Source organism: Lysinibacillus sp. GW821-FHT14F06 (assembly GCF_058803665.1).
In genome coordinates this window covers 1-115,343 of record NZ_JBXAPF010000005.1, presented here as the reverse complement: position 1 = coordinate 115,343, position 115,343 = coordinate 1, and the positions used below count along the sequence as shown (strand labels likewise).

The following is a 115,343-nucleotide window of genomic DNA, read 5'->3' as shown; positions in this document are numbered from 1 at the left end:
GCGAATTAATTGAATAGTACGGTGTAAATGGCGACAAGCTTCAACATGTACCGTAATATAGTCTGCTCCCGCTTTGGCGAATTGTTCAATATATTGATCAGGATTTTCAATCATTAAATGTACGTCTAGTGGTAAATCAGTTAAAGGACGAATGGCGTCTAATACGATAGAGCCGAAGGAAATATTCGGCACAAAATGACCATCCATTACATCAATATGAATAAGTTGGGCACCCGCTTTTTCTACTTCCTTTACTTCTTCTCCTAATTTAGCGAAATTAGCTGCTAAAATTGATGGTGCAATTTGTATCATCATTAATACCTCGGCTTTCGATCCATAATTTCTTGCATAAATTGTTCGTAGTGCTTATAGCGGTATTCACGAATTTCTCCCGCCTCTACAGCTACCTTCACTGCACATTTTGGCTCCTTTAAATGTAAACAACCTCTGAATTTACAATCCTCCGCCACTTGAACCATTTCAGGGAAACATGCGCCTAATTCTTCTTTTTCAATGTCATCAAAATCAAAAGAACTAAATCCAGGTGTATCTGCTAATAGACCGTCACATACCTCTATTAATTCTACATGGCGTGTCGTATGTTTTCCACGTCCTAAGCTTTGTGAGATAATGCCTGTTTTTAAATTTAAATCTGGAATTAAAGTATTTAACAGTGTTGATTTGCCAACACCAGACTGTCCTGCTAACACAGAGGTTTTTCCTTTTAAAATCGGCTGAAGCCGTTCAATTAATTCTTCCTCCCCTTTATAGGTTTGCAGTACAGTATAACCCATGCTTTCATAATCTTTTATATAGCTTTGCAATTCCTCACGTTCATGTTCCTCTAGCAGATCCATTTTTGTTAAACAAATTATCGGGTGAACATGAAATGATTCTAAGACAACTAAAAATCGATCCAATAAAATTGTATTAAAATTTGGTTCTTTTACAGAAAACACAAGAATGCCTTGATCAATATTAGCAATTGGAGGGCGTACTAATTCATTTTGGCGATCCATTATTTTTTGAATAGTACCATCTGATCCCTCTGTTTCAAGCGTGTATTCTACCATGTCGCCAACGAGTGGGGATTCCCCGCGATTGCGAAATACCCCACGTCCTCGACATTGTATGAGTTGAGCTCCATCATAGACATAATAATAACCACTTAATGCTTTGCGTATTTGGCCTTGCGCCATCCAATTCCCCCTTATTTAATATCATCATAGTTAATTTTACGTGAAGCAATGATTTCCGAATCACGAATTATTTTATAGGCCGCTTCCTGACCTTCCCCAATAACAAGCTGTATTTTGTATTCAATATCAGCCGTGATAGGAAATGTGTCATACGTATCTACCATTGAATGTGTTTTATCTTGAATTTCAATTCGAACGGTTTGTTCTAAGCCTTCCTCATTTGGTTTATACTCAATTTTGATTGTTTCGACAAAAGGTTTATCAGGCTTTTTAGCAGGTCCCTTGCTTAAAATAACACTTACTGTTGAACCTACCTCAACTTCTGCTTCAGCTTTTGTCAATTGTGAAATAATACTTCCCGCTGGTATTGTATTGTGATTTTCTTCACGAACTATATGCAATTTTAAGCCTTTATCTTTTACATACGCTTCTGCTTGAGCCTTAGTATAATTCACAATACTTCCCACTTTAACCAATTGTACTCCCTTACTAACTTTAAATAGTAAAGTTGTATCTTTGGCGATTACTTCAGTACCTTCTATTGGCTCCTGACCAGTAATGGTGCCAGCTGGCTCTTGTGAATAAACTTCATCAAAGTCTATATCCGCAAATGTGTCCTTTAGTAATGCTTCCACTTGGCTAAATGGTCGCCCTGTATAATCATCAAGTTTGGTCATTTCTTCTCCAAGACTGACGATTATATCCACTTCCGTTCCTTTGACACGCTCTGCCTTTTCTGCTGGGTCTGTTTCAATTACCTTATCCTTTTCAACTTCCTCATCATTACGTGACTTTATCTCACCTACAACAAAGCCCTCTGCTTCTAATCTTTTCTCTGCTTCCTCAACAGTTAAACCTGTCACACTAGGTACAGCAAACTTTTTCGGGCTAAAGAGCTCCGTAGCAAATAAAAAGTATAAGAACATCACAATTACTGCAATAAATAACCCAGCAACATATTTCGGCCATTTTTTCTTTTTCTTAATAGGCTCTACCTTGTCAATTGTCTTTTTAGGGTCTTGTTTCGGTTTTGATTGTGTAATCGGTTCAATGGCTCTAGTTTTCGTTAAATCCTCATTATTTCGTAGCGCTTGGTCTTTTATAATAGGTATAGCCTTAGTGGCATCATTATCAAATGGAATAGCAAATTTAGGCTCATTTATACGATTAGGTGATAAAACTGTTTCTAAATCTTCCTGCATTTCTTCTACTGTGGAGTAACGATGAGCAGCATCCTTTGCTGTAGCTTTTAGCACAACATTTTCCAAGCTCTGTGGTATTGTAGCATCAAATGCACGTACAGATGGTGTCTCTGCTTGTAAATGTTTCAGGGCAATCGAAACAGCCGATTCACCTGAAAATGGTAATTCACCAGTCAATAATTCATATAATACAATACCAAGTGCATATATATCTGATCTATTTGTTGCTGTACCACCTCGAGCCTGCTCTGGTGATAAATAGTGTACAGTACCGAGCACAGAATTTGTTTGTGTAAAGGATGTTGCACTAAGCGTCATTGCTATACCAAAATCAGTTACTTTCACATTTCCTTCAGCATCCATTAAAATATTCTGAGGCTTAATGTCACGATGAATAATGTGATTTTCATGGGCATTAGCAATAGCAGACGTCAACTGCTTCATAATGTGCACACTTCTAGCAGGAGAAATTGGTGCATATTCCTGTATGTACTGCTTTAATGTTTTTCCTTGAACATACTCCATTACAATATAATGTAGATCTCCATCATCGCCTACATCATATATACTAACAATATTTGGATGTGTAAGGCTTGTAGCAGAAAGTGCCTCACGTTGAAAACGTCGATGTAATTCATCTTCATTTGTGAAATCATAGCGTAATACTTTTATCGCTACATCACGGTTTAAGATCATGTCATGTGCCAAATAGACATTGGACATACCTCCGCCACCAATGAGTTCAATAATTTTATAGCGGTCACTAATTCGTTTTCCTACAAGCATTCTTACACCTCCTCATCTTGCCTTGTGAGCAGTACGAGGGAGATGTTGTCTTCCCCCCCGCTGGCATTTGCTAATTCCACAAGTTTTCTTCCCTTTTCTTCTATGGTATCTGGATACGTAATAATAGATGCCATTTCATACACTGTTAATTTATTGCTTAAACCATCGGAGCAAATGAGTAAATACGATTCTGATGCTAAATCCACTTCATAAAAGTCTGGTTTAATGCTTTCTTCTGTGCCTAAAGCTCGTAGGATGAAATTTTTCTTTGGATGTGTCAAGGCTTCCTCTTCACTAATCTCACCATTTTCAACCAAAACATTTACGTATGAATGATCTCTTGTTATTTGTTGTGCACCATCATCAAAGAAATAATACACCCGACTATCACCAATATGTGCAATAAAGCAATGATTATCTTCAATTAACACAGCAATAAACGTCGTGCCCATTCCTTTACAGTCTTCATGTGATAAAGAATAGTCATAAATATTTTTATTCAGTTGCGTGACTGTTTGTAATAACCACTCTTCTTTTGATGTTGTAGATGCAAAATGATGTGCTTCTGCCTGTAAAAAAACATGTTCCATTTGTTTCATTGCCATATCACTCGCAACATCGCCAGCATTATGACCACCCATGCCGTCCGCTACGAGTGCTAGTGCAAGTCCATCTGGACGTTTAAAAAATGCAGCACGGTCTTCATTAATTGCTCGTTTTAACCCAATATCACTTTCGACTGTGTATTTCAACACTGGTCACCTCGTCTCTTCAGATCTCTCTTGTGCACGTAATTGACCACACGCAGCAGCAATATCAGAGCCTTGCTCACGGCGGATTGTTACGTTAATACCATTTTTCTTTAATGTTTTTTCAAAAGCAAAAATTTGACTACGAGATGTACGCACATAATCACGTTCTGGTACGTAGTTTACTGGAATTAAGTTCACATGGCACTTAATTCCTTTTATTAACGCAGATAATTCTTCTGCAATTTCTACTGAATCATTTTCACCTGACATTAATCCATACTCAAAACTTACACGTCTTCCAGTTTTTTGTGTATAGTATCGAACAGCTTCCATCAATTCATCCAATTTATAAGCACGTGCGATTGGCATTAATTTTTGGCGTGCCTCTTGATTCGGTGCATGCAGAGATACAGCAAAGTTAATTTGAAGCTGTTCATCCGCAAATTGATAAATTTTTGGTACAATACCTGAAGTTGAAACAGTAATATGACGCGCTCCGATATTTAATCCTTTTTCATGGTTTATGACTTTTAAGAAGTTCATCATCGCATCATAATTATCGAAAGGCTCTCCAATTCCCATAATAACGATATGTGAGACACGTTCTCCCATTTCATCTAATGTCTGCTGAACTTTGACAACTTGCTCCACAATTTCTCCTGCTAATAAATGACGCTTTAAACCACCTAAAGTAGAGGCACAGAACGTACAGCCAATTCGGCATCCAACCTGTGTTGTCACACAAACAGAGTTACCGTAATCATGACGCATTAATACTGTTTCAATAGAATAGCCGTCCTGTAATTGAAATAAAAATTTAATCGTACCATCTTTGGATTCTTGCTGAACAATGGTTGACAATGTCGTTAAAGCGAAACTTGCTTCAAGCTTTTCTCGTAATCCCTTTGAAAGGTTAGACATTTCAGCAAATGTCTTTACACGCTTATTGTAAAGCCAATCAAAGATTTGTGCTGCACGAAATGGTTTTTCACCACTTTCCTTTAACCACTCTTCTAACTGCTTCGGTTGTAAAGAATAGACAGATTCCTTTAAATTAGGCTTATCTTTTTTTGTGCGTCGAACAGGCTTTTCTTCCGCTTCATCAACTAAATCGTTGATTCGTTCATTAAATTTCTCTTGATCCACCATTAGTTGGATCCTCCTTTTTTACGAAAGGCGGCAACGAAGAAACCGTCACTGCCAAAGTCTTGTGGAAAGACTTGAAGCATGCCATTTGCTTGCTTTTCCGCTAATTTTGTTGGTAAAGATTCTAGTTGTATCGCTTCCATTTCAGGATGAGCTGTTAAAAAGGCATTTACAGTACCCTCATTTTCTTTTTTATCGACTGTACAAGTACTGTACACAAGCTTCCCTTCCATTTTCAATACTTTTGTTGCAGCATCGAGCAATGCCAATTGTATTTTTTGAAGGTTTTCTAAATCTTCTTCACGCTTTGTATATTTTATATCTGGTTTACGACGCATGACACCTAGACCACTACAAGGTGCATCGACTAAAATAGCATCAAATGATTCTGGCTGTAGAAAATCTGGTGCTTTACGGCCATCAATCGGTGCAGTTTCTACTATATCAATTCCCAGACGATCTGTATTATGGTCGATTAAATCTAATTTATGTGGGTGAAGATCGGTTGCTAAAATCGAACCCTCATTGTTCATAATCTCTGCTAAATGTGTTGTTTTCCCACCAGGTGCGGCACACATATCTAAAACTCGCATACCAGGGGATGGATGTAAGACATTTGCTGGAATCATTGAGCTTTCATCCTGAATCGTAATCAGCCCTTCTTGGAATGCTTTTGTTCGAGCAGGCTGACCATTTGTTACATGTAAGCATTCTGGCATGATATCGCTTTTTTTAGCTGTTAAGCCTTCTGCCTCTAAGCTGGCAATCGCTTCCTCGATATTTACCTTTGTCGTATTAACACGGACAGTCTGCACAGGTGGTACATTATTTTCTCGTAACATCTCAGTTGCTACTTCTATACCATAGTTATCCACAAAGCGTTGCACTAACCACTCTGGATGACTAGTTTCAATGGAAAGACGCTCAATTGGATTTGTAATTTGATCTGTAGAGGCTACTCCTTGACGTAAAACAGAACGTAAAATTCCATTAACCATTGAGGCTATACCTTGGTGACCTCGTCGCTTGGCTATTTCTACAGCCTCATTTACTGCTGCATGTGGCGGAATACGTGTTAAATAATGTATCTGATAGAGAGATAATCGTAAAAGCCAGCGCACCCAATGATCTACATTGCCACGAATAAATGGCTCTAAATAATAATCAAGTGTCATTTTATATTGTAGGGTGCCATACGTAATTTCTGTTAGAAGAGCTCGATCTTTCGCTTCAATTTTATGTCGCTTTATCGTTTCACTTAAGAGTAAATTACTATAGGCTTGATTTTTATCTACTGCTATAAGAATAGAAAGTGCGGCATCACGCACATTTCCATCCCAAATTACTACGCTTTTTTTACTCATTTAAACTGGTCCCCAATCTGTAATTTAGAACCTGTACCACGTAAGTATTCTTCAGCTATCATACGTTTTTTACCAGCCGGTTGAACATCATATAGTGCAAGTGTTGTGCCATTTCCAGCCGCAACTTCAAAATAATCCTTTGAAATGGTAACGACTGTACCAGGAATAGTATTATGCTTTGTATTGCCGACCTTTGCCCACCAAATTTTAAAGTTTCCATCTTCAAATGTTGTATAGGCTACTGGCCATGGATGGAGACCTCGCACTTGATTGTATAAAGTTGCAGCATCCTTTGTCCAATCGATACGCTCTTGTTCACGTGAAATATTACTTGCAAAGGTTACTTGTTCCTCATCCTGTACCGTTCGACTATTTGTTCTATTTATAATAGAAGGAAGTGTATCTTTTAATAATTCCCTACCTACTACACTCAGCTTATCAAATAGACCACCTGTATGGTCGTCCTCTTCGATTGGGATAGCCTTCTGAGATATAATATCGCCTGCATCAAGCTTTTCAGCCATATACATGATTGTTACACCTGTAACTTTTTCACCATCAATAACCGCTTGATGAATCGGTGCACCGCCACGATATTTTGGTAAAAGTGATGCATGAACGTTAATACATCCAAGCGGTGGTGCATCTAGTAATGCTTTCGGTAATATTTGCCCAAATGCTGCTGTTATAACTAGGTCTGGCTGTAAATCAAGGATTTGCTGTAATTCCTCAGAGCCTCGTAGCTTTTCTGGCTGTATAACGGGTAAGCCTAATTCAATAGCAGCAGCCTTTACAGGTGGTGGCGTAAGTACACGCTTACGACCAACTGGACGATCAGGCTGTGTAACAACTGCTTTGATATCATAGCCTTCATGGTGCAGCATACGTAAAATGGGTGCGGAGAAATCAGGTGTACCCATAAAAATTATTGACGTCATATTACTCCTCCTCTTCTGCGTACATTGCCTCAAGTTCTTCCTCTGTGACAATGCGTTTGATTTTTGAATTGAATAATACGCCATCTAAATGATCAATTTCATGTAAAATAGCCCGTGCATCAAAGCCTCCAGCTTCGAGTTCATAAACGCGTCCTTCACGATCACATGCTTCGATTTTCACATAGTCAGGGCGCTCAACCTCACCGTATAACCCCGGAAAGCTTAAGCAGCCTTCAATATCTATTTCCGCTCCGTCTGTCTCAATAACAGTTGGATTAATCATTTCTAAAATATCTCGTTCCTCACCAAGCTCAACAATGGCAACTCGTAAGCCAACATTTATTTGAGGAGCTGCAATACCAACCCCATCATATTCAACCATTGTGTCATATAAATCATCTAGCAATGTAATTATGTCTTCATTTATTTCTGTAACTTCTGTGCATGGCGTAGATAATACCTTTGCTGGATGTTCTACAACTTTTTTTATAGCCATTTTCTGTTTCCTCATTTCTACTATTTCAGGCTTCTATGCCTTGTCTACTCTGTATGTCAATATTAGCTAAACAACCGTTCAATAATTCTTTCATCATTTCTAATCAATTATGCCTCGGCATAATTGCGTCCGGAATCGGCTTTGTGCTTGCACAAAGAAACCCTTTACGATTCCGTGACATCCGCCAGAGGCTTTATCTTCATTCAGTAGGTGTTTGGACACCCACTGAAAAGGAAACAAAACCGCATTCATCTCACCACCTGTAGAGGTGGGAGTCTTCTGCTGAATGAAGATAAATAGTTAGATTGTAGAAGGATCTAAATCTACTGTCATTAATATCCCCTGTTTTATCCATTCGGCTCGATACATTGCCAAAAGGCGCTGTAAGACAGCAATCAGATTTGGTTCAATTTTATATTTTATCAAACATTGATAGCGATATCTATTTTGAAGACGACTAATACTTGCTGTTGTTGGACCAATAATAGCAACTTGATTAGATAAATTTCCTCGCAGCCATTCTGCTACACGTCCAGCATACTCCGCTGCCATCATAACATCTTCATGAGAGATTTGAACAAGTGCAACAAAAAAATAAGGTGGATAGCTTGAACGACGACGTAAAAACATTTCTCGTTCATAAAATGGCTCGTAGTCCTGTATTTGTGCCAACTCAATGGCATAATGCTCTGGAGTATACGTTTGTATAATAACCTCTCCATGCTTATTATGTCTTCCAGCCCTGCCGCTTACCTGTGTTAATAACTGAAATGTACGCTCTGCCGCACGGTAATCTGGGAGATGTAATGATGTATCAGCACTTAGAACACCCACTAGCGTAATATTAGGAAAATCAAGCCCTTTTGCAATCATTTGCGTGCCAAGCAAAATATCTGCCTGTTCTTCTCCAAATGCCTGTAAAATTTGTTCATGCGCGCCTTTTTGCTTTGTTGTGTCCACATCCATTCGAAGCACTCTTGCCTCAGGAAATAGCTTATAAATTTCTTCCTCCACTTTTTGTGTACCTGTGCCAAAGTAGCGAATATGCTCACTTTGACATTGCGGACAAATTTGTGGAACACGCTCCTCATATCCGCAATAATGACATTTTAATTTCTCAGACGTGCGATGATATGTTAGTGAAATGTCACAGTTCGGACATTGCACAACCGTACCACAATCACGACAAAGCACAAATGAGGAATAACCACGGCGATTTAAAAACAACACCATCTGCTCTTGCTTCTCAAGTCTCGTACGTATTGCCTCAACAAGTTGCTCAGAAAACATAGAACGATTTCCTTTTTGAAGCTCCTCTCGCATATCAGCAATAAAAACAGTTGGTAACGCTTGATGCAAGGCACGCTGCTTTAATGTAAGCAAGGTATATACATCCTTTTTGGCTCTAGCAAATGATTCCAATGCAGGCGTTGCACTCCCTAAAATAACAGGGCATTTGTGAAACTCACTTCGCCAAATGGCTACGTCTCTTGCATGATATCGTGGAGAATCTTCTTGCTTATACGTCGATTCATGCTCTTCATCTAAAATGATTAGACCAATATTTGTAAATGGCGCAAAAATAGCTGAACGAGCTCCTACAACAACGCTCACCTTTCCCTGCTGAATTTTACGCCATTCATCATACTTCTCTCCAACAGATAGCCCGCTATGCATGACAGCAACCAGCTCACCAAAGCGACTACGAAAACGTTCCGTCATTTGAGGTGTTAATGAAATTTCAGGCACCAGCATAATCGCTTCCTTACCATCATCTAAAACCTTTTGGATAGCTTGTAAGTAAATTTCCGTTTTACCACTTCCAGTTACACCATGCAGTAAAAAAGTTTTCCCAGCTCGTTCCTCCATTGATGCAGTAATTGCCTTTAATGCAACGTCCTGTTCCTCTGTCAATTGTAAGGATGAAGTGCGTGAAACCTCCTTCGTAAAAGGATCACGATACACTTCTTCTTGGATAAATTGAGCAGCTCCTTTGTCAATAACTGCCTGTAATACTGAGGAGGTCACAGCTGTTTCCTCATAGATTTGCTGCGGCGTCAGGATTTCCCCCATATGCCTCCTCATCCACTCAATCAAAAAGCGCTGTTTGGCTGCTCTTGCTGCACCTTCTATGGCTTTCTCTAGGTCTTCTAGATTGTCAGAAATTTTGACCATACGGATTTCTTTTACATGTCCCTGCTGTTTCACAATATTTTCAAGTCTAACAATATCATCAGTGATAAGCTGTTTTAATAAAGGCAGTAGACCAGCACGCTCAAATTCCTTGAAATTAGCCTTTTGTCTCTTACCAAAAATATCCTGCACTTCTTTCGGTATAGCAACAGCCTGTCCTTCCTGCATGATGATGATTTTTTCATACTTCGCTCGCAGTGCAGACGGGAGCATGACCTGTAAGGCATCAATTTCATAGCAAATTGTTTCGTTTTTTAACCACTTTGCCATTAATAGCATTTCTTCTGTTAGCACAGGCTCTATATCTAATATTTGTGTAATTGCCTTAATTTTATTTAGGGGTACTTCTGTTTCGTTTTTTAATCCCACTACAAAACCTAGTACATTTCTTGGTCCAAATGGTACTTTTACACGACAACCCATTTCAATAACATTTGACCACTCTGCAGGCACTTGATAATCAAATGGACGATCCACATGATATGTTGAGACATCCACTATAACCTCTGCAATTATATAACTCATTGCTCCTCACCTTTAATAATAAATGCCCATAAAGCTTTCGCAAATAGCTCAGCATTCGATGTATCAAAAGGTTGTCCATTTATTTCTGCTTTGTCACTAAAATCAATCCATTTATCAGATGTAATGGTTAACATCGGTTCACCTATAACCCTTTGTCCAAAGGTTACTGCTGCTGTTCCTTGAATCGATAATGTTGGAGCATCTTCAATTGCAGGCATATTAGCTGCATGGATGAAAATAGCCTGAGGATATTGTTTTTTATAGTCCTCAAGTTTTGCCAAAAGTTTATGCACGTTCGCATCGTTTTCATCAAAAAGGATGGTTGTTGCTCCAAGTACCTTTGCCTCTCGTGCTAACGCCTTACCAATTCTTCCGTTTGCATACGTACTGATCACATGTTGTTCGTCCACTGGCATATAGATTGCCCCTACTGTAATAACTACAGTTTTTCCAGCGAGCTTCTTTGCTGTTTCTGAAAAATACTCTTGGACAATCGCTGTAATTTTTTCTGGCTCCTCTAAACGTCCCTTACCGATATAACCACATGCTAAAAATCCTTCTGAAGGCTCAATAAATTGATAACCATCTGATGCAAGCTGCGCCAAATTCCGTATAACAGCTGGATGGTCGTACATATGCACATTCATAGCAGGTGCTATCCAAACAGGTGCAGTAGTGGCTAGCAAGGTTGTCGTTACCATATCATCAGCAATGCCATTTGCCAATTTTCCTATAATATTGGCTGTAGCAGGTGCAACTAACACTAAATCTGCCCAATCCGCTAAATCAATATGGGCAATAACGCTAGAATCCTTTTCATCAAATGTATCGAAAAAGACATCATTTTTGGACATCACTTGAAAACTCAATGGATTTACAAATTGTCTTGCGGATTCTGTCATAATGACTTTTACATTCGCTCCTGCCTGCGAAAGCTTGCTAACAAGAGCAACTGCCTTATAAACCGCTATACCACCTGAAACACAAAGTAAAATATTTTTATTCATGCATAATATCGTCCTTTCAAATGATAAGCTCCCAAAGGATCATTCCTCGGGAGCTTTCGGCATTCTGTATAATCAAAAATCCACTGCAAGACTTTAACATTAATTGGGCAATAGCTATTTTACATCAATGTTAGATTTCGTCTTCGTACACAGTTGACTCATCCTGTGATACCTTTGTAAGTACACCTGCCGCTACTTCTTCAAGTGCTTTTCCTACATATTTATGAGAAACATACTTGTGTAAGCGTTCAGTATCTTGTTCTTCCTGCATTTGACGAGCACGTTTTGATGCTAGACTAACTAAAGAATACTTTGAATCGATTTCTTTTTTTAATGCATCTACTGATGGGTATAACATGGGTTTATTCTCCTCTCAACATTGACAAATATCTTTTTTCTACCCGTTCTCTACGACAATGCTCGGCTTTTATAATCGCATTTATACGATCACAAGCATTCGTCACTTCATCATTTTCAACTACATAATCATATAGGCTCATCATTTCAAGCTCTTCACTTGCAGTTGCAATACGCTTAGCAATAACCTCTGCTGTTTCCGTTCCTCTCCCAACTAAACGATCCTTTAATTCCGTTAAGCTAGGTGGTGCTAAGAAAATAAATAATGCATCTGGTGCCTTTTTCCGAATTTGCGCTGCACCCTGCACTTCAATCTCTAAAAACACATCACGTCCTGCATCAAGTGTTTCATTCACATAGGTTAATGGCGTACCATAGTAATTCCCTACAAATTCAGCGTGCTCCAACAAGCCACCCTGTTCAATTAGCACTTCAAATTCTTCACGTGTCTTGAAAAAATAGTCTACACCATCTACTTCACCTTCGCGAGGATTTCGTGTTGTCATTGAGATGGAATACTCATAATTCGTATTCGGCTGAGAAAATAATTCTTTTCGCACTGTCCCTTTACCTACACCAGATGGGCCAGATAGAACAATTAATAATCCACGTTCTTTTATCATTTATTCTCTATATCTCCCTTAATTTATAACAGATGCAATTGGCTATTCAATATTTTGAACCTGCTCACGCATCTTTTCTAAAATTGTCTTCGCTTGAACTACTGCTACGGCGGCCTCTGTAGATTGATTTTTGGAGCCAATCGTATTAATTTCACGATGAATCTCCTGCATTAAAAAGTCTAATTTACGCCCGATTGAAATCGTTTCTAATAACGTTTCATCCAGTTGAATAAAGTGACTATCTAAGCGGTCCAATTCTTCGGTAATGTCCACCCGTTCTGCAAATATCGCTACTTCTGCAAGTAAGCGATCCTCGAACAACTCGCCATCTGCTATTTCAGCAATCCGTTCCAATAATCGTGTACGATATTTTTCTACAGCTAGTGAGGAGAATGAACGAATCTCGTTCACCTGTTCCGTTAACTGCTCCTTATATTGTACGACAACATCCTGCAGCTCTTGCCCCTCACGCTCACGCATTTGAAGCAATTGCTCAATTGCTTGCGTAACCGCCATTTCCACAGCACTTAGTAAATCCTCAGGTGTAAGCTGTGGTTTTTCCTGGACAAGTGCTTGTTCAAGTGAGAGCAACTCCTGCATCGTCCATTTTTCTTCTAGCGGTACTTTTTTTGCTAATTCCTCTTTTGCCTTACGATACGCTTCAATTAATGACCAATTAATTTCAATAGATTGCTCAACATTTTCTAAATCCTTCACATAAACCATCACATCAATTTTGCCGCGTGACAAAGCTTGTGAAATTAATTTCTTTGCAAAAATTTCTGCTTCAAGCCATTCTTTCGGAAATTTTGCATGAATTTCTAAAAAACGATGGTTGACCGAGCGCATTTCTACAGTTAATTGAAAGTCCCTTGTTGTTGTGACACCTCTGCCAAAACCAGTCATACTACGCACCAAGGTTCGTCACACCTTTCTTTGCATACTGGGATTATTATAACATAAGCTCTGCCATTTATGACGTCTCACCTTAAAAAAATCAATAGAGCAAAAGCTAATTCTACCACATCTGAAGCTATATTTTAATATTCACCCAAAAAATGCTATGATAAACATTAGAATAGTGCATTTGTGCTACCTAAATGAAACATAAGACACCGATGCATTATGAAACTACAACAAATACGAAAGTACCAAGCAGATTTATATCGTTGGAAAGAGGAAATCATATGGCATTTGATGGCTTATTTACTTACTCAATGACAGCAGACCTACAACAATTGGTAACAGGTCGGATTACTAAGATACATCAACCGAATGCACAGGAGGTTGTACTTCACATTCGTGCGAATGGAAGTAATCATAAATTACTTTTTTCAATTCATCCTTCTTATGCGCGTGTTCATCTTACAGAGCAATCCATTGAAAATCCTGCAGAACCACCAATGTTTTGTATGCTATTACGAAAGCACTTAGATGGTGGTTTTATTTCTTCTATTAAACAGCATAATTTTGATCGCATTATAATAGTAGAAATTGAAAGTAAAAATGAAATTGGCGACCCTATCATAAGGGAGCTCCACGCTGAAATTATGGGGCGTCATAGTAATCTATTATTAATCGATAAGGAGCAGGGAAAAATAGTCGATAGCTTAAAGCATTTGCCACCTTCTGTGAATAGTTTCCGCACAGTGCTACCCGGTCAGCCTTATATTGCTCCTCCAGCTCAAAATAAATGGCACCCACTTACCGTAACGGCTGAACAGTTAACAAGCTTTTTCTCTGAAACAAAATCTACTAAAGATATTGTTTCTCAATTTATGGGCTTCTCTCCGTTACATGCTGAGGAATTACTGTTCCGATTAAAGGATACAAAAGATATGGTTGATTGCTTTCAAAATTTTATTGCTTCCTTCCAACATGGTGGAACACAGCCAATGTATGTAATAGCAAATAATAAAACTTACTTCTCCCCAATCGCTTTAACACATTTACAAGGAATTGTTACCAACTATTCAAATGTGCATGAGCTACTTGATCGTGTATTTTTTGCACGTGCTGAGAGAGATCGTGTTAAACAACAGGCTGGTGATTTAGAGAGATGGCTGCAAAATGAAATTGATAAGCTGACATTAAAAATTAAAAAGCTTAATAAAGACTATGAGCATGCCTCAAGGCTTGACCAGTTTCAATTATATGGTGAACTGCTAATGGCAAATATGTATGCATTCGAAAAGGGTGTAAAGGAAGTCACTGTCACGAACTACTATAGTGAAACTGGAGAGGAAATCACTATACCAGTCAGTGAACGTAAGACTCCAATTGAAAATGCACAAAGCTACTATACAAAATACACAAAGGCTAAAAATGCACTTATTATGGTTCAGGAACAGTTAGAAAAAACGAAGGACGAGATTTCGTATTTTGAAATGCTCGCACAGCAGGTTCAACAAGCAGCGCCAAGTGATATTGAAGAAATCCGTGAAGAGTTAGCAGAACAAGGCTATTTAAAATTACGTCATGCTCGAAAAAAGAAAAAACATGCTAAGCCTGAACCAGAACGGTATGTATCTTCAACAGGTGTAGCGATATCTGTAGGGAAAAATAATAAACAAAACGATATGCTGACATTTAAAATAGCTAAACGCACAGATATTTGGCTCCATACAAAAGATATTCCAGGTTCACATGTAGTGATTCATATGAGTGAACCAGACGAAACTACTCTACGTGAAGCGGCAACACTGGCTGCCTATTTTTCAAAAGCAAGGGACTCCTCTTCTGTTCCAGTAGATTACACAGAAATCCGTCAGGTAAAAAAACCAAATGGAGCTAAACCCGGATTTGTTATTTATTTTGAACAAAAAACTTTATTCATTGATCCAGATGAAACTGTTATTTTACAGTTAAAAAAACAATCATAAACTTGATGTTCAAAAAAATGCTTTTAGGAATCAAGATGATCTTTTTAATGAAATACGTCAAAGGAAACTTATTAGAGAATCTATTTACTATGACGAAACTAAAGTTTTATGTGCAGAACTCATCCATAGTATTGCAAATTTTCTACACAAAATTACCTTGACCAGTTTGTTTTTCTATACAAAGTAAAGAGGGAGTAGGATATGTGAAGTATCGTATTCCTTCTTTATTTTAATCACCACGCAATCCTTACTATAGCTGTATTAAATTTTTCTTTCTCCTACTCTTTTTTCACAGCAAATGTTCCTTATTATAATAGCGTTTAAAAAACTTATGAATAATCTGTACTGTTTATATAACGTGTTATTGACTTCCACCTTTCTAAAAGGCTAAATTTAAGTATAAAAAAAATTATATTTGTATTTTGGAAAGGGCGTATCTCTATGACTGTAGGCAGAAAGTTAAGCTTTGGTTTTTTCACAATCATCCTCACCCTAATTATTTCTTTGTTAATCATGTTTTTTCAGTTTACCAACATCGAAAGAAAGGTTGAAAATGCACTTGAAAATCGTGTCGCCCTAGTAGAATTAGCGGATAATATTCAATTTGAACTAGCAATGCAAGGTCTTTTTATTCGCGCAATATTTATTGAAGATAAAGCAACTAACCAGGAAAATTTCTCTAAATATGCTGGAATGCTAGATGAGCATGTAAATGAAATTATGCAAAAATCAGATTCATCGGAAATGGATACTTATGCGAAGGATTTAAATACATATAATGATGCTTTTAATAAAGCGGCGGATGAAGCTCTGGCACTTCATAATGCTGGAAAACTTGAAGAGGCTTTACAAAAAGTAAATAGGGAGGTTGAACAAGCGAACAAAGGGCTACTAGAAGTATCTGAAAAAATTGTAAGCTACCAAAAGAACCAGCTTGATCTTGTAACGAAAGAATCGAAACAAGCCGTAGCCAATTCACAAATAATCTCGATTATTGCTATTCTTCTAGGATTAATCATAGGGATACTACTAATGTTGTATGTGCAGCGTACTATTTCCAAGCCTTTAAAATTAACAGTTATCGCAGCCAATAACATAGCAAATGGTGAATTATATCATGAAGATATTAGCCATCAGTCTAAAGATGAGATAGGTCAGCTTTTTACCGCATTTAACACAATGAAAAACAGCTTACGGAACTTGTTAACTCATATACAAGGTAACACAGAACATTTAACGGCTTCCGCTGAAGAGCTTTCTGCCTCTACTGAAGAAATTTCTGCTTCAGCTAATGAAGTCACTAGAAGTATAACTGAAACAGCAAACGTAGCTTCTGCTGCTACCATTGCTGCAAATGAGAGTGCACATGCTATGGATGAAACAGCAGTAGGGGTTCAGCGAATAGCAGAAGCAACCCAACAACTACATCAAAACGCTGTCACAACAACGGAATTAGCCAATAACGGTAGTACTACTGCAAATGAAGCTCAACAACAAATGAATGTCATCTATGACTCTACTCAAATGATTAATAATCTTGTTCAGAAATTAAGCAAACAATCTGAAGAAATTAGCAACATCACTACGGTCATTACAGCTATCACGGAACAAACGAATTTATTAGCACTAAATGCTGCAATAGAAGCAGCACGGGCTGGTGAGCATGGGAAAGGCTTTGCTGTAGTGGCTGATGAGGTTCGTAAATTAGCCGAAGAATCAAAGCAATCTGCCAATAAAATTGTCAATTTAACGCAAGAAATACAAGGAGATACGCAAAATGTAGAGAAAGCTGTTGAGAGTGGTCTACAATCTGTAGCAGATGGTGTAAAAATGATAGGTCATGCCGGAACAGCTTTTGAAGCCATTGTAGAAGCTATTAATACTATGACTGATCAAATTGAAGATATATCTGCTACCTCTGAAGAAATATCTGCTAGTGCAGAACAGGTCGCTGCATCTGTCGCTGAGATTGCAAATGGCGCCTCTGCTAGCGCAGCCCATACACAAATTGTTGCTGAATCTAGCAAAGAACAAGCTGCTACGATGCAACAAATAAACCAGGTTGCTACTGATTTAAGCGAAAAATCCTTTGATCTACAAACACAAATTAGCCAATTTAAACTGTAAACATGGTAGCAGTGCATTTTAAAACAAAAAATGCACTGCTTTATTTATCAATAAACCTTTTCCTACCCGTTTCTCATTTACAAAATTCGCCAATAGCACATTAATGATAACTGAGTTTGCTGTTGATCATATAGCTCATAGACTTTAATCCAGATTGTTATAATAACTATATGCAGGCACTTTCCTTCTAAGCGAGACAAATGAACTTCTCCACAAAACAACCGTTTAAAAACACCTTGAATATAACTATTTCTACCATTTAATAGATACCAAATCCTATATGTAGATAAATGATGATTTATGTCATTTTTACATACATTGTTGCATATTCAAACACCTCATAAATTATTTCAAGAAAATTTATCTTATTTAAAACACTTCCCATCCAATACAATTATTTCTTAAAAAAGGCACATTTTTTCATACATTTACTTTACTTCTTCTTTTTTCAGCATCAAAACAAAGAATCTTAGATAAATACAAAACAAGATTCTTATATATCAATAATAGATAAAAGTATTCATGTTTCGACATAGGAAATTACAAAAAATTACCTGAATAAGAAACTAAATCACTTAGTTTTACAAAGATTTTCTACAAATCCATACAATTCTCTTAATAGCTCACATCTATGACTTTTGAATCATTTTTCAAATACCATTGATATTATCAAAAGAATAGGAATTTTCGGTATAGTATGTCATTTTTTTGTTTTTGTTTTATTTTTGATATATATAATACAAAAACATCAAATTATTATCAATTAACCACTTTCACTTGTTAATGTGATAAATCGAAAAAATTTATTATTCTATTAGATGTCAGATAATACTATATAAATTTGAATCTTTTTTATTTTGTGCACAATGATTTTTTTGGTATATTAAATAGGAGCTTCAAAGAAGGCTTAAAATTGTATAAGGGGGATTTACATGAATAAAAACAAAAAGTTTTTATTACTAACAGTTCTTGCAGTATTTTCTTTAGTACTTGCTGCATGTGGCTTCGGTGGAGATTCGTCTGAAAAATCAAAAGACGAGGGCAAAGATTCTGGTTCTACAGGAACAGCTTCTAAAAATCTTAACTTAGTAGTAGCTTCTGAACCACCATCTTTACATCCACAACTTGCGACAGATTCAACATCTAGCGCAGTATTAATTAACATTTTTGAAGGTCTAACTCGTTTAGACAAAGAAGGTACACCAACTCCTGCAATGGCAGAGAAATGGGAAGTAAGCCCAGATGGACTTACTTATACTTTCAATTTACGTGATGCTAAATGGACAAACGGAGATCCAGTAACTGCTGGTGACTTCGAATATGCTTGGAAATGGGCTTTAAATCCTGATAACCTATCTGAATATGCTTCTGTATTCTACCCAATTAAAGGGGCTCAAGCTTATAACGATGGTAAAGGTTCTGCAGACGATGTAGGAATCAAAGTTCAAGATGATAAAACATTAGTTGTAACATTAGAAAACCCAACTGCTTACTTCTTAGAATTAACAGCTTTCAAAACTTACTTACCTATTAACCCAAAAGTAGTTGAAGGTAACGATGAATGGTATACAGATGCTGGTGAAAACTATGTAACAAACGGACCTTTCACTTTAGATACTTGGAAACACAGTGCTTCAATCACTCTTAAGAAAAATGCTGATTACTGGGATGCTGCAAATGTAGACCTAGAAACAGTTAATATCGGTATGGTTGAAAACGAAGCAACTGCAGTAACAAAGTTTAAAAATAAAGAAATTGACTATTTAGGTTCTCCATATCAAACAGTTGCACTTGATGCAATTGATGGTTTCAAAGCTGATGGCTCATTACAAATTAATGACTACGCAGCAATTTATTGGTACAAATTTAACACTAAAGACAAAATTACTGGAAACGCTAACATCCGTAAAGCATTAACATTAGCTATCGATCGTCAAGGCTTAATCGACAATGTTACTAAAGGTGAACAAAAACCTGCTTTAGGTATGGTTCCAACTGCAATCTCTGGTTTCGAAGAAGACCGCGGTTATTATAAAGATAATGATATTGAAGGTGCAAAAGCTGCACTTGCAGCTGGTATGAAAGAACTTGGCATTACTGATCCAAAAGAAATCAGCATCAATCTTTCATTTAACACAAGTGAGGCACATGCTGCTATCGCTCAATATATCCAAGAGGGCTGGAGCAAAAAGCTTGGTATTACAACAAACCTTGATAACTCTGAATGGCAAGTGTATCTAGAAAAGCTTAACCAATTAGACTACCAAATCGGTCGTATGGGCTGGATCGCTGACTACAACGATGCTTATACATTCTTAGAGATGTATGATACTGCCGCAAATGGTAACAATGATACAGGTTGGGAAAACCCACAATATGCAGAGCTATTGAAAAAATCAATTGCTGAATTAGACACTGCTAAGCGTGCTGAATACTTAAAACAGGCTGAAGCAATTGCTATGACTGAATTCCCAATTGCACCAATCTACTACTACACTAACTTATATGTAAAAGACGATAAAGTACAAAATATGTCTCCAGATAGAATTGGTAACATCCAACTTAAAGATGTTAAAATTGTTGAAACTGAAAAAAAATAATTGATTCTATCTCTTAATTAAGCTCTATAAAAAGAGCTGCCTCGTAGTCACTTCGGCACGAGTCAGCTCTTTTTAAAATACGAAGGCATATATTTGTCTGAAAATTGACAAATAGAAGGAGGAGTTTTATGTGATTAAATATATTTTGAAAAGGCTGATGTATATACTTCTCGCGCTTTTCGTCATCGTAACGGCTACGTTTTTCTTAATGCGTCTCGCTCCAGGAAGTCCATTTGCAAGTGAACGTAATTTCCCACCTCAAATCGAGGAGAAGTTAAACGAAACGTATGGATTAAATAACCCTTGGTATATTCAATATAAAGATTATTTAATCGATACGGCCTCTTTCAATTTCGGTGAATCCATGAAATATAAAGCGCGTTCAACAAATGATATCATTTCTGAAAGTTTCCCAGTATCTTTAACACTTGGGATTGAAGCTATGCTATTAGCAATTGGTTTCGGTATATTAATAGGCGTAATTGCCGCGCTTTATCATAATAAGTTCCCGGATTATTTGGCAACGTCCTTTGCGGTGCTAGGTATATCGGTACCATCATTTATCTTAGCAGGTTTAATGCAGTATTTCTTAGCTTATAAATTGAACTTATTCCCAGTTAGTGGATGGGAGGGCTTTAAATATAGTATACTCCCTGCCCTTGCAATCGCTTTCACACATATGGGCTTTATTGCAAAACTGACTCGTTCTAGCATGCTTGAGCAAAATAGCAGTGATTATGTAAAAATGGCTCGTGCAAAAGGAATTAGAAAGTGGACAATCGTTTACCGTCATACTTTACGTAACGCTTTACTTCCAGTTGTTACTTATCTTGGTCCATTATCAGCTGGTGTTTTAACAGGTAGTTTCATTGTAGAGCAAATTTTCGCTATTCCTGGACTTGGGAAACACTTTGTACAAAGTATTACAAACCGTGACTATACAGTAATTATGGGTACGACTGTGTTCTATTCCATCATCCTTTTATTTGCGGTGCTAATCGTTGATATTTTATATAGTGTGATTGATCCGCGTATTAAACTGAAAGGAGCGAAAAAATAATGACACAGCAACAAATTGAAAAAGATAAATTTAAAATTGTTGGTGGGAATCATGAAGCAACTGAAAAATTAGCTGATAAATCTGTCTCCTTCTGGAAAGAAGTATTTATCCGCTTTTCACATAATAAAATGGCAATATTTGGCCTAGTAGTTCTGATTCTTATTATTTTAATGGCAATATTTGCACCAATGTTCTCTCCGTATAAATATAGTGATCAGCTAGGTTCTTTTAATGCTCCACCATCTTCTCAGTTTTGGTTTGGTACAGATGATTTAGGTCGTGATATTTTTGTTCGTATTTGGGCTGGTGCTCGTATCTCTCTATTCATCGGGATTACAGCTGCAATTATTGACTTAATCATTGGCGTATTATGGGGAAGTATTTCTGGTCTAGCAGGCGGTCGTGTGGATAATATTATGATGCGTATTGCCGATGTTCTTACAGCTGTTCCTTACCTTTTAGTAGTAATCGTACTTTTAGTAGTATTACAGCCAGGTTTGGTACCAATGATTATCGCTCTATCTATTACAGGTTGGATTAATATGGCTCGTATCGTACGAGGAGAGGTATTATCCATTAAAAATCAAGAATATGTACTTGCTGCACGTACATTAGGCGCTAATACTGGTCATTTAATTTTAAAACATTTAATTCCAAATGCTTTAGGGGCAATTTTAGTTACAATGACATTAACTATTCCTTCAGCTATTTTTACTGAATCATTCCTTAGCTATCTTGGGCTAGGTGTTCCTGCACCACATGCTTCTTGGGGTACAATGGCCTCTGAAGGAAATAAAGCCATTGCGAATGCTCCTTGGCGCTTGATTTTCCCAGCAATATTTATCTCACTAACAATCTTTGCGTTTAACGCAGTTGGTGACGGCTTACGCGATGCACTAGATCCAAAACTACGTAAATAAGGAGGTGGCCGAAATGAGTAAAACAATTCTTGAAGTAAAAGATTTACGAATAAACTTTAAAACTTATGCAGGGCTTGTTCATGCTGTACGTGGTGTTAACTTTGATTTAAAGGAAGGTGAAACACTCGCTATAGTAGGTGAATCAGGTTCAGGTAAAAGTGTTACGAGTAATGCGTTAATGAAACTAATTCCACAGCCACCTGGTATTTATGAGTCAGGACAGATTTTATTCAATGGCCGTGATTTAGTTCCGTTAAGTGATAAAGCAATGTCAAAAGTACGCGGAAATGAAATTGCAATGATTTTCCAAGATCCTATGACAAGTTTAAATCCAACTATGAAGGTCGGACGTCAAATAACTGAAGTAATTTTACAACACAAAAAAGTATCTAAAGCAGATGCAAAAAAACGTGCAATTGAGCTTTTAACACAGGTAGGTATCCCCTTCCCTGAGAAACGCTATAACCAATATCCACATGAGTTTTCAGGTGGTATGCGTCAGCGTGTTGTTATTGCTATCGCTCTTGCAGCTGATCCAAAGCTGTTAATTGCCGATGAGCCTACAACAGCCCTAGACGTTACAATTCAAGCTCAAATTTTAGAGCTTATGAAAGAAATACAAAAAAATTCGAAAACATCTATCATTTTCATTACGCATGATTTAGGTGTTGTTGCCAACATCGCTGACCGTGTTGCTGTTATGTACGCTGGTCAAATCGTGGAATATGGTACTGTAAATGATATTTTCTATAATCCTAAGCATCCTTATACATGGGGTCTTCTTGGATCAATGCCAGACTTAGATAACGACACAGATGAGCTATTACGTACGATTCCTGGTTCACCGCCAGATCTTACGAACCCTCCAAAGGGCGATGCTTTTGCTGCACGTAATGAATTCGCAATGGCTATTGATTATGAACAAGAGCCACCTATGTTCCAAGTAAGTGAAACACATTTCGCCAAAACTTGGCTGCTGCATCCAGACGCACCAAAAATACCACTTCCAGAAGCTGTTGCTAAACGTATTGAAGGGTATTTAGCAAAGGAGGCACAACAACATGACTAAAGCGAGTACTAAAAAAATTCTTGAAATCAAAAATTTAAAGCAGTATTTTGGATCACCAAGTAACCCGATTAAAGCTGTTGATGGAATTAGCTTCGATGTATATGAGGGTGAAACGCTTGGTCTTGTAGGTGAATCAGGCTGTGGTAAGTCAACAACTGGCCGTTCCATTATTCGCCTATATGATATTACAGATGGTGAAATTATTTTTGATGGCGAAAATGTTCATGGTAAAAAATCTAAAAATGAACTAAAAAATTTCAATCGTCAAATGCAAATGATTTTCCAAGATCCATATGCTTCTTTAAATCCACGTATGACGGCTGGAGAAATCATTGGTGAAGCCTTTGATATTCATGGTCTTTACAAAAATAAAAATGAACGCCGTGAAAAGATTACTCAATTACTAGAGGCTGTTGGCTTAAATAAAGAGCACGCCAACCGTTATGCGCATGAATTCTCTGGTGGTCAGCGTCAACGTATTGGGATTGCTCGTGCCCTAAGCTTAGATCCAAAATTCATCATTGCCGATGAACCTATCTCAGCACTGGACGTATCCATTCAAGCGCAAGTGGTTAACCTGCTAAAGCAGCTTCAAAAAGAGCGCGGCTTAACATATCTATTTATTGCCCATGACTTATCCATGGTTAAATACATCAGCGACCGTATCGCTGTAATGTACCGTGGGAAAATCATGGAAATCGGTAAGGCAGACGATATTTATAATAATCCTGTACATCCGTATACAAAATCTTTATTATCAGCCATCCCACTTCCTGACCCAATGTCGGAAAAGCGCCGTCAACGTATTCCATACAAGCATACAGAGGTGGATGATAGTGCAACATACCATGAAGTCGGCAATCAACACTATGTTTATGGTACAGCTGATTTAGTGAAAACTTGGGTTGCTAATCGATAATTACTTATACATCCATCCAATAGAAAACTCTATTGGATGGATTTTTTATATTGATATATTAGACACCTTTAACATTGATTAAAGCCCGCTACTACCTTCTTGATTTTGGATTTAAAGCATCTTTTAAGCCTTCGCCGATAAAGTTTATCGACAAGATGACTAGTGTGATAGCTGTAGCTGGTGGTACCCACATCCAAAGCTTGTTTTTTAATACATCTGAATTTCTAGCCTCAAATAGCATATTTCCCCAGCTAGGTGTGTCAGCAGGTACTCCCATTCCTAAAAAACTTAAACTGGATTCTGCCACAATTGTCACTGCCATCAATAATGTTGCCTGTACAATAATCGTGGAGGCAACATTGGGTAGTAAATGCTTTACAATGATTTTTGTGGACTTACAGCCAATTGATTGAGCTGCTAAGATATATTCATTTTCTTTCTCAGCAAGAATTCTACTACGTACGATTCTTGCAACACTTCCCCAAGTTAAAATCGAGATAACAATGATTAATGTCCATAATCCAGATATTTTCCCAGTAAGAAGAGTATTTAATACAATACAAAATACTAAAAACGGAAACATTAATACAAAATCGGTAAATCGCATTAACAGCTGCTCAATCTTTCCTCCAAAATATCCTGAAATCGCTCCTACCGTAGTACCGATTACCACGATAAAAATCATACAGCCCAATCCAACTGTTAAAGAGGATCTTCCCGCGTAAAGCATTCTTGTAAAAACATCACGTCCATTCGTATCTGTTCCTAGCCAATGCTCGCTCGATGGAGGTAGACTTATATTTGTAAGATCTACACGCACAATATCTTTTGTCGTAATATAGGGAGCTAAAAAAGATAGAATAATAACTAGCAACAAAAAGAGCAGACTAGTCATAGCTAATTTATTTTTAACGAACTTTCGTCTTGCAATCACCCATGGTGAGGGGCTTTTCTTCGGTGTTTTCGGAGATAATATTTCTTGATTAGTAACAAATGTCATGCTTCCCCCTCCTTAATCTAGTCTAATACGCGGATCTACCACACCATATAATAAATCCGCTACTAAATTCCCAAACAGTGTTAAAAACGAAAGTAACATAGTGATCGACATCATGACTGCATAATCTCTTCTTCCAACAGATTCTAAGAATAGTGCACCTATACCTGGATAAGTAAAGATCGTTTCTGTTATGACTGCTCCACTAATTAAGGTTGCAATATCAAAACCAAGATACGTGATAATTGGAATGATTGAGTTTCGTAAAATATGTTTATTATATATTTTTGATTCCTTTGTCCCCTTTGCTCTTGCAGTCCTTACAAAATCTTTTCTACTATTTTCAATAATGTCATTGCGCAAAAATTGTGTATAGGATGCCGTTCCCATCAATCCTAATATTAGTGCAGGTAATAAAACATGATGTAGTTTGCTGATATAATAATTAAAGGTCCCTTCCATTACGCCTACTCCTACAGAGCCATTGAAAGGGAACCAACCTAGCTTAAAGGAAAAAAAGTAAATAGCAACAATTCCTGCAACAAATGATGGAATCGCTAAAGCTAAGTAATTATAGGTCGCAATCAAATTATCCCCAAGTGTATAAGGTTTTCGTCCAGCATACATCCCCATAATAAAAGCAAAAATATATGTGAAAAATAATGATACTACTGCCAAAAATATGGTATTAGGTATTCGCTGGGCAATAATCTCTGCAGCTGGCTTTTTATAAACTGTTGATTTTCCAAAATCCCCTTGTACAAAATTAGCGACCCATCTACCGTATTGTGTGATAATTGGATCATTATAGCCTAACTTATCTCTCATTTCCTCGATGTATTGTGGATTCGTATTAGATGGATCAATTTCTCCACCAAACGGATCACCTGGCATCATTTTTGCTAAAAAGAACACCACCAACGAAATAAGGAGTAACAATGGGATCATGCCTAGTAGTCTTCGAAGTGTATATTGAAGCATGTAAGCGTCTCCTTATCTATAAATTTGCTAAATAGATCCTCCTATAGAGGAAGGACCTATTTAGCAGGATTTGGCCTCTAATCTATTCCTTTATATTCCATTTATAAACATCTGTTTGGAAACCAACAGCATTGATATGAACACCTTGTAATCGATTATTAATACCATATAAATCTAAATTTTCCCATAATGGAAGTGCAGGTACCTCTTCATTGAAATACTTTTGCCATTCAACATATGTTTTCATACGTTTTACTTTATCGAATGCCTCTTCACTTAAGCCCTTATCTAATAATTTTTGATTCTGTTCGTCTACCCAGCGACCATAATTCCATTCTGCATTATTCCCCCATAAACCAGATGGATCTGGGTCAGAGCCAGTACTCCAAGAACCGAAGAATGCTTCTAAAGCAGTGTCATCATTATCTTTCATATCGTTATATAAATTAAATTCAATTAAAGTACCTGTAGCCAATTCTGTTTTTACACCAATATCATTCCAAGATTGAATAATGGCCTGAGATCGACCCTCAAATGCTGCAGGACCGGCATAATGACCAAATGAAATTTTGAATGGTTTTCCATTTGGATCTTCTACAAATCCATCACCATCTATATCTACATATCCAGCAGTTTTTAGCAGTTCTTTAGCCTTTTCTGCATTGTATTCATATTTATTCAGTTCAGATTCCTCTGCAGCAATCCAAAATGCACGTGGAATCACAGTGTTCGCAACTTCAGCTTTTCCTTCTAAGAAAGCATCGATCATTGCTGGACGATTAATCGCATACAATAGTGCCTGACGCAATTCTTTTGATTTAAACTTATCAAAATCTGCTACATTTGTAAGTGTAGCTTTATCACGGTGACCAAAACGAAGACCTATATAAGAATAAGATACACCTGTAGTTTCTTCAATGCGCACATTGTTTAATGCTGATAATTCTTTAACAGATTGTGGTCTTATATTCATAATGTCAATTTCACCGTTTTGGAACGCACCTGTTGCTAAAGATGGATCTATAACTTTAACAATCACGCCATCTAGCTGTGGTTTGCCCTTCCAGTAATCATCAAAACGCTCTAATTCAGAATACTCGCCATCTACTACTTTTTTCACCTTAAATGGCCCTAAGCCTACGGGATTTTCACGAACCTGCTTTGACTCCTCTAAATCTTTAATAGCAATACCTTCATAATGTTTCTTTGGCATTGGATAATTCCAAAGATTTTCTAAGTTATTAATCTTTACTTTTTCGAAGGTAATTTTTACTGTGTATGGATCAACGACTTCAATGCCTTCAATTTTATCTGCTTTCCCCTCCTTTTTAGCTACTGCCCCTTTAATATTTTCAGCATAATTGAAACGAGGACCTTCATACTCTGGATTTGCTAATGTTTCTAATGCATACACCCAGTCATCAACGGTTAACTCCTCACCATTATGCCACTTTACACCTTTCTTAAAGCTAAATGTATACGTTAATTTATCCTCACTAATTTCCCAGGTTGCTAGGTGTGGAATATATTCTAACTCATCATTCACATCATAAATACCATCCATTGTAAAGTTTTGAATATAGCCGTCTACAACACTTCCTGCATACGCAGGATCAAATACTCCCTCAGGAGCCTGGTCCGTACCAAATGTTACAATTCCTCCTTCATTTGCTTCATTAGTTGTTGCAGAATTGTCCTTCTCTTTGTCCCCTTCTTTTTCCTGTGTCGATGTGTCACTATTACATGCTGCTAAAAATAGAACCATAACGAGCATTAGCATGAATGACCATAATGCTGATTTTTTCATTTTTTTCCCCCCGTGAATTTTATTTTGTCATTATTTAATTCTCATAATGATTTTCTAATATAAATGGCATGCAACTCTATGTCCTAACTTCACCTCCTTTAAGGCTGGTTTTGATAATGAACACTCTCTCATTGCCTTTGGGCACCGTGGATGGAATGGGCATCCTTTTGGAGGATTAGCTGGACTTGGAATATCCCCTTCTAACACAATGCGATTGCTTTTCTTTCTTGGATCAGGTACTGGAATAGCAGAAATTAACGCCTGTGTGTAAGGATGTAACGGTTCATCATAGATATGTTCTTTGTCTGCTATTTCCACGATATTTCCTAAATACATTACACCAATACGGTCACTCATATGCTTGACAACACTTAAATCATGAGCAATAAATAAAAACGTTAAATCAAACTCATTTTGTAGCTCTTTTAATAGATTAAGAACTTGCGATTGCACAGACACATCTAATGCCGAAACAGGCTCATCTGCTATAATAAGTTTTGGCCGGAGTGCGAGTGCTCTTGCAATACCTATTCGTTGACGCTGACCGCCTGAAAATTCATGAGCATACTTATAATAAGCATCTTCTGGTAATCCTACTTTACTTAAAAGCTCTATAACTTCATTTTTTAACGATTTAAGTGATCTATTATGGTAATTCATTATAGGCTCAGCTATAATACTGCCCACCATTTGCATGGGGTTTAATGAGGCATATGGATCCTGAAATACCATTTGTATATCTTTCCGTATTTCTCTTAATGATTTCCCTTGCAATTTTGTTATATTTTTACCATTAAAAATAATTTTTCCATCCGTTGCGTCCAATAACCTTAAAATGGTACGACCGGTTGTCGATTTTCCGCAACCTGATTCACCAACTAACCCCAATGTCTCTCCATTTTTAATAGAAAACGAAATAGTATCAACGGCTTTAACATAACCTACAGTATGTCTAAATAAGCCACCTTTGATGGGATAATATGTTTTTAAATCAATAATTTCTAATAAATTCTCTTGTTTTGCTGTTGTTTGATTCATACTGTCAGCTCACACCCTTTCTAGTATTACATTTTTCATCAATTTCGCCTTGATGTAATTGCGTCTGGGATTTTGAATTGTGCCCAGGCCTGCACGAGGGCCGATACGACGTCGGTCATTTCGGTAATGCCACAGGACGTGGCGTTTTTACCGAGGCAGGTCAGTTAGCCGTTTTCGCAGGATGCGAAGGTTTTAGGCTAACATCCTTTATTCATTCCTTTGAAAATCCGTGACTTCCGCCAGAGGCTTTAGGCCAACAGATGTTTTTTGTGCGAAATCGTAGTGCTAACGCAGCAGCGGCAACACGTTGTTGGTCACTCAGGCGTTTTCACAGGATGTGAGATCTTAGCCTGAGTTCCTCTATTTCAGTAGGTGTTTGGAAACCTATTGAAAAGGAACCAAAACCGCGTTCATCTTACCACCTGTAAAAGTGGTAGTCTTCTACTGATGAAGATAAAGTAAACAAGATACCTCATGCTGATCACCTATAAAGGCAAGCTGTGGTGTAACGTTACTACATTCAGACATTGCCGATGGGCATCTATCTACAAATCGGCAGCCAACTTGAGGCATATTTTTTAAGGAAGGGACAATCCCTTTAATAGTGGATAATTCATTTACTTCAACATCTATTCTTGGAATTGAAGCCATTAATAACTTTGTATAAGGATGTTTAGGCTTGTAAAACAGGTTATCAACATTTGTTCGTTCAACAATTTTCCCCGCATACATAATTATTACCTCATCGCACATTTCTGCAACTACACCTAGATCGTGAGTAATTAGCACAATAGACATTTTATTTTTCTCTTGTATATTTTTCAGTAATTCAAGAATTTGGGCTTGAACGGTTACATCTAAAGCAGTTGTAGGTTCGTCAGCGATTAAAAGTCTAGGCTGACATGCAATGGCAATGGCAATCATCACTCTTTGTCTCATTCCACCTGACAATTGATGAGGATATTCATCAACGATTTTTTCAGCTCTTGGAATACCTACTTGCTTTAACAGGTCAATTGCTTTGCTTCTAACCTCAGCTTTTGACATTTTGCTATGGTTCAACATAATTTCTTCGATTTGTGAGCCTATTGTAAAAACCGGATTTAATGATGTCATCGGTTCTTGAAAAATCATACTAATATCTTTTCCTCGAATTTTATTCATCTCATCGTTTGTATGATGCTCAATATTTTTTCCATGAAATCTGATTTCACCACCAGTGATTTTTCCAATTCCCTGTGGAAGAAGCTGCATAATTGAAAGGGACATTACACTTTTACCACATCCTGATTCTCCTACTATTCCAATAATTTGACCTGATTTAACTGAAAATGAAACATCATCTACTGCATGATATATTTCGCCATCTATATCAAAACCAGTTTTAAGATTTTTCACTTCTAACATTAAACTCATCTATTATCACACCTTTTATTTTATTTTTTTACTTAAAATAATAATTAATTTATGTAGTACAGTTTATAAATATCTTGCATATAATCTCTAAATAAATATTCATCCAACAGATTAAAAATCTATTTCAATATCATTTTTCGACAAAAAAACACTAATTTCGAAGTCCAAATACTCTGTTATATATTACTAGATTCATTACCAAACAAAATAATAGCAATCAAAAATCCAACTGATGTAATATTCTGATAATTGAGCGTAATGCTATTTTATCTAGAAATAACACCGTAAATCAAGTGATTTTTTTAAATTCTTATTACCTTATATACAAAATAAACCATACAACTATTCCAATTTCCGTTAAAATATTTTTATTTCTATCAAATGAATATTTGTTCATTTGTTACTTCGTCTGCATAAAGTATCATTTTTTTATTATTTAAATATAATAAAAAATAATATAATATTTTATTACTTTCTCTTACATAATCTACATTTAATTGGTATTTCCTATTATTTTAGTTATTTTGACGAATTGCTATATTTTCAGTTTTTCTGTTTTCAATTTTTGTAAATAATTTTTTCTATTAACACATTAATAAATAGAAGTGAATTATATTACAGCAGAAAAATAATTTGCTTTAAGCAAGTAAACCGCGCACTGTTACATACTTCTTCTTATTTTTATTTGGCTAATTATAAATATCATTTCTGCTGATTTAGTAAAAAAAACGACTATCGATAAAAATATCGATAGTCGTTTTTAAGCATTTCTTTGATATATTGATTTAAGATTAAAGCGCTCCAGCCTTTAATTTTTCATGCCACTCCTTAAGGAATGGGATATCCGCTTCTTGAATAGCACCTGATTCATTAGCTGCTTCTATTAAATAATCAAAGTTTGTTAATGATACATATTGAATGTTAGCTTGATCGAATGCTTGTTCAGCACGTGGAAGATTATAAGTGTAGACACAAACAACGCCTAGCACCTCACACCCTGCTGCCCGCAAAGCTTCTACCGCTGTAATAGATGAACCACCTGTAGAAACGATATCTTCTACTACCACTACTTTTTGACCCGCTGCGTATTTTCCTTCGATTTGATTGCCACGTCCGTGCTCTTTTGCCTTAGAACGTACATAAACCATTGGTAAATCTAGAATATCACTTACCCAAGCAGCATGGGGAATACCTGCTGTTGCTGTACCTGCAACGATTTCTGTTGCACCAAAGTTTTCCTTGATCAGTGATGCTAAGCCGTTTGCTAATTGTTTACGAATAACAGGATCTGAGATTGTCAGACGTGTATCGCAGTAAATTGGCGATTGAATGCCTGATGCCCATGTAAATAGCTCTGTAGGATTGAGTTCCACTGCTCCTACTTTTAACATTGCGTGTGCGATTTCATTTTGTAATGTCATATTTATGCCTCCCATAATTCACTTACAATTTTATATGCTGCTACTGGATCTTCTGCACCTGTTACGGCACGTCCAACGACAATTAGTGAAGAGCCATCACGTTTTGCTCCGTCCGGTGTGGCAATACGCTTTTGATCGTGTGCATCGCCTCCTGCTAAACGAATACCTGGCGTCACACGTAGAAAATCATCTCCGCATACCTCTGCTATCGCTTTAGCCTCGTGAACGGAGCAAACAACACCTTGTAAACCAGCCTGTTTTGTGAGACTTGCATAGTGCAAGACAGACTCCTTTAAAGATAGGGCAATTCTTTGCTCCGCTTGCATTTGATCCTCAGTTGTTGATGTTAATTGTGTAACAGCAATTAATGAAGGACGATTCTTTCCTGCAGGTGTTCCTGCTTCCAACCCTTCCAGTGCTGCCTCCATCATTGGACGTCCGCCTGCCGCATGGACATTGACTAAATCTACCCCTAATTTTGCTAGGCCCTTCATGGCAGAGCCAACTGTATTCGGGATATCATGTAATTTTAAATCAAGGAAAATATCATGGCCTAAATCCTTTACTTTACGGACAATATCTGGCCCTTCTTGCATATATAATTCCATACCAATTTTCACGAAAAGAGACTCATTGAACTGTTTTAGAAAATCAAATACTTCTTTTTCTCCAGGAAAATCTAGTGCTAGAATAGGTTTGGTATTCATCAACGATGGCTCCTTCCGATAATCTCTGAAATATGCTCAACACCTAGTTTGTCAAGCTTTGCTGGTAATTCATCAATAATAGTTGGGCATACGAAATGATCGACAAAGTTTGCTGTCCCCACTGCAACTGCAGATGCACCAGCCGACATAAAGTCAATAACGTCTTGTGCCTCTGTTACACCACCCATTCCAATAATCGGGATATTGACAGCCTTATATACCTCATAGACCATCCGAATAGCCACTGGTTTTACAGCAGGACCAGATAAACCACCTGTACCATTGGCAATTACAGGCTTACCAGTACGTTCATCCAGACGCATTCCAATTAACGTATTAATCATTGTAATACCGTCAGCACCACCCGCTTCAACAGCTTGGGCAATGTCTACTATACTTGTTACATTAGGGGATAGTTTTACATAAACAGGCACCTCAGACACTGCTTTAACCGCTTCTACCAGCTCACGTGCTGTTGCGGGATCAGTACCAAATTGAATCCCCCCACATTTTACGTTTGGACAGGAAATGTTAAGTTCTAATGCTCTTACATTGGTCGCAGTGGAAATACGTCGAGCAACCTCTACATAATCTGCTGTCTCTGTACCAGCTACATTTGCAATGATTGGCACATTATAGCCCTCTAGAAACTTTAATTCTTCATTCATGACTTTGTCAATGCCAGGGTTTTGTAGGCCTATTGCATTTAACATCCCTGCTGCTGTTTCTGCCACACGAGGAGTAGGATTGCCTGGTCGTGTTTCTACAGTTGTTGCTTTAATCATTATAGCGCCAAGCTTTGATAAATCGTATAGTTGAGCATATTCTCGACCAAATCCAAAGCAGCCTGATGCTGGCATTATTGGATTTTTTAAATCTAAGCCTGGTAATTGTATTGTTAATCGACTCATAATGCCACCGTACCTTTCGGGAAAACTGGACCATCAGAGCATACTTTAACATAGTCTTTTGCTACTTGGTCTGTTGTTTTACATACACAAGCAAAGCAAGCACCAATACCGCAGCCCATACGTTCTTCAAATGATAGATAGCCCTCTTTTTCAGGGTAAAAGCCTTCAAGTGCTTTTAACATTGGTAGCGGACCACAGGAATAAAAGACATCAAACTCAGGTGCTCGTGACTCTAATACATTCGTGACAAAGCCCTTTGTGCCCTTAGAGCCATCGACCGTTACATAATGTGTTTCACCAAGTGCGCTGAATTCTTTCTCATAAAAGCACACATCCTCTGTTTGGAAGCCTAACACATGAATTGTTTTCACACCACGTGCGTTTAATTGCTTAGAAAGCTCATGTAATGGTGGTACACCGATTCCTCCACCGACTAAAAGAGCTGTCCCTCCCTCTCTTACTGCGTCAACAGGGAATCCATTACCTATTGGCCCCAATACATTTACAAGCTGACCTTCACGATTCGTCGCTAAAACCTTAGTCCCACGACCTTCTGCTCGATAAATCATCGTAAATTCGTTGTTATCTTTATCTATGTTTGCAATACTGATTGGTCGACGTAAAAGCGGCTCCAATGAATCTGACACCTTTACATGGACAAACTGGCCAGGAGTCATATCCTGAACCAGTTCACCATGAAGTGTCAATTCGAAAATGTTTGTCGCTATTTGCTTTTGAGAGACGACCGTCATTTTCTCTTGACGTATCATATTAGTGTACTACCTCCGCTTTTGGCATTTGTTCTGCTGTAAATGTCATTGATTCAATAACACGTAGCATTGCTTCTGCTGTATCTAATGATGTTAAACATGGGACACCGTTTTCGACAGATTCACGACGGATTCGGAAACCATCACGAGCTGGTTGCTTGCCTTTTGTAAGTGTATTCACTACAAGTTGTGCTTCACCATTTTGAATTAAATCGATTAATGTTTGACCTTTTGCACCGATTTTTCCAACGATATCTGTGCGAACACCTGCTGCTTCAAATGCTTTAGCAGTACCTTCTGTAGCCACAATACGATAGCCTACTGTTGAGAAACGTTTTGCAAGGGCAATCGCTTCCTCTTTATCTTTATCAGATACAGTAAATAATACTGTACCTTCTGTGCGAATTTCCATTCCTGCTGCAACTAAGCCTTTGTAAAGGGCTTTTTCTAATGTTGCATCTTTCCCCATTACTTCACCTGTTGATTTCATTTCAGGTCCTAATGTAATGTCGACACGACGTAATTTAGCAAAGGAGAATACTGGTACTTTTACAAATACGCCTTTTTGCTCAGTTGCTAAGCCTGTTGGATAACCTTGTTCAATTATTGACTTACCTAGGATTGCTTTTGTCGCAATATTAGCCATAGGGATATTAGTAATTTTACTTAAGAATGGTACTGTACGAGAAGAACGTGGGTTCACCTCGATAACAAATACTTCTCCTTGTGAAATAACATACTGAATGTTCATTAAGCCGATGATGCCAAGACCTTTTGCAAGTCGAGTTGTATAGTCCACTAATGTATCCTTTTGTGCCTGTGTTAATTTTTGTGGTGGATATACAGAGATAGAGTCACCAGAGTGAACGCCTGCACGCTCAATATGTTCCATAATACCTGGGATTAATACATTTTCACCGTCACAAATTGCATCTACTTCAATTTCTTGACCTGTTAAATAACGGTCAACTAATACTGGATGGTCTGGAGATGCTTCAACAGCATTTTCCATATAGTGTTGTAGCTCCTCTTCATTGTAGACGATTTCCATCGCACGTCCACCTAATACATATGAAGGGCGAACTAACACTGGGAATCCAAGGCGCTCACCGATAGCAAGGGCTTCCTCAGTTGAGATAGCTGTTTCACCTTGTGGCTGTGGAATATCTATTTCATGTAATGCCTGCTCGAATTTATCTCTATTTTCTGCTCGGTCAATATCTTCAAGTGTTGTACCTAAGATTTTCACACCATTTGCCGCTAGTTTATCCGCAAGATTAATGGCTGTTTGTCCACCGAATTGTACAACCACACCAATTGGCTGCTCTAGGTCAATAATGTGCATCACATCTTCGATTGTTAATGGCTCGAAGTATAATTTATCTGAAATCGAGAAGTCCGTGGATACAGTCTCTGGATTAGAGTTAATAATAATTGCCTCATAGCCTGCTTCCTGAATTGCCCATACTGAGTGTACTGTCGCGTAGTCAAATTCTACCCCTTGACCAATACGGATTGGACCAGAGCCAAGTACCACAACTGACGGCTTGTCGGATTTAATAGATTCGTTTTCTTCCTCATATGTGCCATAGAAGTAAGGTGTTTCAGATTCAAACTCCGCTGCACATGTATCAACCATTTTATAAACTGGGATAATGCCATGTTCTTTACGATATGCATATACTTCCTCAGGTGTAGTTTCCCAAAGCTCTGCAATTTTCTTATCTGCAAAGCCTAGACGTTTTGCTGTACGTAATACGTCTTTATCGTTTTTATTGTCAGCAAGTGTTTGCTCCATATCCACAATGTTTTTGAACTTATTTAAGAAGAATAAGTCAATAGCAGACCACTCATGAATTTGCTCAATTGTTACGCCACGACGTAATGCTTCACCGATGAAGAATAGACGCTCGTCTCCCGCTTTGCGGATACGTTTTTCAATCCAAGAATCGGAGTTTTCCTCGGCATGCTTTAGCTCTAAGTGTACTTGACCTGTTTCAAGTGAACGAACCGCTTTAAGCATCGCTTCCTCAAATGTTCGCCCTAGTGCCATAACTTCACCAGTTGCTTTCATTTGTGTACCAAGATTACGTTTTGCTGATTCGAATTTATCGAATGGCCAGCGTGGGATTTTTGCCACAATATAATCGAGTGCTGGCTCGAAGCAAGCATACGTAGAACCTGTGACAGGGTTTTTAATTTCATCTAATGTTAAGCCAACTGCAATTTTCGCTGCTAGCTTGGCAATTGGGTAGCCTGTTGCTTTTGATGCTAACGCAGATGAACGTGATACACGAGGGTTAACCTCGATTACGTAGTAATTAAAGCTATATGGATCAAGAGCTAATTGAACGTTACAGCCACCTTCAATTTTTAGTGCACGGATAATATCTAGAGAAATATTACGTAGCATTTGATTTTCACGATCTGACAGCGTTTGTGTTGGTGCAACTACGATAGAATCTCCTGTATGAATACCTACTGGGTCAACATTTTCCATATTACATACTACAATGGCATTGTCAGCCGCATCACGCATTACTTCATATTCAATCTCTTTATAGCCAGCGATTGATTTTTCTAGTAAGCATTGTGTAACTGGAGAATATTTAAGACCAGATGTCACAGTTTCCTCTAAATCTTGATCATTGTAGCAAATACCGCCGCCTGTACCACCTAGTGTAAACGCAGGGCGAACGATTACTGGATAACCGATCTTTGCAACAAAGTTTTTCGCTTCATCTAAGTTATGGATAATATCTGATTCAGGCACTGGAGCACCTAGCTCATACATTAAATTACGGAATAAATCACGGTCTTCTGCTTTATGGATGGCTTCTAATTTTGTCCCAAGAATCTCAATACTAAGCTCATCTAAAATTCCTGATTTGTCTAATTCAATTGCCATATTTAAGCCAGTTTGTCCACCAAGAGTTGGTAGGATGGCATCTGGACGTTCTTTGCGCAAAATACGTGATACAAATTCAAGTGTGATTGGCTCAATATAAACTTTGTCAGCAATTTCTGTATCTGTCATAATTGTTGCAGGGTTTGAGTTAATTAAAATAACGCGATAGCCTTCCTCTTTTAAAGATAGACAAGCTTGTGTTCCTGCATAGTCAAATTCTGCTGCTTGTCCGATCACGATTGGACCTGATCCGATTACTAAAATAGTTTCAATATCTGTACGTTTAGGCATGTTGTTTCCCCTTCCCTGCTTCTACTTCCATCATTTCGATAAACTCATCAAATAAGTGGTTTGAATCTTCTGGACCTGGTGATGCTTCTGGATGATACTGCACTGTGAAAATTGGATACTTCTTGTGACGTACACCTTCACAAGTACTATCATTTAATGCCATATGTGTTAATTCTAAATCTGTTTCTTTTAATGATTCAATGTCAATTGCGTAACCGTGGTTTTGTGATGTTAAATCTGTACGGCCTGTGCGTAAATCCTTTACTGGATGGTTTCCTCCACGGTGTCCAAATGGTAATTTAAAGCTTCGAGCACCACAAGCAAGTGAGAAGATTTGGTGACCTAAGCAAATACCGAACATTGGTACTTTACCAATTAAATTGCGAACTGTTTCGATACCTTCCTGCACATCTTCCGGGTTACCTGGACCGTTTGATAGCATAATTCCATCTGGATGCCATGCTAAAATTTCCTCTGCTGATGTGTTATAAGGTACAACTAACACATCACAATCACGTTTGTTTAATTCACGAAGAATACCATGCTTCATACCAAAGTCAATTAACACAACACGTTTGCCACGTCCTGGTGACGGATAAGCAGCCTTTGGTGAAACTTCACGAACATGGTGTGTAATCGCAGGTGTCGCTTGTAATTTTGCTACGACCTCATCCACATTCACTTCCTCATCAGCAGCAGTTAAAATTGCTTTTACCGATCCTTTACTACGAATGATGCGTGTTAATTTTCGTGTATCAATACCCTCTATGCCTGGGATATCCTTTGATGTTAAATAGTCATCTACCGTTAAATCACAGCGGAAGTTTGAAGGGGTTTTGGCTAATTCACGAACAACAAACCCACGAATAGCAGGTGTAATCGATTCAAAATCATCACGGTTGATGCCGTAATTACCAATTAAAGGATATGTTAATGTTACAATTTGTCCGTAGAAAGAAGGATCTGAAATAGTTTCCTGATAACCTGTCATACCTGTTGTGAAAACTACCTCACCTTGTGAAGCTCGCTCACTACCGAATGCCGTACCTGTAAATACTGTGCCATCTTCTAAAATAAGTAAACGTTTTTTCATTACTCTGCCTCCTGATATACGATATTGCCTTCAAAAATTGTTAGGACTGGCCATCCCTTTGCAGCCCAGCCATTGAATGGTGTGTTTCGTCCTTTTGATACAAAACCTTCTGCATCAATTGTTTGCTCTTTATTTAAATCAATTAAAATCATATCTGCCGAAGAACCAACTTCTAATGTGCCATATGGCAAATCAAAAATTTGAGCTGCCTTTACAGTCATCCAGTCAATCAACTGTTTTAACGTCCATATCCCTGTTTCTACAAACTGTGTATATAGCAGAGGAAATGCTGTTTCAAAGCCTACAATACCAAACGGTGCCCCTACCATGCCGCAGCATTTTTCTTCCACTGTATGTGGAGCATGATCTGTTGCGATACAATCGATTGTGCCATCAAGCAATGCTGCATGAAGTGAATCTTTATCATCCGCACCTCGTAATGGCGGATTCATTTTCCAGTTTGCGTCATCTGATGGAATATCCATTTCTTCAAGTAATAAATGATGTGGACAAACTTCAGCAGTTACACGAATACCTGCTGCTTTAGCATCTCGTACTGCACGAACAGATTCTTTTGTTGATACGTGGCAAACGTGGTAGCGTGCACCAGCAGCTTCTGCAAGTAAAACATCTCGGGCAATTTGTACAGATTCACAAATGGACGGAATCCCTGGAAGACCAAGCTCTTTATTTCGTTTACCCTCATGCATAACGCCATCATAAATTAATGAATTATCCTCACAGTGTGCCACCACAACCATATCGTGCTGAGCGGCATCCTTCATCTGCTCATACATCGTTGAAGCAAGCTGAATACCTACACCATCATCAGAGAAAGCAACTGCTCCCTGTGCTTTTAATTCCTCAATATTTGTACGAACCTCACCGGAGATATCCTTTGTGAGTGAGCCATATGGAAGTACTCGAATAACAGCACTTTCCTTTATCAACCCATTAATTAGTTTCATGTTTTCTACTGAATCTGGTACTGGTTTTGTATTAGGCATCGCACAAATTGTTGTAAAGCCGCCCTTTGCTGCTGATGCTGAACCTGTTGCAATTGTTTCCTTATGCTCAAAACCTGGCTCGCGTAAATGCGTGTGGACATCGACAAAGCCCGGTGCAACAACAAAACCATTTCCTTCAATTATTTCAGCATCTTCAACAGTTACGTCTTGTCCGATTGCTGTAATTTTCCCTTCAGCCATGGCGATATTAACAGTATGCAATTCACCTTGCTCATTTAACATTTGTACATTTTGAAGTATCTTTGTCATGTTATTCTCTCCCCTTTAAAATTGTTTCCACAATAGCCATTCTTGTATAGACACCATTTCGGACTTGCTCGAAAATTCGAGAACGTTCACACTCTACTAGATCAGAAGCAATTTCTACATCGCGGTTAACGGGTGCTGGATGCATGATAATCGCCGTTTCCTTCATTTGTTTCTCACGTTCAATTGTTAAACCATATTCTTGATGATAGCTTTCCTTTGAGAAGCTTTTATTTACTTTATGACGCTCATGCTGTACACGAAGTAACATAATGACATCACTTATTTCGATTAAATCATCCCATGAATGATGGGCCTTGAAATCACCTGCCCACTCTTCTGGACAAAGGAAATGTACATTTGCCCCTAGGCGTTGTAACGCTGTTGCATTTGATTTTGCTACACGACTATGAGATATATCTCCAGCGATTGTTACATTCAACCCTTCAAATGAACCAAATTCTTTTTTTATAGTGTAAAGGTCAAGTAAAGATTGGGATGGATGCTGCCCTGCTCCATCTCCAGCGTTAATGATGGCTACATTAATACCTTCCAGAAGCTCATTGTAGTATTCATCTTCAGTTGCGCGAATAACTACAGCATCCAATCCAATCATTTCTAATGTTTTTACTGTATCGTACATTGTTTCCCCTTTTGTAACACTTGAAAAACCAGCATCAAATGGGATAACTGTACAGCCAATTTTGCGCTCAGCCATTTCAAAGCTTGTTTTTGTCCGGGTACTTGGTTCAAAAAATAAGTTTGCAATGTTGTATGTGCGAGATAACGATGATGCTTCACCATTTTCAAAAGCTTGCGCACGATCTAGGATGTGGTTAATTTCTTCAGTTGTTAAATGTTCCATCGATAATAAGTTCTTCATCATGTGACCTCCATTAGGTTGTGTGTCATGAACGTCTATGTAGACTTGACGTTCATTTGAAAAAAAGCCCCGCTGATGTCATCAACGAGGCATAAGGAGGCGTGACAAACTACAGCAGGCATCGATTCCTGCTTTGGCATGTTCACAACTTCCCTTTTTTTGCCTCTCTGGACAATTCATTAAAAGGTACTACTATGAATTTGTTTCTTGATTGTATGGTATTGGTTTTTCTGCTTCTTTTTTACCGGGGAGAATTGCGTTTAATACAACACCGATAATAGCTGCCAATGCCATACCCTCTATACTTAATGATTCTGAAATCACGAACTTCGCGCCACCAATACCGATGACTAGAATAACAGAGGCAATCACTAAATTTCGACTATTGCCAAAGTCAATATGATTATCAACTAGCATACGTAATCCACTTGCAGCAATAATACCGAAGAGCAGGATAGAAACGCCTCCAAGTACTGCTGTTGGGATCGTCGCAATTACTGCCATTGCTTGCCCGAAAAATGAAAGTAAAATGGCAACAACTGCTGCACCTGCAATGACATACACACTGTATACACGAGTGATAGCAAGAACACCAATATTTTCACCGTAAGTTGTTTTTGGTGGACCACCAATTAATGCACTTATGAATGTACCAAGTCCATCGCCTAACAGTGAACGATGTAGTCCTGGTTCTTTAATGTAATCTCGATTAACAACTTTACCTAAAACCAACTGATGACCAATATGTTCTGAAATGGTCACGATAACGATTGGTACCATTGTTAGAAGTAGCTTTGTTGTAATTTCAAAGTCATAATGAACACCTAGTATTAAGAAATCTGGACTTGCAAAGAAATTTGCTTTTGCAATTGGTGAGTAATCAACAATACCTATAATCATTGAATAAATATAGCCTACAATTAAGCCAATTAAGATTGGCATTGTACTTAAAATACCTTTAAAGAAAATCGTGAAAATAATGGCTGTAAATAATGTTACTAACGCTGCTGAGAAGTGTAAAAAGCTATATTTACCATCTACATTCATCGCCATATTTACCGCTGTTCCTGATAAACCAAGACCAATTACCATAATGACTGGTCCTACTACAATCGGAGGTAAAATTTTCATGATCCATTTATAGCCGCTTTTCCAGATGATTAGGGATACGATTCCATATGTAATCCCAACTGCCATTGCACCAATCATTGCATGACCTGGATTTACACTTGAACCATCTTTATTTAAACCACCTGCTGCTAGTAAAATCGGCGCGATAAAGGCAAAGGATGACCCTAAATAAGCTGGCACCTGGAATTTCGTTATTAATAAGAAGAACAGTGTGGCAATTCCACTTGTTAAAAGGGCAATTGCTGGGCTAAGTCCAACCAACTGAGGCACTAGAATAGTTGAACCGAACATAGCAAACATATGTTGGAAACTTAATGTCACTAGTTGAAGCGCTGTTGGTTTGTCCTTAATATCTAATACTGCATTTGACATGATGTTTCCTCACTTTGTAGTTAGTCTTCTTTATAAAGAATGACGTAATCTTCTCCGTCTACTTCCTGTAAATTTACGATAATGCGCTCTGATCCAGATGTCGGTACGTTTTTACCAACATAATCGGCTCTAATTGGTAGCTCTCTATGACCTCTATCAACAAGTACAGCAAGTTGAATCTGTGCAGGTCGCCCTAAGTCCATGATTGCATCTAGTGCCGCGCGTACTGTACGTCCTGTATATAAAACATCATCCACAAGAATAATCTTTTGATTGACAACAAGATAATCAATATCAACTTGTTCAACATGTGCCTGTTCGTTAGCGTGCTTTGTTGATAAATCATCTCGATATAAGGTGATATCTAGCTCCCCTGTACGAATCGGTTTACCTTCAATTTTTTCAATTCTCTCTGCAAGTCGTTTTGCAAGAAAAGCACCTCGCGTTTTAATGCCAACTAGTATACATTCATCAATGCCTTTATTGCGTTCAATAATTTCATGGGCAATGCGTGTTACTGCTCTTGCCATAGATGGGCCATCTAATAGCTCATTTTGTGCCATGTAAGTCTCCTCCTCTCTGCTAACTTTAATTTGGTCATGTGTCCATAAAAAAACCTCTCGAGGCGAATAGCCTGAGAGGGTTGAATACGTGTTTAATAGGCATGTTGAATAATTTGCAGCACAAATTATTTGCAACACGATCACATATACCTTCTCAGCCTCTCTGGACTGCCATTAAAGGTGAATATTTTGTTTAGTAGTTCATTCACTTTTGTTAGTATAGACTTTCTTTTATTAAACGTCAATGCCTATTTCTTAAATCATTTAATAATTGATTATAATCAGCAGGAAGTGGTGCTTCAAACTCTAAATATTCACCTGTTGTAGGATGATTGAAGCCTAAAATACCTGCATGTAAAACTTGTCCTCCAAAATCTATTGTCTTTTTTGGACCATATTTTGGGTCACCTACAAGTGGATAGCCGATATAATTCATATGCACACGAATTTGATGAGTTCGTCCTGTTTCTAAACGACATTCAAGTAATGTGTAATCACCAAAACGATCAACGACTTGGAAGTGTGTGACAGCATGCTTGCCTTTATCTACCACCGCTTGCTTTTGACGATCCTTTTGGTCACGTCCAATCGGTGCATCAATTGTCCCTTTATCATGCGCAATATGGCCATGAACAAGCGCAGTATACTTACGTGTTACCGTTTTATTGACTAGTTGATTGACTAATGATTCATGAGCTGTATCATTTTTAGCAACCATTAATAATCCTGATGTATCCTTATCAATGCGGTGGACAATGCCTGGACGCAAAATACCATTAATGCCTGATAAATCCTTACAATGATACATTAAACCATTGACGAGTGTTCCCGTCATATGACCGGGTGCTGGATGTACAACCATTCCCTTAGGCTTATTCACTACAAGGACATCTGCATCTTCATAAACAATGTCAAGATCTAAGTTTTCAGCAATAACATCTAATGGCTCTGCTTCAGGAACATCTATTTCAACCAAATCTCCCACTTTTACCTTATACTTCGCCTTAACAGCATCGCCATTTACTTTGACAATGCCTTCTGCAATCCAATTTCCAATTTGTGTCCGCGACCATTCTGATTGCACACTTGAAAGTGCCTTATCAATACGCTCTCCTTGCTGCTGTTCTTCCATTGTATATGCTACTTGCGTCATTGTTTCACCTGTTTCTTTTCTTTTTTATCTTCTGCAATTAAGCCAATCATTAAAATGACAACTGCAATTGTTAATGCTGCATCTGCAATATTAAAGATTGGGAAATCATAATTAATGACCGGAATTAATACATCTACAAAATCGACCACTTCGCCTCTAAATAATCGGTCGATAAAATTACCGATAGCTCCACCTAATAAAAACATTAGGCCTACTTGAAAGACTGGCTTTCCCTTTGCTTCTTTATGATAAAAATAGATGATCGCACAAATAACGCCTATTGTAACAATGCTAAACAACCACATTTGCCCTTCCAGCATTCCCCATGCTGCACCTCTATTTCGATGAGACAATATCCCAAGCCATGGGTCCCATACTGCAATTCGTTCACCAAACTCCATATTTTTGACAATTAGCCATTTAGTCCATTGATCTAAAAGGATTACAAAGGCGGCCAATCCATAGTACTTGTACACAAACATTCCTCCGTTCGCTCAACATCTAACCTATTCTACCATAACAGCCCATCTCAGAATAACTAATATAGCATGAAATTATGGCGGATTCCCTTGCTTAGCATTTTTTAAAATGCTCTAGTGATGTTTCATTAAAAAGGAGCAAACACTATGCTTTAAAAAGAAAATAGTATGTTAGGAATTATATCCTAGCACACTATTTTCGGAAATATTATTTTACAGTCGATTTTGATGGACTGCCTCAATCAAATAATTCAATTGTGAAACATAGGAGGTAATATTGTGAGCATTATAAAACTTATCCTGTGAAAAAGAATAAAGCTGATTAATGCCCATAATAGATGTTTCAGTGGCGTCCATGATATCAATAAGTTGTTGCTGGAATTGTTTTACCTCTAACAATGTATGATTTGTAGCCTGTTGGATTGTTTGCATATTGGAAAACAACTCTTGTTCAGACTGTTTAATTCTTTCAAAAAAACTTTTAGTTGTCGTAGCCATATCCTGTGTCTCGATGACTACTTTAGATTCCTGTAGCATCGTCGTCGTGATTCCATCGATTCGATTCACTATATCCGAAATTTTCGTACGAATTTGTACCAATGCCACTTTACTTTGCTCCGCTAATTTCCGGACTTCATCAGCAACAACAGCGAAGCCCTTCCCATGCTCACCCGCACGTGCAGCTTCTATGGAGGCATTTAATGCTAAAAGATTCGTCTGATCAGCTATATCACTAATTATTTTTGTAAAAGTTGTAATATGACCAGTCTCCACTTGCACCTCTTTCATGGATTGTTCAAAGCGATTAAACACATCCATAACTTTGTTCATTTGCATCAATAATAAATGTATATTTTCATTACCTTCTGCGACTAGAGAAATATTTTCTTTCCCTTTTCCCTCTACAGTATTTGTAATTTCATAAAAGCTTTCTGTCTCATTTACTATATTGACAGCACTCTCATTTGCCCTAGAAACTGTTTGCTGCTGGGAATGAAGTACTTTTTTGATATTCTCTATCTGTTCAATCATCATACTATCTTCTTTTGCATTATTCTCATTCGCAGTGGTCAACAGTCCAATCAAATCAAACATTCCTTTTAAAACCATATTTTTTTCTTCAGGTGTTAAGCCATTAATTTCTTGTATCAGCACCGCTTTATTTTGTTCATCCCTAGACTGTCTGAAAAATTGTTTTAGCATGTTTTTTCTCCCATCCGTCATTTACCAAATCCTAACAATACTAAAGTTTGATTAATTAATGATTTATTTAACTGTTCACCATAGCTGCAAAATCCAGCTAGACCAGGCAGTTCTCTTAATTGGGCGTTCAACGCAGGAAATAATTGCTGATCTTGAAACTGCAATTTTCGTAATATGCAATTACATGCTAATACACCTTCAAGTGAATTAAAATGAGCCGTAAAATCTGCTAAAGTTGATTGTAATGTTGTGATTGGATCTTTAGGCTCCAATAATTCAACAACAGTATCCTGAAACACTTGACAATAAAAAACGATAGCGCCATTCTGTTCTATTTTAAATGGAGAGGCAATAAGTAACTCCTCATTAAACCGTCGCCCTAAAGGATTTTTCATAAAATAAGTTGATAATTGTTGAACATTTACACCTAAGGCTTTGGCATATGCATTTGCTGCTGGCTCATGATTGATTTCATAGACAATTCGTTTTTCAGGATTTGATTTCGTAATTTTTAATTCAATTCCTGTACTTTTAAATATATTTTCTTTTTGTATATAAAACTGCAGATTAGGTTTAATAAATATAACGATGCCTCCCTTTGAAGTTTGACACCCGTTTAAGCTGACAAGGGTTTCTTCAAATTTTGCATCATCTCCTGCAGTTCCTCCAAAAATAGGGAAGCCATCATAACGAAAAATAGAATTTACGATCGATAACATTTTCTCTTCACCAGCAACTAAACCTGTTGGGAAGACCAAGGCAAGACCCTCTTTAGCAATTTGCGGACTTTCTAGTTGAAAACCCAGCATTTTTGCACTGTGTTCTAATTGATCCCGTGCAAATATTGGATATTTCTCAATATTCTCCACTAATACTGACTTTACTTGTCCAAAATCCTTGCCATAGCTTTGAGCACTTAGACTATATTCGGAAAAACCCTCTGGTCCAATTTCGCCAGTTGTTGTTATTCCCACTACTTCACTATTTGGATATTTATTATGAAAATAAGAAGTTAATTGATCGAAAGGATGAACTGTACTCGCAAAAAACAACACGAGTGATGGCTCTTTATGTAATTGTGAACTGACTTCTTGAAATGCCTGGACGGTTTCTCTAGTTGTCGATAGGGAAGCTTGTATAACTGACATATAAATCGACGTCTCCTTCTAACATTAATTGTAAGTATTATAGCATGTGTTGTACGATCTATAAGTAAAAAAATAGACTTATTATGATAATTTAGGGTTCATTTCCAAACAATTGAGTAACTTTCTTTAGGATGTTTGATATGTCACTGCATTAACAAAATCAACCTTTTAGGCCAACACGATATTGGTCACTCAGTCGTTTACACAGGATGTGAAGATCTTAGTCTGAGTTCCTCTATTTCAGCGGGCATTTGAACTCACACTGAAAAGGAAAAAACCACATTCACCTCACCACCAATAAAGATGGAAGTATTTTGAAAATCAAGATAAACAAAAAAGCTATACCCATCACTTTATAAAGCAAATGGATATAGCTTATATCAATTATGCCTCGGCATAATTGTGTCCGGAATCGGCTTTGTGCTTAGGCCTGCGTGATGCAGGTCAGTTAGCCGTTATCGCATGGATGCGATGATTTTAGGCTAACATCCTTTAAGAACTCCTTACCGATTCCGTGACATCCGCCGAGGACTTTAGGCCAACAGATGTTTTTTGTGCGAAAGCGTAGTGCTAACGCAGCGACAGCAACATGATGTAGGTCACTCAGTCGTGTGTTGTTGCTGTCGCTTCGCTTTCGCACAGATAAAACCATGTTGCTGTCGCTTCGCTTTCGCACAGATAAAACCATGTTGCTGTCGCTTCGCTTTCGCACAGATAAATTGCCACAGGACGTGGCGTTCTTAGACTGAGTTCCTCTATTTCAGCTGGTGATTGGACACCCGCTGAAAAGTAGCTTAAATTCGCATTCTCACCACCTTTGGAGGTAGGAGACTTCTGTATCTGCTGCTGTCGCTACGCTTACGCGCATAAAACATGCCGCTATGCTTTCAATACAAAAAACATTTGCTGAAAGAAGTTAAATTAGACAGTTTCAGATTCTTTTGAATGCACACGCTTCATAAAATCATTTACATCCGCAGGTACCTTTCGATCTAGTAAAGACACAATGATTACTGAAAGGAAGCCAGCTGGTACTGTTACAATTCCAGGTATTTTAAATTGTAGGAAACTTGGTAATGTCCCCGGTAAAAAAATCATCCACATGGAAACACCCAGTCCAATTAGTAAACCTGCAATAGCACCTTTTTCTGTCATCCCTCTCCACCAAATACCTAAAATAAATATTGGTGTAAATGTACTCGCTGCAACGGTAAAGGCAAGAGCTACTAAATGACCAATGGATGCATCCTTTACAAGCAAGCCTAAGGCGCCATATATAATCCCTAACAAAACAATGGAAACCTTCGCTGCGATTACTCGTTGTTTTTGTGTAATATCTTTTTTCATAACAGTTGCATATAAATCATGTGCCAATGCACCTGAACTTGTAATGAAAAGTCCCGATAAGTTAGAGAATATGGCTGCAAATGCCCCCGCTATAACAAGTCCAAGAAGCCATTTTCCGCCTAATGCAAGTGCTGTTGTAGGAATAACCATATTGTTTCCACCAAGCACTAAATCACGCATTACCTCTCCACTTGCAGTACCAGAGATAAAAATAGCTCGACCTACAACACCTAAAAATACAGCTAATAAGAAAAACGTACTGGCAATTCCAATCGCCATTAAGGCTGATTTACGTGCTGCCTTTGCACTTGGATTTGTATAAAATCTAAGTAAAATATGCGGCAAACCAATTGTTCCTAATGCTAAACCTATTGTCATACTAATGGTTTGCCAAAATGTTGGGAAATAGAAGCCTGTCCCAGTCCAAGCCGCCCCATCAAAATTAATATCTTTTCCATCTAGGGCATATGGTGAAGTTCCCGTTATTGGGCCGCTAAATGAATTAATCGCGGCTAAAATCTTATCGTAGTGTAACCCACTATACATTGCAGCAATCAGCATAACTACAAATGCACCAAGACGAATCCAAAGCTCTAGCGCCTGATTGATGGTTGTTCCTTTCATGCCGCCTATACCAACATAGAAAATCATTACTACACATGTAAAGATAATGCCAAATTCATATGAAGTACCAAAGAACATGCTTAAAATTTGTGCGGCACCTAGTAACTGTGGAGCGGCATAGAAACCAGAAATCGCTAAAACAACCGCTACTGCAACTAATCGAGCTCGCTTACTATGAAAACGATAGGCTAAAAAATCGGCAACAGTAAATGCACCAAATCGTCTTAATGGACCAGCCACAAAAATTGCTAATAGTGTTAAACCTATAGAGAAACAAAATGCATAGTATGCACCATCATACCCCAATTGGAAGGTTAGTCCAGCTATCCCAAGAAATGTTGCCGCACTTAAATAGTCCCCGCCAATTGCTGAACCATTTGTAAACCATCCGAAGCTACGCCCCCCAACGAAGAAATCGGATGCGGTTGTATTTTTTTTCGTTAAATACGTAATATATACAATTGTTCCCATTAAAGCAATGGTCATTATCATTTTCGGTTCCAATAGAGCTTTCATCATTCAGTATTTCCCCCCAAACCTACTTATTAGCTACTTCATATTTCTTTAGGCGTTTTTCGTACAATGTTGTATGGACATAAGCAATAATAAATGCCATTGCCATCATAATGACAGTTGTAACGAACCATGTTACTGTCATCCCACCCCAAATTTTCTTAAATGCAAATTCCGGAGCGAACCAGTTCATAATTGGAATACTAAAAATTAAAATGAAATAAAATACCGTTAAGCCAAAACCTGTAGTAAGCTCATCTTTCATAATTTTGTTAGTAGTTGCATCTAGTGGTGGAAGATCCTTAATATCGATTGTTCCAGCTTCCACGTACTCGTAATCATTACTTCCTACTTCCGCCATATTTCAACTCCCCCTTTTTTCTATACGTAAATAATTATCTGAAATTTCAAATTATTATTCACTACAATTATTCTATTCTATTTTGTTTATAATATAGTTACAAAATATTGCTGTATTAGTACAAAAAAATGCTATTTTAAGTTAAAATACTTTTATCGTAATAATAGAAGGGAGCTGTTACCATTTTAAATATTGTTTGGTACATGAAAAGTTCCGTAGAAAAACAACAGATGAGCAACTGGCTAGAAGAATTTCTACCGAATACCTTTATAAACTGCAATCAGCCAAATACAGAGGATGTTGCAATCTTTGTCTATGATATTAACCACTTATTTGATTGGGTAAAGATTAATCGCTTAAAAAGAAATTATCCTAATAGTTTAATTGTCCCTATTGTTGCAGAACACCTTACCTACTCAACTGGTATAGCGATTGAATTAAATTTATCTGCATTACTTATAAAACCCTTACAGAAATCAAAATTTATCAGAATTGTAAAAAAGCTTTATACATCTTATAAAGAAAAACAAGCAAGCACACTTACAATGCTTGAGTTGTCACAGCAAATTTCGCTAGACCATGCCTCACCTTTCAGAGAAGCCTTTTTAAAACGTCTTATTCGTGGAGAAATTGAAAATGAGCAGGAAATTATTCAATCTTCCTCCTTTTTATCAAAAGAATGTATCCCAAATATTGTTTTTTTAATTCAAGGCTATATCGATATAAATGAAAATCGCTGTATTCCACATGATGCAAATAGCGTTATAACCAATATGTTTCGCCAGGGCTTTGCTGATAAAGCCTCACTTTCCTTTTTAAATTTTGAACGTTATTTACTGCTGCTGATGCGTGTACCGAATGAAATTACTTCGTTTAAGCATTGGAATGAAGGTGCAGCCTCTCTACACGAGGTAATTGAGGTCTTAAAAAAGGATTATTGTATTCATCTATTTATGGGGATAGGAGGTGTCTTCCATGATCCTATGCAAGTGAAGGAATCCTACAGTCAGGCTCGAAAGGCAAGGAGAAAGCCACCTGTTGAGAATATACATGCAAGGTTTTATGAAGACTTAACAGAACAGAAACAGCTTCAAAGGGCCATTCTTTATATAGAGGAGCATTATGATGAGCAAATTACAATCAGTGATGTTGCCAAATATATAAATTTTAGCTCTACGCATTTTAGCAGATTATTTAAAAAGGAGACTGGCCGTAATTTTGTAGACTACGTAGCCTTTACGCGTATCATTAAAACATTGCCATTTTTAAGAAAATACGACTATACTATTGAGAAAATCTCCTCCATCTGTGGCTTTAACACACCAAATTATTTCAGCCTAACATTTAAAAAATATGTAGGCATTTCTCCAACAGACTACCGCAACACAAAAGAAATTTTATTTAAATAAAAAGTGCATTCACGCCCATCACCATGTTTCATCAACCGACATAGCTAGAACTGTCCAACACAATTGGTGTTTTTCTATGTGAGAGACAGGTCACACCCAGTATAAGGGCGAGAATGCAATTCACTAAATAATTGATACATAAGCCTTATTACACGGATTCATCAAAAAACGCAAGCCCCCTAATTTGGAGACTTGCGTTTTCATCACAATTAATACTATTTCTAGGCGTAATATTTTTCTACAACGTCTGCACAGCGCGCACAAACTGTTGGATGTGCTTCATTTGCACCAACTAATTCAGAAATTGACCAGCACCGCTCACATTTTTCTCCTGTTGCCTTCTCAACAACAATTGATGCATGCTCTAGCACTAACGCATCTGCTGGTGCTTTATCAATAGAGGCTACTTCAAAGGCTGAAACAATAGAAAGTTGAGCAAAATCAATGCTAGAATCATTCAATAATGCAGCAACATCCTCTTTAGCATACACTGTTACTTTAGCTTCAAGAGATTTACCAATTGTTTTTGCATTACGAGCTTCTTCTAAAGCTTTTAGAATGTCATCACGAACATCGATAATTTTCACCCATTTTGCACGCAGTTCCTCGAAATTCCCTTGTACATCAACCTCTGGGAAGTCAGTTAATTGTACAGAAACCTCTTCTACTACACCTTGCGCATGTAAGTAAGACCACATCTCATCAGTAGTATGAGGAATAATAGGTGTCATTACTTTTACTAATGTCATTAATGTATCATAAATCACCGTTTGCATTGCACGACGATCTTTGTTGTCAGTACCCTCAATGTAGACAACATCTTTTGCAATATCTAAGTAGAATGAAGATAATTCTACAGCAACAAAGTTATTAACAGCATGGTATACAGCTGCAAAATCATAGCGATCATAGGAAGCACGTACAGTTTTTAAAACATCTTGCAGGCGCATATAAACGTATTGATCCATTTCACGAAGATCTGCATAGTCTACACGATCTTTTGTTGGGTCAAAATCAGCTACATTACCATGTAAGAAACGGAATGTGTTTCGGATTTTACGATAAACTTCAGATACTTGTTTTAACATATCCATTGAAATACGAACATCGCCTGTATAATCAACAGAGGCAACCCATAAACGAAGTATATCAGCTCCGTATTGATCCATAACCTTTTGTGGAATAATGACATTTCCTAATGATTTACTCATTTTTCGTCCTTCTCCATCTAGTACGAAACCGTGTGTTAATAGTCCCTTATATGGAGCATAGCCGTTAATGGCAACAGATGTAATTAAAGATGAGTTGAACCAGCCGCGGTGTTGGTCAGAGCCCTCTAAATATAAATCTGCTGGATATTTCATACCACGTTCTACTAACACGCCTTGATGTGATGACCCTGAATCAAACCAAACATCCATAATGTCGTTCTCTTTTGTAAATTCATCGTTCGGGCTGCCAGCGTGTGTAAAGCCTTCTGGTAATAGTTCTTTAGCTGTTTTTTGGAACCAGATATTTGAGCCATGCTCACGGAACAACGCAGAGACATGGGCAATTGTTTCAGGTGTAATGATTGGCTCTCCATTTTCAGCATAGAAAATTGGAATTGGCACACCCCATGCACGCTGACGTGAAATTACCCAGTCACCGCGGTCACGAATCATATTGTAAAGGCGTGTTTCTCCCCAAGCTGGCGTGAACGCAGTTGCTTTGACAGCCTCTAGCAACTCACCACGGAATGCTTCAACAGACGCAAACCATTGCGGTGTTGCACGATAAATAACTGGTTTTTTTGTACGCCAGTCATGTGGATATGAGTGCGTAAAGAAATTAAGCTTTTCTAGTGCGCCTACTTCTTGTAATTTTTCGGTAATTAATTTATTAGCATCATTATAGAACACACCTTCAAAACCAGGCGCTTCCTCTGTGTAGCAACCACTATTGTCAACAGGGCTTAAAATTGGCAGACCGTATTGCTTACTAATATAATAGTCATCTTCCCCGTGACCAGGTGCTGTATGAACACAGCCAGTACCTGCCTCAGCCGTTACATGCTCTCCAACCATTACAAGAGAATCTCGGTCATAGAATGGATGCTGTGCAACAACTCGGTCCAATGCCTCACCTTTAACTTCTTGAACAACTTTATACGATTCCCAATCAAGCTCTTTAGCGACTGTTTCTAATAAATCTTTTGCAATGATGAATTTTTTATCTGCAACCTCAACAACCACATAAATATATTCAGGGTTTACAGAGATCCCTAAGTTCGCTGGAATTGTCCAAGGTGTTGTTGTCCAAATGATAATTTTAGCATCTGCTGGTACTACACCTTTAGCATCTTTAATAGCAAAGCTTACATAAATAGAAGGTGATTTGATATCCTTATATTCAATTTCTGCTTCTGCAAGTGCAGATTCAGAAGAAGGAGACCAGTAAACTGGCTTTAAGCCTTTATAAATATAGCCTTTTTCCGCCATCTTACCGAACACTTCAATTTGGCGAGCTTCAAATTCTGGTTTTAAAGTAATGTATGGATTTTCCCAATCACCACGAATGCCTAAACGACGGAATTGAACTCGTTGATTGTCGATTTGTTCGTACGCATACTCTTCACAAAGTTTTCGGAAGTCCGCAACAGACATCTCTTTACGTTTTACACCTTTGTTTGTTAAAGCTTGCTCAATTGGTAAACCATGAGTATCCCAACCTGGAATATAGTTTACATGATAACCATTCATAGAACGATGGCGTGTAATCATATCTTTTAGCACTTTATTTAGTGCATGACCGATATGAATATCACCGTTTGCATAGGGAGGACCATCGTGTAGTACGTACTCAGGACGTCCTTCAGTACGCTCCATCTGTAATTTGTTAATGTCCATTTCATTCCATTTTTCTTGCATTTTTGGTTCATTTGCCGGTAAGTTTCCTCGCATCGGGAAATCTGTTTTAGGCATTAATAAAGTATCCTTATAATCAACCATACTTCTATTCCTCCTTTATTTTTACACACAAAGAACAAAACTAATGCTTAAGGCATTCATATACATATGACAGCTCTTGGCGAATTCAATACGTTTAAGCCTTACATTCATCGTTTACGATTTAACGAAAGAAAAGTAGCTGTTCGTTGGAAATTAAGCAAATAAAAAAAGCCTCTCTATCCCCACTAAGGGACGAGAAGCTTATACTCGCGGTACCACCCTACTTGTAGCACAAATTTGTACTACCTCTTTAAGCACGTTAACGTTGTGCATCACGAAATAACTTACTTCCATTCAGTTATTTAGCTCTGAAGTGATGTTCATTGTTATTTGCTTGTTTGGGCTCACACTATCCCCAAATCGCTTTGCTACGCCTAACAAATACTGTCTTCGTCTCTGCCAGTATGCATATCTGTTTAAAATAATTACTATTTCATTAGTATATGAAAATCAAACAATCACGTCAAGTTTCACTTATTACGCTCATACGTCACGCAATAATAGCTGATCAATTATGCCTCGGCATAATTGCGTCCAGAATCGGCTTTATGCTTAGGCCTGCCTGATGCAGGTCAGTTAGCCGTTATCGTATGGTTGCGATGATGATTTTAGGCTAACATCTTTTATTAACTCCTGTCCGATTCTGTGACATCCGCCGGAGGCTTAACTTCTTTCAGCGGGTGTTTGGACACCCGCTGAAAAGTAGTTTAAATTCTCATTAATCTCAATGTATCTGCCGCTGACGCTACGCTTTCGCGCATAAAACATCTGCCGCTATGCTTTCGATACAAAAAAACATTTGCTGAAAGAAGTTAAATTTGATCTGATTCCTGTGCCTCACCCACAGATGATTGAATGTCTGTTAAATCTATATCATATTGTAACAAATGATCCCAGTCGTCTGCATTTAGTAAATCAAGTTGTGCCTCTACAAGCATTTTAAATCGATTACGAAATACCTTGGATTGCTTTTTTAGCTCATCAATTTCAATTGTTACTTTACGAGCCTTTGTTAAGGCTTCATTGAGAATGCGATCAGCATTTTTCTCTGCTTCTTTCACAATAAGCTTTGCCTCTTTTTGTGAATTTCTTCGCACCTCATCAGCAGCCTCTTGTGCTACAACAATTGATTTTTGTAACGTTTCCTCTAAGGTGTTAAAATGCCTTGCTTGTTCTAAGGCCATCTCTAACTGTTTTTCAACGTCCTTTTTTTCACGTAATAAAATTTCGTAGTCTTTAATAATTTGATCTAAAAATTCATTTACTTCATCCTCAGCATAGCCCCTGAAGGATTTTGTAAACTCCTTATTATGTATATCAATAGGTGATAATGGCATACGATCCTTCTCTCCTTTACATGTACATTCGTATTTTCTATTATACAATTGTTCCGACAACTTAGCAGTAAATATTAATGAAATTCACTTGATTTTCAACCTTTTTGGGTCAAACGACCGACTTGTAAACGGATTTTATCTTTTTTTGTACGGCCTTCTGTCATTAGAATTTTTACTCGGCCACTACCTCGAATAGATAAAATATCCCCCTCTTGTAATTCAAAAGCAACTGTATCTCGCTCTGTCCAATTGACACGCACTTTATTACCTGTAATTAAAGCCTGTGCCTTTTGACGAGAAACCTTTAAAACTGTTGCGATAATAACATCTAATCGCATTGACGTAACCGTGTGAGACTCTTCTAGCCATTCTTCCTCATTTTGCAGAATCGGCTCCGTCTCTTTTATGGATTCTACATGCACTTTTACCTTGCCAATGCCTGTTAAATGCAAGCGGACATACTCTGCTATCTCATTTGCTACTACAAACTGGACATGGTGTTCATCAACACGAATATCACCAAATTTACCTCGATTCAACCCCAATGATAATAATGCGCCAAGTACGTCTGGATGACGCAATTGTACAAATTTTATAGGATATTGAATGGTAAACACCGTAAACTGAAAATCTTCCTCCCCTGGCTCATAATAAGTTGGATAAATGAGCATTCTTTGTCTTTCTGCCTCATTAAAAAGTCCAGCACTAGCCGTTTGTAATGTGTCATATTGTCCAATAATGGATGTTACGATAAAGCGTTGACGAGGATCTAAAAAATCAGTAAGCTTTGGTGCGTAGCGGTCCTCCACTTCCCGCTGCCAGTTTACCACTTGTTCAATAAAAGGCTGTTCTTCTTTTCTAAAATGTTGTATTAAATGCTCCATTTAACTACACCTCTATTATCTCTCTTTTACTAGCACAATTTCATTGGTACTTTCATGTTTAGTAACCACAATTTTCTATTTATCATTTGTTAGTATTCCCTAAAATAAAAAATCCCCACCATTTGTGAGGATTTCTTTTACATTAACATAAAGTAAATTTTTTGAATGACAATAATAACCCCTCTTTGAACAAAATTAAGGACAAATATTGCAACGATAGGAGAAATATCGATCATGCCTATTGGCGGAATAAATCGTCTAAAGATACCAAGATAAGGCTCACATAAATTTGCCAGTATGCGTCCAATAGATGAATTTTGAGCAGCAGGTACCCAAGACATTAAAATATAGGCTATTAACATTAGTGAGTAAATATCAAACGCTAATGATACAAACCTCAAAACATAATAAAAAGTCATATATACTACAATCCTCGCTATTAATTATCGTCTAAAATAAAATTTGAAATTTCGCCAGACACTTCTACATTATCAGGTGTACATAAGAAAATATCCTTACCAATTCTCTGGATATCGCCGCCAAGTGCATAAACTGTGCCACTTAAAAAATCAATAATTCGTACGCCCTGTTCACGTTCAATTCGTTGTAGATTGACGATTGTTGCTCGTTTGTTTTTTAAATGTTCAGCGATATCCTGCGCTTCAGCATAGACTCTAGGCTCTACTAATACAACCTTAGCCCCTTTAGAGTTCATAGCTGCCTGTAAGCTAACAATGTTGTTTGCAGGAGCAGCACTCTGTGGAACAATTTCGTGAATGGGTGCCTTGCGCTCTTTCATAATCTTTTTAGGCTTTACTGAATGAATCGGTTGCTGATGATGTACGGGTTGTTGTTGCTGTTGAATAGGAGCTTGCGTGATTTCTTCTTCTAATTCTTCCTCAAGATAAAAGAAGTTTTTAATTTTATTTTTCATGCTCATCCTGTTCCCCTCTTTCATTTCCAACAAGAGCCGTTCCGACTCGAACGAATGTAGCTCCTTCCTCTACCGCAATTTCAAAGTCATTAGACATGCCCATTGATAACTCGGTACAAGGTGCGTGTACGAATCCCTGCTCGGCTATTTGCTGTTGACATTGTTTTAATTGCTTAAAAACAGTACGAATGATGTTATCGTCATCTGTATTTGGTGCCATCGTCATTAAACCAACTACTTGAATTTTCGTAAAACTTGATAAAGATTGAATAAAAGGCAGGGCTTCTTTAATCGTTAAGCCATGTTTTGATTCTTCACCTGATACATTAATTTGAACAAAGCATTTTACAGGTTTGTCTGCTCTTTTTTCGATTTCTTCTGCCAAACTTAATCGATCCAATGAATGTAAATAATCAATATTGTTAATCACTTGTTTTACTTTACGTGTTTGTAAAGAACCAATATAATGCCAATTTACATCCGCTTGAATTGCTTCTATTTTTCGACTTAAGCCCTCTGGACGATTTTCTCCTAGATGAAGAAGTCCTGCATTGATTGCTTCTTGTGTTCTTTCAACTGAAACTTCTTTTGTTACTGCAATAATTTGAACTTTCTCTGTTTCCCAATTTGATCTTTTTTGAGCTACATGTATAAGGTCATTAATTCTGTTTAAATTTGATAAAATTTTTGTCACTGTTTTTCCCAACTTTACAACAATAGTTTCCTTTATTGTAACAAGCAATGCCTGAATTATCAATGAATAGCCTGACTTATGTGAAAGGACATGCACATCATTCATAGTAAATGAAAATAGCTTGGCTCATAATAGGCAACAATAATTAAGATATTGCTTTAACTAAAATAACATCTTTCCCAACCACAAGTACATCTTTCATGTATACCTTTCTAACAGAATCTTCCCCCCGAAAAAGGCCAAGATATTTTCGAGGCTCTGCAATCATAAACGCTGTCACATAGCCTGTTTCTTTTGAAACTTCTGCATCTACCACGAACCCTAAAAAACGTCCATTACCTGCTTCAATAACTTCTTTTTGTTGTAACATTGAAAAACGCATTTTATCCCTCCTGTAACAATTACTTTATGACATCCACTATTATCTTCATCAAAGTATGCTGTCACTTTATATTTATGTTATGTATTGTTAGATAGTTGAATGAAGATCAATTTCGCCTTGGCGTAATTGCGTCCGGATTTTGAATTGTGACTAGGCCTGAACGAGGACCGACAGGATATCGGTCATTTCGGTAATGCCACAGGACATGGCGTTTTTACCGATGCAGGTCAGTTAGCCGTTTTCGCAGGATGCGAAGATTTTAGGCTTACATCCTTTATTCATTCCTTTGAAAATCCGTGACATCCGCCGGGAGCCTTTGGGCCAACAGATGTTTTTTGTGCTAAAGCATAGTGATAACGCAGCGGTAGCAACATGATGTTGATCACTCAGGCGTTTTCACAGGAAGTGAAGTTCTTAGCCTGAGTTCCTCTATTTCAGTAGATGTTTCGACACCCACTGAAAAGGAACCAAAACCGCTTTCATCTCACCACCTGTAGAGGTGGGAGTCTTCTGTATCTGCTGCTGCCGCTACACTTACGCGCATAAAACATGCCGCTATGCTTTCGATACAAGAACATTTGCTGAATGAAGATAAAATGCGCACCGAAGGCTCAGGTGCGCATTGTCTACTACTTATAATCTTTCTGCATTGTTTCAATCGCATTTTTTTCTAAACGTGAAATTTGCGCTTGAGAGATTCCCAATTCTTTTGCAATTTCTGTTTGTGTCTCACCATAATAAAAGCGCTTGGCAACAATCATTTGTTGTCGCTCATCTAATTTTTGCAAACTTTCCTTCACCGACACGTAGGCAACCCATTGATCTTCAGATACATCATCATCACGTAATTGATCCATCATATAAACAGCGTCTCCACCGTCTGAATAAATAGGCTCTTGTAAAGAAACTGGATCTTGAATGGCATCTAAAGCAAATAAAACATCTTCCTTTTTCATGTCAATCATTTCTGCAATTTCTTCAATCGTTGGTTCTCGTAAATTGTCAGTTATCCATTGCTCTTTTGCCTGCATTGCTTTATACGCAATATCTCTTAAAGAACGAGAAACACGTAACGCATGATGATCACGCAGATGGCGACGAATTTCACCAATGATCATTGGTACAGCATATGTTGAAAATCGTACATTATGCTTTAAATCAAAATGATCGATGGCTTTCATGAGGCCGATGCAGCCTACCTGAAATAAATCATCTGCCTGTTCACCCCTATAGGCAAATCTACCGACAATACTGAGCACTAACCTTAAATTGCACATCACAAGCTCTTCTCTAATCTCGGTTTCTCCTGCTTGTAATCGGATGAAGAGTTCCTTCATTTCCTCGTGCTTTAAAATTGGCAAAGTCGATGTATCTAAGCCGCAAAGATCTACTTTAGTTCGCATATTCGATTCCTCCGGATGTTATTCTCTGACTAAACCGTGACATCAGTTTGTCCGAGAGAAACAAGAATATGCACAAAAGCTATGACCAATTTTAGGCAGGTTAATTTTCCCTCCCTAAGATATTGGCTGGTTTAAATTTTCACGTAAATCCTGAATGATTTTCTTCTCTAATCGGGAAATATAAGATTGTGAAATCCCTAAATGATCTGCAACTTCTTTTTGTGTCATTTCAACTTTACCGTTAAGGCCAAAACGACATTCCATAATATATCTTTCACGCGCACCTAGTAAATTAATAGCATGAAACATATGCTGACGCTCAATTTTCTTTTCTACATTGTCTAAAATAATATGCTCTTCTGTGCCTAAAATATCAGACAACAGTAATTCATTGCCATCAGCATCAGAATTAAGTGGTTCGTCTAGCGAAACTTCACCTTTCATGCGACTTGTTTTCCGTAAATGCATTAAAATTTCATTTTCAATACAACGAGAAGCATACGTTGCAAGTTTAATATTTTTATCTGTATTGAACGTTTCAATTGCCTTAATTAAACCGATCGAGCCAATACTAATTAAATCCTCAATCGGCGTACCCGTATTATCAAAACGTCTAGCAATATAAACAACAAGACGTAAATTACGTTCAATTAGTGTGTCTCTAGCTCGTAAATCACCATTCATAAAGGATGCAATGACTGTAACTTCTTCTTCTCGACTTAATGGCACTGGCAATGAATCATTTCCCCCTATATAGTACGTTTCACGACTCCGAAACTTACTCCATAATTTTTTCAAGCTAGCAAGTAGCCTAAGAAGCAATAGTTCTCCCCCTCTATGAGTTATTTGAAAGCGCTGAAAAATGTAAAATTGCTGCTGTGCTATGTGGAAAATTTTTAGCCTTCTTTGTTAAAACGATATATTCATTTGTTTTCACTTGTGGGGGCTCCCCCTTTATTTGCCACTCATTAAAGCGAAAACCTAGCACAACTGATTGCTGTTGTACTGTATTGACATGAATAAATCGAATTAAACGCTGATAATCTTCTGAAAACATGGATACATTATACGGATCCGTTTCTTGCCATTCTACTAATGATTTGCAAAATGCTGCAGGTAAATGTGGTTTTAACGCTGTATAAGAGACAAAGTGAACTGGCTTTCCTGATAGAGGTTCAATTGCTTGATTTCCCGTATCTACAAAAGCAGAGAGCGGTATTGTTACATCAAAAATTGTTAATGTTGTATCAAAAACAAACTGTCCACTTAAACGCACAAGCTTAACAAATCCCCATTGCTTATAAAAAACAACTAGGTTACCAACAGCTAAGAGTAGGCAAATAATAATAAAATGGATGATAGAAAGATTTTTTAAATAGGGTTGTAATGCTGTAAGTAACCCTCCAATAATAATTGTTGCTGTAAAAACAATTGGCCCTTGTTTTTGAAAACTTCGAAGCTTAAAGCGAAAAGCTATACCAATTAATAAAATAAAGCTCAGCAATGTTGTCCACAGCAATTGACCACCAATTACAGCTACAAAACTACTACAAATCGAACTCATTAATAATCTTGTATTCTTTACAAAAACCCCTGTTACCTTTGCCGTAAACGTGAGTATCGCTAGATTAAATAGCGTATTAATGAGCACCAGCCATTCTCCATACATAACAGCCGCCTCCTACTTACAAAGTTAGCACGTTATGCTCACAAATATTGTCAAACAATCGCATCATTTCCTTAAAATCTTTTGACAAAATACATGGTTTCCTTACACATTTGAACAACTTTACAGACAAATATAAAAAGCTCGTATTCTACATAAGTAAAATACGAGCTTTTTAGAAATAAGATACTATCCACGATTTTTACGATTTCGTAAAAACGCAGGTACCTCAAGCATATCATCTTGGCCATATTGTTGTTGATTTTGACGAGGCTGCTCTTGCTGAACATGCATTTCTTGACGTTGTTCACGAATAGGTGCTTGCGCTTGCTGTTGTTGTACAGCTTGTCTATTTGTATTTATCGAAGGTCTTGGAGTGTTGCGCTGTTGTTGTAATGCTTCTTCTGTGAAGCCAGTCGCAATCACAGTTACAATAATTTCATCTTTTAGATTTTCATTAATAACAGAACCAAAAATCATATTTACCTCTTCATCTGATGCTGAAGCTACAATATCTGCCGCTTCTTGGACTTCGAATAGGCTTAAGTTCGAGCCGCCAGTAATATTCATAAGGACACCTTTAGCGCCATCAATTGAAGATTCAAGTAAAGGACTTGAAATGGCTTTCTTGGCTGCTTCTGCAGCACGGTTTTCACCTGTTGCAATACCAATCCCCATTAACGCAGAACCTTTGTTAGACATAATTGTTTTTACATCTGCAAAGTCTAAGTTAATAAGACCTGGTGTCGCAATTAAATCTGAAATACCTTGTACACCTTGTCGTAAAACATTATCAGCCTCACGGAATGCCTCTAACATCGGCGTAGATTTATCGACAATTTGTAGTAGTTTGTCGTTCGGAATAACGATTAAAGTATCCACAGCTTCCTTCATGCCACCAATACCACCGATAGCTTGAGTTTGACGCTTACGACCTTCAAACGTAAATGGTCGCGTAACAACACCAACAGTAAGTGCACCTAAATCGCGAGCAATCTGTGCAATGACTGGCGCTGCACCAGTACCAGTTCCTCCACCCATTCCAGCTGTAACAAATACCATATCTGCTCCACGTAGAACCTCTTCTAATTGTTCACGGCTCTCTTCGGCAGCTTTTTTTCCTACCTCAGGATTTGCTCCTGCACCTAATCCACGAGTAAGTTTTGCTCCAATTTGTAGCTTCACTTCTGATTTTGATAAATTTAGTGCCTGTGCATCAGTGTTTACTGCGATAAAGTCTACACCTTGTACACCATGTTCTATCATTCGATTGACAGCGTTGTTACCGCCGCCACCAACACCAATAACTTTTATTACTGCAAGTTGATCAACACTTGTATCAAATTCTAACATTTCTTTTTCCTCCCACGGTAACTCGACTCTGTATCATTCATTACGCATTCTAGTTAATCAAAAAACTTATCAAATAATTTTTTTGCTCTACCGATTACGCTTCCTTTTGATTCTGAAGGTGAAGCATATTCTTGCTTCTTAGGTGTGGCTGATGGTGACCCTACAACCGCATATTCAATAGGCTGCGTATTCGTACCTTTTCCGTAAAAATCATCTTCTAAATAGGCGTAACGAATAAGTCCAACTGCCGTCGTAAATGAAGGCTCCCTAACGCCAATATAATCGGGTGTATATATTCTAACACGAGTTTGCAGTATTTGACGTGCCAGTTGAGCAATACCTTCAAGCTTTGCAACACCACCCGTTAAAACAACACCGCCAGGTAAATCACGGACACCTAGACGTGCTAACTCGTCAATCACTAACTCAAAAAGTTCTTCCAGGCGTGCACCAATTATTTCTGATATATAGCGCTGACTGTACTGATCAGTTGAATCTGTTCCAACAATTGGTACTTCAAAGATTTCATCATCTGATGCGTCATCATAAAAGGCATGTCCAAATTGATGTTTAATTTGTTCAGCTTGTTCCGTTGGTGTTTTTAAAACGATTGAAATATCTTTCGTAATATGATCACCACCAACTGGAATAACACCTGTATGTGTTAACAATCCCTCTTCAAACACTGTAATAGTAGTTGAGCCTCCACCCAGGTCAATAAAGGCTGTCCCTTGGTTTTTCTCATCCTCTGTTAGTGCAAAAAAGCCTGCTGCTAGCGGTTGCAAATATATTTCTCGTATACTTAATCCTGCTCGCTCTACACAACGTAAGACATTGTGTAAAAGTGTTTTGGAAGTTGTAATCATCGTTGCATCCATTTCTAGACGAATTCCAATCATACCACGTGGATCTTTAATCTCATCTAAGTTATCCACAATAAATTGTCTTGGAATAATGTTCACTAATTCACGTTCAGGAGGTATTGACATGACTTGTGCAGATTCCACTACTCTGTCTAAATCATCGTCTGTAATTTCTCTATTTTCACTATTTACAGCGACAACACCTTTAACTAGCTGTAACATCGTCTGGTTAGCTGGAACACCCAGAACGACTTCATTAATTTGATAACCAGTCATTCGTTCTGCTTGTTCAATTGCTTTTCGAATCGATTGAACTGTTGCATCAATATCAACAATCGCACCTTTCCGAACGCCATTCGATTTTACATTTCCGACGCCAATTACATGTAATTGACCGTCACTCATTTCACCTATTAATACCTTGATAGAGGATGATCCTATATCAAGGGAAATATATAAATCTTGCTGATTCAATTCGCTGCACCTCCTTGAAAAATGCTCTTATTTTCATTCTATTGTAAATTTGGCGTAATGTCTAAGCAAATCGAGTATTTTGCTCAATTTTTCTCTCATTCTATGGAAGTTTTCTTCTTTTTGTGACGTTTTTCATCTAGCCTAGTTAGTAAAATACGCCTAATAATTGCTATATTTTGGAACAAACGTACTCCGAAAGCGAAAATGGCAGCTAAATACAAATCTATCCCTAAATACACTCCTAAAAAGGCTAAACCTGCTGCAAGAATTATATTAAAAAAGAAGCCTGACACAAAAACTTTATCATCGTATACTTGCTGCAATTGAGCACGAATTCCGCCAAATAATGTATCTAAAGCTGCTAAAACTGCTATTGACAGATAATTTTCATAGATAGAGGGAATTTGTATATTCGTTAACAAGCCTAGGGCAAGTCCAAATATCAAACCTAAAAATGGTAGCCACATATTTTAATCTCCTTTTTTCACCTCTGTTAAATAATCATTTGTCAATGGCTGATCAAATGCTGGGATTGTTAATTGCTCAGTCGGCTCTTCAATTATTAAATTAAAATTATCTAAATAAAAGGAATCAATAAATGTTGAAGCTTGTAACGAATTGTACATTTTTTGAGCTTCCTTGAAATTGCTTGTCCCAACGTAAATTTCAAAAGGAGGCGATGTCAGTGCTACACTATTCACAGTCGTTTTTCCATTTATGTCTCGAATTGCTGTCGTATGTACAACACGATTTCCATCAATCGAAACACTAGCCGCATTGTTTTTAAACAATGCATTCAATAGTTGAGTCAGCAAATCAGGTGAAATTTCTTGGATGGCATATCCCATTTCCACTAACTCTTGCGCTGGCTCTACACGCAAGACAACTCCTGGACCTGTAACTTCCGTTAAGCCTGCTTGAAGCTTTAAACGATTCAATGTCTCATTTAAAGCTGCCTGTAAACTTGCTTTTTCAGATTGCTCATAGCGACCCACTACTTCATTGAGTGAGCGAATTTCTGCTAATAATGTGGAATGTCTTTGCTTTTCTTCTGCTAATTCCTCTCTTATGGCCCAAATATCTCGTGTATCTCGCTCAGCTGGTTGTTGTATAGTATTGTACTGTACCGCTATCATCAAACCGATAATAAATAGCACGATCGTTATTCGGGTGTACATATTTTTTTTCAAAATAGCCCCTCCTAGACGTATCGTAACCCCCAAAATAACGCCTTAGATTTTGAATAATGCAAATGCATGTAAAATCTGAAAAAACTCTGGAGGCTAATGTTGAAATTTAAAATTAACTCTCAACTTTTACTTTTGGCATACTTAATTTTTGATTTTCTTCTAATGACACAACAATATTGTCATTTAATAGCTGATCCACTACACCACCATTTAAATTTAATGAGGACGCCAATGCAGGAGAATCACCTACAGCCTCAATAATAAATGGCGCAGGATGTTGCTTGCCGTCAATCGTAATCACAGGTCCATTACAACGTATATAGGAATTCGCTAGAACTCGTTGGCCATTGATGGCAATTGCCTGAGCACCAGAAATTTTTAGCTCATTGAGCAATTTAAACACATGGCTTTCATGTACAATATAGTCATTAGGATTTGCAGATTTAGGATCATAATCACCATCTTGCAACGTTATACGAATTCCTTTTCCTTCTGCTTGTAAATCGCCTAATAATAATCGTAAATCCTCTGCTTCTTCAACAAGCTTTTTGTTTGCCTTTTCATCTGCAACAAATGATTTCTCATACTTGCGAATTTTTTCTTGCAGCGTATTTGCTTCTTCTGCTAGTACTTTATTCCGTTCCTGCTGAGTTATTAACTCCTCACGGTATGAATCCTCTTGCTCAAAAAGCTCTGAATCAATCGAACCTGCATTCCGGTTATCTTTTGCCTGATTGTATGAATAGCCAATAATGAATCCCATTGTTATACAAACAATAAGCAATTCAAATTGCTTCCTTGACAAAAAACTCCCTTTGCTATTCATTCGTTTGTTGCTCATCATTATTCACTTCCTGGTTGCTCGTTTCTTCATCTTCATTTTCACTTACATCAATGCTAATTTTGTTGTATTCATCATTGTAAGGACGATAATATGAGCCTACCTCTAAATCAATAACACCCTTTTCTAAATTACTAATTTGTGCCACAATTGAGGGGTAATAATTTAACTTATCAGCTAAAGTTTGAATAACAGCACGTACTTCATAACCGTCATTCATATAGAGTCTGACTGCATTAGGGTTTGTCTCATTACGGTTTGTATTGACTTGAGAAATTAAGGCTAATACTTCTGGCTTTAATTGTGCTAATTGCTCAACAAGCTTGTTGATTGTTTTTTCACCAGTTATACCAATAAAAACAGGAGCATCAATTGGCACCTCATCACCAGCTTGTTCAAATCGTTTGCCATTTTCGAGTAAAGGATAATAGGTACCGTCACCAGCCAGGTATGCAACTTTTTTCCATTCTTTTATTTCTATTGTTACATCACGCAGCCAGTTACGTTTAACATGTGCTTCTTTTACCCATTTATCCTTGAGTATTAACTTCTCAATATCATTTACCTTAAAACCCCACATCGACTTTCCAGGAGCCAGAGTACTGGCCTGTAAATAATAATGTTCATCTGCTAAGCGAGCACCTTTGACTGTAATTTTGTTGATTTTACTGTAAGGAGATTGAAAATAAAGGAGTACTGCTAACACGATAAAGAAAAGTAATATTAGCACTATAAATTTCCGATTTGTACGCTTTTTTCGTCGCTTTTTTAGCGTAGGTATGCGATCTTCTATGTCAATTACTTTCTCCAAAAAGTACTCCTCCTTTATATTTATTTCGCTAATTGATAAATAATACCTATTATTAACCACATTGTTACTAAAGATGTTCCGCCGTAACTAATAAAAGGCAGTGTGACCCCTGTTACAGGTACTAAACCAATCACTACAGATATATTTAGAAATGCTTGCACGGTCAGCATTGTAACAAGTCCTATAATGGCGTAATAGGATGCTCTCGTTTTAGCTTGCACTGCAAATTTATAACCAGCATAAATCGCTAGTACAAATAATGCTAAAATAACTAGACCCCCAAGCAATCCAACCTCTTCTAAAATAATCGCATAAATAAAATCATTTTGAGGCTCAGGTAAATATAAAAACTTCTGTCTACTTTGTCCAAAACCATGACCAAAAATGCCGGCGGGTCCAATTGCCATTAATGATTGTACAGCTTGAAATCCACTCACCAAGGGGTCCGCCCATGGATCAAGAAATGCTTTAATGCGCTTTAATCGATATGGTGCTGTTGCAATCAACCCTACTAATCCTGCAACTCCTACTACCATAAACATCCCATAAAGTTTTAATGGATATCCTGCTACAAAAAACAATAAAAAGACTGAGACCACTAATATAAATACCGAGCCAAAATCAGGCTGCAACATAATGAGGATCACAGGTAATACTAAAACGAATCCATGACGCCAATTAATAATCGGTGTACCTGTTTTATGCTGCGCTAATATATGACTCAAGTACACTATGACTGTAATTTTCGTTAGCTCTGCTGGCTGAATGGTTAATGGACCTACACCAATCCAGCTTTGCGAGCCATTTCGTACTAGTCCAATGCCTGGAATAAGTACAAGGACCAGTAAAATTAACGAAAAAATATAGGCCATTTTCCAAAACGATTGCTCTCTCAAAATATTTAATCGAATGGTGATTAAAAATACGACAATGGCAACAGCAAAATACATACTTTGCTTCATATAAAACGGCATTTTTCCACTATAATGAACGGCACTCCAATAGGTACCTGCAGAATAGACGAAAATAATGCCGATTATTGATAGCATCAATGTTGTGACGAGCAACAAATAGCTTTCTTTTCCTCTCAGTAATGCCATCCTTCCAAGTCAAGTATATTCTAAAATAGTTACAGACTTATGACAGCTTCATTACAGCTTCAATAAAAACATCTCCTCGAATTTCGAAACTGTCATATTGATCCCAGCTTGCACATGCAGGAGACAATAGAATAACATCACCCTCAGCTGACATCGGTGCCGCATAATGTACAGCATCCTCAACATTTTGTGCAATAATTGCTTGCTGAACACCACAAGACTTCGCAAATTCTACAAAGCGTAGGCCTGTTTCTCCAAACGCCACTACACCCTTGACATGCCCCATGCATGGACGTAATTCCTCAAACGAATGACCTCGATCTAAGCCTCCCGCTAGAAGAATAACAGGTGCTTGAAATGCATCTAAGGCGCTTTTTGTAGCTAAGCAGTTTGTTGCTTTGGAATCATTGTAAATTTTCCTTCCATTCCATTCACGTACAAACTGTGTACGATGACGAACGCCACCAAAAGTCGCAAGAATCTCCTCCATTTTAGCTTTATCACAACCAACTAAAATACATGCTGCTACAGCTGCTAAAATATTTTCTAAGTTATGTTTACCTGGCAAAGCAATAATAGCTCGATCCATATATGGTTCCCCTTGCCAGTAAATCGTTGTGTCGTCTGCACTAATTCCATCAGCTGTACGTCCCTTTGAACTAAACGGAACCTTATTTCCTTTAGATTTTGCAGCATAACCAACAACAATTGGCTGATCTGCATTATAAATAAAATAATCATTCTCATCTTGATTACGAGTAACACCGAATTTTGCCTCTGCATAATTATCAAATGTTCCATGATAATCAAGATGCGCATCATATAGATTTGTTAGAATAGCAATTTTAGGTTTGAATGTTTTTGTGCCCATCAATTGGAATGAGGATAGTTCTGTTACAATGATATTATCTTTCTGAGCTTCTCTTGCAACACCACATGCAACTGTTCCAATATTCCCAGCAATCAGTGGCTTCTTACCACCATTATTCAGCATGTCAAAAATTAAAGTTGTCGTTGTTGTTTTTCCATTTGAACCAGTGATACCAATAAACGGTGCTTCGCTTATCAAATAGGCCAACTCAATTTCTGTCCAAACAGGTATTTCTCGGCTAATGGCATCCGCTACAATTTTATTACTGTAAGGAATACCTGGATTTTTTACAACTAATTCAAAGCCTTCATCCAGTAAATCCTCTGGATGACGACCACAAATAACTGTTATTCCCTTTTGCAATAGACCCTGTGCATCAGGACTTTCATCAAATGGCTTTGAATCATTGACCGTCACAAAGACGCCTAGTTCATGTAAAATTTCGGCTGCTGCCACCCCACTTTTTGCTAGGCCTAAAACAAGTACCTTTTTATGTTGTAGATCTGTATAGTTTCTCATAAGAACGCCTCCGATAAAACTGCAATCAATGCTACTGCTAATGCGGTTGACCAAAAGACAAGGACAACTTTCCACTCTGACCAACCCGATAATTCAAAATGATGGTGGATAGGACTCATTTTAAAAATACGTTTTTTACGAAGCTTAAAACTACCTACCTGTAAAATAACAGATAATGTTTCAATTACAAACACTAATCCCACTAATAACAATAAGAATTCTTCTTTTATTAATACAGATACCATTGCTAAAGCTCCGCCTAATGCCAATGACCCTGTATCTCCCATAAATACCTTCGCAGGATTTGCATTAAACAGCAGAAATCCTAATAATGCCCCAGTTACAGCAAAGGCAAATAAAGCAATATCAGCTTGATCTTGGAAAAGCGCAATTACGCCAAATGCTGCAAAGGCAATAGATGCTGTACCTGCCACAAGTCCATCCAGACCGTCTGTTAAATTTACTGCATTCGAGAAGCCTACTAACCAGAAAATTAAAAAAGCCACATAGAAAATCCCTAAATCAAACGTCATGTCTGTAAATGGTATTGCAAGCGTTGTATCGAATGATCCTACGTGCAGTAAGAAATAAGCCAGAACTGCAATGACGATTTGACCAATCAGCTTTTGTAGCGATGTTAAACCAAGGTTTCGTTTAAAAATAACCTTTAAGCCGTCATCTAGAAATCCGATTAAGCCAAACCCAGCTAATACTAACAACAGTACGACAGTTTGTGTTGTAATTAAATCTAAAAAGCTTCCTACACCAACTGTAGTGAGGATAATAGCAATTAAAAAAATAATGCCCCCCATCGTTGGAGTACCTGCTTTTTTCATATGTGATTTTGGTCCTTCTTCACGAATACTTTGACCGAATTTAAGTCGACGAAGAAGAGGAATACTAATTGGTGCCAGAATAACTGTTACTATAAAGGCAAGAGCTAAAATGGTAAGCGTTGTTGCGAGTTTCATTGAAAAATCTCCTTTAAATCTTGTTTCACTTTCTTCTTCAAGAAAAAAGCATAAACTTTCATTTATTTATTACTACCCTTCATAATAATAGTGGTTCTTTCCCATTTTTTAAAGGTAAAGTTATATTAGTTCTCCAAATATAAATGAATTGTGCCATCTTGTTTGATAACACTATCCACTTCAGGCAGTTGATTACCAATTTTAGTTCCTTCACCATGCCATTCAATGCGGAATGGATAATGTTGCTTCGCAATATCATCCTTCGTTTGACCAATAAAGCTTGGTACTTTCACAGTGATTGGATCACCCCAACGATAATCTTTTTCAAGTTGTTCCTTCGATTTTTCAATGCCAACAAAAGGTGCAGCGTCTTCAATAATTTGACCAACAATTGGAGCTGCTACAACACCACCAAATTGAGTTGTTTTCTTCGGGTTATCCACCGCTACATAAACGACAATCTGTGGATTATCCGCTGGTGCAAAGCCAATAAAAGATACGATATATTCTCCGCTTTTATAACGACCATTCTCTACTTTCTGTGCTGTTCCTGTTTTTCCTCCAATACGTAAGCCATCTCGATAAGCCTGTCGTCCAGACCCCTTTGCTACAACTGATTCTAATGCACCTCGAACCTTTGCAGATGTCTCCTCACGAATAACCTGTTTTTTAACTTCTGGTTCAGTCTCTTTTATGACTTCCCCAGTATTCGGATTGAAAATTTTATTCACAACATATGGCGTATAAAGCTTACCCCCATTTATAGCTGCAGCGACTGCCTGCACTTGTTGAATAGGAGTAACAGCCACGCCTTGGCCGAAAGAAGTTGTTGCCTGCTCCACAGGCCCAAAGGCTTCTTTAGAAAATAATATTCCTGAAGCTTCACCTGCTATGTTAGACCCTGTCTTTTGACCAAAGCCAAAATCTTTAATATATTGTAGTAATCTTTCATTGCCAAGTCGTTGTCCTAATTCAATAAATCCCGGGTTACATGAATTCTCTACAACTTCAAGGAATGTTTCATGACCATGCCCACCACGATTCCAGCAACGTAATCTAGCACCTGCAACCATCGTATAGCCTGGGTCATAAAACGTATCATGTTCTAAATCAACTAAATTCTCTTCTAGAGCTGCACTCAAGGTAATAATTTTGAACGTTGAGCCAGGCTCGTAGGTCATCCATACAGGTAAATTCCGATTATAGATAGCAGGCTCAACAATTTGATATTCTGCTGGATGAAAGGTAGGGTAGGATGCTAATGCTAAAATCTCGCCATTATTTGGATTCATTGCAATAGCTAATGCTTGGTCAGCCTCATAACGCTCCATAGCCTGAGACAGTTCACGCTCCACTATTTGCTGCACATCTACATCAATTGTAAGCTCTACCGTTGCACCATCTTCTCCAGCCTTCCAAGCACTTGCAACATTCGGTAAATTATTTCCCTTCGCGTCTGTAAAAAGGCGAATGGCTGAGGAGTTAGCCTGAAGTAGTTTATTATATTCATATTCAATGCCAGCTAACCCTTGGGCATCATAGCCTGTAAACCCTAAAAATCGTGAGAGCATTGTGCCATATGGGTAATCCCTTGCATAATCTACCCCGCTATATAAGCCCTCGATTTGCATTCCTTGTAATTGCACCGCTTTTTCATAAGAAATATTTTTTCCTTCCGGTGCTAATTTCACTAAATATTCTCTTTTCTTCATTTTCTCCAACAGCCTTTGTTCATCAACTTCCAGTACCTGTGCTATCTTTGCAGCAGCCCCTTCGATATCTTTGCTTTGAGAAGGCATGAAATAAAGAGTGGGTGCAAGCTTATTTGTGACAATACTTTGCCCATCACGATCTGTTATATGACCACGTTCATTTGCAAAAGGAATTTCTCGGTCCCAATTCTCTTCTGCCTTCTTTGTTAGCTCCTTTTGATCTAGTACCTGTAAGAAGAACAATCTAATAACAATGGCTACTGCAACACACATAAATAACACATATAAAATACGTAAACGTTTTTTAGAATGGATAGAAATCCACTTCATTCGACATCACACCTTGTTTTTTACAACGTATGAAATAAAGTGGACTTCTATTCAGTATCTATTGATCAACTATTTGTTCAACTTCACCATCAGATGTAGCTTCAACATCTTTTAAAAAGCTTTCTGCAGGTGTTTTCAGCTTCACAACTATCGGTGAACTATCTGAAATTACAGTACCTGCTGATACACTCTGACTGGCTACAAAGCCCTCACCAACAACCTCTATCTCAAGATTAGCCATTGATTTGAAAACAAGTACATTGCGCAACGACCAATCAGTAAAGTTTGGCAGTGAAATATCGCCCTCTGTTTTTAAAAACACAAAATTACCTTTTATAAGTTTTTGAGGACCTTTTGGATATTGGTCAATGATTTTCCCGCCGCTTCCAACAACAACTGGCTGCAGACCATTATTTGCAAGCTCTACCTGTACAGTCTCAGCACTTTGACCTGTGTAATCCTGGATTGCTGCATTATCCACCTGCTTGACATCTTCTGTATTAACATTTAAATACTTTAAACTATTTAGCATTACTGGCTTAAATACTTTTGACACTGGAACTGAACCATTTTCTCCTTTTTTGAGCTTCGGTTTTGTTACTGAGACGTACATAATGAGCTGTGGATTATCAACTGGAGCCATCCCTAAGAATGAATACAGATACTCATTTGCAAGATAACCACCACTTGCTTTTGGTATTTGGGCAGTTCCTGTTTTACCTGCAACCTCATATTCATCAAGAATAAAGTCCTTCGCTGTCCCATGATCAGCTGTTAATGTAGATGCAAGGATTTCCCTTACTTGCTTCGCTGTGTCAGCAGAAACTGGCTGTCCTTTTTCAATTGGTTTATGGTTTTGGATGATTTTCTCTGTAGACGGATCAACAATTTGATCAATAACATAGGGCTGCATCATTTTGCCTTCATTTGCTATTGCTGTCATAGCTTGAATAAGCTGAATTGGCGTAACCGTTGAGCCTTGGCCAAATGTTGTTGTAACACGTTGAATAGGATATTTTGATAAAAGTGTACCTGCTGCCTCATTCGGTAAATCAATGCCTGTCTTATTACCAAAACCAAATTTATCTAAATAATCATAAAAGACATCCTCACCGATAAGCTTTAATAAATATGCCATTGCCGTATTGGAAGAACGTTGGAATCCTTCTAAATACGTAATCGTACCCCAACCGTTCCCATTATTATGGTCTCTAACTTCACGATCAAGAACTCTATATCTCCCTGACTTATACCAAGCATTTGGAGGCCATGTATCTGTATCAATAGCTGAGGCAAGCGTGAATGTTTTCATTGTTGAGCCTGGTTCAATGGTTTCCTCAATTACATCGTTTAGCCATTTCATATTTGTACCTTCACGTGTATCAGGATTAAATGTTGGACGCTGGGTCATCGCTAGTATTTTTCCTGTTTTCGGTTCTGCCACAACGGCTGTCATAGATTCAGGATTATACTCCTTTTCAACCAGTGACATTGCTTCCTCTAAAAAGCTTTGAATTGTTTTATCAATCGTTAAATAAATGTCATCACCATTTTTTGCAGGTGTCACCATTTTTTCGCTATTTGGCAATAGATAACTAAAAGCATCTGTCTCGTACTCAATTTTACCGTCTTTTCCAGATAGCTCCTTGTTATAGGTTAATTCAAGCCCCATTTTACCTTTTGTCGTGAACGTATGATCCTTATTTTCCTCTTTCACTGCGAAGCCAATTAAATGTGAGGCAAAAATACCATTTGGATAATAGCGTTTCAAATCATTTACAAATAGAATCCCAGGCAATTTCTTATCTTTGATTTCACTCATAACCTTATGGCTAATTCCTCGTCCTGCACTACCAAATTCAACTTGATAAGGTTTTTCTCCATTAGCCTTTAACCTTGTTAGCTGTTTATAAATCGCTTCCTTATTCTTTTCAGCTTCTTTATCCATTTGAATATACTGCGATAAAATTTCAGCTGTTTTTTCTGGATCTACAACATGTCGCGGATCTTTTTTATCTGTCGTAGCTTTTTCATTGACGACTGCGATTAATCGATAACTAAGGGTATCTTCCGCTATAACTTGTCCAGTTTGATCGTAAATCTTACCACGACTGGCTGTTATCGCACTTTCCTTGCTATACTTTGCAGCTGCTCTAGCCGCTAGCTCCTGTCCTTCTGCCTCACCTGTCGCCTGTAATGTCACCATTCTTGTGAATAATAGAAAAAAGAGCCCTCCATAAAAAATCAATAATAGAAAGGCTCCCCATTGGAATCGAAATCTCTTTTTTTTCATTCTCCCGGCACTACCTTTACATTTTTCTCATTTTGAGTTAAACCGAGTTCTTTCGCTTTTTTCCATATATTTTCGTATGTAGAAAGTTCACTTACACGAACCGTCAAGTCAACATTCTCTTTAGCAATCTCTCCTGCTTCTGCTTCGATTTTTTGAATGTCCATACTTGTTGTTTGAATAGCCGCTTGCTTATTTAAAGCGACTACCGCTAATACAACAATAATACCAATTAATGTAATAAGCATTGTTTTTTCAAACTTCTGGTTCGTTTTTTTACGACGTTTGATAGTGGGTTGTGGACTAGGTGGTGTTATCGGTTGTTGCACTTGTTGATGTTGGTGCTGCCTTACACGTACTGCTGCCATTTACTCACGCCCTTTGTCGTTAATTTTCTCCACCACTCTAAGCTTCGCTGAACGTGCGCGATTGTTAATCTCAAGTTCCTCATCAGATGGAACAATCGGCTTTCTCGTAATAAGCTTTAAAGTTGGCTTCATGTCATCAGGAATTACAGGTAAATTTGGTGGTAATTCTGGTAATGATGACGCTTCCTTAAAAATAGTCTTACACAGGCGGTCCTCCAATGAATGGAACGTAATGACACTAATGCGCCCACCTACGTTTATCATATCAATCGCATCGACTAATGAATCCTCTGCCGCGCCTAGCTCATCATTAACAGCAATTCGTATTGCTTGAAAAATGCGCTTCGCTGGATGTCCACCTTTACGGCGTGCCGCTGCTGGAATACCCTCTTTTATAAGTTCTACAAGTTGGCCAGTAGTTTCAATCGGTGCCACCTTACGTGCCTCTTCGATTTTACGAGCAACTTGCTTTGAAAACTTCTCTTCTCCATACCGGAAAAAGATACGTACTAGGTCTTCATATGCCCATTCATTTACAACATGAAATGCTGTAAGCGATGCCGTTTGATCCATGCGCATATCTAATGGTGCATCGTGATGATAACTAAAGCCTCGTTCTGGTGTATCTAACTGTGGAGAAGAAACACCTAAATCATATAAAATACCATCTACTTGCTCAATACCAAGTGCTAATAACTCTTCTTTCAAATTCCGAAAATTAGAATGGATAAATGTCACACGTTTTATATAGGGTGCTAATCGTAATTTCGCATTGTTAATAGCTGTCATATCTTGATCAAAGCAAATTAAACGGCCCTTATCAGATAGTTGTTGTACTAAATATTCACTATGTCCTGCGCCACCTAGCGTACAGTCCACATAGATTCCATCAGGATCGATGTTCAACCCGTCAACAGTTTCTTTTAATAGCACGGTTGTATGATCGAACATACCACTCGCTCCCTTCAGGCCTTAACTTCATTCAACTGACGTCTTTACAAAAGTTAAAAATCAAAGCCAATCATATTTTCTGCAATTTCATTAAAGGATTGCTCGGACTCACTAAAGTAAGTCTCCCAAGCATCTTTTGCCCATATTTCTATTCGATTCGAAACACCTAGTACAACACATTCTTTTAAAAGATGGGCATGTTGCATAAGTGTTGAAGGAATATTAATCCGACCCTGCTTGTCTATTTCTACTTCAGTTGCCCCTGAAAAGAAGAACCTTGCAAATGCACGAGTATCTTTTTTGGTCATCGGTAAGCCCTTTAATTTTTCTTCGAGTTTTCGCCATTCATCCATAGGATAGCCAAATAAACAATTATCAAGTCCGCGTGTTACAACAAACATTTCGCCTAGGGCTTCACGAAATTTTGCGGGTACGATTAATCGTCCTTTCGCATCAACAGAGTGTTGATATTCTCCCATGAACATGCTATTCACCCCACTTTATTAAATAATGTACCACATCCCCCCACTTTCCTCCACTTTTTTTAAAAAAAACTTGACATTTCGCCACGTAATGTGCAAATAGACCTTTAGCAAATTTTTTGATCTATGCTAAATGACATAAATAAAGAGCTACCCTTAGTAGGATAGCTCTTTATTTATTATTAATATCGACAATGTTCATCAAATCTGCATTGTATCAAATTATTACTTAGGTATAAAGATATATTCGTTGCATTTTATAAATACAGTAAATAGTGGTGATTTCCAATACTATAATTTTGCTTAAGCATTTCTGTCACTAACATAGGTCCAAACTCATTGATATATTGGTACGGATTATAAGTTCTTTCCTGAAACCCCTCATTTGGATATAGCTCATTTTGCAGTGTTTTAAACTTACGAATGGTAGTTTCATGCTTATTAAGTACAGATTGTTCAATCTTTTGCAGTAAATAGTCAAATTGTTTTTGATGATTCTCTTTATTTTTTTCAAATATTTTACCTAACGGTACATGCTGTTCTTTTAAATAAAATACAAGCTGATTATATTTATCAAAAAGTTCCTGCTGCATTGTTTGAATTTGAGACTTCGCCTCTTGATCCTGCACTTCAGCAATAAACTGCTCTTTAAGCTGTAATGCCTTGCCAGCCCATACATCAGCAACGGTTAATTGTTGTTCACGTAGTAATTGTTCCACATGGCGTGTAATAATTGTAATATGCAGACGTGGAGCAAAAATAGGCATTTGTAGTCCTAGTACCGAAAATGCATCCTTCAACGTTGCCCAATAAGCAAGCTCCCCAGGACCACCAACAAACGCAAGAACTGGTAATGCCATTTCCTGCATAAGAGGACGCGTAACAACATTATTACTTAACCTCTCAGAATGATTCGCAGCAATATCCAATATCTCTTCTCTCGACAATTTAATATTTGCTGCTAGATTAACAAATGATTGATTCTTTCTTTCTAAAAGATGACGTTCTCCATCTTCAACAAAAAATAGATTTGCCGCTTCATTTGTCGCTAAAATAGGCTTCCCATAACCAGCGCGTTCAAGGAGCTCTTCTTTCTCTGTTACTACTCTAGCAATTTCTTCGTTATGTTGAATAATATGAGTGAAGTTTTCGCTCTCATACTGACGGAGTCTATAATTTGTTGCATCAATAAGCAACAAGCCCTCATCCTTGAATAGCTGATTCATAAGCTGCGCAAAGAAATCCGTAAATGTTTCACTCTTATTTAGAGTATCTATTAATTGTTTCATAAGTGCTTCAGTGAATTCAGTTTCACCAAAATCTTTCGCTATTGTATTCATTAATTGTGTCATGGTTTCTTTATTAATAGTTGTTGCTGAAGCCATTGTTTTACGTCTAGAGCGTTCGCCGTAGGCACGTTTTTTTACCTCTACCCCCTGCACTGTATACGTATGGTTTATCTCTTCTAAGTCATGATCTTCACCAGCAATCCAAAACACAGGAACAACTGGTCGCTGTAGCTTCAGACTTTGTTCTTTCGCTAATGTTATGACAGATATTGCCTTATGCACTGAGTAAAGAGGACCTGTTAAAATACCAGCTTGTTGCCCACCAACAACTGCAACAGCTCCTTGCTCAAGTTGCTGTAAATGCTCATTTGATTGCTTTGATATTCCAAGAGGCTCCATAAATTGGCGAATGATTGCTGCTATTTCTTTTTGGTCTTTTGCATGCTGTTCTAAATATCGCACACGTTTTTCAAAAGATTGATCGTTATATTCATATTCAAAAAACTCATGAATGGCAGTTTCTGGTGACCAATAATCTGCTAGCACACGATTTTCTATGGGTACTTGGATAGACTCCAGTTTCATTAACATAAACTCCTCTACTCACTAAATCATCTTACCCTTAATAAGCAAAATTGAAAAAATAAGTTCCATTAATACTATGCGATTTATCCTAGAACGATTATTTAAAATGACAATTCTCAACAAATATTAAGAAAATACTCAATTCAACCTGCTCTTCTAAGCGAATAACATGCACTTACATTTTACACATCAAATATTTGGTATTTTCCCAACTTATTACTTATAAAGAGTTAATTTTATAGAAACATTTTTAATGTTATTATTTTAACGCTTATGGCTTCAACTTGAAAAGAAAATGCTTAGACAGTCTGTAAATATTCTATAACGGATTGAATAATTCCAACAACACAAATAACCACATAGGCCGTACTTAGCACTAAAAATTGAAAGCGCCAAATTTTTTTCAGCAGCGGCTTCACTTCAATTTCTTTTTTCGTTCGCCAATCAATATATGTAAAAATCATAGCCATCGTCAGTGCTAGCATTACTAAAAGCACACCAACATTGACACTCCACAAAACACCAATTGCTAACGGCACTGAAAAAAACAAACAAAATGTCGTTACATCTGAAGCAGCCCCAAAAGCATGTGTGCCTCGGATTTTTACCTTTCGACCAATTAAATAGACAATTACAAAAAGAAGAATTGGGCAAAAAATAATGACACTAATCACAATATGTAAAAAATCTTTCAACGTCTTTCACCACACTCTTCAATTGCAAGTACTTGGTGATATAAAGTACGCAAGGTTGGCAAATCATGACCATTTTTTAAAGCCTTATTGAGCAGCACCCCAACAATCGTATCAATTTCGCTTTTTCTTCCTTGTACACGGTCTGTTAGCATGGAAGAAGTGTTATTCGCTGTTTGTTCACATAAATCAACAACTTTAGAAAAGGGTATCGTTTCTTCAATTCCTTTAAAAGCCACCATTAGCTCTTTATAGATAGTTTGCATAATTAAAAACGCTTGTTTATTTGTGACTAACTCCCCGTTTTTCACTTGCAAAACAGCTGTCAATGGATTAATCAAGCTATTCAGTACAGCTTTCTCAAATAATATTTGTTGTGCATTATCCACCAATTGAACTGGAAACAAAGCATTCTCGAGTAATAATAGCCTATTGAATATAGCACTTGCTCCTCTTTCTAATGCAATCTTACAAACACCAACACCTCTATGTTGTACAGTTGATGAATCTATCAGTTGGGCGCCGAATGACACCGTGCAAAAAGCTATATTCTTTTGCGCTAATTGTAGTGCTTCCTCAAAATGCGCTAAGCCATTTTGCATAAATAGTAAGGGAACTTCTTTCGATAATAATGACAATTGTTCGTACAGCTCATGTAATTGACCATATTTAACTGCAATTACAATTAAATCTTGCTGCGGAAGCTCCTTTAAATCAGTTGTTGAAGCTATTTTTTGAACAGTTTTCGTTCCATCAACATTGATTCGTGTTAGATCATTTGCACGTAGCTCATCTACCTGTTCTTGCCTTCTAGAGACCAATGTTACAGTACTACCTGACTCAGCAAAAAAGCTTGCCATTAGCTGACCGACTGCACCTGCACCAATAATCGCTATCTTCACAACACTTCGTCACCTCCCGCATCACTCTTATAATGTGAAATTCCTTTTAAACAGTTTTACCACAAAAAGCTGTATGATTCATTTTTCCCGCTTTACAGAAGGAGGTGCCTTAGAAAATATCTAAGGCACCTCCTATACAGGTTCTTCTATTATACAGGAATGACTGATTGTTTACGATAAAATATGGATAATTGTTTACTAGCATAGCCAGAAAACAGTTTTTAACATACCACTTCAAAAAGGAAAAATATCCATCATTCTCTATATTTATCGTTTAATCTTTCATTAAAGAATATCCTTGTTGCAGCCATTTCACTAGTTTGTCATGCTCATTTTGCAACTCACGGTGTCTAATCTCAAGGGTTTGATAAGCATCTGTTAATTCATCAAAACTTGTCAACGCCAATTTCAAATGACTTCGCATTGACTGTTGTGGTTGATTTCGTACAGCTAATAGTGACTGACTATATTGACCACGTAAAGTTTTATTCCAACGAAAACCACACGCTTGTTTTGTACGACCTAGTTCAGAAGCAGCTAATTCAAATGCTTCTAACTGCGTTTTACCATTTTGCACATTATGCAAGACGATTTCTGCTAATCTTTCATCGTCTTCTTTTGTCCATTGATCTTTTCTTTTTTTCAATTCCATAATCTATCACCCTCGCATTTTTTACTACTATATGCAAGAGTAAGCAAAATAGAATCATTGAATAAAAAAAGACAGCGATTATGCTTTTCAATCATCGCTGCCGTTATACATTAATTATTGTTCTTCTTAGTCAGGAAATTATTAACTGCCTCATGATGGGCTTCACTTTCCCACAACTTTGCACAGGTACGAACTTCCTCCATTACACGTTCATACATATTCCGTTCACGCCACTTACGAAGCTCAATTTCTTTATAGGCCTTATGAACAGAAGGATGTATTTTACGCATATGTTCAATAAAATCATTTAACGCTTCTTCTTTCGAGCCTTCAAAAACACGCATAGCCCAACCAATTTCATATAGTAATTCAGCTGGGTAAGGCTTGGCGTCTACTAGCATCTTCATTGCACGATCATGACGTAGGCCTCGTTCAAATAAGTATGTACCGCCTCCCCAGCCACTTGTAATTGCTAATGTCCCTTGTATAAAACCACATTTTGCATGACTGGCTACTAGACGAAAATCGCAAGCTGTTGCAATCTCGCAACCTCCTCCAACTGCGGTTCCATTAATCAAAGCAATTGTTGGTACAGGTAAAGTTGCAAGATCATACAATATTTTCCCCATCTTACTTAGCATCCCAAACGCTTCATCCTCTGTTTCAAGCGAATGGAATTCTGATAAATCCCCGCCCGAGCAAAATGATTTATCACCCGCACCGGTTACAACTAAAAAACGAACATTATCATGGTTTTGAATATATGTAATTACTTCTTGCAGGCCATCCATAACCTCGTCATTGACCGCATTTCGCTTTTCTTCACGATTAATGGTAAAAGTCATAATGCCTTCATTATTGTCAATTGTATACGCCATACTATCTCCCCCTTTGTCCCAATGAATAAATTGTATCACACAATTATTATTGCACTATACATCTTTTTATTATTAACGAAATATTCCGTCTCTTCGAGCATACAAAAAGGCTAGTAAAGAGCCATGGTCTCTCTACTAGCCTTTTAAGTGAGCAAACACTGAATTATTTGCTTACTACTTCTTTACCTTTGTAATGTCCGCAAGCTTTGCAAACACGGTGTGATAATTTTGCTTCACCACAGTTTGGGCAAGCTACCATACCAGGTACAGATAGTTTGAAATGCGTACGACGCTTTCTTTTTGCAGTTTTAGAAGTTCTTCTAAATGGTACAGCCATTGATGGCACCTCCTTACAGATCGTCTATTCGTCTGTTTGATCAAAATACTTAGCTAAAGCAGCTAGTCTTGGATCCACTTTTTGCTCATCAGCTTTTTTGTGTAGCTCAACGTCTTCATCTGTTGCGTAAGACCAGTTTTTCCCACCTTGCATTTGTCCTTCGGTATTCTCTTTGAATACTTGCATAGGTACCTCAAGAAGAATAAGTTCTTCAATAACTGGCTTCATGTCGATGACTTCACCATCAATATAGTGAATGTCTCCGTCATCTTCCCCTCGTTTTTCTTCCTCAATCCAGCTGAAAATCTCAACTGTCTCAACTTCGATAGGAAACTCAACATCCTCCCACGTGCGTGCACATGGAAGTGTTAGCGTCGCCGTCACAGTTAGCTGACATGTCATTTGCGATGCACCAAAAGTACATAGCCCTTTTACATGAACGGGCGAAATTGCTCGAATATCCTGGTTTCGCTCCATCACCTCGTCCAATTGGACATAGGTGTCAATCGGCATCCCGTTTTGGCGGTATTTAGATAATTGATGAATTGACCATTTCATTCGTTTAATCACCTCGAGACAACACTGTTGATTATATAATGTGTAAAAATAGATGTCAAGATAATTTCTTGTCACCACTATAAAACCCAACTATAATTATATACTATAATACACGTATTTTCTTTATTTAGTACCTGCTAAATAGGTTACTACTAACAAGAAGTAAAAAATAGATGGGGGCTTGATGCATGAAAGCAGTTGGCGTAGTAGTTGAATACAACCCTTTTCACAATGGACATGCTTATCATTTAGAACAGGCAAAAAAAGCAGCACAAGCAGACCTTGTCATCGCTGTAATGAGCGGAACATTCCTGCAACGTGGTGAGCCAGCCATGGTTGATAAATGGACACGCACAAAAATGGCACTAGTCGGTGGTGTAGATATCGTCATCGAGCTGCCTTATGTTTATAGTACCGCACCTGCAACTGATTTCGCTAAAGGAGCCATTGCATTATTAACCGCAATAGGCTGTGAATCTTTTGCATTTGGCAGTGAAGACGGTTCCATACAACCCTTTATGAGTACGTTTGAGCTTATTCATGGACATCGAGAGGAATACAACGCACTTATTAAAGAAAGCCTTACAACTGGTGCGAGCTATCCTAAAAGCTTACATTATGCTTATAAACAGCTTTCTCAAAAATTCCCTGCTACATACATTGATTTATCACAGCCTAATAATATACTCGGCTTTCATTATATTGAAGCAGCAAAAACATTAGATAGTGGTATTGTACCGATAACTATCCCACGAATTGCAGCAGGTTACCATGATGCTTTACAGGAAGGTGCATCCATCGCTAGTGCTACGGGAATACGCCAGGCTTTAGCAACATCTCGTGAACTCGAGCATGTACAAGATGTTTTGCCAAAAGCATCTTTTGATTATTTAGCTAATTGGCATCGTCAGTATGGTAAATTTGCTAGTTGGGAAGCTTTCTGGCCATTCCTACAGTTTACACTTATTCGCCATACACCTCGCGAATTGAATCACTATGCTGAAGTAACAGAAGGAATTGAGAATGCTCTTATCAAGGCAGCCAAAACAAGTCATTCCTTTAGCAGCTTTATGGAAAAAATCAAATCAAAACGCTATACATGGACACGACTTCAGCGCATGCTTACTCATATTTATACTGGGTTTAGTAAGGAGCAATTACATAACAGTGTTGCTCCATCCTATATTCGCTTACTTGGTATGAGTACAAAAGGGCAGGCCTATTTAGGGAAGTATAAAAAGGACATCTCTTTACCATTAATCAGCCGTGTTGCAGCTACGAAAGATGCTATGCTTACTTTAGATATTCATGCAGCAGAGATTTACAACCTAAGCATAGAAACTGGAAATATGGAACAAAGTCTGCCTAAAGATTATCAAACACCACCGATTCGTTCTTAGGCCCACACACTGTAAAAGGATGCCAGAAAGTATCTAGCATCCTTTTTTATTTGGGCTGTAACTGTTTTAAATATTTTATGGCATCATCTACTGTTTTAACAGGTACTATTTTCATTTTCGTGCCAATTTCTTTAGCTGTTTTTACTGCTGTCGCATAATTAGATTCCAATTCAGGGTATTTCGCTTTCAGTTCTGGAGAAATTTCATCATCTGGCGCAAAGAAGATTTCCATATCATCTTTATCAGCAGCGATGACCTTATAGTCTATTCCTCCAATTCTTCCAACAGAGCCATCAACCAACATTTCTCCTGTGCCTGCTACAGCATAGCCTTTGGTTAAATCCTCTTCAAGTAGTTGATCTAATATTTCAAGTGTAAACATTAGCCCCGCAGATGGACCACCAATATCCTCTGTCTTCATTGTCACTTTTGGGTTTGTTTCAATTGACTTACTTTCTGCATATGAAATACCTAAACCTGCTCTTTTTTCCTCAGCTCTAGGAATCTCTTTTAACGTAATCGTGACCTCTTGTTCAATTTTATTACGTATAAATTTAATTGTTGCTTTATCTCCAAGCTCTTTGAGCTTCAAAAGATCTACTAGCATTTGCTGGTTACTAATTTTATGCCCATCCACTTCAATAATTTCGTCCCCTGCTTTTAAAAGACCGTCTGAAGCACCGCCATCCAAAACATTTAAAACAAAGACTCCATCGAAATGTATTGTTGTTTGAAGTCCCGCTTTCTGGAAGGCAATATACTTTGCATTAAACTGGGAGTCAGACATTAATTTAAGCTGTCGAACATTATATTCTTCTTCATCTTCTAACGGATTTCGCACCTGATTAATATCCATTAGTTTTTGATATTTTTGTGTTTTAGCCCAAAGATACGAAAAAGGAGTCGCTTGCTGCATAGCTACCGTCATCAAACTCATAGACCCTTTATTTTCAGTATGATTGTTTTCCACAGTAACAAATTTACTGACATCATAAGCACTTCCAGGCTTCATAATATAAGCGTCTAGTCGGTATAACATTAAAAAACAAATAACGACTAATAACACTGCATAAATACTTATTTTTTTCTTCATTTGGAACACCTCCTAGGACGCTCGCAAAACCATACGTTCATGTTTTTGCCTTTTTTACATATATTGATTTTAGCATTTGCCTATGTGAATGACAAAAAGTTGAAACGAGATGATAACATGTATGCCACAATTCAAATAGCGCTCTGCATCGTTCTTATTCTATTACTCTTGTTATTCCCACAAACAGCTCATCACGGTACTGACTTAGGGTTAACTCTATTTATGGATGCGCTTTTTCCGTATTTACTACCGTATTTAATTTTAACGCAATGGCTATTGCGTTTAACAGCTCCTATGCGTACAAAGACCAAAAGAGCCTCATTATACGTACAAGCCTATATTATTAGCGCACTTGGAGGTTATCCAACTGGTGCAACAACAATTGTGTACCTGAAAAACAGTGGACAGCTTCATCCTAAAGAAGCAAATTTTTTACTGGCAGTTTGTCATGCACCGAGCCCACTTTTTGTACTAGGTTTTGTAAGTCTTGATTTGTTACACAGTAATACGTTTGGCTGGCTGTTTTTATGTTTACTACATAGTTTTAATATTTGTTGTTTAATAACTGGTTATTTTTTATTCCGCAAATCTGATCTTCCTAGCATTTCTATTCATAATACACCTTTATATACAGCACCTTTCTCTGAAAGCATTAAAGAGACAGCACCGACGATTCTTTTAGTTGGGACAACAATTATATTTTTCACTACAATTCAAACGATTGTACAACAAGGCTTGGATAAACTTATACCAAAATTACCTCATACAGCTGAGCTTTCTATTGCTGCCATTCTCGAAGTTACAAATGGTCTAAAAATGACCATCACAGCCTTTCCCAATCTTTCATTTTTACCATTACTAGTAGTTCTATTACTTACGATGCAAAGTATCAGTATCCATTTACAAATTTTTGTTATTGCTAAATCAGCCAAGCTTTCTGTTCGACCATATATAAAATTCCGCCTACTTAGCATAATCATTGTGCCAACTATTTATGCTCTTTTTTTCTTAAAATAACGAAAGTAGCTTATTTCTAGAGCTCATTTTCCAGATGTATGATGAATGTGGCGAATTGAGAGTGATTCTCTTTCTAGGCTACTCACTTTAGCACTAGAGTCGAGTAGCCTCACTCCTATCAAAATTATACATTTATTGGATATCCTGAAATAAAAAAAGGACGTCCAAATACTGACATCCCCTTTGTTTATCATTTCATAAACTCATATTTTTCTTTTAAGGCAGCTACAACACACGTAGGAACGAGCTCATTGACCCCACCACCATATTTCGCCACTTCTTTTACAATGCTTGAACTTAAGAAAGAATACTGATTTTTAGTCATGATGAAAAACGTTTCAATGGTTTCATCAAGAAAACGGTTCATCGAAGTAATTTGCATCTCATATTCAAAATCTGATACAGCACGTAAACCGCGAACAATAGCCTTAGCTTTTTTTTCTTTCGCATAGTCTATCAATAATCCAGATGAGCTTTCGATGCGTACGTTTGGCAATGTTTTCGTTACCTCAGCCATTAAGGCCATGCGTTCTTCTACAGAAAACAGCGGCTGCTTCGATGAATTATTTAACACAGCTACATAAACAGTATCAAATACATCTGCCGCACGTTTAATTATATCTAAGTGACCAAATGTTACAGGATCGAAACTTCCAGGAACTACAGCAATTTTCTCTGACAATTTATTCTCCCTCTTCCTCTGCACAACGATAAACGGAAATAATCGTTCCGCCATATGTTTCTTGTCTCTTTAATACAAAGTCTCCAAAACTTTGTGGTAGTTCTACTTCAGTTGCATGTTCACACAAAATAATGCCATCTTGCTGAATTTTATGATTGTCAACAAGTACTTGTACTAAATCATAATATTCTTCGTGGTGATAAGGTGGATCTAAAAAAGCTAGTTTAAATGTAATATCTCGTTTTAATAGCGCTTTCACAGCCCGTTTAGCATCTATACGAAAGAGCTCGGAGTAATCCTCATACCGACATTTTTTTATATTCTCCTGCAGCACCTGAAACGCCTTAGCATCCTTTTCAATGAATACAGCTCGATCAGCCCCTCTGCTTAAAGCTTCGATGCCTAAACCACCGCTCCCCGCAAATAAATCGAGCGCAATCCCTCCATCAAAAAAAGGACCTATAATATTAAAAATGGATTCCTTTACTTTGTCCGTTGTAGGTCTCGTTGTATTTCCTGCAATCGCCTTTAACGGCATCCCTTTTCGTTCTCCTGCTACAACTCTCATTTACGTCAATCACCGTACTTTCTTCTTCCATATAAAAGAATTTTTGCAGCGGAAGACAAACCTCCGCTGCAAAATATTATTCTTGCCCTTGTGTTATTACTTGAATACGGCCATCATTTTTTTGTAATTCAACTAAGAATAAGCGTTGGAGCCAAGCTTCCTCAACATAATAATGATCAGCTATTTTAATAATCGGTTCTGAAATAGTAGCGTATCTACGTTGATTAAATACATAGAATCCTGTTTCTTTAGGGAATCTGAATGTGCGGTTATCACTTTTTACATAATAGCCATTTTCCCCTTCAGTAGCGCTATAACCAAGATAAGGTAGCAATGTATCTGCTGTATATAAAGATTGCCCTTCATAACTGATAAATTGAACATCTTTTTTCAAGGTATCATTTACATAAATATCACGTTCATCTTCAAAATATAATGGATATGTCCCGTTCTTTTGTTCAGTATTCAACTTGAAATAAGAAGTTTTTGCACCTAAAACCGCTGATAAAAGATCATCCATCGATGCTGGCGAGATTGGTTCCTCTCCAAGTTTATTCATCGCCTCTTGCCAAGCGGACTCCTGATCTGTAGTCATATATTCTTTTAATGTTGCCACGATTTTCTTCGTTTTTTCAGAGCCAATCGTATCCTTCACTAAATAGGATGCCACAACCTCTGGTAACCATTCAGAAGAGTTATCGAACTTATATTGTGATTTGATTTGTGACAGAACCACTTCCTGCTCTACTGCTTGTGCAGTTAAAGTTGGTAAAAATAATAGGCGATCATCGTGTTCTTTCATTGGATTTTTCTCTTGAATAATCGCAATATGTTGGTCATTTAAAAACTGTAAATTTTCTAATGATTTCAAGAAATCCTTTGAAATAGCTCCTGGTGCATAAATAGATAATACAGAGCTTTGTTCTTGTACCTTGAGATTAGCTGATTGCCAATAAATATCACGGATTGTACCATTCCCACTAAACATTGTATAGTTAACAAGTGCTAGCTGCTGCTGTCCAATTAAAGGTAGTCCTGTAATCCATTGACCAGCAATTTTACTATCTGTGGAAATATGGACAATAGAATAAGTAGCTTCGCCATTTAATAATGTGGCTAACACATTTTGGATAAGTATTTTGTCTTTTAATCCACCCTCAATTGGAATTATGTATGAAACAGATTGAGATTTGATTTCTCCCTTTGCAAAATAGGAAGCTTCATCCGATAAACGATCACAGCTTTTTTCAGTTTCCATAAAGCAGCTGAGGTTGATTGCATTTTCTGGCCACTTAATTTTTACCTTTTGATTGGGTAGATTTTTAAAATGCTGCCTAATATCTAAGCTATTCTCGCGATAGAAAATCTCTATCTCTTGTGAGTAAAGGAATTCACCATTACCAGTCTCTAAGTCAGACGAATATGCATGATACTGGAAAAAAATTATGCCTGTAATAATTAAAGCAAGTACTGAAAAAAAACTCATTGCAAATTTCATATGCTTGACCTCCCACAGCATGATACTATGTATATTGGAAAGGATGTGCAATTTTATGCCACAACAATTTATAGAATTAGGTGAAGGCTATGGTGATGTCTACGAGCTCCTTGAACTAGTGAACACCAATCAAAGTCGTTTTCACCAAGCCTTTATACTAACTTCCTCAAAAGAAGAAAAAAAAGTTGCTTCTTTAGCAGTTGCCTTCAAACCAGTCGGTGAAAGTAAATTCATGCCGATTTATATTTGTCGAGAAGGCATTCCTTATATAGAAGAACAGCCTTCAAAGCGACAAAAAATATTCGAAGAAAGTATTGAGCAACTAGGTCGAAAAGCAGTTGTTGTAGAAATAAAGCACTCATCTATATTTTCGGAATCAAAACTATTTTATCAATACTTAATAGGAATAATGAGGCTTCATCACTATATTCCTGCATTAACGTAATATTATAGACCTGCTTTGTAGTCATATTCCTTCGCTTTATCAGGTTTTGCATTCTCAAACTCAGTTTTAACGAATGGACGATAAGACTTTACAACGTCTTTTACAAAAGGAAGGCGTTGTAGTTTTGTTGTCATCATTTCAATTTCCTCTCGATCGCAATAGAGCACTACATATTTTTGCCTCCGAGAAATATAAAGAACATGACCATATTTTCGAAGAGACTTCGCATGTTTTAATTGATGGACGTACACGATTAGTCCTTGTCGTTCGTTCATATAGTATTCCCTCATTTCTTACATAAAAGAATACCATAGACCGGAAAATGATAGCAACAGAGTTTAGCTGACAGAACGCTCATTTTTCCGTTATAATGGTAAAGCATACAACATTCATTAAGAGTTTTACATTCACTTAAGTTAATAGAACTTTAGTTTAAACGTCTATAATCAAAAATTTCACTGATTTTGTTTGCTCAAAAATTTCAAATTCAAAAATGAATTCGCCAGTACCTTTTATATCATTTAAATTTTTTAAGGAGGACGAATATGGGTAAAAAAACGAAGATTGCACTTGCAATCGCTGCAGCAAGTGCGGCTGCTTGGGCAGGTAGTAAAGCAATTTCTAAACCTCAGCAGCGTGAAAGTAAACAAGCATTACAATTTGATCGCCCTATTATTCTCGCACATCGCGGCGGTGCACAGATAGCACCTGAGCATACAATACCTGCTTTTGAAAAAGCTGCACAATTAGGCGTAGATGGCTTTGAAATAGACATTCGCTTAACGAAAGATGAGGAAATCATCGTTTTTCATGATGATACTGTTCATCGTACTACAGATGGCTATGGTCTAGTTGCAGATATGACTTTAGCAGAAATTAATGCCCTAAACCACGGCTATCAATTTGAAGATTTAAATGGTGAATTTCCTTATCGAAATGAAAAAGTAGATGTTGTTACTTTACGTGAGCTACTAGAAACTTATCCAAATATGTTGATTAATATTGATATTAAAGATGCGCCAGATACCTATGAAGGGAGCTTAATGCCTTCAAAACTATGGCGTTTAATTGAAGAGCTTGGTGCTGAAAATCGTGTAGTTGTCACAAGCTTTTACGGGGAACAGATAGATCGTTTTAATCTATATGCGCAAAATCAAGTAGCCCTCGGTGCTGGCGAGACAGATGTTCGAAAAGCATTCGCTTCATTCTCCAGCCAATTTGGACATCTATACCATCCAAAGGTAGATGTATTCCAAATACCTCCTAAATCAGGCGTTATTGCACTAGATTCACCGAAGTTTATTCAGTTTTTAAGCAACTTAAACATTCCTGTTCACTATTGGACAATCAATGACGGCGAGACGATGAAAAAATTAATCCGTAACGGTGCAAAGGGCATTATTACAGATCGACCAGATATTGCTGTAGAATACTTACAAATGCAAGAATAGTTTTGAGGTAAGGGTCATTTTTAGCATGCCCTTACCTTTTCTTTGCTGTATGTAAAAATACGACTTAATGAGATCTTAAATCTCTGCCAATAAAATTTGCAGATACAGAAGGTAAAACTAATTCTTTAGCCCAAACAGAAAGCTGACCTATATGATGAATTTCATGCGCAACAATATGATGGATAATATCATTTTTTCTATACTCCCTGTCATCCCAAGCGACTTTTATAATAGCATCATTAAACTCCTCATCCATTTTTAAAAATTCTATATTATCAATTCGTAATTCATCAGAAAGCTCTTTAACCCGCTCTAACGTTTGGTAATCTTTAAAATCGAATATTCTGTCTTTTTTATTTTGAATACCACGAATCCAACTATATTCAACATCTATAATATGAAAAAGTGTCAAGAGGATACTCCCTACTCCTCCATGCCTTTCCTTCAATAATTCCTCCAAGCTTAGCTGATTACACCACTCAAACCACTCATCTCTGACTTGCCAGTTATATGCAAAAATTTTTTTCAAGAAAGCATCACTCCAATCAGTCTTTCATATGCTTTATCGCAAATGATTTAGTACCGCAATTGTTACATCACGTAATGTTGAAGTTCCTCCTAAATCTGCTGTCTTTATACCCTGTGCTAACGTTGCTTCTATGGCATTTAACACTCTTATGCCAAGCTCATGATAGCCTAAGAAATCCAGCATCATCTTACCTGTCCAAATTTGTCCTAGTGGATTGGCGATCCCTTTACCGGCAATATCTGGAGCAGAGCCATGAACTGGTTCAAACATAGAGGGATATTGTCGTTCAATATTTACATTTGCTGCTGGAGCAATTCCGATGCTGCCCATAATTGCCCCGCCTAAATCTGTTAAAATATCACCAAATAAATTGGAGGCAACGATGACATCAAAACTTTCTGGTTTCATGACGAAGAAGGCAGCTAATGCATCAATATGCGTAGAAACTTGACCAATTTCTTCATAATCTTTTCCTACTTGTGCAAAAACCTCGTCCCAAAATGGCATGCTATAGGTAATTCCATTTGACTTTGTCGCACTTGTCACATGCTGACGTCGTGTTTTCGCTATTTCAAATGCATAACGCATCGCACGCTCTGTACCTTTCCTTGTAAATATAGCATTTTGGATAGCAACCTCATCCTGCCCACTATGTATTCTGCCACCGCTTTCAGCGTACTCTCCCTCTGAGTTTTCACGTACAACAACTAAATCAAAGTCATTTGGGTTGCGTAACGGTGAGGGTAAGCCTTGTAATAGCTTTGCTGGACGCACATTTATAGACTGCTTCATCTCACGGCGAATTTTGATTAGTAGCCCCAATAAAGAAATGTGATCAGGCACTAAATTGGGCATCCCTACTGCCCCTAAGAAAATTTGATCATAGCCTTTTAATATTTCAATGCCATTATCGGGCATCATTTTGCCTGTCTCTAAATAATAGTCGCAGCCCCAAGGAAACGTAGTCCATTCAAATTGAAAGCTTCCGTCTAGACGTGCAGCCTGATCGAGAACCTCTATCGCAGCAGGGACAACCTCTTTTCCAATTCCATCCCCCGGTATAACAGCAATACGATACGTTTTCATCTAGTAATCCTCCCTCTATAAATGTTGATATACCAACAGTTTAATCCATTGTTAAAGTGATAAAAAATCTCACACAATCTTTCATAATTATTCCTATCACCATCATCCTCTACTGTATCAAAAGTCTGTAAAAATTCAAGAAAACCTCGTATATTGAGATGCTTCTCTAAAATTGTTGATTCAACAATATTTTCATAATTCCAAATACAAGCTTTACATAAGAGAACATATGTACTATATTGAAATTAGATAAAAATGAGGGGGAATAAACATGGAAAAGTTACGCACAGCATTGCTTGATTTTAAGCTTGGAGAGGTTGCAGAGCAAATTTTGCAGTTTGCTAAAAAGTCAATTCGTGCTTCAACAACACTTACAGCGGATGAAGCCATTCAAATCGGGCAGTCCAAAATCGGTGGCTCTCCTGATGTACCGACAGATTTTGTATGGCCACTTACAAATAATAATAACCAGCCATTATACTTTCTATGTCAGCTTAATTTAGCAGAAGTGAAGTCGTTTGATTCAAATAACTTGCTGCCTGCTGATGGACTACTATCCTTTTTCTATGATGTCATTGGACAACCTTGGGGCTATGATCCAAATGATGGCGATGGCTTTCACGTTTTCCATTTCACACAAACACCTGACAGTTTACAGCGAATGCAGCAACCCTCAGCATTAACAGAGTATATTGATAGTGCGGTACTACACTTTAGAAATGAATGGACACTCCCATCTTGGGCATCACCTTATAGCAAAAATTTAGAAACCATCTTAACAGAGGAACAACAAGATGCCTACAATGACTTTTTTTATGATTGGGTCGATGAAGAGGCTACGGAACAGACGACACATCGTATAGATGGTCATCCAGATACGATTCAAGGGGATATGTATTTAGAATGTCAGCTTGTCACAAATGGTTTATATTGCGGGGATTCAACAGCCTATAATCACCCATTACGCAAGGAGCTTGAACCACACGTAAAGGATTGGCAGCTCCTATTACAGCTTGATTCGGAAGATGATCTAGGCTATATGTGGGGCGATAGTGGCAAACTATATTTTTGGATTCGTGAGGAGGACTGCAAAAACAAAGACTTCGATAAAGTATGGACTGTTTTGCAGTGCTATTGACTATTTGTAAGTAATGATTCAGCGGTTTTTATTAATCGGTGATGTTTCCCTATAGGAGCATCGCCAAGCCTTGCTTTATGATCAAAGTCGTATCAATTATATAATTTTTCATATCTTCTATCATCCTCGCATTTATATGTTAAAGTAGAACTATATTTTGGAAAATAGTGTTCGAATTGCAGTATATTGATGCACAGTGGATCACAGTGATGCTTATAATGTCGTTGAATCCTCCCATATCTTAGAAACCTTAATATATTGTCTAGCGAAGGTTTGTACGAAATTTTTGATATAGTTCTTTCTGAGAAAAAGATAAATGTTACTTTGTATATTTTTGAGGATTTTGTAGATGAAAAAAATATGGAGGTTGTGAAGTATTTTGTAGAGAAGATTCCTACCATGTACGGGATAGGAAAAAGTGAATTACTTAAGATAAGAGATTCTAGTGACCTTGTAAAATACTTCATTGAGCTTAATCTTGATGAATTATCAGATAAGTTGTGCAAAAATTTTTTATGTTAGTTCTGAAAAAGAAATCACATCAGAAATGTTTATTCAAACATTAGATCTTAGAACAGTTATCATTGCACCTAAAAAAGATAATACGATTGATTGCACATTAGATTTTTCTGATGAATAACTAGTAGTAAGGTTTAATGATAAATTTGAAATTTACGATATTTCGCACGAAAGTTAATTTTAATCGAGCGGTTGTTCTTTCATAAAAAGTAAGACATTCAGATTGCTTTGCGAGCTGTATCATGAACTAACAGAAGAACTTACGGAGTATGCAAAAAGACAAGGGTTCATAGAGGGAGGAGTTCCATGAAAACTAAACAATTTACCGAAAACGAAACTTTATGGCTACAGCTTGAGCAAGAACTACTTGCTAAACAATATAAAGTTGAAACAGAAGGTTATCCTTCTAAAATCATCACCCTGTCTTTTTTACTGGACACCATTACGCTGCATGAAGTGCTTTGCCATTATCAGCAGCTTGAATTGCTTGATAAATTTCGTCAAGAGCTAGACTTTGAAACACAGCGCTATTGTCTTTCTCGCTTTATCGAAGAGCATCAATCATTAACTTACTTACCATTACTATTCTACTATGCAGTGAATTTAAGTAAATATGGTGCTAGCTATTCCTATTTAACAGTCAAGAAGCTGCTGGCAACAATTAAAGAATTAGATGCAGTAGCATATAACTCATTAATCACAGTCGGCTCTGGTACTTTGCCAACACATAAACAGCAAATGGCATCCAATCTAATTTTCTGCCAAGCAAATGATGTACTAGCCACGATTACGATTAAAATTAAAGAAGAGTGCGAGGAAGCTTATCGTCAAGCATTGGAATACTTAAATACATTATTAGAAGAGGATTTCCCTAAAAGCTATGGCATTTATTATGAAGGTAAAAGTGACTTAGTGTTGCCAATCGAGCATTTACCTGTCACATCATCACATCATTTCTTTACTAAAGCTCTCAGCTACCCTAGCCTACATGCTGCACTAGTTGAGTATAGTTATAAGGCGATGGAACAGTACCATTTTTATCAAGATGTTGATGAAGAAGAAGCAGCAATGCCAAGTACATTCGCTGTTTTCGGTCTTGGCTTATACGATAAAAGCTATGGCAAGCTTGTTATCGACTATATGTATGAATGCGATGGCGATCATTCGCCAATGCCTGAATACTTTGCAAAAGCCTATGTAGAAACATTTGGTCTAACACCTGAAACATTGCCTGTATTTGTATGTACTGTGCTAGCTGTTCAAGAAGTTCCATACGATGATATCTTTGAAAAAGCTATGAGCACAGATATCAATTTACAATGGTTCGAAAAATTTATGAAGACGCCATTTGAAGAGCTTTGCCCATTTATTCCTCTAGAACAAAGTGAACACATTGAAGAATATAAAGATATGGTTGTAGCGCAGCTTTTATATACATGCTTTGGCATCATCCATTTGAATGACTTTACTAGTTCAGCATTTATGCGCATTCCAGAGCCATATCGCACACGCTTTGAGCCGATTATTAAAGAGCTTATATAAAAACAGGAGAAATTTTATGACAGCCTATGACAAATCGAAATGGCATTTTGATGCAGAGGACTTTCCACAGGAGTTATCTACTGATCAAGGTACAGTGCATATCGCGTTTTTTTACCGTTGGATGTTAGAGCATCAATTAGCAAATACGACTGTCATCGAAGAAGACGACCCAGGGCTTTATGAACAGCTAATGATAGGTGAAATAACAGCGCTCGATTTTTTCATTGAGTTTTACGATGGAGTTTTGATAGATGAAGATTTAACGGAAGAAGGAGCTGCGTTTGCATCTACCTATTACGATGCCTATTTAACTGACTATGAAAACCTCCCATTACAGCTTTTCGATGGATACGATTCACTGTATGCAGCTATTTATAATGAAGAAAATTATGCACTTGTTGCAAGGTTGTTGGAGGGAAAATTTAAAGCTTTTTTAAAATAGATTATAAGCCTAAAGTAATGATTCGCCCATAAACGAATAAGTTCGTAGCAGATTGCTTACAAAAACAGCTTCAATTTGCGTAAGCAATCGATATTTTCACAATAGATTTGTTAATATTTATACAGCTTAACAACTGTATACAAGCTGTTATTAGAGAGATTAGGCCTTAATTTTTACGGAGAAAAGGGCTGAAAAATGCTGATTCAAGATAAAGGAGCTGGACAAAATGAAAACAATAGACTACTTAAGAGATATGTATAGAGATGATTATTACCCAAAATTTTTAGTTGATAAGATTAAAATGTTATTAGAGGGTATTGTTCAATATTTAGAGCAAGCTCCTCACTCTTTAGAGGATATCCAACAAAAACTGGACGAGATGACACTTGCTATTAATGATTTGGAAGATGAGTTTTATGAACATGACAGTGAAATTGAAACAGCTGCCAGAGATAGCATTGCAGAAACAGTGATTGATATATTGCAGGCATACAATATTGAGATTGATGTAGAGGACGCATTAAGAGAACGCGAGTGGTAAAGGTGATTTTTTGTTACTGTAGGACTATGAAAGAGCTTGCGCAAAAATATGGCGTAGGCATTTTGATGTCGTATTGTTGGTGAAATTTTATCTTCATTTAGCAAATGTTTTCTATAGCGAAAAGAACAAAAAACATTTGCTGAATGAGGTAATCTATTTGATTGTCAGCTTATAATCGTTAGGTATTTTTTCCTTATGTGATTCAAGCTGTGAAAACTTTTTCAACTATACTACTCGCTTTCATATATTTAAAAGTTCTGTTGCTCTAGATTTCATTAATAAATCTACTTCATCTATGCCCATTTCAAACATGACGCTAGTGTTTGTAACAGGTTGGAAATAGTAGTCTACTTTACGCTTATCAAATTGCTGTTCTAATTCTTTCCATTGTACGACTGGTAGCAATGCAAAAGCCAGAGTATCATTGCCTAATGATTCCATAAACCAACGAATTTGATATTGAGGGGAGAGCATTTCCTGCATAGCTCGAATTGCACTATCCCTATCAGTTACATCATCAGCAAAGGGAATCGTCATTGAATTTTCTTGGGAGGATAGAACAATATCCACACCTCTAGGTTTATCTATCTCAATAATTTCACAATTGATTTGATCTGACACAGGCAATTGCTCGTTAAAGTAATCTATTAAGTCTTCTTCAGCTTCTCGCCAATCTATCCAAATGAGCAGACCATTTTGATTATATATTTTTTCAAGTGTTAAATTGGTTAAGAAATCCGCAATCTTCTGTTGATTCGTCATTTCCCTCACTCCTCGTTATGTTTTTACTTCACTACATAAAAAATGAGTAACTTATTCTACTGCCTCTAGCAATTGAAAAGCTCACACATTGCCACACTGTTTCAGCAAAGCTAAATGATTGACATTTAAGCTAGGCTTCATCGCTTCGCTTTATTTTTTAATCTGTCTACCTTTTTGGGGCATATCAAAATAGGATAGCCGCTTTCTCGACAACCTCTATTATCAGCTTGTCGCTAAATTAAGATAAGTATTATCAAAGCGAGCTTTTTTTAAATCTTCAACATGAATTAAAAATTCCAAATATCCCGCGTCCCACCAACACATATTCGCTGCATTTAAAGAGGATAAAGAGAACAATACTTCCCAATTTTGCGCCTCTTCTAGTGCCTCATGTCGCAATTTTTCTGGCATTTTATGAGTGTTATATAAAAAGGCACTTAGCCCATTTCGGCACAAATATGCATCTAGCTGTGTTTCCCCATCCCAAGTTTGCAATCCTCCAGCAAGTGCATCACTTACACCACACACCTCTGTATAAATGTCCTCATATTCCTCAAACAGCATTTCTGAGTCTTCCCCTAAATCAGGCAATGACAAACAAGGTTGCCAAGTTACTTGATGAGAAATAAAATCACGTTCTTCCGCATTTACTTCCTCTACGCCTTCAGGCAAGCTTGCCAAGGTCAAATTTGCTAAGTCACCGTTATAATAAATGACTTGATGCTCAACATCATAGGCAGGCTCGTCCAAACCTAAAAAGAAATAAAACATCCCCGATGATGGCCAATTATCTGAAGGCAAAAATGGCAATTCACTCAAATTTATTTGCGCTAAAAAAGTATAAGCTTCTCCATCCTCAGTACATGGCCATTCTATAGATGGTGGTAAATCAGGGCATCCTGCTATACGACTGTTCCCAATTTGCTCATAATTTTCCTTACTAGCAAGCTCGAATCGTAGCGAAACTTGAGCATGCTCCATCAATACTGTTTCCAGCTCCTTCTCTCCAGCTACATTAAACTTATTAAATATATCCGTAATCGCTTGTTTACGCCAATTTTCTCGCATCATACCACTCCCCTTTTTATGTTATTTAGTTTAACATAGTAATGACAATTACAAGGCAATGCTTATTTTTTCGCCTATACAATCAATTTCGCCTTGGCGTAATTGTATCTGCGCTTTGCTTTTAATGCAAAAAACATTTGCTGAATGAAGATAAATGGTGCGAGAATTGAAATTACCGAGATAGCCGCTTTCCTCAAATCACACGTACCCTTTCATGCAAGACGTTTCCATTCTTTCTGTGCTGAGAAACAGACTTTAAATCACTGTATTTCAAGCCTTTCAGAGAGCATTTTTCTAAAAGGTTAAATTTTCCATCAAAGACTTTTATCTACTTTCCCGAAACCACTTTTACCAACTATTCATTTCTCCAAGGATCTCCCGCATCACTATTCAACCATGAAAGAAAATTATCAGTTATATCATTTTCGGTAGGAACACCATATCCATCACTTACTAATTGGAAGTTAACAGCTTCCTCTACCGCCCTCATTAAAAGATGATACCCACCATTATCGTTACCGATAGAAACATAGCCTGGTGCATAATTTTGAACTTCATATGTTTTATTCATTTCAATTAATCCATCTGTTGAATATAGCTGAACTAAATTACTATACACTCCGTTTGATGCACCTAATAACTCTTTATATACTTTCGGTAGCACTATTTGTAGTTCTTTTTCAACCTGCTGTATTTCGTCTACAGTTGCTGGTTCATACAAATCAATAGCCCATTTATTGAATTGAAACGCTGTTCTATGCTTACTAGCCATTTATTCCTCCAAAATGCAATGTATTATTTTGTTTAACAACAAGCGTTGCTAAATGTCCTTGTAAATAATTTGGCTTTGTATCAAAATCAATTAACAGCTCAGATTCATGATCCATCAAAAAATAAAGCGGATACATGGCTTCTTCTACTTGCTTTGTTGTAATTGGTGAAGTAAGTTCTGTATCATCTGATAAAATTACTTTACCCTCTGCTGCAATTTCCTCATTTATATTTATAACAATTTGATTGGCAATGTATAGGTTTATAAATGATTTGATCTTCTGCTCCTGACGATTTAAGAAATCCACCTTGTCATCAATACATTTCATTACATCCTCTGATAGTTCGAGTTCACACTCTATCTCTACAACTTTCTTCCATACGTTTTTCGCAATCATGCTACGATTCACCTCAGCGAAAATAATTTAATTTTCATATTAATTATATTCTACTAAAAATCTCCCTCAAGAATCCATAATCCTCATCGCAAGTTTTCTTGATTCAGTGGATTACTAAATCAAAGTCTGAATTGACATAAAAAAACTGTATACACTCGTCATCATCGGAGTTTGTATACAGTCTAAAAAATCTTGCTATTATGCAGAGCAAGAACAAGAACCACCTGAACCACAGCCTCCAGCACATGAAGAACCAGATGCAAAGAAAGGATTACTTACAGGCACTTTTACTGCTTCTGATACAGTTTTTCCTATAAGCAGGCTTATCTCGTCGAGTAAATCTTGAAAATCGTTTTCAGCTATCTTTAAGGCTGAAACCTTTTCATTTAAATCGAGTGCGCGCTTTTGCTGACGAATCGATTTCATGATTGTATGATAGTCCGGATGGTATTTTCCGAAACGTTGTACATCTTCGTACTGCTCTTTCATGCGATTAAATGCGTGTATAGCTTCGATTAATTGAACATCACTATAGACAGCATCATAAGCTTGTTGCAGTATTTTCGCAGGCTCAGAGGAAAGGATCATCTCACAAAGCGCATCGGCCTCATCCAGTATGATTACCCAGTCAGAGGTCATCATCATAGTTAATTCCCCCAATCTCTTACCCATCATAACAGATTTTGTGGTAATTTTACATTATTGATATTTTTACATGAAGGAGTTTTTATGTTGGCTACATCATCCAAAGAACAAATCGAAGAATTACTAGCAAATTTTTTACAAGAAAGCACTGCTGAAGATGAAGAGGTTTTATTGCATTTATTATCAGGGCTTCGTGCAAAGCAACAAGGGGTACATCGACGATATATTAATGCTGCCCTACATATGGTAGGTAAATTTGAGCCAGAAATTAGTGAGGTTCGAATTCCAATTACACCAGTTATCCATAATACAATTAAGGTCCCACATGGGGGAATTATTGCAACAATTGCGGATGCAGCAATGGGAGGATTGGCTTCTCGTTCTGTACCAGAAGGCTTTAATGTGGTCACAACAAATATGAATGTCTCTTATATTGCTACAACTACAAATAAAGAGCTAATTGCACGTGGACGCTTTGTACATAAAGGGCGTCAAACACTTGTAATGGAATGTGATATCGAGGATGAAACTGGACGCAAGCTAGCTATTGCAACTGGATCATTTTTTGTCATTCAACGCCGCTCTCAGGCATAAGATTTAGAAAATAATCACGGACACATTGTTGATCGGAAAAAGGGAATTTTTCATTTTTTATTTGTTGAGTTTGTTCATGCCCTTTTCCGGCAACAAGGACAATATCACCTTTTTCAGCCTTTTCTAATGCCTTATGAATCGCAACCTTGCGATCTAGATAAATTTCATAATATTGCTGTTCCGTAAAACCTGCTATGATACTTTCATTAATTAGGATTGGATCCTCATCACGTGGATTGTCAGTTGTTAAAAAAATAATATCTGCATACTTGCTAGCTACAGCACCCATAGCAAAACGTTTTGCCTTATCCCGATTTCCTCCACAGCTAAATACTAGATAAAGTGTTTTCGATCGATCGAATGTCTGTAATACAGCCTGTAATGCCTCTGCAGTATGTGCATAATCCACATACACATCGATGCCAAATGAATTGTCTATTTTTTCAAGTCTGCCTTCTGGTAGTCTTAATGACCACATATGTTCAGCTATCTCCTCAATTGAAAAACCTAAGCGCCATATAGTCATCAACGCGGCTACAGCATTTTGTACATGATATTTCCCAACGAAAGGAATTTCTACGATATGCTCACTTGAGGATGTTTGTAGACAGAGTACCGTTTTGCCAATGGATTCACTGACAATTTGGATATGTAAATCATTGTGATTGTCAAAGCCAAATGAGCAGGATTTTTTCTTATCATAAATACCAACAGAACGACAGAAATTATCATCACCATTTAACACTAGTTTTTTCGATAAATCTGCCAACCTTTTTTTCGCACGCTTATACCCTTCAAGTCCTCCATGATCCTCTAAATGATCCTCTGTTAAATTTAAAAAGACACCACAATCAATATCACAATGATCCAATCGATGCTGTTGTAATCCCATTGAAGAAGCCTCTAAAACAACATGTGTAACACCATTTTGTGCACATTGCTTTAAAATTGGATGCAGTTCCTTTGCCTGCAGTGTTGTTAATTGTTCATATATAGTTTGTTGTTTTTGTCCATTTATAAAAAATCCAACTGTTCCAATAACAGCTACATTTTTATGTAAAGCTCTTAACAATTGGCTTACATAGTGACTTACTGTTGTTTTTCCATTTGTCCCAGTAATGGCGATTACCGTCAATGCTTCTGCTGGGAAGGCCGCAAGCTTTGCACTTGCATACGATAAAAATAAGGCAGTATTCGGAACCCAAACAAAAGGAATATTTTGATCAGTAATAGGTAGTGAGATACTTTCCTCTGAAACAATGGCTACAGCCCCACGTGCCAACGCCTCTTTTACAAAGCGGCTGCCAGACGTTTTCTTGCCCTTTCTTACTATAAAAATATCTCCTGGTTTTACAGCCTGTGCATAGTCCTCAACACCTGTAACAATAGTACGAATAGACCCACCAGTCACACTACATGGCCAATCCTTTAACAGCTCAGCTAATTGCATGCCTCATTCCCCCTTTCAGTTCTCTATCATATGACGGCGTCTGTAACGGTGTGACGAAAAATGTAGGTAGAGGCTTTACTCTTAACAGACCATTTAGAAAATGAAAAAACTGAAGTTCAACTCGGCTGACCAAGTTAATCTTCAGTTACAGATACTATTTTATTGTGTTGACTCATCGATATTCTCTACAGGTTCTTCTGAGTCAATATTCTCACTATCCATATTTTGTGAGGAAGGCTCAATAAAAATTTGTGTATAATAATTTAAAAAGACACCAGAGCCAACTGTTGCATATTTTTCATTCAAAATAACTTTTCGATGCTCAGCAGAATTGAGCCAACCGTGCATGGCCTCTATAGCATCAAAATAAGCCGTCGCTAGATTCTCATTTGCCTCACTATATTCAATCCCTTGTGTTTCTAATCTCTTTTTTAAATCCCCATTTGTAGGTGATTCATGCCCAATAAAGTTTTGAACTTTCATATCCTCACTATGCATTTTAGCTGCTTCTCCTAATGTTACATCAACTTTTAGTGGAAGTAGATGATGATGTTCTCTAGTAACATTCAGTAAATCGTCAAGCTGTTCTGCATTTGCTTCATTGATTTCCTGCTGTAAAAAAGAAGACGGAGGTGTAGGTATAACAAGCTCACCTTGATAAGTCATTTCGTATGGTTGATGAAGAACAAGCGTTTCGCTATTAGTGAAGCGTATACCCTGTAGCTCACTTGTTTCTCTATCTATATAAAGCTGTGCAAAAAGTCCATCGAATTTCACAAGTAAACGGGTCTGCATATCTTCTTCACTCATCGAAAAAACAAAAATATTATCATCAACATTTGCCGCTACTTCATAATCAATGATTGTCATTCGATAAATCTCGTCACGTTTTTGTCCAACTTTGAAAGGATAGGCGTCCAAATCTTCCCCAGCTATGTATACTTGTGTCACTATATTATTTTGAACTCCTACCATAAAAAATGCAGTGGCACTCGTACTATATACCCACCAATCATATCCAAAAGACGATGGTTCCTTACGTGCTGGTTCCCCGTATTGTTTCACAATTGCTTGAACACCTTGACCAATAAATGTCGACATCCCACTTTCCGGCCTTGTCATTGCTCCAACTTCTGGCTGCTTTAATTCTGTTTTTGGTATAATATTAGAATTAGCATTCGGTCCTTCAAGTGGCTCATTTTCACGTGGTGTATTAAAAAACATAAAGCCGATTAACGCAATTGCAGCACATGCCATAAGAATGCGGAATAAAGCTTTCATACATGACTCCTTTTCATCACCAGTATTGTAAGTTATTATATCAATTGTAATTGGGTTGACACAATGTTGTCATTGCAACAATGTCGAATATGCTCTATTATAAAAATGAGCGTATACTTTGTACGAGAACCTAAAGGAGGATTATACATGTATTTTGAAAATACTAACCTTGAAAATTTAACAGCTGATCAAGAACTTATTGAAAGCATTATGGAAAAAAATGGTTTAGAATGTGACGGCGGCTGGGATTATGAGCGTATGACATTTGATAAGCGTTTTGATACTCGTGAAGGTCGTTATTACCTTCGTGTATTCGCATATGCAATTTCTGGTGACGTTGGTGCACACGACGCAATCCTAACGTTAATGAAACCAGCACTTGGTAAATATTATTACCCACATGGTGTTGAATATGGTGATGATGAAGTTTATCCAGCGCACCTAGTAAAAAAATGCGAAGAAATCTTAAAAAAGGTTAAATTAGACTTAGATGAATTCGCAATCCAAACAACAAATAAAAACAATCTTGAACCTGTTAAAGCACGCTAATCTATAATTTTTTAGTAATAGCTATGTTCCTAATTTTGGAAACAGGAAGACTCAAACTCTCCTTTGCGATAACAGCTTCATATATCGTTTTGAAAAGACTGGTGGTCCAGTCTTTTTTATTTTGAGTAAAAATACTTTTTCGTCTCATACTAATATTATCTTTCATAGGATGTAGGTGAGATCAAATGCTACAATTTTTAAAACACCCTTTTTTTCGCCACCCAATAATTGTTATTGCATTAGGAATAGCACTTCTTTGGTTTATATCGCTATCATTGCCAATATTACTTGCCTACGTCACCGCCATATTATTAGAGCCTATCATCATTCGTATCAGCAAAAGATTCCGAAAAAAACGTAAAATTATTGTGTCCATTTTTTTTATATTCTTTTTAAGTATAACCATATTACTATGTATCCTCATACTATTTATAAGCTGGAAACAATTTTCAACATTCATCATTCATATTCCTGATTATCTCAATCAACTGTCATCCATATGGATTCAAATGCAATCCAAGCTTTCTAACTATACGTATCATTTACCAGTAGATCTTGTCATCCAAATTCAACTACTCATTTCACGAGCTTTAACATCCATTGAAAAATTTGCTTTATCTTTAACAAACGTAAATGTTTGGTCATCATTGCTTACCTATATTCCTTCACGTCTGTTTGATATATTTGTTTATTGGATTGTACTATATATGTTACTTTTAGAGCTGCCAGCCATCAATCGTAAAATGTTAGCACCCTTTCCCTTTCACTATCATCAAAAAATATTATTTATTGGTCAAAGAGTGAAACTTGCTTTATTCGGTTTTATGAAAGCACAATTTTTAGTTGGTATTTGCATTTTTGCTATTGCCTTTGGAACATTTTTTATACTTAAAACACCATTTCCACTTATATTAGCACTTTTGCTTGTTATTTTAGATGTTATTCCTTTTTTAGATTCATTTATATTGCTCTTGCCTTGGGCGATATATAAAGCCTTTACAGGTGACTATGTCTTTGCTATTGCACTTGTGGTGTTAACCATTGTCTTATTTTTGGTTCGACGTATGATTGAACCTAAAGTAATTGGCAATAAAGTTGGACTTTCCTCTCTTACAACATTTATTGCTATGTTTATCGGCTTTAAAATATTTGGGTTTCTCGGAATTTTAATTGGCCCTTTACTAGTCGTTGTTGTTCTTTCTTTATTTAATCAGACATCCATAAAAAATCTCCCACCTTCTCAATAAAAAGTGGGAGATCTTTGTTAAACCCCTAAAATAGCTTTAATAACAGAAGTTGTTTCACCTGGTTCAAATAAAACATAAAGTAAAACGTACACTAACACCCCTGTAATGGCTACAAAAAACCAAATAATACTTGTAATCGGTCCAATACGACGGTGAAGCTTAATATTCATTTTTAAACCAGAGATAATGCTCACAATCCCAAATACAGCTCCTGTAGTAGCTAAAATAATGTGGAAAATTAAGAAGAACGTATAATATGGTTTTAAATCTTCTCCACCACCAAATGCTGTATTACCAATAAATACTGTACGTGATGCATAAATGATAAAGAAGATAAGTGCCGCAATACCAGCAGCCAACATTACTTTTTTATGTGCCTCAACTTTTCTTTTTATAATCAAGCCCCAGCCAATCGCTACAAGTACTGCACTGATCACGATGAATGATGTACTTAGAGTAGGTAAAATTTGCAGTTCCATTCACAAAACTCCTTATAGAAAATTTCTACTTTCAATTAATGTTGCTGTTGACTTTCCCATTTTTGTTGATGCGCCTTTAATGCATCAGCAGTAATTTTATCTGGATCCTTTTGTTCTGAGCGATACCATTTAATAAAGATTGATCCAAGTAATACTCCGAAAATAAGCTCTTGTAATATTTTCATCAGAACACCACCTAGTTGCTGATCAGCAACAGGCTTCATATCAGTAAAGAGCTCTGGACCTGATAGAGATAATCCAGATAATGTAGAGGCTGGTACACAAAGTTCCATTGCCTTTAGCCACGCATCACCATTTGTATAGGTTTCATACATAGCGTTGGGCGCAAAAATGATTAATGCACATGCAGGTGTAATTAATACTGCATTAGCAATTATATAAGCTAATTTATACAAAGGTTTCATTTGTGAACGATTAGGCATGCTTTGAATTAATGGCCAATACATAAAAACAGCAGATACAAATAGTACAAATGTATATGTACCGTGTAAAGTTTCATTTAGTTTAATGTAATCTAAAACTGATGGTAAATGGTAGAAAGAAAACAAACCGATAAAGACAAAGACTGCTACAACAGGTAACGTAAACACTTTAAATATTTTTCTAGCAACAGGCGCTTCTATTGCAACATTCCATACCCACCAAGGAATTCCCTTAATTAAGAAAATCGGAACAAGTAATAATAAAATAGCCATTTGCACCATATGCATTGTAAACATAATGTGCGCCATTAAATCTATTGGAGATCCCTTAATAATATAAATCGTTACCATTGCCAGTACAAAATAAATTGCCTCTCCCTTTTTCAGAGGTTCACTTTCTTTAAAATCCTTACGCCACTTTGTTGTGACTAAAAAGTAGATGACTGTTATGAAAACGAGAACCCCTATTAAATACGGGCTCCATAAAGCTTGGAAACCAAATATACTAAGTGGCATACAGAACGCACTCCTTTAAACTTCAGTACTCCTATTATAGAACGCTTACAACTATACTGCAATGAACGAAAGGTGAACAAATCACTATTGATAGTCTAGGCATATTAAGTTGATGATATAAATATTTTGAAAACTTGTAAATGACATTTATCAAGTTATAAGTACAAACAAGAAAAGCACGTTCCTACATAAATGTAGAGAACGTGCTTCTTTGGTGATTACCACCAAATAATAGTTAAGAATGCTAAGAAGAATGTAAATGCGATTAAAATTCCCATCCACATGAAGAAGCCAATTACACCACCGAAGTGAGTTTTTTTGTCTTCTAAGTGCATGAAAGAGTAAAGTTGAAGAACAACTTGAACTCCAGCAAGTAATAAAACAAACGGGAATATTAAGTATTTAGAAAAATCGGCTGCAACTACTGCGAACGCGATAAATGTAAAGAAAATCATAATCGCAAAGTTGATTACCTGTTTACGCATATGAACGGCATTATGATGACGATCATACTCGTATTGTGCCTGTGACTTAGCAACTATAGGTGTATCGTGTGATGACATTATCCGATCACTCCCATCAAGTATACTACTGTAAAGATGAATACCCAAACTACGTCAATAAAGTGCCAATATAAAGCAGCTACGAAGAATTTAGGTGCATTATATAAGTTTAGTCCACGTTTAGCATTACGAATCATTAATGTTGCAATCCATACAAGTCCTAAACATACGTGGAAACCGTGTGTACCAACTAAAGAATAAAATGCAGTTGCGAAAGCAGATTGGTTAAATGTAAAACCAAGGTGCACATAGTGTTGGAATTCATAGATTTCAAGTGCTAAGAATCCAAGACCTAAAGCTAAAGTAATTGCTAACCAAGTTTGCATGCCTTTAAAGTTAAAGTTACGCATATGGTAAATTGCATATACAGATGTTAGAGATGATGTTAAAAGTAACATCGTCATTGCAAATGCTAAAGGTAATTCAAATAAACCTTGCGTTGTGAACTCCATGCCTGCTGGCCCTTTGTTCTTAAGCGCTAAGTAAGTAGCGAATAAACTTGCGAAAAGTACAACTTCACAGGCAAGGAAAATCCAGAAACCAACGACTTTATTTTTACCTTCCATCGTAGCTTGTTCAGGATGATCTGGCCAAGTATGAGGAGTAAATTTAGTATTGAAATCCATTATTTATTTCCTCCTTTGCCGTAAAGTTTTTCTTCAATTTCAATAATTTCTTCTTTGTGTAAGTGGAAGCCGTGGTCGTCCTTAATAGAACGGAAAATCATAGCACCAAATGTAATTGCTAGACCAATGATCAATACATAAATAGACCATGGCTTATCTGCATCTGGATTATAAAGAGCACCGAATGCCGCAATAAACAGACCCATGGAAATTACGAAAGGAATTGCAGAGTTGTTTGGCATATGGATATCACCTAATGGTTCAGCAAATGTAACTTCTTTATTACCTTCTTGTTTTTCAATCCACCATGGATCTAAACCACGTACAAGTGGTGTTTGACGGAAGTTATAGAATGGAATTGGTTGTGGAATTGACCATTCTAGTGTACGTCCATCGCCCCATGGATCGCGACCTGCTGGTTTGCCTTTGATGGACATTAAGCAGTTGATTACCATCATGATAACCCCTACACCCATCATTGCTGCACCGACAGTTGAAATATAGTTGAACTGATCCCAACCTTGACCTTCCATGTAAGTGAATACGCGACGTGGCATACCCATCAGACCTAGGAAATGTTGTAGGAAGAATGTTAAGTGGAATCCAATGAAGAATACCCAGAAAGTCCATTTTCCTAATGTTTCGTTTAACATACGGTTGAAGAAAATTGGCCAGTAGAAGTGCGCTGAACCAAATAAAGCTGTTACGATACCACCTACGATTACGTAGTGGAAGTGAGCAACGATAAAGTAAGAATCGTGTAGTTGGTAGTCAAGAGGTGCAGATGCTTGCATTACCCCTGTAACACCACCCGCAACGAATGACGGGATGAAACCAAGTGCATAAAGCATTGGTGTTGTAACTTTAATAGATCCGCCCCAAATAGTTAAGATCCAGTTGAACACTTTCATACCAGTTGGTACGGCAATTGCCATTGTTGCAACGGCAAAGATTGCGTTTGCTGTTGGCCCAAGACCAACTGTAAACATATGGTGAGCCCAAACCATGAACCCTAAGAAACCGATTAAAATTGTTGCGAATACCATTGAAGAGTATCCGAATAAACGCTTACGAGAGAACGCTGGAATAATCTCAGAGAATAAACCGAATGCTGGTAATACTAAGATATAAACCTCTGGGTGTCCGAAGATCCAGAATAAGTGTTCCCAAATAATTGTGTTACCACCCATAGTATGGTCAAAGAAGTTACCGCCAAACATACGGTCAAATAACATCATTAATAAACCAATTGTAAGTGGAGGGAATGCGAATAAAATTAAAGCACTTGATACAAGCGATGTCCAAGTGAATAATGGCATACGCATGAATGTCATACCAGGAGCACGCATTGTAATTATCGTAACGATAAAGTTAAGACCTGAAATTAATGTACCTGCCCCTGAAATTTGTAAACCAAGTACATAGAAGTCAATACCATGTCCTGGAGAATATAACGATAATGATGCATAAGAAGTCCAGCCCGCATCAGGAGCGCCACCCATAAAGAATGACAGGTGAAGGAATACTGCACCTAGGAAGAATAACCAGAACCCTAAAGAGTTCAGGAACGGGAATGCAACGTCACGCGCACCAATCTGTAATGGTACTAGCATGTTCATAAATGCGAATAGTAATGGAGTCGCTGCTAGGAATAACATTGTCGTTCCGTGCATTGTTAATAATTCATTGAAAAAACCTGCTGAAATGAAATCGTTATTTGGTTTCATTAACTGAATACGCATTAATAACGCTTCAAAACCAGCGATAGCGAAGAACAATGTACCGGCTAATAAATACATGACTGCTAATTTTTTATGGTCAACAGTAGTAATGTAATCCCAGACAGTTGCTCCAAAGCCCTTTTTCTGTGTGTATGAGCTCACAACTTTTACCTCCCTCAAAGTTTGTTACATAAAACTTAAAATTATTTTTCAACAGATAAGCTCATGATATATGTCGCAAGAGCATCAATTTGTTCGTCAGAAAGTTCACCATATTTATCTGTCATTAAGTTACCTGGTTTAAACTGTTCAGGATCCTTAATCCAAGCTTTTAGGCTCTCTTCATCATGATTTAAGAAACCAGCAACACGGTTACGGTCACCAAATGTCGTTAAGTTAGGACCTGGTGCACCACTAACTCCTGTACCAGAAATTGCGTGACAGCCTAAACAGCTGTTAGCAAATGTTGCTTCTCCAAGATCTGTTGAAGCTTTGTCAGCAACTTTACCTTCTGTTGCTTTCATTGCAGTTACCCATGCATCAAATGCTTCTGGGCTTAAAGCTTTAACTTTGAAGTCCATTAATGCGTGTGAAGGACCACATAACTCAGCACATTTACCATAGAAAACGCCATCTTTAAGGTCTTTCGATTCTTTATCGAATTCTAAGTAGAATTTGTTTAAGTTTTCTACGTTCGTATCCATTTTACCGCCCACAGCAGGAATCCAGAATGAGTGCTTTACATCGGCAGCTTTTAAGTTAAAGTAAACTTTTTGACCTGTTGGTACAACTAATTCTTGTGAAGTTACAATACCTTGGTTAGGGTATTCGAACTCCCACCAATATAATTTTGCAGTTACATTTACTGTAAGTGCTGTTTTGTTACCATCTTCATCTACTTCATCCATTGCAGCAACATCTGCAAATTTATAAGTAGCAGTAACAACTGGTACAGCTAAGATTAATAATAAAATAATTGGAATAACTGTCCAAATCACTTCAAGAGTGTGACTTCCTTCTACTTGCTTAGGAATCACATTTTCGCCAACTTTTGAACGGCGGAATTTTAAGAATGCAAGTAAATAGATAACAGATACGATTACTACCACTAACGTCATAATTCCAGTAGCTAACATTAATAGATTGAATTGTTCTTTACCTACTTGACCAGATGGTTTTAGTGCAGAAATATAATCTTCACCACAACCGGAAAGGAAAACCATCATCACTGCTAGAAGTGAAAAAAGACGCCATTTTTTAAGCCCTTTCATCATAGCTTAATTAAACCCCTCTTTCTTTGTTGTATTTTCATGTGTACCTAGGACATTAGTGCTGTCTATTTGAATTCTTTAGGAAAAGAAAGAATTCCTAAATTTAGCTAAACAACGCAAAAATTATGATGGATACAAATAGTATAGTCATATGATTCAACGAATAGATAAACATTTTATTTGCCCATTTCATATCATCTTTTGCGGTAAAGCCTTTAAAAGCTAGAATTAACCAGCCCAAGTTCAATGCAGTTGCAAGAATTAAGAAGCCAACCCCAAGCTCTGGTAAAAGGAAAGGTAACGGTAATAATAAAAGAATCCAGAATAACATCGAGTATTTCGTTCGTTTAAATCCCTTTACGACAGGTAGCATCGGTATATTAGCAGCACGGTATTCTTCAGTACGTTTCATCGCAAGCGCATAAAAATGCGGTGGTTGCCATGCAAACATGATAAGAAATAAAGCAAGTGCTCCTGGACCTAATGCAGGTTCAACAGCTGCAAATCCAATGACTGGTGGAATTGCTCCTGAAATACTTCCTACTACCGTGTTACTAACATGCTTCCTCTTAGACCACATTGAATATAGAACAACATAAGCAAATATTCCTGCTAATCCCCACATGCCGGCCGCAAACGATGCCGCAAATAACAAAATTTCACCTACAATTAAAAATGAGAGGGCAATGGTCAATACAAAATTCGGCTTAAATCTACCTGTTACTGTCGGTCTTGCCTTCGTTCTTTTCATGATTGGATCTATATCCTGGTCAATGAAGTTATTCATTGCACCTGAGCCACCAATTATGAGTGCCGCTCCCAGCATGGTGAACAATATGACATCTAACTCTTGCAAGAAATGTCTACTAGTAAATTGAAATGCCAGCCATATCCCTGTAAACGTTGTGACAAGATTCGAGTTAACGATTCCAATTTTTATCAGTGCTAAGAAATCTTTTACAACAGATGTTGATTCTGGTCCAGTATTTCTAGTAGCCGACAATGCACGACCGTTTGACATGTTACCTCTCCTTTCATTTTTGTAAGCATATTCCGCTACAATTACTATAGCGAAATTTGCGATTGATTTCTAGACATTAAGTGAAATTTAGATGAAGTTGTAAAAATTAGTTTTGTCTAGAAATATAATTAAAAACAACATATCTATAGTAAAACATTTTCTAAAATGAATTGTGAAGGTTAAAGCACGAAATTATGAACAATTTGTGAAATGGATTCGACATCTAAAACTCCCTTCTCTTTACAAGTTGTTTTTTACCTGTATTTTCGATATTATCTAGTAGCAGAAACATTACTTTCATGTAATGTTGATAGATAAAGTAGGTGACTCATTTTATGCAACACAACAGGTATATGAAGTGGTTTGCTGTTGCCGCTACAGTTGGAATGCTCCTTATTTTACTTGGTGGAGCACTTGTTACCAAAACAGATAGTGGCTTAGGCTGTGGTCGAAATTGGCCTGATTGCAATGGTTCTCTTATTCCAAAAGAAATTACACCAGAAGTTTTAATTGAATTCTCACATCGTCTTGTAACTGGAGTCGTATCTATTTCAATTCTTGTGTTAACAATTTGGACATGGCGTAAACTCGGTCATATTCGTGAAGTAAAACTATTAGGTTTCCTAGCGATGTTCTTCTTAATCGCGCAAGCTCTCATTGGCGCAGCTCAGGTATTGTGGGGACAAGGTGACTTTATATTAGCCCTCCACTTCGGAATTTCCTTAATTTCTTTTGCTGCTGTTCTTCTTCTCTCTATGATTGTATTTGAAGTGGATCGAAAATTTGATGCAGTTAACGTTTTTATTGGAAAAAAATTACGCTGGCACACGATTGCTGTCACAATTTATTCTTATTTAGTCGTTTATACAGGTGCGCTTGTACGCCATACGGATTCTAGTTTAATATGTCCTGATTGGCCGTTCTGTTACAACGAAACACCTCTAGCACCTCTAAATAATATGTATGAATGGGTGCAGATGGGGCACCGCTTAGCTGTTCTTATCTTTTTCATTTGGATTGCATACATAACTTGGCATGCTGTAAAAGAATATAAAAATCAACGTGTTATTTACTATGGTTGGGTGATTGCTTTTATTATAGTAATTTTACAGGTAATTGCTGGTATGTTAGTAGTCCTAACTAAATTAAATTTAATTGTCGCATTATTACATTCATTATTTATCTCAATTTTATTCGGTCTACTTTGCTACATGATAATGCTAGTTGCACGTAGCAATTATAATGAAAAAAATAAATAATACTAGAAAAAGATTCGTGCTATTAAATGACGAATCTTTTTTTGTTTTTCTATCTAAAATACCCCCGCTAAATCATTTACTCACCTCAGCAGGCCATTTGTACATATGATGAATCAAGATAAATTGTCAAAAAATAGACATAATGACATATAAAAAGGGTAATAGATCGCTAGTAAAAGCGCTCCATTAACCCTTTTTCATTACCTATTATTCAATTTCAATTAACAAATCACCTGTTGAAATCGCATCGCCTGCACTTGCATAGACCTCTTTCACAATCCCATCTTTTGGTGCTTGGACGGTTGTTTCCATTTTCATGGCCTCCGTAATTAGCAGGTGGTCTCCTCGTTTCACTTGACTGCCCTTCGATACCACTACCTTTAACACAGTTCCTGGCATTGTGGCACCGATTTGATTAGGATTGCTTGGATCTGCCTTTAACGCTATACTGCCATCCACCTCAACCGTCATATCTTGAATCACAAGTTCACGAGATTGACCGTTTAGCTCAAAGTAAATGACGCGTGTTCCATCGTGCTGTGGCTCACCGATAGAGACTAGTTTTATAATCAGCGTTTTACCTTTTTCGATTTCGACCTCGATTTCTTCCCCAAGCTTTAATCCATAGAGGAAGGTCGGTGTATCCAATACCGAAATATTGCCAAAGGAGTCCACTGTTTTGGCGTATTCTTCAAATACTTTTGGATAGAGTGCATAAGCGAGTACATCTTTCTTCGTGACTGGACGATTTAATTTGTCCTCCAACACTGCTTTCAACTGCTCGAAATGGACAGGCTCTAGTAGTTCACCCGGACGTACTGTGATCGCTTCACGGTCCTTTAACACAACCTTTTGCAGTGCCTCAGGGAAGCTGCCGTGTGGTTGTCCTAAATATCCTTGGAAGAACTCAATGACAGAGTCTGGGAAGTCGATCGTTTGCCCTCTTGTTAAGACTGTCTGTTCGTCTAATTCATTTTGCACCATAAATAATGCCATATCCCCGACTACTTTTGAGGATGGAGTAACTTTAACAATATCACCAAATAGAAGGTTCACGCGAGAATACATGCGTTTCACTTCCTCCCATCTATCGCCAAGGCCAACTGCTTTTGCCTGCTGCTGTAGATTACTGTACTGACCGCCTGGCATTTCATGCACATAAATTTCAGAATGCGGGCTCATCATGCCACTTTCAAAATCCTTATAATAGTGACGTACATCCTCCCAATAGTAGGATAGCTCTTCTAATGCATCAATATCGGCACGGACTGCACGGGAACCGCCCTTCATCGCATAATACAGGGAGTTCGCACTTGGCTGTGACGTTAAGCCCGCCATCGAACCGAGGGCTGTATCGATAATATCTACGCCTGCTTCAATGGCTTTGGCATATAGATAAATACCGTTTCCGCTTGTGTCGTGTGTATGCAAGTGGATTGGCAAACTTGTTGTCTCTTTTAACTCGGAAATTAAACGATACGCTGCTTCTGGTTTTAATAAACCAGCCATATCTTTAATGGCTAAAATGTGAGCACCTGTTGCTTCTAGCTCCTTCGCCATGTCCTTATAATATTGCACCGAATATTTCGCACGTGTATCATCCAAAATATCGCCTGTGTAACAGATGGCTGCCTCGGCAATTTTCCCTGATTGACGTGCCGCATCAATGGCTGTTTCCATCCCTTTTATCCAGTTTAAGCTATCGAAAATACGGAACACATCAATTCCTGATGCCGCTGATTCTGCGATAAATTCACGGATTAAATTATCAGGGTAGTTGGTATAGCCTACCGCATTGGCCCCACGCAGTAACATCTGGAATAGCACATTTGGTACCTGTTCACGCAGCTTCGCAAGGCGCTCCCATGGATCTTCTTTTAAGAAACGATAGGCCACATCAAATGTTGCCCCTCCCCACATTTCGAGCGAGAAGAAATTATGCATCAGGCGCGCTGTGGCGTCTGCAATTTGGAACATATCCTGTGAACGTACACGTGTTGCCAGTAAGGATTGGTGTGCATCTCGGAACGTTGTATCGGTAAGCAGTACATCTTCCTGTGCCTGAATCCATTTCACAAACCCCTCTGCTCCTTGGGCATCTAGAATTTGCTTTGTTCCTGCTGGTGGCACAATGAATGAATCCACTTTTGGCATGCCCGGCTGTACAAAAATTGGCTTGGCCTTCTTTTCTACCCCTGGGAAGCCATTTAATGTCACATTGCCAATATAGCTTAACAGCTTTGTCCCACGGTCCTTGCGCACAGGGAAATGAAATAGCTCAGGTGTAGTATCGATAAAGCTTGTATCGAAGGCACCTGTTAAAAACTTCTCATGCGTCACCACATTATTTAAAAACGGAATATTTGTTTTGACCCCGCGAATACGGAATTCTTTTAAGTTACGGTCCATTTTCGCAGCAGCTTCTTTAAACGACATTCCTGATGTTGAAATTTT

General features: G+C 37.4%; 106 protein-coding genes, 1 pseudogene and 1 other annotated feature (1 of these 108 running past the window's edge). Of the genes and pseudogenes, 20 read left to right on the top strand and 87 right to left on the bottom strand.

Going from position 1 to position 115,343, the window contains the following annotated elements; all coding sequences use genetic code 11:
* From rpe to AC1RNS_RS06545, 13 genes are all read right to left on the bottom strand, one after another.
* Positions 1-312, bottom strand: partial view of a ribulose-phosphate 3-epimerase gene (gene rpe, locus AC1RNS_RS06605; RefSeq protein ID WP_492991621.1) — the 5' portion only. The gene continues 357 nt to the left of window position 1, outside the view; only the first 312 of its 669 coding nucleotides appear in the window; its start codon is at positions 310-312; the stop codon falls past the left edge of the window.
* Positions 313-314: 2 nt separating this feature from the next.
* A complete protein-coding gene (gene rsgA / locus AC1RNS_RS06600; RefSeq protein ID WP_492991536.1) occupies positions 315-1,199 on the bottom strand; it encodes a ribosome small subunit-dependent GTPase A in 885 nt (294 codons plus the stop codon).
* A gap of 11 nt (positions 1,200-1,210) precedes the next feature.
* Positions 1,211-3,187, bottom strand: coding sequence for a Stk1 family PASTA domain-containing Ser/Thr kinase (pknB, locus tag AC1RNS_RS06595; protein WP_492991535.1), 1,977 nt, complete (start codon positions 3,185-3,187; stop codon positions 1,211-1,213).
* A gap of 2 nt (positions 3,188-3,189) precedes the next feature.
* On the bottom strand, positions 3,190-3,939 hold the full coding sequence (locus AC1RNS_RS06590; protein ID WP_492991534.1) for a Stp1/IreP family PP2C-type Ser/Thr phosphatase: 750 nt from the start codon (positions 3,937-3,939) through the stop codon (positions 3,190-3,192).
* Positions 3,940-3,945: 6 nt separating this feature from the next.
* Positions 3,946-5,088 carry a dual-specificity RNA methyltransferase RlmN gene (gene rlmN / locus AC1RNS_RS06585; protein ID WP_492991533.1) on the bottom strand — a complete coding sequence of 381 codons (1,143 nt, stop codon included), beginning with the start codon at positions 5,086-5,088 and terminating at the stop codon, positions 3,946-3,948.
* Positions 5,088-6,449, bottom strand: a complete 1,362-nt coding sequence (gene rsmB / locus AC1RNS_RS06580; RefSeq protein ID WP_492991532.1) for a 16S rRNA (cytosine(967)-C(5))-methyltransferase RsmB — start codon at positions 6,447-6,449, stop codon at positions 5,088-5,090. Before rsmB ends, rlmN begins: the two co-directional genes overlap by 1 nt.
* Positions 6,446-7,387 (bottom strand): methionyl-tRNA formyltransferase, encoded by a 942-nt coding sequence (gene fmt / locus AC1RNS_RS06575; protein WP_492991531.1) that lies wholly within the window; start codon positions 7,385-7,387, stop codon positions 6,446-6,448. The genes rsmB and fmt overlap by 4 nt, the downstream gene beginning before the upstream one ends.
* A gap of 1 nt (position 7,388) precedes the next feature.
* Positions 7,389-7,883, bottom strand: coding sequence for a peptide deformylase (gene def, locus AC1RNS_RS06570; protein WP_492991530.1), 495 nt, complete (start codon positions 7,881-7,883; stop codon positions 7,389-7,391).
* A gap of 300 nt (positions 7,884-8,183) precedes the next feature.
* Positions 8,184-10,601, bottom strand: a complete 2,418-nt coding sequence (gene priA / locus AC1RNS_RS06565) for a primosomal protein N' (RefSeq protein WP_492991529.1) — start codon at positions 10,599-10,601, stop codon at positions 8,184-8,186.
* Complete coding sequence (gene coaBC / locus AC1RNS_RS06560) at positions 10,598-11,608, bottom strand: bifunctional phosphopantothenoylcysteine decarboxylase/phosphopantothenate--cysteine ligase CoaBC (RefSeq protein WP_492991528.1); 1,011 nt, start codon at positions 11,606-11,608, stop codon at positions 10,598-10,600. The genes priA and coaBC overlap by 4 nt, the downstream gene beginning before the upstream one ends.
* A gap of 130 nt (positions 11,609-11,738) precedes the next feature.
* Positions 11,739-11,966 carry a DNA-directed RNA polymerase subunit omega gene (rpoZ, locus tag AC1RNS_RS06555; protein ID WP_004227380.1) on the bottom strand — a complete coding sequence of 76 codons (228 nt, stop codon included), beginning with the start codon at positions 11,964-11,966 and terminating at the stop codon, positions 11,739-11,741.
* 4 nt (positions 11,967-11,970) lie between these two features.
* Complete coding sequence (gmk, locus tag AC1RNS_RS06550) at positions 11,971-12,588, bottom strand: guanylate kinase (protein ID WP_492991527.1); 618 nt, start codon at positions 12,586-12,588, stop codon at positions 11,971-11,973.
* A 42-nt stretch (positions 12,589-12,630) separates the two neighbouring features.
* Positions 12,631-13,506, bottom strand: a complete 876-nt coding sequence (locus AC1RNS_RS06545) for a YicC/YloC family endoribonuclease (protein ID WP_492991526.1) — start codon at positions 13,504-13,506, stop codon at positions 12,631-12,633.
* Positions 13,507-13,775: 269 nt separating this feature from the next.
* Between AC1RNS_RS06545 and AC1RNS_RS06540 the strand changes: the two genes are divergently transcribed.
* The 7 genes from AC1RNS_RS06540 (at position 13,776) to AC1RNS_RS06510 (ending at position 24,165) form a co-directional block, all read left to right on the top strand.
* Positions 13,776-15,470 carry an Rqc2 family fibronectin-binding protein gene (locus tag AC1RNS_RS06540; RefSeq protein WP_492991525.1) on the top strand — a complete coding sequence of 565 codons (1,695 nt, stop codon included), beginning with the start codon at positions 13,776-13,778 and terminating at the stop codon, positions 15,468-15,470.
* Between the two features lie 441 nt (positions 15,471-15,911).
* Entirely contained in the window at positions 15,912-17,597 is a 1,686-nt protein-coding gene (locus tag AC1RNS_RS06535; RefSeq protein ID WP_492991524.1) for a methyl-accepting chemotaxis protein, read from the top strand.
* 932 nt (positions 17,598-18,529) lie between these two features.
* Positions 18,530-20,197 (top strand): peptide ABC transporter substrate-binding protein, encoded by a 1,668-nt coding sequence (locus AC1RNS_RS06530; RefSeq protein ID WP_492991523.1) that lies wholly within the window; start codon positions 18,530-18,532, stop codon positions 20,195-20,197.
* A gap of 130 nt (positions 20,198-20,327) precedes the next feature.
* Positions 20,328-21,257 carry an ABC transporter permease gene (locus tag AC1RNS_RS06525; protein ID WP_492991522.1) on the top strand — a complete coding sequence of 310 codons (930 nt, stop codon included), beginning with the start codon at positions 20,328-20,330 and terminating at the stop codon, positions 21,255-21,257.
* The gene (locus AC1RNS_RS06520; protein ID WP_492991521.1) at positions 21,257-22,177 is read left to right on the top strand and encodes an ABC transporter permease; all 921 of its coding nucleotides are present in this window, start codon (positions 21,257-21,259) and stop codon (positions 22,175-22,177) included. Before AC1RNS_RS06525 ends, AC1RNS_RS06520 begins: the two co-directional genes overlap by 1 nt.
* 13 nt (positions 22,178-22,190) lie before the next feature.
* Positions 22,191-23,246 (top strand): ABC transporter ATP-binding protein, encoded by a 1,056-nt coding sequence (locus tag AC1RNS_RS06515; RefSeq protein WP_492991520.1) that lies wholly within the window; start codon positions 22,191-22,193, stop codon positions 23,244-23,246.
* A complete protein-coding gene (locus AC1RNS_RS06510; RefSeq protein ID WP_492991519.1) occupies positions 23,239-24,165 on the top strand; it encodes an ABC transporter ATP-binding protein in 927 nt (308 codons plus the stop codon). The genes AC1RNS_RS06515 and AC1RNS_RS06510 overlap by 8 nt, the downstream gene beginning before the upstream one ends.
* Before the next feature lie 91 nt (positions 24,166-24,256).
* Here the strand turns inward: AC1RNS_RS06510 and opp4C are convergent, their stop codons facing one another.
* The 21 genes and pseudogenes from opp4C to AC1RNS_RS06405 form a co-directional block, all read right to left on the bottom strand.
* Positions 24,257-25,165, bottom strand: a complete 909-nt coding sequence (opp4C, locus tag AC1RNS_RS06505; protein WP_492991518.1) for an oligopeptide ABC transporter permease — start codon at positions 25,163-25,165, stop codon at positions 24,257-24,259.
* A 12-nt stretch (positions 25,166-25,177) separates the two neighbouring features.
* Positions 25,178-26,143 carry an oligopeptide ABC transporter permease gene (gene opp4B, locus AC1RNS_RS06500; RefSeq protein WP_492991517.1) on the bottom strand — a complete coding sequence of 322 codons (966 nt, stop codon included), beginning with the start codon at positions 26,141-26,143 and terminating at the stop codon, positions 25,178-25,180.
* Positions 26,144-26,225: 82 nt separating this feature from the next.
* Positions 26,226-27,950, bottom strand: coding sequence for an oligopeptide ABC transporter substrate-binding protein (opp4A, locus tag AC1RNS_RS06495; protein WP_492991516.1), 1,725 nt, complete (start codon positions 27,948-27,950; stop codon positions 26,226-26,228).
* Positions 27,951-28,004: 54 nt separating this feature from the next.
* Complete coding sequence (locus AC1RNS_RS06490; RefSeq protein WP_492991515.1) at positions 28,005-28,988, bottom strand: ABC transporter ATP-binding protein; 984 nt, start codon at positions 28,986-28,988, stop codon at positions 28,005-28,007.
* Positions 28,989-29,429: 441 nt separating this feature from the next.
* Positions 29,430-30,404: an ABC transporter ATP-binding protein gene (locus tag AC1RNS_RS06485; protein WP_492991514.1), complete on the bottom strand. Its 975-nt coding sequence runs from the start codon at positions 30,402-30,404 to the stop codon at positions 29,430-29,432.
* Between the two features lie 791 nt (positions 30,405-31,195).
* Positions 31,196-31,825, bottom strand: a complete 630-nt coding sequence (gene pyrE, locus AC1RNS_RS06480; RefSeq protein ID WP_492991513.1) for an orotate phosphoribosyltransferase — start codon at positions 31,823-31,825, stop codon at positions 31,196-31,198.
* Positions 31,826-31,827: 2 nt separating this feature from the next.
* Positions 31,828-32,532: an orotidine-5'-phosphate decarboxylase gene (gene pyrF / locus AC1RNS_RS06475; RefSeq protein WP_492991512.1), complete on the bottom strand. Its 705-nt coding sequence runs from the start codon at positions 32,530-32,532 to the stop codon at positions 31,828-31,830.
* Positions 32,532-33,443: a dihydroorotate dehydrogenase gene (locus AC1RNS_RS06470; RefSeq protein ID WP_492991511.1), complete on the bottom strand. Its 912-nt coding sequence runs from the start codon at positions 33,441-33,443 to the stop codon at positions 32,532-32,534. The genes pyrF and AC1RNS_RS06470 overlap by 1 nt, the downstream gene beginning before the upstream one ends.
* Positions 33,440-34,213, bottom strand: coding sequence for a dihydroorotate dehydrogenase electron transfer subunit (locus AC1RNS_RS06465; protein ID WP_492991510.1), 774 nt, complete (start codon positions 34,211-34,213; stop codon positions 33,440-33,442). Before AC1RNS_RS06465 ends, AC1RNS_RS06470 begins: the two co-directional genes overlap by 4 nt.
* A gap of 1 nt (position 34,214) precedes the next feature.
* Positions 34,215-37,412, bottom strand: a complete 3,198-nt coding sequence (gene carB, locus AC1RNS_RS06460) for a carbamoyl-phosphate synthase large subunit (RefSeq protein ID WP_492991509.1) — start codon at positions 37,410-37,412, stop codon at positions 34,215-34,217.
* Entirely contained in the window at positions 37,405-38,505 is a 1,101-nt protein-coding gene (locus AC1RNS_RS06455; RefSeq protein ID WP_492991508.1) for a carbamoyl phosphate synthase small subunit, read from the bottom strand. Before AC1RNS_RS06455 ends, carB begins: the two co-directional genes overlap by 8 nt.
* Positions 38,505-39,782 (bottom strand): dihydroorotase, encoded by a 1,278-nt coding sequence (gene pyrC, locus AC1RNS_RS06450; RefSeq protein WP_492991507.1) that lies wholly within the window; start codon positions 39,780-39,782, stop codon positions 38,505-38,507. The genes AC1RNS_RS06455 and pyrC overlap by 1 nt, the downstream gene beginning before the upstream one ends.
* A 1-nt stretch (position 39,783) precedes the next feature.
* Positions 39,784-40,662, bottom strand: a complete 879-nt coding sequence (locus tag AC1RNS_RS06445; protein WP_492991506.1) for an aspartate carbamoyltransferase catalytic subunit — start codon at positions 40,660-40,662, stop codon at positions 39,784-39,786.
* A gap of 192 nt (positions 40,663-40,854) precedes the next feature.
* Complete coding sequence (locus AC1RNS_RS06440; protein ID WP_492991505.1) at positions 40,855-42,165, bottom strand: uracil-xanthine permease family protein; 1,311 nt, start codon at positions 42,163-42,165, stop codon at positions 40,855-40,857.
* Between the two features lie 20 nt (positions 42,166-42,185).
* Positions 42,186-42,728 (bottom strand): bifunctional pyr operon transcriptional regulator/uracil phosphoribosyltransferase PyrR, encoded by a 543-nt coding sequence (gene pyrR / locus AC1RNS_RS06435; RefSeq protein WP_492991504.1) that lies wholly within the window; start codon positions 42,726-42,728, stop codon positions 42,186-42,188.
* A 241-nt stretch (positions 42,729-42,969) separates the two neighbouring features.
* Positions 42,970-43,881, bottom strand: coding sequence for an RluA family pseudouridine synthase (locus AC1RNS_RS06430; protein ID WP_492991503.1), 912 nt, complete (start codon positions 43,879-43,881; stop codon positions 42,970-42,972).
* Positions 43,878-44,357 carry a signal peptidase II gene (gene lspA / locus AC1RNS_RS06425; RefSeq protein ID WP_286926154.1) on the bottom strand — a complete coding sequence of 160 codons (480 nt, stop codon included), beginning with the start codon at positions 44,355-44,357 and terminating at the stop codon, positions 43,878-43,880. The genes AC1RNS_RS06430 and lspA overlap by 4 nt, the downstream gene beginning before the upstream one ends.
* Positions 44,358-44,573: 216 nt before the next feature.
* Positions 44,574-45,101 (bottom strand): annotated as a pseudogene (locus AC1RNS_RS06420) (methyl-accepting chemotaxis protein); the annotation flags it as partial.
* A gap of 479 nt (positions 45,102-45,580) precedes the next feature.
* Positions 45,581-46,711 carry an FIST signal transduction protein gene (locus tag AC1RNS_RS06415; protein WP_492991502.1) on the bottom strand — a complete coding sequence of 377 codons (1,131 nt, stop codon included), beginning with the start codon at positions 46,709-46,711 and terminating at the stop codon, positions 45,581-45,583.
* A gap of 921 nt (positions 46,712-47,632) precedes the next feature.
* Complete coding sequence (locus AC1RNS_RS06410; protein ID WP_492991501.1) at positions 47,633-49,201, bottom strand: sodium/solute symporter; 1,569 nt, start codon at positions 49,199-49,201, stop codon at positions 47,633-47,635.
* Positions 49,202-49,220: 19 nt separating this feature from the next.
* Positions 49,221-49,556 (bottom strand): DUF485 domain-containing protein, encoded by a 336-nt coding sequence (locus AC1RNS_RS06405; RefSeq protein ID WP_427540747.1) that lies wholly within the window; start codon positions 49,554-49,556, stop codon positions 49,221-49,223.
* 230 nt (positions 49,557-49,786) lie between these two features.
* On the opposite strand from AC1RNS_RS06405, the gene AC1RNS_RS06400 reads away from it, so the two are divergent.
* Positions 49,787-50,965 carry a helix-turn-helix domain-containing protein gene (locus AC1RNS_RS06400; protein ID WP_492991500.1) on the top strand — a complete coding sequence of 393 codons (1,179 nt, stop codon included), beginning with the start codon at positions 49,787-49,789 and terminating at the stop codon, positions 50,963-50,965.
* A gap of 221 nt (positions 50,966-51,186) precedes the next feature.
* Here AC1RNS_RS06400 and ileS read toward each other — a convergent pair whose 3' ends face one another.
* The 31 genes from ileS to AC1RNS_RS06245 all read right to left on the bottom strand — a co-directional run bounded on the left by ileS (position 51,187) and on the right by AC1RNS_RS06245 (position 82,274).
* Positions 51,187-53,955, bottom strand: coding sequence for an isoleucine--tRNA ligase (gene ileS / locus AC1RNS_RS06395; RefSeq protein ID WP_492991499.1), 2,769 nt, complete (start codon positions 53,953-53,955; stop codon positions 51,187-51,189).
* Positions 53,956-54,140: 185 nt separating this feature from the next.
* Positions 54,141-54,361 (bottom strand) — a binding site (T-box leader).
* A gap of 406 nt (positions 54,362-54,767) precedes the next feature.
* Positions 54,768-55,292, bottom strand: coding sequence for a DivIVA domain-containing protein (locus AC1RNS_RS06390; RefSeq protein WP_492991498.1), 525 nt, complete (start codon positions 55,290-55,292; stop codon positions 54,768-54,770).
* A 95-nt stretch (positions 55,293-55,387) separates the two neighbouring features.
* Complete coding sequence (locus AC1RNS_RS06385; RefSeq protein ID WP_492991497.1) at positions 55,388-56,176, bottom strand: YlmH family RNA-binding protein; 789 nt, start codon at positions 56,174-56,176, stop codon at positions 55,388-55,390.
* Between the two features lie 137 nt (positions 56,177-56,313).
* Positions 56,314-56,595: a YggT family protein gene (locus tag AC1RNS_RS06380; RefSeq protein WP_492991496.1), complete on the bottom strand. Its 282-nt coding sequence runs from the start codon at positions 56,593-56,595 to the stop codon at positions 56,314-56,316.
* A 20-nt stretch (positions 56,596-56,615) separates the two neighbouring features.
* Positions 56,616-57,116 (bottom strand): cell division protein SepF, encoded by a 501-nt coding sequence (locus AC1RNS_RS06375; protein WP_492991495.1) that lies wholly within the window; start codon positions 57,114-57,116, stop codon positions 56,616-56,618.
* Positions 57,100-57,804: a YggS family pyridoxal phosphate-dependent enzyme gene (locus tag AC1RNS_RS06370; protein ID WP_492991494.1), complete on the bottom strand. Its 705-nt coding sequence runs from the start codon at positions 57,802-57,804 to the stop codon at positions 57,100-57,102. The genes AC1RNS_RS06375 and AC1RNS_RS06370 overlap by 17 nt, the downstream gene beginning before the upstream one ends.
* A gap of 145 nt (positions 57,805-57,949) precedes the next feature.
* Positions 57,950-58,186: a PRC-barrel domain-containing protein gene (locus AC1RNS_RS06365; protein WP_492991493.1), complete on the bottom strand. Its 237-nt coding sequence runs from the start codon at positions 58,184-58,186 to the stop codon at positions 57,950-57,952.
* Positions 58,187-58,815: 629 nt separating this feature from the next.
* Positions 58,816-59,589: an RNA polymerase sporulation sigma factor SigG gene (sigG, locus tag AC1RNS_RS06360; protein ID WP_004227313.1), complete on the bottom strand. Its 774-nt coding sequence runs from the start codon at positions 59,587-59,589 to the stop codon at positions 58,816-58,818.
* Positions 59,590-59,703: 114 nt separating this feature from the next.
* Complete coding sequence (gene sigE / locus AC1RNS_RS06355; protein WP_009373518.1) at positions 59,704-60,411, bottom strand: RNA polymerase sporulation sigma factor SigE; 708 nt, start codon at positions 60,409-60,411, stop codon at positions 59,704-59,706.
* A 13-nt stretch (positions 60,412-60,424) separates the two neighbouring features.
* The gene (locus AC1RNS_RS06350) at positions 60,425-61,258 is read right to left on the bottom strand and encodes a sigma-E processing peptidase SpoIIGA (RefSeq protein WP_492991492.1); all 834 of its coding nucleotides are present in this window, start codon (positions 61,256-61,258) and stop codon (positions 60,425-60,427) included.
* A 186-nt stretch (positions 61,259-61,444) separates the two neighbouring features.
* Positions 61,445-62,608: a cell division protein FtsZ gene (gene ftsZ / locus AC1RNS_RS06345; RefSeq protein ID WP_492991491.1), complete on the bottom strand. Its 1,164-nt coding sequence runs from the start codon at positions 62,606-62,608 to the stop codon at positions 61,445-61,447.
* 53 nt (positions 62,609-62,661) lie between these two features.
* The gene (ftsA, locus tag AC1RNS_RS06340) at positions 62,662-63,945 is read right to left on the bottom strand and encodes a cell division protein FtsA (RefSeq protein ID WP_492991490.1); all 1,284 of its coding nucleotides are present in this window, start codon (positions 63,943-63,945) and stop codon (positions 62,662-62,664) included.
* A 95-nt stretch (positions 63,946-64,040) separates the two neighbouring features.
* Positions 64,041-64,412 carry a small basic family protein gene (locus AC1RNS_RS06335; RefSeq protein WP_402778091.1) on the bottom strand — a complete coding sequence of 124 codons (372 nt, stop codon included), beginning with the start codon at positions 64,410-64,412 and terminating at the stop codon, positions 64,041-64,043.
* Between the two features lie 3 nt (positions 64,413-64,415).
* The gene (locus tag AC1RNS_RS06330; protein ID WP_492991489.1) at positions 64,416-65,135 is read right to left on the bottom strand and encodes a DUF881 domain-containing protein; all 720 of its coding nucleotides are present in this window, start codon (positions 65,133-65,135) and stop codon (positions 64,416-64,418) included.
* A gap of 112 nt (positions 65,136-65,247) precedes the next feature.
* On the bottom strand, positions 65,248-65,976 hold the full coding sequence (locus tag AC1RNS_RS06325; RefSeq protein ID WP_492991488.1) for a DUF881 domain-containing protein: 729 nt from the start codon (positions 65,974-65,976) through the stop codon (positions 65,248-65,250).
* Entirely contained in the window at positions 65,954-66,787 is an 834-nt protein-coding gene (locus AC1RNS_RS06320; protein WP_492991487.1) for a cell division protein FtsQ/DivIB, read from the bottom strand. Before AC1RNS_RS06320 ends, AC1RNS_RS06325 begins: the two co-directional genes overlap by 23 nt.
* Before the next feature lie 20 nt (positions 66,788-66,807).
* Entirely contained in the window at positions 66,808-67,887 is a 1,080-nt protein-coding gene (locus AC1RNS_RS06315) for an FtsW/RodA/SpoVE family cell cycle protein (protein ID WP_492991486.1), read from the bottom strand.
* A 37-nt stretch (positions 67,888-67,924) separates the two neighbouring features.
* The gene (murD, locus tag AC1RNS_RS06310; RefSeq protein ID WP_492991485.1) at positions 67,925-69,277 is read right to left on the bottom strand and encodes a UDP-N-acetylmuramoyl-L-alanine--D-glutamate ligase; all 1,353 of its coding nucleotides are present in this window, start codon (positions 69,275-69,277) and stop codon (positions 67,925-67,927) included.
* Complete coding sequence (gene mraY, locus AC1RNS_RS06305) at positions 69,274-70,248, bottom strand: phospho-N-acetylmuramoyl-pentapeptide-transferase (RefSeq protein ID WP_492991484.1); 975 nt, start codon at positions 70,246-70,248, stop codon at positions 69,274-69,276. Before mraY ends, murD begins: the two co-directional genes overlap by 4 nt.
* Before the next feature lie 125 nt (positions 70,249-70,373).
* Positions 70,374-72,290 carry a stage V sporulation protein D gene (locus tag AC1RNS_RS06300; protein ID WP_492991483.1) on the bottom strand — a complete coding sequence of 639 codons (1,917 nt, stop codon included), beginning with the start codon at positions 72,288-72,290 and terminating at the stop codon, positions 70,374-70,376.
* A 58-nt stretch (positions 72,291-72,348) separates the two neighbouring features.
* On the bottom strand, positions 72,349-74,583 hold the full coding sequence (locus AC1RNS_RS06295; RefSeq protein ID WP_492991482.1) for a penicillin-binding protein: 2,235 nt from the start codon (positions 74,581-74,583) through the stop codon (positions 72,349-72,351).
* A complete protein-coding gene (gene ftsL / locus AC1RNS_RS06290; protein ID WP_492991481.1) occupies positions 74,580-74,948 on the bottom strand; it encodes a cell division protein FtsL in 369 nt (122 codons plus the stop codon). Before ftsL ends, AC1RNS_RS06295 begins: the two co-directional genes overlap by 4 nt.
* Entirely contained in the window at positions 74,949-75,899 is a 951-nt protein-coding gene (rsmH, locus tag AC1RNS_RS06285; protein ID WP_492991480.1) for a 16S rRNA (cytosine(1402)-N(4))-methyltransferase RsmH, read from the bottom strand.
* A gap of 53 nt (positions 75,900-75,952) precedes the next feature.
* Positions 75,953-76,384, bottom strand: a complete 432-nt coding sequence (mraZ, locus tag AC1RNS_RS06280; protein ID WP_492991479.1) for a division/cell wall cluster transcriptional repressor MraZ — start codon at positions 76,382-76,384, stop codon at positions 75,953-75,955.
* A gap of 254 nt (positions 76,385-76,638) precedes the next feature.
* A complete protein-coding gene (gene bshC, locus AC1RNS_RS06275) occupies positions 76,639-78,255 on the bottom strand; it encodes a bacillithiol biosynthesis cysteine-adding enzyme BshC (protein ID WP_492991478.1) in 1,617 nt (538 codons plus the stop codon).
* A 299-nt stretch (positions 78,256-78,554) separates the two neighbouring features.
* Positions 78,555-78,950, bottom strand: a complete 396-nt coding sequence (locus AC1RNS_RS06270) for a DUF3397 domain-containing protein (RefSeq protein ID WP_492991477.1) — start codon at positions 78,948-78,950, stop codon at positions 78,555-78,557.
* Positions 78,947-79,849, bottom strand: coding sequence for a ketopantoate reductase family protein (locus AC1RNS_RS06265; protein ID WP_492991476.1), 903 nt, complete (start codon positions 79,847-79,849; stop codon positions 78,947-78,949). The genes AC1RNS_RS06270 and AC1RNS_RS06265 overlap by 4 nt, the downstream gene beginning before the upstream one ends.
* Positions 79,850-80,123: 274 nt before the next feature.
* Positions 80,124-80,501, bottom strand: coding sequence for a transcriptional regulator (locus tag AC1RNS_RS06260; RefSeq protein WP_492991475.1), 378 nt, complete (start codon positions 80,499-80,501; stop codon positions 80,124-80,126).
* Positions 80,502-80,611: 110 nt separating this feature from the next.
* Positions 80,612-81,379 (bottom strand): enoyl-CoA hydratase/isomerase family protein, encoded by a 768-nt coding sequence (locus tag AC1RNS_RS06255; protein ID WP_283871061.1) that lies wholly within the window; start codon positions 81,377-81,379, stop codon positions 80,612-80,614.
* 163 nt (positions 81,380-81,542) lie between these two features.
* Positions 81,543-81,716, bottom strand: coding sequence for a 50S ribosomal protein L32 (rpmF, locus tag AC1RNS_RS06250; RefSeq protein ID WP_054770816.1), 174 nt, complete (start codon positions 81,714-81,716; stop codon positions 81,543-81,545).
* A 24-nt stretch (positions 81,717-81,740) separates the two neighbouring features.
* Positions 81,741-82,274: a YceD family protein gene (locus AC1RNS_RS06245; RefSeq protein ID WP_492991474.1), complete on the bottom strand. Its 534-nt coding sequence runs from the start codon at positions 82,272-82,274 to the stop codon at positions 81,741-81,743.
* A gap of 188 nt (positions 82,275-82,462) precedes the next feature.
* Here AC1RNS_RS06245 and AC1RNS_RS06240 point away from each other — a divergent pair, with 188 nt between their 5' ends.
* On the top strand, positions 82,463-83,674 hold the full coding sequence (locus AC1RNS_RS06240) for a nucleotidyltransferase (protein ID WP_492991473.1): 1,212 nt from the start codon (positions 82,463-82,465) through the stop codon (positions 83,672-83,674).
* A gap of 46 nt (positions 83,675-83,720) precedes the next feature.
* On the opposite strand, the gene AC1RNS_RS06235 is transcribed toward AC1RNS_RS06240, so the two are convergent.
* Positions 83,721-84,767, bottom strand: coding sequence for a SepM family pheromone-processing serine protease (locus AC1RNS_RS06235; protein WP_492991472.1), 1,047 nt, complete (start codon positions 84,765-84,767; stop codon positions 83,721-83,723).
* A 117-nt stretch (positions 84,768-84,884) separates the two neighbouring features.
* On the opposite strand from AC1RNS_RS06235, the gene AC1RNS_RS06230 reads away from it, so the two are divergent.
* The gene (locus AC1RNS_RS06230) at positions 84,885-85,784 is read left to right on the top strand and encodes a hypothetical protein (RefSeq protein ID WP_492991471.1); all 900 of its coding nucleotides are present in this window, start codon (positions 84,885-84,887) and stop codon (positions 85,782-85,784) included.
* Between the two features lie 190 nt (positions 85,785-85,974).
* Here AC1RNS_RS06230 and coaD read toward each other — a convergent pair whose 3' ends face one another.
* The 3 genes from coaD to AC1RNS_RS06215 all read right to left on the bottom strand — a co-directional run bounded on the left by coaD (position 85,975) and on the right by AC1RNS_RS06215 (position 88,532).
* On the bottom strand, positions 85,975-86,466 hold the full coding sequence (gene coaD / locus AC1RNS_RS06225; protein ID WP_492991470.1) for a pantetheine-phosphate adenylyltransferase: 492 nt from the start codon (positions 86,464-86,466) through the stop codon (positions 85,975-85,977).
* Between the two features lies 1 nt (position 86,467).
* The gene (gene rsmD / locus AC1RNS_RS06220; RefSeq protein ID WP_492991469.1) at positions 86,468-87,034 is read right to left on the bottom strand and encodes a 16S rRNA (guanine(966)-N(2))-methyltransferase RsmD; all 567 of its coding nucleotides are present in this window, start codon (positions 87,032-87,034) and stop codon (positions 86,468-86,470) included.
* A gap of 76 nt (positions 87,035-87,110) precedes the next feature.
* A complete protein-coding gene (locus AC1RNS_RS06215) occupies positions 87,111-88,532 on the bottom strand; it encodes an RNA polymerase II (protein WP_492991468.1) in 1,422 nt (473 codons plus the stop codon).
* A gap of 55 nt (positions 88,533-88,587) precedes the next feature.
* Between AC1RNS_RS06215 and AC1RNS_RS06210 the strand changes: the two genes are divergently transcribed.
* Positions 88,588-88,977 carry a DUF7147 family protein gene (locus tag AC1RNS_RS06210; RefSeq protein ID WP_492991467.1) on the top strand — a complete coding sequence of 130 codons (390 nt, stop codon included), beginning with the start codon at positions 88,588-88,590 and terminating at the stop codon, positions 88,975-88,977.
* Positions 88,978-88,979: 2 nt separating this feature from the next.
* Here the strand turns inward: AC1RNS_RS06210 and AC1RNS_RS06205 are convergent, their stop codons facing one another.
* Positions 88,980-89,252, bottom strand: a complete 273-nt coding sequence (locus AC1RNS_RS06205; protein WP_427540854.1) for a YlbG family protein — start codon at positions 89,250-89,252, stop codon at positions 88,980-88,982.
* 270 nt (positions 89,253-89,522) lie between these two features.
* Between AC1RNS_RS06205 and AC1RNS_RS06200 the strand changes: the two genes are divergently transcribed.
* Positions 89,523-90,428 carry a glycerophosphodiester phosphodiesterase family protein gene (locus tag AC1RNS_RS06200; protein ID WP_492991466.1) on the top strand — a complete coding sequence of 302 codons (906 nt, stop codon included), beginning with the start codon at positions 89,523-89,525 and terminating at the stop codon, positions 90,426-90,428.
* Positions 90,429-90,492: 64 nt separating this feature from the next.
* Here the strand turns inward: AC1RNS_RS06200 and AC1RNS_RS06195 are convergent, their stop codons facing one another.
* Together AC1RNS_RS06195 and AC1RNS_RS06190 are read right to left on the bottom strand one after the other, a co-directional pair.
* The gene (locus AC1RNS_RS06195; RefSeq protein ID WP_492991465.1) at positions 90,493-90,957 is read right to left on the bottom strand and encodes a DinB family protein; all 465 of its coding nucleotides are present in this window, start codon (positions 90,955-90,957) and stop codon (positions 90,493-90,495) included.
* A gap of 33 nt (positions 90,958-90,990) precedes the next feature.
* The gene (locus AC1RNS_RS06190; RefSeq protein WP_492991464.1) at positions 90,991-92,043 is read right to left on the bottom strand and encodes a tartrate dehydrogenase; all 1,053 of its coding nucleotides are present in this window, start codon (positions 92,041-92,043) and stop codon (positions 90,991-90,993) included.
* A gap of 271 nt (positions 92,044-92,314) precedes the next feature.
* Between AC1RNS_RS06190 and AC1RNS_RS06185 the strand changes: the two genes are divergently transcribed.
* The 4 genes from AC1RNS_RS06185 (at position 92,315) to AC1RNS_RS06170 (ending at position 96,225) form a co-directional block, all read left to right on the top strand.
* Positions 92,315-93,181: a YwqG family protein gene (locus AC1RNS_RS06185; RefSeq protein WP_492991463.1), complete on the top strand. Its 867-nt coding sequence runs from the start codon at positions 92,315-92,317 to the stop codon at positions 93,179-93,181.
* An 825-nt stretch (positions 93,182-94,006) separates the two neighbouring features.
* Positions 94,007-95,242, top strand: a complete 1,236-nt coding sequence (locus tag AC1RNS_RS06180) for a DUF6138 family protein (RefSeq protein WP_492991462.1) — start codon at positions 94,007-94,009, stop codon at positions 95,240-95,242.
* A 16-nt stretch (positions 95,243-95,258) separates the two neighbouring features.
* A complete protein-coding gene (locus tag AC1RNS_RS06175; RefSeq protein ID WP_492991461.1) occupies positions 95,259-95,684 on the top strand; it encodes a DUF7832 domain-containing protein in 426 nt (141 codons plus the stop codon).
* Between the two features lie 226 nt (positions 95,685-95,910).
* A complete protein-coding gene (locus AC1RNS_RS06170) occupies positions 95,911-96,225 on the top strand; it encodes a DUF5713 family protein (protein WP_484511505.1) in 315 nt (104 codons plus the stop codon).
* Between the two features lie 240 nt (positions 96,226-96,465).
* Here the strand turns inward: AC1RNS_RS06170 and AC1RNS_RS06165 are convergent, their stop codons facing one another.
* The 5 genes from AC1RNS_RS06165 to AC1RNS_RS06145 form a co-directional block, all read right to left on the bottom strand.
* Positions 96,466-96,987 carry a hypothetical protein gene (locus tag AC1RNS_RS06165; protein WP_492991460.1) on the bottom strand — a complete coding sequence of 174 codons (522 nt, stop codon included), beginning with the start codon at positions 96,985-96,987 and terminating at the stop codon, positions 96,466-96,468.
* 222 nt (positions 96,988-97,209) lie between these two features.
* Positions 97,210-98,055: a YwqG family protein gene (locus AC1RNS_RS06160; RefSeq protein ID WP_492991459.1), complete on the bottom strand. Its 846-nt coding sequence runs from the start codon at positions 98,053-98,055 to the stop codon at positions 97,210-97,212.
* 355 nt (positions 98,056-98,410) lie between these two features.
* The gene (locus AC1RNS_RS06155) at positions 98,411-98,827 is read right to left on the bottom strand and encodes an SMI1/KNR4 family protein (RefSeq protein WP_492991458.1); all 417 of its coding nucleotides are present in this window, start codon (positions 98,825-98,827) and stop codon (positions 98,411-98,413) included.
* The gene (locus tag AC1RNS_RS06150; RefSeq protein WP_492991457.1) at positions 98,820-99,224 is read right to left on the bottom strand and encodes a hypothetical protein; all 405 of its coding nucleotides are present in this window, start codon (positions 99,222-99,224) and stop codon (positions 98,820-98,822) included. The genes AC1RNS_RS06155 and AC1RNS_RS06150 overlap by 8 nt, the downstream gene beginning before the upstream one ends.
* A 198-nt stretch (positions 99,225-99,422) precedes the next feature.
* Positions 99,423-99,869 (bottom strand): YlbF/YmcA family competence regulator, encoded by a 447-nt coding sequence (locus AC1RNS_RS06145; RefSeq protein WP_492991456.1) that lies wholly within the window; start codon positions 99,867-99,869, stop codon positions 99,423-99,425.
* A gap of 87 nt (positions 99,870-99,956) precedes the next feature.
* On the opposite strand from AC1RNS_RS06145, the gene AC1RNS_RS06140 reads away from it, so the two are divergent.
* The gene (locus AC1RNS_RS06140; RefSeq protein WP_492991455.1) at positions 99,957-100,463 is read left to right on the top strand and encodes a PaaI family thioesterase; all 507 of its coding nucleotides are present in this window, start codon (positions 99,957-99,959) and stop codon (positions 100,461-100,463) included.
* On the opposite strand, the gene AC1RNS_RS06135 is transcribed toward AC1RNS_RS06140, so the two are convergent.
* Together AC1RNS_RS06135 and AC1RNS_RS06130 are read right to left on the bottom strand one after the other, a co-directional pair.
* Positions 100,438-101,913, bottom strand: coding sequence for a UDP-N-acetylmuramoyl-L-alanyl-D-glutamate--2,6-diaminopimelate ligase (locus AC1RNS_RS06135; protein ID WP_492991454.1), 1,476 nt, complete (start codon positions 101,911-101,913; stop codon positions 100,438-100,440). The genes AC1RNS_RS06140 and AC1RNS_RS06135 overlap by 26 nt on opposite strands.
* Before the next feature lie 159 nt (positions 101,914-102,072).
* Entirely contained in the window at positions 102,073-103,194 is a 1,122-nt protein-coding gene (locus tag AC1RNS_RS06130) for a CAP domain-containing protein (protein WP_492991453.1), read from the bottom strand.
* Positions 103,195-103,341: 147 nt separating this feature from the next.
* On the opposite strand from AC1RNS_RS06130, the gene AC1RNS_RS06125 reads away from it, so the two are divergent.
* A complete protein-coding gene (locus AC1RNS_RS06125) occupies positions 103,342-103,743 on the top strand; it encodes a YugN family protein (protein WP_492991452.1) in 402 nt (133 codons plus the stop codon).
* 185 nt (positions 103,744-103,928) lie between these two features.
* Positions 103,929-104,990 (top strand): sporulation integral membrane protein YtvI, encoded by a 1,062-nt coding sequence (gene ytvI, locus AC1RNS_RS06120; RefSeq protein ID WP_492991451.1) that lies wholly within the window; start codon positions 103,929-103,931, stop codon positions 104,988-104,990.
* A 17-nt stretch (positions 104,991-105,007) separates the two neighbouring features.
* Here the strand turns inward: ytvI and AC1RNS_RS06115 are convergent, their stop codons facing one another.
* The 7 genes from AC1RNS_RS06115 to cyoE form a co-directional block, all read right to left on the bottom strand.
* Positions 105,008-105,469 carry a DUF420 domain-containing protein gene (locus AC1RNS_RS06115; protein ID WP_492991450.1) on the bottom strand — a complete coding sequence of 154 codons (462 nt, stop codon included), beginning with the start codon at positions 105,467-105,469 and terminating at the stop codon, positions 105,008-105,010.
* 35 nt (positions 105,470-105,504) lie between these two features.
* Positions 105,505-106,428, bottom strand: a complete 924-nt coding sequence (gene ctaG / locus AC1RNS_RS06110; RefSeq protein WP_492991449.1) for a cytochrome c oxidase assembly factor CtaG — start codon at positions 106,426-106,428, stop codon at positions 105,505-105,507.
* Between the two features lie 218 nt (positions 106,429-106,646).
* A complete protein-coding gene (locus tag AC1RNS_RS06105) occupies positions 106,647-106,991 on the bottom strand; it encodes a cytochrome C oxidase subunit IV family protein (RefSeq protein ID WP_492991448.1) in 345 nt (114 codons plus the stop codon).
* Positions 106,991-107,617 (bottom strand): cytochrome c oxidase subunit 3, encoded by a 627-nt coding sequence (locus AC1RNS_RS06100; RefSeq protein WP_054770799.1) that lies wholly within the window; start codon positions 107,615-107,617, stop codon positions 106,991-106,993. The genes AC1RNS_RS06105 and AC1RNS_RS06100 overlap by 1 nt, the downstream gene beginning before the upstream one ends.
* The gene (gene ctaD, locus AC1RNS_RS06095; RefSeq protein WP_492991447.1) at positions 107,617-109,500 is read right to left on the bottom strand and encodes a cytochrome c oxidase subunit I; all 1,884 of its coding nucleotides are present in this window, start codon (positions 109,498-109,500) and stop codon (positions 107,617-107,619) included. Before ctaD ends, AC1RNS_RS06100 begins: the two co-directional genes overlap by 1 nt.
* 41 nt (positions 109,501-109,541) lie before the next feature.
* Positions 109,542-110,612 carry a cytochrome c oxidase subunit II gene (gene coxB / locus AC1RNS_RS06090; protein ID WP_492991446.1) on the bottom strand — a complete coding sequence of 357 codons (1,071 nt, stop codon included), beginning with the start codon at positions 110,610-110,612 and terminating at the stop codon, positions 109,542-109,544.
* 100 nt (positions 110,613-110,712) lie between these two features.
* The gene (gene cyoE / locus AC1RNS_RS06085) at positions 110,713-111,630 is read right to left on the bottom strand and encodes a heme o synthase (protein ID WP_492991445.1); all 918 of its coding nucleotides are present in this window, start codon (positions 111,628-111,630) and stop codon (positions 110,713-110,715) included.
* Between the two features lie 335 nt (positions 111,631-111,965).
* Between cyoE and AC1RNS_RS06080 the strand changes: the two genes are divergently transcribed.
* Entirely contained in the window at positions 111,966-112,889 is a 924-nt protein-coding gene (locus AC1RNS_RS06080; RefSeq protein ID WP_427549929.1) for a COX15/CtaA family protein, read from the top strand.
* Positions 112,890-113,096: 207 nt separating this feature from the next.
* On the opposite strand, the gene pyc is transcribed toward AC1RNS_RS06080, so the two are convergent.
* Positions 113,097-115,343: pyruvate carboxylase (gene pyc / locus AC1RNS_RS06075; RefSeq protein ID WP_492991444.1), on the bottom strand; the 2,247-nt coding region annotated here is incomplete at its 5' end.

What these genes read in the sequence shown, in the direction of transcription:
- AC1RNS_RS06405 (WP_427540747.1), bottom strand. Translation starts at nt 49,556, where the DNA reads ATGGCGGAAGTAGGAAGTAATGATTACGAGTACGTGGAAGCTGGAACA.
- ytvI (WP_492991451.1), top strand. Translation starts at nt 103,929, where the DNA reads ATGCTACAATTTTTAAAACACCCTTTTTTTCGCCACCCAATAATTGTT.
- AC1RNS_RS06390 (WP_492991498.1), bottom strand. Translation starts at nt 55,292, where the DNA reads ATGCCATTATCACCTATTGATATACATAATAAGGAGTTTACAAAATCC.
- AC1RNS_RS06200 (WP_492991466.1), top strand. Translation starts at nt 89,523, where the DNA reads ATGGGTAAAAAAACGAAGATTGCACTTGCAATCGCTGCAGCAAGTGCG.
- AC1RNS_RS06135 (WP_492991454.1), bottom strand. Translation starts at nt 101,913, where the DNA reads ATGCAATTAGCTGAGCTGTTAAAGGATTGGCCATGTAGTGTGACTGGT.
- AC1RNS_RS06385 (WP_492991497.1), bottom strand. Translation starts at nt 56,176, where the DNA reads ATGGAGCATTTAATACAACATTTTAGAAAAGAAGAACAGCCTTTTATT.
- AC1RNS_RS06430 (WP_492991503.1), bottom strand. Translation starts at nt 43,881, where the DNA reads ATGACGCAAGTAGCATATACAATGGAAGAACAGCAGCAAGGAGAGCGT.
- AC1RNS_RS06165 (WP_492991460.1), bottom strand. Translation starts at nt 96,987, where the DNA reads ATGACGAATCAACAGAAGATTGCGGATTTCTTAACCAATTTAACACTT.
- AC1RNS_RS06150 (WP_492991457.1), bottom strand. Translation starts at nt 99,224, where the DNA reads ATGATTGCGAAAAACGTATGGAAGAAAGTTGTAGAGATAGAGTGTGAA.
- AC1RNS_RS06255 (WP_283871061.1), bottom strand. Translation starts at nt 81,379, where the DNA reads ATGGCGTATACAATTGACAATAATGAAGGCATTATGACTTTTACCATT.
- AC1RNS_RS06105 (WP_492991448.1), bottom strand. Translation starts at nt 106,991, where the DNA reads ATGTCATCACACGATACACCTATAGTTGCTAAGTCACAGGCACAATAC.
- rpoZ (WP_004227380.1), bottom strand. Translation starts at nt 11,966, where the DNA reads ATGTTATACCCATCAGTAGATGCATTAAAAAAAGAAATCGATTCAAAG.
- AC1RNS_RS06375 (WP_492991495.1), bottom strand. Translation starts at nt 57,116, where the DNA reads ATGAGCATGAAAAATAAAATTAAAAACTTCTTTTATCTTGAGGAAGAA.
- ileS (WP_492991499.1), bottom strand. Translation starts at nt 53,955, where the DNA reads ATGGTTGATTATAAGGATACTTTATTAATGCCTAAAACAGATTTCCCG.
- AC1RNS_RS06440 (WP_492991505.1), bottom strand. Translation starts at nt 42,165, where the DNA reads ATGTCAAATGCAGTATTAGATATTAAGGACAAACCAACAGCGCTTCAA.
- AC1RNS_RS06365 (WP_492991493.1), bottom strand. Translation starts at nt 58,186, where the DNA reads ATGCGTTTTTCAATGTTACAACAAAAAGAAGTTATTGAAGCAGGTAAT.
- rsgA (WP_492991536.1), bottom strand. Translation starts at nt 1,199, where the DNA reads ATGGCGCAAGGCCAAATACGCAAAGCATTAAGTGGTTATTATTATGTC.
- AC1RNS_RS06380 (WP_492991496.1), bottom strand. Translation starts at nt 56,595, where the DNA reads ATGACTTTTTATTATGTTTTGAGGTTTGTATCATTAGCGTTTGATATT.
- ftsZ (WP_492991491.1), bottom strand. Translation starts at nt 62,608, where the DNA reads ATGTTAGAATTTGATACAAGTGTTGATCAACTTGCAGTAATAAAAGTT.
- AC1RNS_RS06230 (WP_492991471.1), top strand. Translation starts at nt 84,885, where the DNA reads ATGTATGCCACAATTCAAATAGCGCTCTGCATCGTTCTTATTCTATTA.
- AC1RNS_RS06145 (WP_492991456.1), bottom strand. Translation starts at nt 99,869, where the DNA reads ATGATGATGACCTCTGACTGGGTAATCATACTGGATGAGGCCGATGCG.
- AC1RNS_RS06100 (WP_054770799.1), bottom strand. Translation starts at nt 107,617, where the DNA reads ATGGATTTCAATACTAAATTTACTCCTCATACTTGGCCAGATCATCCT.
- AC1RNS_RS06520 (WP_492991521.1), top strand. Translation starts at nt 21,257, where the DNA reads ATGACACAGCAACAAATTGAAAAAGATAAATTTAAAATTGTTGGTGGG.
- AC1RNS_RS06410 (WP_492991501.1), bottom strand. Translation starts at nt 49,201, where the DNA reads ATGATGAAAGCTCTATTGGAACCGAAAATGATAATGACCATTGCTTTA.
- AC1RNS_RS06170 (WP_484511505.1), top strand. Translation starts at nt 95,911, where the DNA reads ATGAAAACAATAGACTACTTAAGAGATATGTATAGAGATGATTATTAC.
- rpmF (WP_054770816.1), bottom strand. Translation starts at nt 81,716, where the DNA reads ATGGCTGTACCATTTAGAAGAACTTCTAAAACTGCAAAAAGAAAGCGT.
- AC1RNS_RS06470 (WP_492991511.1), bottom strand. Translation starts at nt 33,443, where the DNA reads ATGAGTCGATTAACAATACAATTACCAGGCTTAGATTTAAAAAATCCA.
- rlmN (WP_492991533.1), bottom strand. Translation starts at nt 5,088, where the DNA reads ATGGTGGATCAAGAGAAATTTAATGAACGAATCAACGATTTAGTTGAT.
- AC1RNS_RS06175 (WP_492991461.1), top strand. Translation starts at nt 95,259, where the DNA reads ATGACAGCCTATGACAAATCGAAATGGCATTTTGATGCAGAGGACTTT.
- opp4C (WP_492991518.1), bottom strand. Translation starts at nt 25,165, where the DNA reads ATGACATTTGTTACTAATCAAGAAATATTATCTCCGAAAACACCGAAG.
- AC1RNS_RS06510 (WP_492991519.1), top strand. Translation starts at nt 23,239, where the DNA reads ATGACTAAAGCGAGTACTAAAAAAATTCTTGAAATCAAAAATTTAAAG.
- AC1RNS_RS06160 (WP_492991459.1), bottom strand. Translation starts at nt 98,055, where the DNA reads ATGCGAGAAAATTGGCGTAAACAAGCGATTACGGATATATTTAATAAG.
- AC1RNS_RS06485 (WP_492991514.1), bottom strand. Translation starts at nt 30,404, where the DNA reads ATGAGTTTAATGTTAGAAGTGAAAAATCTTAAAACTGGTTTTGATATA.
- coaBC (WP_492991528.1), bottom strand. Translation starts at nt 11,608, where the DNA reads ATGAATAAAAATATTTTACTTTGTGTTTCAGGTGGTATAGCGGTTTAT.
- gmk (WP_492991527.1), bottom strand. Translation starts at nt 12,588, where the DNA reads ATGATAAAAGAACGTGGATTATTAATTGTTCTATCTGGCCCATCTGGT.
- AC1RNS_RS06400 (WP_492991500.1), top strand. Translation starts at nt 49,787, where the DNA reads ATGAGCAACTGGCTAGAAGAATTTCTACCGAATACCTTTATAAACTGC.
- AC1RNS_RS06235 (WP_492991472.1), bottom strand. Translation starts at nt 84,767, where the DNA reads ATGAAGAAAAAAATAAGTATTTATGCAGTGTTATTAGTCGTTATTTGT.
- AC1RNS_RS06295 (WP_492991482.1), bottom strand. Translation starts at nt 74,583, where the DNA reads ATGAAAAAAAAGAGATTTCGATTCCAATGGGGAGCCTTTCTATTATTG.
- AC1RNS_RS06350 (WP_492991492.1), bottom strand. Translation starts at nt 61,258, where the DNA reads ATGTATGGAGAATGGCTGGTGCTCATTAATACGCTATTTAATCTAGCG.
- AC1RNS_RS06335 (WP_402778091.1), bottom strand. Translation starts at nt 64,412, where the DNA reads ATGTGGCTACCATTTTTAGGTTTGATATTTGGACTTGCCCTAGGCTTG.
- AC1RNS_RS06125 (WP_492991452.1), top strand. Translation starts at nt 103,342, where the DNA reads ATGTATTTTGAAAATACTAACCTTGAAAATTTAACAGCTGATCAAGAA.
- rsmH (WP_492991480.1), bottom strand. Translation starts at nt 75,899, where the DNA reads ATGTTCGATCATACAACCGTGCTATTAAAAGAAACTGTTGACGGGTTG.
- murD (WP_492991485.1), bottom strand. Translation starts at nt 69,277, where the DNA reads ATGAGAAACTATACAGATCTACAACATAAAAAGGTACTTGTTTTAGGC.
- def (WP_492991530.1), bottom strand. Translation starts at nt 7,883, where the DNA reads ATGGCTATAAAAAAAGTTGTAGAACATCCAGCAAAGGTATTATCTACG.
- AC1RNS_RS06130 (WP_492991453.1), bottom strand. Translation starts at nt 103,194, where the DNA reads ATGAAAGCTTTATTCCGCATTCTTATGGCATGTGCTGCAATTGCGTTA.
- AC1RNS_RS06445 (WP_492991506.1), bottom strand. Translation starts at nt 40,662, where the DNA reads ATGAAGAACTTATTATCGATGGAACATTTAACAACTGAAGAAATTAAC.
- AC1RNS_RS06455 (WP_492991508.1), bottom strand. Translation starts at nt 38,505, where the DNA reads ATGAAAAAACGTTTACTTATTTTAGAAGATGGCACAGTATTTACAGGT.
- AC1RNS_RS06185 (WP_492991463.1), top strand. Translation starts at nt 92,315, where the DNA reads ATGGAAAAGTTACGCACAGCATTGCTTGATTTTAAGCTTGGAGAGGTT.
- AC1RNS_RS06080 (WP_427549929.1), top strand. Translation starts at nt 111,966, where the DNA reads ATGCAACACAACAGGTATATGAAGTGGTTTGCTGTTGCCGCTACAGTT.
- sigG (WP_004227313.1), bottom strand. Translation starts at nt 59,589, where the DNA reads ATGCGAACTAAAGTAGATCTTTGCGGCTTAGATACATCGACTTTGCCA.
- AC1RNS_RS06240 (WP_492991473.1), top strand. Translation starts at nt 82,463, where the DNA reads ATGAAAGCAGTTGGCGTAGTAGTTGAATACAACCCTTTTCACAATGGA.
- AC1RNS_RS06535 (WP_492991524.1), top strand. Translation starts at nt 15,912, where the DNA reads ATGACTGTAGGCAGAAAGTTAAGCTTTGGTTTTTTCACAATCATCCTC.
- ftsL (WP_492991481.1), bottom strand. Translation starts at nt 74,948, where the DNA reads ATGGCAGCAGTACGTGTAAGGCAGCACCAACATCAACAAGTGCAACAA.
- priA (WP_492991529.1), bottom strand. Translation starts at nt 10,601, where the DNA reads ATGAGTTATATAATTGCAGAGGTTATAGTGGATGTCTCAACATATCAT.
- AC1RNS_RS06210 (WP_492991467.1), top strand. Translation starts at nt 88,588, where the DNA reads ATGCCACAACAATTTATAGAATTAGGTGAAGGCTATGGTGATGTCTAC.
- AC1RNS_RS06115 (WP_492991450.1), bottom strand. Translation starts at nt 105,469, where the DNA reads ATGGAACTGCAAATTTTACCTACTCTAAGTACATCATTCATCGTGATC.
- coxB (WP_492991446.1), bottom strand. Translation starts at nt 110,612, where the DNA reads ATGATGAAAGGGCTTAAAAAATGGCGTCTTTTTTCACTTCTAGCAGTG.
- pyrE (WP_492991513.1), bottom strand. Translation starts at nt 31,825, where the DNA reads ATGACATTACAAAATGAAATCGCACACGCAATGTTAAAAGTAGGAGCA.
- pyrC (WP_492991507.1), bottom strand. Translation starts at nt 39,782, where the DNA reads ATGACAAAGATACTTCAAAATGTACAAATGTTAAATGAGCAAGGTGAA.
- cyoE (WP_492991445.1), bottom strand. Translation starts at nt 111,630, where the DNA reads ATGTCAAACGGTCGTGCATTGTCGGCTACTAGAAATACTGGACCAGAA.
- pknB (WP_492991535.1), bottom strand. Translation starts at nt 3,187, where the DNA reads ATGCTTGTAGGAAAACGAATTAGTGACCGCTATAAAATTATTGAACTC.
- rsmB (WP_492991532.1), bottom strand. Translation starts at nt 6,449, where the DNA reads ATGAGTAAAAAAAGCGTAGTAATTTGGGATGGAAATGTGCGTGATGCC.
- AC1RNS_RS06245 (WP_492991474.1), bottom strand. Translation starts at nt 82,274, where the DNA reads ATGAAATGGTCAATTCATCAATTATCTAAATACCGCCAAAACGGGATG.
- AC1RNS_RS06215 (WP_492991468.1), bottom strand. Translation starts at nt 88,532, where the DNA reads ATGAAATTTGCAATGAGTTTTTTTTCAGTACTTGCTTTAATTATTACA.
- pyrR (WP_492991504.1), bottom strand. Translation starts at nt 42,728, where the DNA reads ATGGCACAAAATGAGCTATTAGATGGCCCATCTATGGCAAGAGCAGTA.
- AC1RNS_RS06205 (WP_427540854.1), bottom strand. Translation starts at nt 89,252, where the DNA reads ATGAACGAACGACAAGGACTAATCGTGTACGTCCATCAATTAAAACAT.
- AC1RNS_RS06490 (WP_492991515.1), bottom strand. Translation starts at nt 28,988, where the DNA reads ATGAATCAAACAACAGCAAAACAAGAGAATTTATTAGAAATTATTGAT.
- AC1RNS_RS06515 (WP_492991520.1), top strand. Translation starts at nt 22,191, where the DNA reads ATGAGTAAAACAATTCTTGAAGTAAAAGATTTACGAATAAACTTTAAA.
- opp4A (WP_492991516.1), bottom strand. Translation starts at nt 27,950, where the DNA reads ATGAAAAAATCAGCATTATGGTCATTCATGCTAATGCTCGTTATGGTT.
- AC1RNS_RS06155 (WP_492991458.1), bottom strand. Translation starts at nt 98,827, where the DNA reads ATGGCTAGTAAGCATAGAACAGCGTTTCAATTCAATAAATGGGCTATT.
- mraY (WP_492991484.1), bottom strand. Translation starts at nt 70,248, where the DNA reads ATGAAACTCGCAACAACGCTTACCATTTTAGCTCTTGCCTTTATAGTA.
- ctaG (WP_492991449.1), bottom strand. Translation starts at nt 106,428, where the DNA reads ATGCCACTTAGTATATTTGGTTTCCAAGCTTTATGGAGCCCGTATTTA.
- mraZ (WP_492991479.1), bottom strand. Translation starts at nt 76,384, where the DNA reads ATGTTCATGGGAGAATATCAACACTCTGTTGATGCGAAAGGACGATTA.
- rsmD (WP_492991469.1), bottom strand. Translation starts at nt 87,034, where the DNA reads ATGAGAGTTGTAGCAGGAGAACGAAAAGGGATGCCGTTAAAGGCGATT.
- AC1RNS_RS06540 (WP_492991525.1), top strand. Translation starts at nt 13,776, where the DNA reads ATGGCATTTGATGGCTTATTTACTTACTCAATGACAGCAGACCTACAA.
- AC1RNS_RS06415 (WP_492991502.1), bottom strand. Translation starts at nt 46,711, where the DNA reads ATGTCAGTTATACAAGCTTCCCTATCGACAACTAGAGAAACCGTCCAG.
- opp4B (WP_492991517.1), bottom strand. Translation starts at nt 26,143, where the DNA reads ATGCTTCAATATACACTTCGAAGACTACTAGGCATGATCCCATTGTTA.
- AC1RNS_RS06325 (WP_492991488.1), bottom strand. Translation starts at nt 65,976, where the DNA reads ATGAGCAACAAACGAATGAATAGCAAAGGGAGTTTTTTGTCAAGGAAG.
- fmt (WP_492991531.1), bottom strand. Translation starts at nt 7,387, where the DNA reads ATGACGTCAATAATTTTTATGGGTACACCTGATTTCTCCGCACCCATT.
- carB (WP_492991509.1), bottom strand. Translation starts at nt 37,412, where the DNA reads ATGCCTAAACGTACAGATATTGAAACTATTTTAGTAATCGGATCAGGT.
- AC1RNS_RS06465 (WP_492991510.1), bottom strand. Translation starts at nt 34,213, where the DNA reads ATGATACGTCAAGAGAAAATGACGGTCGTCTCTCAAAAGCAAATAGCG.
- AC1RNS_RS06190 (WP_492991464.1), bottom strand. Translation starts at nt 92,043, where the DNA reads ATGAAAACGTATCGTATTGCTGTTATACCGGGGGATGGAATTGGAAAA.
- AC1RNS_RS06530 (WP_492991523.1), top strand. Translation starts at nt 18,530, where the DNA reads ATGAATAAAAACAAAAAGTTTTTATTACTAACAGTTCTTGCAGTATTT.
- AC1RNS_RS06180 (WP_492991462.1), top strand. Translation starts at nt 94,007, where the DNA reads ATGAAAACTAAACAATTTACCGAAAACGAAACTTTATGGCTACAGCTT.
- pyrF (WP_492991512.1), bottom strand. Translation starts at nt 32,532, where the DNA reads ATGAATACCAAACCTATTCTAGCACTAGATTTTCCTGGAGAAAAAGAA.
- AC1RNS_RS06315 (WP_492991486.1), bottom strand. Translation starts at nt 67,887, where the DNA reads ATGGCATTACTGAGAGGAAAAGAAAGCTATTTGTTGCTCGTCACAACA.
- AC1RNS_RS06300 (WP_492991483.1), bottom strand. Translation starts at nt 72,290, where the DNA reads ATGAAGTGGATTTCTATCCATTCTAAAAAACGTTTACGTATTTTATAT.
- bshC (WP_492991478.1), bottom strand. Translation starts at nt 78,255, where the DNA reads ATGAAACTGGAGTCTATCCAAGTACCCATAGAAAATCGTGTGCTAGCA.
- AC1RNS_RS06260 (WP_492991475.1), bottom strand. Translation starts at nt 80,501, where the DNA reads ATGGAATTGAAAAAAAGAAAAGATCAATGGACAAAAGAAGACGATGAA.